The following is a 111,063-nucleotide window of genomic DNA, read 5'->3' as shown; positions in this document are numbered from 1 at the left end:
CGCTCGTCGCCCGCCTCGACGCCGTACGCCGGTTCCTGACGGTCGTCGACGGCCACCTGCCGGACGCGCGGCTCGTGTCGGCGCACACCCTCGTCGAGCGGGCCGGCACCCGGCTGGCGCTCTCCCGCGACCACACCGTGGTGGCCCTCGCCGGCGCGACCGGCAGCGGCAAGTCCAGTCTGTTCAACGCGCTCGCCCGGATGGAACTCTCCACGGTCGGCGTGCGCCGCCCCACCACCGGCGTCGCGCACGCCTGCGTGTGGGGGCCGCTCGACGGCGGCAACCGCCTGCTCGACTGGGTGGGCGTGCTGCCCCGGCACCGGTTCGTCCGGGAGAGCGTGCTGGACGGCGACGACGAGTCCGCCCTGCACGGGCTGATCCTGCTCGACCTGCCCGACTTCGACTCGGTGCAGCGGTCGCACCGGCTGGAGGTGGACCGACTGCTCGGCCTGGTCGACCTCGTGGTGTGGGTGGTCGACCCGCAGAAGTACGCCGACCGCGTCATCCACACCAACTACCTGCGCGAGTTCCACCGGCACCGGGACGTCACCCTGGTCGTGCTCAACCAGGCCGACCGGCTGCCACCGGCCGAGCTGCCCCGGGTGCTGGCCGACCTGCGCCGGCTGCTCGACTCCGACGGCCTGGACGGCGTACCGCTGCTGGCGACCACCGCCGTCGACCCGGCGGGCATGGTCGGGCTGCGGGAGGCGCTCGAACGCACGGTGGCCGAGCGGCAGGCCGCGCTGCGGCGGCTCCAGGGCGACGTGGACGCGGTGGTGGCCGGGCTCGAAGAGCTGGTCGGCGGCGCCTCGCCGGCCGGGGGACCCGACGCCGCCGCCGTCAGTGCGCTGCACCGGGCGCTCGCCGGCGCCGCCGGGGTGCCGGCGGTCGCCGAGGCGGTCGAGCAGGCGTACCGGCACCGGGGCGCCGCCACCACCGGCTGGCCGCTGGTGCGGGGCTGGCGACGGCTGCGGCCCGACCCGCTGCGCCGGCTGCACCTGCCCGGCCCGGCCGCCGGGCGCGACGAACCGGCGGAGAGCCTCGTCGCCGCGACCTCGGTGCCCGACCCCACCGCAGCGCAGCGCGCGGCGCTCGGGCTGGCGATCCGGTCGGTGGCCGACCGGACCGGGGCGGACCTGCCCGCCGCCTGGCCGGCCGCGGTGACCGCCGCCGCCCGCTCCCGCCTCGCCGACCTGCCGGACGCGCTGGACCGCGCGGTGGCCAACACGGACCTGGGCATGGACCGGCGACCGCTCTGGTGGCGGTTCGTCGGCGGCCTCCAGTGGCTGGTGACCCTGGCGGCGCTGGCCGGGCTGGGCTGGCTGGCGCTCGGCTACGCGCTGCGCGCGCTGGGCCTGCCGGCGCTGGAGCACCCGATGGTCGGCGAGGTGCCGCTGCCCACCCTGCTGCTCCTCGGCGGCCTGCTCGCCGGGCTGCTGGTGGCCGCCCTGACCAGGCCGATCGTCCGCTGGGCGGCCCGCCGCGCCCGTCGCCGGGCCGAGCGGCGCCTCACGGACGCGGTGGCGACGATCGGCGAGGAGCACGTGCTGACCCCGGTGCGGGCGGTGCTCGCCTCCTACGCCGAGGCCCGTACGGCCCTCAGGGAGGCCGCCGGCCGCTGAGCCGAAAATCCCGTCCCGCGACAACCGCAGGTCGGCGGCGTGGCGGCGCGACGCGGGCCGGACGCTCGGGTCGCTCGTACCGTCCCGGGGCGGGCGGCGGCGTAGGGTCGGTGGATGGGAACGCCTCAGACCCCGTACGACGCGGTGCTGCACGCCGCCCGCGACGTGGCCAAGCTGGACAACGCCCTCGACGCGGAGATGCTCGGCGCGGCCCTGCTCGGCAGCGTCTACTCGGTCGCCGAGACCGAACGTGACGCCGCCGTCCGGGACTTCGTGGCCGGCTTCCTGGCCGCCACCTCCCGCCGCCGCTCGGCCGCGGCGACCACCATCCGTTCCGTGTTCGCCGCGCTGGTGCCCGACGCCGAGGGCACCGACCGGGTCCGCCCGGGCGCCGCCACCCCCGCCTGGGCCGGCCAGCTCGGCCGCGTGCACCTGACCGGCTGCTGGTCCTACGGCGACGTGTACGGCGACCAGACCTCCTACCTGGCGACCTTCGCCTACGACGACCCGGCCGGCGGTTCGGCGCACGCCGTGGTGACGCTGCTCGACCACAACATCGGCATCACCAAGGACGTCTTCGTCGGCGGGCCGCCCGACCGCATCCTCGACCAGGTCCGGCAGATGTGCGCCGGGGACGAGCTGACCTGGTTCCGCGACGAGGAGCCGGCCCGGATGCGCGCCGAGGTGACCCGCCACCTCGCGATCACCGACGGCCTGACCGAGTTGCCCGGGGAGGGCTCGCTCGCCACCGACCGCGCCCTGCTCGGCGCCCGGCTGGCACGGCTGCCGCAGGCGGCCGGGGCGGCCCCCGCGCCCGCCGTCGAACCGCTCTCCGCCGCCGAGCGTACGGACCTGGTCCGCCGGTTCCTCGCCTCGCCCGAGGCGGCCCGCTTCGGCCTGGACACCATCGACGGGGCGGAGCTGGCCTCGCTGCACTTCTGCCTCAGCCTGCTGCTGGACCACGCGGCCAGCTTCCCGGACGCCGACCCGCTGCGGTGGAGCCCCACCGTGGCCGGGCTGTTCCTGCTGGACTGGGTGCACCGGCGCGCGGTGCTGGACATGGACGACGCCGCGCTGCTGCCCCGGGTGCTGCGCGCCTGGGCCGGCTACGCCACCCGCAAGCGCGGGCTGCCCGAGCAGGCGGCGACGCAGATCGACACGGCCGTCGAGGAGATGGTGCCGGAGTTCGCCCGCCTCTACAGCACGGGCGAACGCCGCAGCCCCGCCACCGCCGCCGTCGCGCAGCTGATGGCCGACGGCGTCGACCCCGACGACCCGGCCGCCCTCGACGCCTGGATCGAGGCCAACCGCCACCGCCTCACGGACGACCCCGCCTGACCCCCCACCCGCCCCCTTTCCACCCTCCCGCCCTCCCTCCCGCGCGCGTCGATCATGCAGTTGTGGTGGACGAAAAGCAGCGTTACGCGGCTTTTGCGGGGCACCACAACTGCATGATCGACGGTCTTGACCGGAGGCGCACGGACGGGGAGGGGTGGGGTGGGGGTTAGCGGAGGGGGGCGAAGAAGAGGGCGGCTACCAGGGCGCCCAGGGCGAGTCCCGCGACCACCTGGGGCACGGTGTGGTCGCGCAGGCGGACCCGGGACCAACCGACCAGCGCGAGCAGTGGCGCCGTCGCCAGCAACCCGGCCCCGAACGTGAGCACCAGCACGACCACCGTGCCGGCGGCCACCGCCGAGTGGATCGACATCTTCCACCAGTGGCTCACCGTCACGGCGACCACCAGGCCGACGAGCCCGGCGGCGGCCAGCGCCAGCACCGGTCGCGGCGCGCCGAGCACGGCGAGCAGGGCCAGCCCGGCGGCGACCGAGCAGAGCCCGAACAGCAGCGGGACGCGGCGCTGCTCGCGGATCCCCACGTGATGGTCGGTCAACCGGCCGCGACGCACCCCGCCGAGGATGTACGCGAACGGGATCCCGCTGACGAAGAGCGTGGCCAGCAGCCCCCAGGCCAGCCCGTGCGCGCCCTGGGCGCTGTGCCAGCCGACCGCCAGCGTCAGCGCCGAGACCAGCACCGCGGGCGCGGTCAGCTCGGTCACGAACCGGGCGAGCCGGAGGGTCCGGCCGGGTGGTGGCGGGGCGGGCGGACGGCTGTGGGGCTCCGCGTCCGAACCACCCGTCCCGCTCAGCGCCCCGCCTCTGCGTCCACCCCGGGCCGTCGCCCGGAACCGTTCCCGTCCGTACCCCGGCGCTCCGACCGGGCCGGGGCCCTGCCGTGGATCACCTGCCGTCGACCGTCACCGTACCCGCGGCCGGCCGTCCCGGTGCCCGGTCCCGCCGGGATCGCCGGTGGTCGGGTCGGGGTCGACGGTCGCGCTGGCGGTCGGGTCGTCGGGTGCCGGGGACGCGCTGGGCGCCGGGGACGCCGTGGGCTCGGGCGGCGGTAGCGAGAGGGTGCTCGTCGGTTCCACCGACGTCGGCTCGCCGGTCGGCGTGGGTGCCGGGCTCGGGCTGGGGCTCGGCGAGGGCTTCGGCGACGGGCTCGGGGACGCCGGAGGCCTCGGGGACCAGGGCGCCGAAGGCCTCGGGGACGAGGGCGGCGGTACCGGTCGGCCGCCGGGCCGGGACGGGGGCTTCGGACGCGCCGCCGGGCCGAGCGGCGGCGGCGGGGCGGGCGCCGCGACGATCGGCGTACGCGGGAAGGGCACGACGGTCCGCCAGTCGCCCGGGTCGGCCACGGCGGGGGACGGGGTCGACGGGGCTACCGGGGGGCGGCCCGTCGCCGGCACCGGGATCACCACGGGGCCGACCGAGGGCGTCGGGAGGAACGGGGTGCTGCCGTCCGGCAGGGCCGTGCTGCCGACGGTGGCGGAGCCGGTGCTGATCGCGGCGAGGATGGGCATCGACGCGGTGCCGGCGAGCAGTGCCACCGTGAACAGGTAGCCCCGGGACGGCCCGCCCGAGCCGGGGGCCCGGTGCGCCCCGACCAGCCGGCGGTAGCCGCCGGCCCGGTGCCGGCCGAGGAGGGGAACGGTGGGATCTGGGCCTGGCTCGGACACCACACACCCCTTTCGTCGACTCCGGCGGTGGACGGGCCGGTACGGCGACCGGCCCGAGCGCCCGGGGCACCGCCCGGACACGAGGAAGCGGCAAACCGCCCCGACGCGGACGATCCCGCGCCAATCAGCCTGGACCAGTGACGGTCGGTCGGCCAACCCTGTACAGCGTGTCGACACGCGTATCTGGCCGAACGGTGACGAACCACCGCCGGATCGGCCGCGCGTCGATGCAACGGACACCGGGCGCGCCGTGCGACGAAGCGGGCCACCGCGAGCGCCCGGGACGGGCGCACTGTGGGCGCGCTCACGTGTGATGCGAATATGGACCACGACGGCAACGCAGCCACGACCTCCGCGCACCCTCGCGGCAGGCGCGGCTGGGCGCCGGCGCTCCCGATCCGGGTTCGGCCAGAATCCGGCTCACGCCGCGCGGCAACCCCCACCGGGGCTAGGCGCGGCCGCCAGGAACCCGTCCGGCACCAGCCGGGCAGGCGCACGAGTTGCGCGGCCGGGTGACCCCCCGGTGCCGACGCAGACAGACAGGGAGAGACGGATGGCAAAGGGCGACCCCGGGGTCTCCAGTCGCGGCCGACGGGCCGCACCCCGGTCCAAGAAGGGTGCGACCGGCGACCCGCAGCTGGTGCAGCTGCTCACCCCGGAGGGTGAGCGGATCGAGAGCGCGACCGGCCCGGACGGGACCGAGTACCGCGTCGACTTCACCGACGAGGAGTACCGCGGGCTCTACCGCGACCTCGTGCTGGTCCGCAAGCTCGACGCCGAGGCCACCGCGTTGCAGCGCCAGGGCGAGCTGGGCCTGTGGGCCAGCCTGCTGGGCCAGGAGGCCGCGCAGGTGGGCTCGGGACGCGCGCTGCGTACGCAGGACATGGCCTTCCCGACCTACCGGGAGCACGGCGTCCTCTACTGCCGGGGCATCGACCCGATCATGCCGCTCGGCCTGTTCCGGGGCGTCGACCAGGGCGGCTGGGACCCGAACGAGTTCAAGTTCAACATGTACACGATCGTGATCGGGGCGCAGACCCTGCACGCGACCGGCTACGCCATGGGCGTCCACATGGACGGCAAGACCGGCACCGAGGACGGCGAGGCGGTGATCGCCTACTTCGGCGACGGCGCCACCAGCCAGGGCGACGTCAACGAGGCGTTCGTCTGGGCCAGCGTCTTCAACGCCCCGCTGGTGTTCTTCTGCCAGAACAACCAGTACGCCATCTCCGAGCCGCTGGAGCGCCAGACCCGCGTGCCGCTCTACCAGCGGGCCGGCGGTTTCGGCTTCCCCGGTGTCCGGGTGGACGGCAACGACGTGCTCGCGTCGTACGCGGTGACCCGGCACGCGCTGGACAACGCCCGGCTCGGCCAGGGCCCCAGCCTGATCGAGGCCTACACCTACCGGATGGGCGCGCACACCACCTCCGACGACCCGACCCGTTACCGGATCGCCAGCGAGGTCGAGGCCTGGCAGGCGAAGGACCCGATCGCCCGGATGAAGGCGTTCCTGGAGAAGCAGCAGATCGCCGACGCGGACTTCTTCGCGGCCGTTGACGAGCAGGCCCGCACCGAGTCGGTGCACCTGCGCGAGCGGGTGCTCGCCATGCCCAACCCCGAGCCGGTGACGATGTTCGACCACGTCTACCCCAACGGGTCCCCCGAGCTCGACGAGCAGCGGGCGCAGTTCACGAAGTACATGGAGTCGTTCGAGGGGAGCGCCCACTGATGGCCACGGAGACGCTCACCCTAGGCAAGGCCCTCAACACGGGCCTGCGCAGGGCCCTGGAGAACGACCCGAAGGTCGTCATCATGGGCGAGGACGTCGGCAAGCTCGGCGGCGTCTTCCGGATCACCGACGGCCTCCAGAAGGACTTCGGCGACCAGCGGGTGATCGACACCCCGCTCGCCGAGTCCGGCATCATCGGCACCGCGGTGGGCCTGGCCATCCGGGGCTTCCGGCCGGTCTGCGAGATCCAGTTCGACGGCTTCGTCTACCCCGCGTACGACCAGATCGTGTCGCAGGTGGCGAAGATGCACTACCGCTCGCAGGGCAAGGTGCGGATCCCGATGGTCATCCGGATCCCGTTCGGCGGCGGCATCGGCGCGGTCGAGCACCACTCGGAGTCGCCGGAGGCGTACTTCGCCCACACCGCCGGCCTGAAGGTGGTGTCCTGCGCCAACCCGCAGGACGCGTACACGATGATCCAGCAGGCCGTCGCCTCGGACGACCCGATCGTCTTCCTGGAGCCGAAGCGGCGCTACTGGGAGAAGGGCCCCGTCGAGCTGGACGGCCCGCTGTCCGGTGCGTACCCGCTGCACTCGTCCCGGGTCGTCCGGCCCGGCACGGACGCCACGGTGCTGGCGTACGGGCCGATGGTGCGGACCTGCCTGGACGCGGCGACCGCCGCCGCCGAGGACGGCCGGGAGCTGGAGGTCATCGACCTGCGCTCGCTCTCCCCGCTGGACCTGACCGCCGCGTACGAGTCGGTGAAGCGCACCGGCCGCTGCGTGGTCGTGCACGAGGCCCCGGGCAACCTGGGCCTGGGCTCGGAGATCGCGGCCCGGATCACCGAGGAGTGCTTCTACTCCCTGGAGTCCCCGGTGCTGCGGGTGACCGGCTTCGACACCCCCTACCCGGCCTCCCGGGTGGAGGAGGAGTACCTGCCCGACCTCGACCGGGTGCTCGACGCCGTCGACCGCACCTTCGGCTGGTGAGCGGCATGTCACGGATCAAGGAGTTCAACCTTCCCGACCTGGGCGAGGGACTGACCGAGGGCGAGATCCTCGCGTGGCTCGTCAAGGTCGGCGACGTCATCGAGCTGAACCAGCCGATCGTCGAGGTGGAGACGGCCAAGGCGGCCGTCGAGATCCCGGCGAAGTGGGCCGGCCAGGTGCAGGCGATCTTCCACCCGGAGGGGAGCACGGTCGAGGTCGGCACGCCGATCATCGCGATCGACACCGACCCGGGCGCCGGACCGATCGAGGCGTCGACGACCGGCGCCCCGGACGCGGCCCTGCCCACCCCGTCGGCGGCGTCGCTGGCCGCGGTCCAGGTGGCGCCGGCAGAGGGCGCGGTCGAGCCGGGCCTGATCGGCGGTCCCGCCCCGGGCGGCCGTACCGCCGTGCTGGTCGGCTACGGCCCGCGCACCACGGCGGCCAAGCGCCGCCCGCGCAAGGGTGGCACCCCGCTGCCGGCCCAGGCGGCCGCACCGGCCGCACCCGTCGCGCCGGCTGCCCCGGTCGTTCCGGCCCCGCCGGCGCCGCCCGCCCCGGTGGCGACCGCGCCGTCGAACGGTCACGGCCCGGCCGGCGGGCCGGTGCTGGCCAAGCCGCCGGTACGCAAGCTCGCCAAGGATCTCGGCGTCGACCTGTCCGCGCTGACCGGGTCGGGGCCGCTGGGCTCGATCACCCGGGAGGACGTACAGCGGGCGGCGAGCGGGGCCACGGCGGCGGCCGAGCCGCTCGCGGTGTCGGCCCCGGCCACGGCGGCCGCGAGCTTCGGCGCGGACCGCGAGCAGCGCATCCCCGTCAAGGGGGTACGCAAGCTCACCGCCGAGAACATGTCCCGCTCGGCGTTCACCGCTCCGCACGTCACGGAGTTCCTCACCGTCGACGTGACCCGGGCGATGAAGGCCCTGGACCGGCTCCGCAACCGGCGGGAGTGGCGCGACGTGCGGGTCTCGCCGCTGCTGCTGGTGGCCAAGGCGGTGCTGCTGGCCGTCAAGCGCCACCCGATGGTCAACTCGACCTGGGCCGGCGACGAGATCGTCGTCAAGGACTACGTCAACCTGGGCATCGCGGCGGCCACCGAGCGCGGGCTGATCGTGCCGAACATCAAGGACGCCGGCCGGCTCTCGCTGCGCGAGCTGGCGGACGCAATGACCGGCCTGGTGCAGACGGCCAAGGCCGGGAAGACCTCGCCGGCCGACATGTCCGGCGGCACGCTGACGATCACCAACGTCGGCGTGTTCGGGGTGGACACCGGTACGCCGATCCTGCCCCCGGGCGAGTCGGCGATCCTGGCCTTCGGCGCGGTCCGCGAGATGCCCTGGGTCCACAAGGGCAAGGTCCGGCCGCGTCAGGTCACCACGCTGGGCCTCTCCTTCGACCACCGGATCATCGACGGTGAGCTGGGCTCGAAGTTCCTGCGCGACATCGGGGAGTTCCTGGCCGACCCGGAGGCGGCGCTGCTCGCCTGGACCTGACGGTCCTGACGCCAGCCGAACGGCCGGTGTGCGACGGGTTGACGCCCGGCACACCGGCCGTGTCCTTTTGTGGCGCGCGCACGTCCGGCACCGGCCGCCTCTAGAGACAGAGGATTGCGTGGGTCACAGGCCCCCCTCACCTTCGATTGTTCGGCCCGTGTCCCAGCTCACCTAACAATCGATGGAAGTTGCGCCCGTCTTGGGGTTCAATGGAAGACATCAAGGGGCTGACAACCGAATAGCCAGGAGGAGAGACCCATGAGCATGATCGAGCGAATCCGCAACCGCCGCGACGCCAACCGCCGCGCCCGTGCCATCGAGCACGCGCTGCGCTCCGCCAACTCGCCCGCGGTCCGCGAAGAGATCCTCGCCATCGCCCAGCGTCACATGAGCTGACGCCCGGAACCTTTCTCACCTCCTCCAGATCGATGACCCGCCCGGTCCGCCCGGGCGGGTCATCGGCGTTTCGCAGCGGCTGACACCGGGATTCCACCTCGCCTCAGCGCCCGGTACGGTGGGCTTCGGTCGTCGCCCGCCGACCCGGAGCAGTCGAGTCGATAGAAGCCGCTCGACACCATCCGGCCACGGGGAGTGACGATCGTGCTCCCCGGTCGCCCTCGGGCGGTCACCGGATACGGTGCGGGGAGCCGGCACGGCCGGTACACCGGCGACGCCGGCCACCCTGCCGAGAAGACCGATCGGCAGTGGCGGCCGACAGGTGATGGAGGAGGCGCACGCATGACGTCCGAGGGCACGCACCACCCCGGCCAGCAGCCGGACGAGGTGTCGCCGGGCGCCGGCGGACCGGCGCCGTACGGCGACCGCCCGGCACAGCAGGACAACAGTTACGGCGCCGGCGCCCCCGATCTGGGCTGGGCACCCCCGCCCCCGTCGGAGCGACCGAACCCGCCCGCCTGGGGCGCGCAGGGTGAGCAGCCGCCGGCCCCCGCGTGGGCCGCCCAGGCGCCGCAGCAGACCGACCCGGCCCAGTCCGGCCAGTGGGGACCGTCCGGCGCGTCGCCGCAGCCGCCGCAGCCGCCATGGCCGGGCGCGCAGGAGCAGGCCGGCCCGGCCTGGGCTGCCGCCGCCCCGCAGCCGCCACACGCCGCCCCGGAGCAGCCCGCATGGGGATCCGGCGAGCAGGCGTCCCCCGCCTGGGCGCAGCCCGAGCCCGCCGCCCGCGGCGCCGCCCGCGTCCCGCAGCCCGCGCCCGCACCCACCCCCCAGCCCTGGCCCGCCCAGGACGACCCCAACCGCTCCGGCGGCTGGGCCGGCGACCAGCAGCAGCAGGACGAGCAGCCCCGGCCCGGCGGCTGGGCCGGCGGTGCCACCCCGGACGACCGGCCCGCGCAGGGCGACTGGGCCGCGCAGCAGAACGACGCCGACCGCCCCGGCGACGGCCAGCAGCAGGACGATCCCAACCGCTCCGGCGGCTGGCAGCAGGACGACCCGAACCGCTCCGGCGGCTGGCAGCAGGACGACCCGAACCGCTCCGGCGGCTGGGCCGGCGGCCAGCAGCAGGCCGAGCAGCCCGCCTGGGGATCCGGCGAGCAGGCGTCCCCCGCCTGGGCGCAGCCCGAGCCCGCCGCCCGCGGCGCCGCCCGGGTCCCGCAGCCCGCGCCCGCACCCACCCCCCAGCCCTGGCCCGCCCAGGACGATCCCTCCCGCTCCGGTGGCTGGAACGCCGAGTCCCCTCAGGACCCCGCCAACGGCTGGAACCCCGGACAGCAGCAGGACGACCCCAACCGCTCCGGCGGCTGGTCCGGCACCGAGCAGCAGCAGGGCGAGCAGCCCGGCTGGGACGCCGGTGCGGAGCAGCCTCCGGGTGGCACCTGGGCCGCCTCCCGCGACGACGCGCCCCGGGACGACCAGCCCCAGGGCGGCGAGTGGCCGGCCCGGGACGAGCGCTCCCCACGGGGTGCCGCGTCCGTACCCTCGCAGTCCGACGACCGGGACGCGAACGGCTGGGGTGCCCCGCAGCCCACCTCCACCCCGCCCGGCCGCGCCTCCGTCCCGGTACCCGGCGACGGCGGTCCGAAGCCGTGGGGTCCCGCTGCGGAGAACCCGCCGCAGTGGGCCGGCAACGCCGCCGAGCGCCCGGCCGTACCGGACGTCGAGCCGTGGTCGGCGGACGAGGTGTGGGGCCGCGCGGAGGCGGGCGAGCCCGCCCCGGGCCGGGCCGGCAACGGCTGGGAGCCGGAGCGGGCCGAGGAACCCCCGATCTACCAGCCCGCACCGGGGCCCGGCATCTCGCCGGCCAACGCCGTGCCGCTGCCGCCGCAGGAGCAGCGGGTGCCCGGCGCCAGCCTGGCCTCCGCCCCGCCCGTCGACTACGCGCCGCCGGCCCAGTTCGCCCCCGAGCAGCCCGGCCGGGACGGCGGCCTGCCGGCGTACGAGCAGGAGCAGCCGGGTTGGGCCCAGGCCGGCTCCCGGCACGACGAGCCGCAGTCGCCCGCCGGTCCTGCGGTCCCCGCGCCGCGCACCTCGCCGGAGGTGGGCGGGCGGGCGGCCGTACCGTCGCCGGAGGGTGCCGAGCCGGCCGCCGGCAGCGTCTCGGCGAGCGCCTCGGTGCCGCTGGCCAGCCGGGTGCTGCCGCCGACCGACCAGGCCCTGCGACCGGGCGGTGCGCCCGCGCCGCAGCCTCGGGTGTACGGCCGACCAGCCCGCCCTGAGCCGGCGGACGAGCCGGAGCAGGAGGACCCGCGCGGACACCGGCCGGACCACGCGCCGGCGCCCAGCTTCGACCAGGGGCCGGACCCGCGCTTCGGCCAGGGACCGGATCCGCGCTTCGAGCAGGGACCGGACCCGCGCTTCGGCCAAGGACCGGACCCGCGCTTCGACCAGGGTCAGGACAACCGGTTCGACCAGGGCACCGAGAGCCGGTTCGACCAGGGCCCGGACAACCGGTTCGACCAGGGCCACGAGGGCCGCTTCGACGACCGGGACCGGGCACCGAGCGGGACCGCCGTCTTCGGCGCGGTCGCCCCGATGGCGCCCGCCTCCCCGGCCGCGCCCCCGGCCTTCCCGCCGGGCGTACCGTCCTTCGTCGACCCGCCGGCCAGCGACCGGCCGGTGAACGGGGTCCGGCCGCACGACAGCGCCGACCGGCCCGCCGACCCCTTCGGTACGCCGAACGCCGGCGGCGCGGCACCCGGCTACGGGCCCGCCCCGACCGCCGCGCCCACGTCGGGCGGCGCGTTCCCGTCGGCGTTCCCCCCACCCCCGCAGCAGCCCGGTCCCTGGGACCAGGGCGGCCCGGAGCAGGAGCAGAACCGCTTCGACTCGTTCAAGCCGATCGCGGAGCCGAAGACCGAGCCGGCCCCCACGCCCAAGATCCGCAACGGCCGGGTGCTCGCCGCGGTGCTCGTCGCGGCGGTGCTCATCCTGGCGGTGCCGCTGGGGCTGCTCATGCTGCTCGGCAAGGTCGGCGGCGACGACCCGGCCCCGGCGTTCGACCCGGCGGTCGGCAGCTGCGTGAAGAAGTCGGGCGAGACGGCGGCGGCGGCGGAGTGCGGCGAGGCGGGCGCCTTCACCGTGGTCTCCAAGGTGGACGCGAAGGACAAGTGCGCCGACCCGACCCAGCCGCACGTGGTGCTCAAGGGCGGCGGGACGAACCGCGTGCTCTGCCTCAAGCCGGCGGGCCAGTAGCAGACGAAGACGACGGCGGGGCCACGGGAGACCGTGGCCCCGCCGCCGTTTCCGGCCGGCAGCGCCGTGGAACGGCTGCGGAAAACGGCAGTGACCGTGGTACGGAAACGGAAAGCGCCCGCCTCCGGGATCGGGGACGGGCGCTTTCGGGGTCTGGTGGTTCAGGACTGATTGGCGACCTGCGCGACGAAGACCCGCCAGGCGGCCGGGGCGAAGACAAGGGCCGGGCCGGTCGGGTCCTTCGAGTCGCGGACCCCTACGACGCCGGGAAGGTCGTCGGCCACCTCGACGCAGTCGCCGCCGTTGCCACCGCTCTTCGTGCTCTTGCGCCACTGCGCGCCGGTCAGGTCCATGATGCCGCCGCTTCTCTGAGAAGTTCCAAGGAGCGCCCTCGGGGAAGAGCCTCGCCCCGTATGCGTTCCCACCGGTGCTCCAGCGTAGCAATGTCGGATGTTTGGTCGACTATTTGTGCGCGCGCTTGGCTATCGACGTGCGCCACCCGCGTCCCGTCGGGAAGTTCGGCGAGCGTGAACGGTCCGTCGAGGCCTGGATAAGTCGCTGTCTCACGTGGCACGACGTGGAGTTGAACGTTCGGCATCTCGGCACACCGCACCAAATGGGCTAGCTGCTCGGCCATGAGTCTCCGGTCTCCTGCTGCGGGACGACGGATGATCCCCTCGTCGAGCACCGCGACGAACAGGGGTCCTCGTTCACGAGTCAGGATCCCCTGACGGGCGACACGCGCCGCGACCAACTCACCCACCTCGTCCTTGGCTAGCGGCTGGCCGGTGAACGTGGCCCGCGCATAAGCCTCGGTCTGAAGGAGGCCCGGCACCCTGGCGAGCTGGAACGCCCGTAGGGCTACCGCCTCACGCTCGATGTCGACCCACGGTCTGAACCACACAGGTTCCCGGCGGTTCAGCGTGTCCGGCCAGAGTTCCGACACGTTCTTGCCGAGGATCTTCGCTACTTCCGCACGATGTCGGCTCTGCGGGATACGTCCCGGGTTTGCCCACCGAGCAACGGTCTTGGGATGAATTCCGAGGCGGCCTCCCAGGCTTTCGGCTGTCTCGCACGCCTCGGCGAGCGCCGCCACAAATGCATGGTTCATGCCGCGTCCCCTCTGGAGCGATCAGAACGTTCCCGAGAAATCATCTAACGCTGTGTGATTGTCCAGCAACCCTCGGCAGAGTGCTTTGTAGACGGCGTGAGCCGGTGGAGGCGGTGGGAGCCCGCCGGCCGCGCTGACGGGGGCCGCTCTGCGAGCAGCCGGGGCGGCCCTCCCACCACCCGCCGCACGAGGGGGAGCCATGCCCGAGGAGAGGCCGACACCGACACCCACGCCGAGGCGCGACCCGCCGCCGGCCCGCCCGGTCGTCCCGGGGCCGATCGGTCCCTTCATCCCGCCGTACCGGGGGCCAGGCCGCGTGAGCAACGTCGTCCCCGCGTCGCGCTGGTCTGCCCGGTGCAACCGGGGTCCGCAGTGACCGCCCGGACACCGCCTCCCGTACGGATGCTGCGGGCCGGCGAGGTCCTCCACCTGACCCGGGCGGCGTCGCCGCAGTTCGTGACCCCGATGCGCGTCCGCGTGATCCGCGAACTCGTCGACCGCTTCCCGCCGTACGGCTGGCTCTGGTTCGAGGGTTACCAGCTCGACGCCAGGGGCCGCGCGGTGGCGAAGCGCGAGCTGTTCGTCCTGCGCGAGGGTCTTGAGTGGGTCGTCACCGCGCCGCTCCCGGCGCGGCCCGCCCCCACACGACGGTCGCCGGCCCGCCCCCGCGTGGCGGTGGGCTGATGGTGCACGTCCGCGCCCACGTCCCCAGCCGTCCCACCTGGCGCTGTGGCGCCTGCGGGGTGGCGTGGCCCTGCTCGACGGCGAAGCTCCTCCTGCTCGCGAAGTACCGCGGGAACCGCGACGCGCTGATGATCCACCTCGCCGCGCTGTGCGCCGAGGCCGCCGAGGAACTCGCCGGGCTGGACCACGGCAGCCCGCCGGCGGATTTGGCGGTGCGCTTCACCGGCTGGGCCCGCGCCCGCTAGCCCGGCTCGCCGCTGTCGTCCGGGTCACGGGTCCGACTTCACGCAAGCCCGACGTGGCAGGCTGGCGGGCATGGGAACGACACCGCGCGTACGTGCCCCCGAACTGCGGGGCCGGCAGTGGCTCAACACGGGTGGGCGAGAGCTGAAGCTGTCCGATCTGCGGGGCAAGATCGTGATCGCCGACTTTTGGACGTTCTGCTGCATCAACTGCCTGCACGTGCTCGACGAGCTGCGCCCGCTGGAGGAGAAGTACGGCGACGTGCTCGTCGTGATCGGCGTGCACTCGCCGAAGTTCGAGCACGAGAAGGACCCGGACGCGCTGGCCGCCGCCGTGGAGCGGTACGGCGTCCACCACCCCGTGCTCGACGACCCCGAGCTGGACATGTGGCAGCAGTACGCGGCCCGCGCCTGGCCCACCCTGTCGGTGATCGACCCCGAGGGCTACGTGGTGGCGACGATGGCCGGCGAGGGTCACGCCGAAGGGCTCGCCCGCCTCGTCGACGACCTGATCGCCACCCACGAGGCGAAGGGCACCCTGCACCGGGGCGACGGCCCGTACGTCCCGCCCGCCGAGCCGCAGACCACGCTGCGCTTCCCGGGCAAGGCGGTGCTGCTGGAGAACGGCAACCTGCTGGTGTCCGACTCGGCCCGGCACTCGCTGGCGGAACTGGCCCCCGACGGCGAGACGCTGGTACGGCGGATCGGCACGGGCAGCCGGGGCCGGGTCGACGGTCCCGCCGGGGCGGCCACCTTCTCCGAGCCGCAGGGGCTGTGCCTGCTGCCGGCGCACACCGCCGAGGTGGCCGGCTACGACCTCGTCGTCGCCGACACCGTCAACCACCTGCTGCGCGGCGTACGGCTGGCCGACGGCGAGGTGGTGACCGTCGCCGGCACCGGCCGGCAGTGGCGTTCCACGGTCGACGACCACTCGCACGACGCGCTCTCGGTCGACCTCTCCTCCCCCTGGGACCTGGCCTGGTACGACGACAAGGTCGTCATCGCGATGGCCGGCATCCACCAGCTCTGGTGGTTCGACCCGGTGAAGCGCACCGCCGGCATGTACGCGGGCACGACCGTCGAGGCCCTGCGCGACGGCCTGCTGGCCGAGGCGTGGATGGCGCAGCCGTCCGGCCTCTCCGTCTCCGCCGACGGCGCCCGGCTCTGGGTGGCCGACAGCGAGACCAGCGCGATCCGGTACGTCGAGAACGACGTCATGGGCACCGCCGTCGGGCAGGGACTCTTCGACTTCGGGCACGTCGACGGGCCAGCGGCGGAGGCGCTGCTCCAGCACCCGCTGGGGGTGTGCGCGCTGCCGGACGGCTCGGTGCTGGTGGCAGACACGTACAACGGGGCGGTCCGCCGCTTCGACCCGGAGAGCAACCGGGTCTCGACGGTCGCCGAAGGGCTGGCCGAGCCGAGCGACCTGGTGCTCACCCCGGCCGGCGAGGTGCTGGTGGTGGAGTCCGCCGCGCACCGGCTGACCCGGCTGGCGCCCGGCGCGCTCTCGGCGGCCGGCGCGAGCACCGTCGACGGTCCCCGGCACCGCACCGAGCGCAAGCCCACCGACGTGGCGGCCGGCGAGGTGACCCTGGACGTGATCTTCACGCCCGCGCCGGGGCAGAAGCTCGACGAGACGTACGGCCCGTCGACGCGACTGGTGGTGTCGGCGTCGCCGCCGGAGCTGCTGGTGGAGGGGGCGGGGACCGGCACCGAGCTGTCCCGCCGGCTGGTGGTCGACGGCACGGTGGCCGGGGGTGTGCTCCAGGTGACCGCGCAGGCGGCGACCTGTGACGCGGACGTCGAGCACGCGGCCTGCCACCTGACCCGCCAGGACTGGGGCGTACCGGTCCGGGTGGTCGAGGGTGCCGCCGCCCGGCTCCCGCTGGTGCTCAGGGGCCTGGACGACGCCTGACGTCACGCGAACGGAGTGAGCGTCACCCCCGCGTCGATCAGGGCGGCGCGCACCAGTTCGGCGCAGCGGACCGCGCCGGGGGTGTCGCCGTGCAGGCAGATCGACTCGACCGGGCACGGGACGACGCTGCCGTCGACCGCGACCACGGACCGCTCGGTGGCCATCCGCACGGCCCGGGCGGCCACCTCCTCCGGGTCGGTGACCAGCGCCCCGGGTGCGGTGCGCGGCACCAGCGAGCCGTTGGGCAGGTAGCCCCGGTCGGCGAAGCCCTCGGCGACCACCCGCAGCCCGGCGCCGGCGGCGAGCTGGGCGAGGACCGAGCCGGGCAGGCAGAGCAGCGGCAGCTGGTCGTCGTAGTCGCCGACCGCCGCGACCAGCGCCGCCGCCTGGGTCTCGTCGCAGGCGGCGGCGTGGTAGAGCGCCCCGTGCGGCTTCAGGTAGCGGACCCGGGTGCGGAACAGCCGGCAGAACGCGTCCAGGGCGCCGAGCTGGTAGGTGACCTCGTCGCGCAGCTCCGCGAAGGCGTACGCGATGTGCCGCCGGCCGAAGCCGGCGAGGTCCCGGTAGCCGACCTGCGCGCCGACGGCCACCCCGCGCTCGGCGGCGCCCTCGCAGACCCGGCGCATGGTGGACGCGTCGCCGGCGTGGAAGCCGCAGGCGACGTTGGCGGAGGTGACGAGGTCCAGCAGCGCGGCGTCGTCGCCGAGTCGCCAGATGCCGAATCCCTCGCCGAGGTCAGCGTTGAGGTCCATGGAACCTGACCGTAGTCCCTGGCCGGGCCTGCGCGAGCGGGGTCACGTCGTCCACCACCCCGACGACGGGGTACCCGCCGGTGGTCGGATGGTCGGCCAGGAAGATCAACGGTTGGCCGTCCGCCGGCACCTGCACCGCCCCGAGCACGATGCCCTCGCTGGGCAGTTCCCCGGCCACCGCGCGGGGCAGCGCCGCGCCGGTGAGTCGCGCGCCGACCCGGTTGCTGACCGGGCTCACCGTGTACGCGCTGCCGAACAGCCGGTCCAGCGCGGTGGCGGTGAACCAGTCGTCGCGCGGGCCGAGGCGCAGGGTCAGCCGCAGGTCGGTCGGGGTGGGCGCCCCGACGGTGACGTCCACCGGGGCGGGCGGCCCGGCCGGTGCGCCCAGGGGCAACCGGTCGCCGTCGCGCAGTGGCGGCGGGCCGAGCCCGGAGAGGGTGTCGGTGGCGCGGCTGCCGAGCACCGGCTCGACGGCGAACCCGCCGCCGACCGCGAGCCAGTTGCGCAGGCCATCGCGGGGCGGGCCGATCCGCAGCACGGCGCCCGCCGGCACCGACAGCGGCCGACCCACGTCACCGGGGCGGTCGCCGACCCGCACGGCGGCCTCGGCACCGGTCACCGCGACCGCCGTCGCGCGGAGGAACCGCAGCTCGCAGCCGGTCATCGTGATCTCCAGGCCAGCGGCGGACTCCGGGTTGCCGACGAGCCGGTTGGCCAGCCGCAGCGCCGCCGGGTCGAGCGCGCCCGACCGGGGTACGCCGAGGTGCGCCCAGCCGGCCCGACCCAGGTCCTGGACGGTGGTCAGCGCCCCGGCGCGGAGCACCTCGACCACCGGGGTCACGCGGCCACCAGGCGTACGCGGGTGCCCGGGGTGAGCCGGGCGGGCGGGTCGGCGTGCACGTCGAAGAGGCCCATCGTGGTACGCCCGACCAGCAGCCAGCCGCCGGGCGAAGCCGCCGGATAGATCCCGGCGTACGGGCCGGCCAGGGCGACCGAGCCGGCCGGCACCCGGGAGCGCGGGGTGGGCAGCCGGGGCACCGCCAGTTCGGCGGGCAGCCCGGTGAGGTAGGCGAACCCGGGGGCGAAGCCGCAGAAGGCCACCCGGAACGGGGTACGCCGCAACCGGTCGACCACCGCCGGCACGTCCACGCCCCAGTGCTCGGCGACGAGAGCCAGGTCCTCCCCGTCGTACGTCACCGGAACCTCGACCAGTTCGGCCGCGGCCTCGGGAGCCTCCCCGGCGACGGTCGGCGCGGCAGCGGCGGTCGGCGCGGCGGCGACGGTCGGCGCGGCGGCGACGGTCGGCGCGGCGCTCCGCGGTGCGGCTGGTCCAGGCGGCCACGCGGCGATCCGCGCGGCCGCCGTGGCCGGGTCCGGCACCCCGTCGAGCAGGACGGTGGTGGCCGCCGGCACGATCTCGACGGCAGTCAGCTCACCGCGTTCGCGCCGCCGCCACAGCTCGGCCCGCCACGCCTCCACCTGGTCGGCGTCGGCACAGTCGATCAGCAGGGCGTGGGCACCGACGGGTCGGATCCGCATGCCGCCATACTCCCCGACCGGCGCATGGCACCAGGGTCGGTCGACCGTCGTCCCACGTGACCGGACGCACTACTTGAAAGTAACCTACGGTGTCGTAACCTAATGGCGTGACCACCCCCGCCCCGCTTCGACTGAAGCCGGTCGACATCGGTAAGCCCCGGATGCGCGGCTGGCTCCACACGTACGCATTCTTCGTCGCCGGACTCTGCGGCATCGTGCTCAGCGCCGTCGCCGCCACCCGGCCCGGCTGGGCCCCGCTGGTTAGTTGCCTCATCTACAGCCTGACGGTCTGCGGGCTCTTCGGCACGAGCGCGCTCTATCACCGGCGGGTGTGGTCCGAGCGCGGCTACCAGATCATGCGCCGGATGGACCATTCGATGATCTTCGTGTTCATCGCCGGCACCTACACGCCGTTCTGCGTACTGCTGCTGGAACCCCGACCGGCCACGATCATGCTGGCGCTGGTCTGGGGCGGTGCGCTCGCCGGCGTGGCGGTCAAGCTGGTCTGGCCGCACGCCCCGCGCTGGGTCTCCGCGCCGCTCTACCTGGCGCTCGGCTGGGTCTCGGTCGCGATGCTGCCTGACATCCTGCACCAGGGGGGCGTCACCGCCCTGGTGCTGCTCATCGTGGGCGGCGCGATCTACAGCGTCGGCGCGGTCTTCTACGCGCTCCGCCGGCCCAACCCCTGGCCCACCGTCTTCGGCCACCACGAGTTCTTCCACGCCTGCACGCTCGTGGCCGCGCTCTGCCACCACATCGCCATCTACTTCGCCCTCTTCGCCTGACAGACACGCATCCGGGGGCCCCGCCGCCTGGCGGAGCCCCCGGAAAAGAAGCTGTCCCGTCCTGACGTCAGACGGTGCGGCGCGGCTGACGCACCTCGCGGTACTCCTCCACGACCCGGTCGTCCCGCACCGGCACGACCTGCTCGGCGACCACGCGCTCACCGCGCACCGGGGCGACCACGGCCCGACGGCGCGAGTTCCAGAAGTGGAGGGTGAGCAGCAGACCGGCCACGCCGGCGAGCATCAGCACCCAGCCGACCACGGCCAGGTTGAGCCAGCCCAGATCCGCCTCCACGGCGAACGCGAAGATCGCACCCAACGCGATCAGGAAGATACTGCCACCAAAGCCCATCTTGTCGCCTCCTCGGCTGTCCCCTGGCGTTTCCTTCCGCCGCGGCCATCGGTGAGGTTGCGGCACCCATCGACTTACCCAAGCGCTCTGATCGCCAATCGGGCAAGCTGAGGACATGACCGACGCTTCCGCCCGGGGACGCACGCTGGTGCTGCTCCGGCACGCCAAGGCCGAGCCGCCCGGAGAGGTGGTGCCGGACGTGCAGCGTCCCCTGGCCGTACGGGGTCAGGCCGACGCGGCCGCGGCCGGCGCCTGGCTGGCCAAGCACGACCTGCTGCCGGACGTGGTCATCTGCTCGGCCGCCCGGCGCACCCGCGAGACGTGGCACGGCGTGGCGATGGGCATGACCGGCTCCCCACCGGAGGGCGGCTCGGCCGGCCCCGCTCCCGTCGTGCGCTACGAGGCCGACGCGTACGAGGCACACCCGGAGGACCTGCTGACGCTGGTCCGGGACGTCGACCGGACCGCCCGTACGGTGCTGCTGATCGCGCACAACCCGGGCATCTCGCTCCTCTCGGCGCTGCTCGACCCGGAGCGGGCGGACCCGGACGGGTTGCGCACCAGCGACGTGGTGGTGCACCGACCCGACGTCGACTGGCCGGAACTGGGCCCGAAAAGGGCACCGATCACCGACCGCCACACCGCACGCGGCTGAGCCACCCGCCGGTACGTGGCGGGTGGCTCAAGACGGTGACGCCGCCGGCGGCTCCGTGGCGGTGGCACCGTCGGCGGTGACTCAGGCCGGTGGTGGCGCCGCCGATGGCTCGGTGGCGGTGGTGCCGTCGGTGGTTCAGCGCTTGGCGCCGTCGGACGCGGTGGCTCAGGACGGTGGTGCCGTCGGCGGCGGCGGATCGGGCGGCGGCGGCATCATCGCGGTCGGGTGCGAGAGCCGGTTCTCCTCGACGATCAGGGTCCGCGCCCGCTTCCGCCGGTCCTGCCAGAACCAGAGCGTGGTAAGCAGGACGCCCAGCCCGGCCAGGATGAACACCCAGCCGACCGCGCGCAGGTCGACCCACCAGACGTTGGCTCTGATGGCGAAGGTCAGGATCGCGCCGATGGCGATCAGGAAGATTCCGCTACCAATGCCCATGTGCGCTGCACTCCCCCGTGCGGTGGCTCTGGGCGTTCTCTGACGTGGCCTCGCGACGGTTACCCACCACACCGCCCGGCTACCCGGATGGCGTCCCCGAATAGCCGGCGGAACCCACACCGGCGGGCCAGCCACCGCTCTTCCGGACCGACCCGATTGCGCCGCCACGACTGCACACGGTGACTGCAACCCCAAAATCCGTGCCGCTACTCGCCGTAACTACGGCCACCAGGCAGCACCGCCCGCAAAAACGGGCATCATGCCTAATTGCTAACCACTGGATGCGACCGACACCCTCACCGGCACCCCTGCCCAGACGCTTTGCTTTGCATCCATGGACGCAACAGGCACCCAGAGTTGCTGGCGCCTCCGTGGATGCAGAGCAAAGGGCGGCGAGGGGCAAGTCGGAGAGGCGGCCGATTGATGACGCTGCGTGGTCGGCTTGATCCCAGACCCACTCCGCACCCGACCTGGGTCCAGCCCTGCCTCAGCCCCGCCCAGGCCCGGCCGCGCCCCTGCCCGCGCTTCCGCACCCTTTTCGGTGTTGATCATGAGGTTATTGCCTTGGAATGCGCTTTCCGTAGGCCATAACTTCATGATCAACATGCACGGCGCGGCGGGGGGTGGGGTGGGGTGGGGTGGACAGCGCGGGGCGGCGACCTGACGTGCCCTCGTGGTGCAGGGTGCGGGCCGCCGACGAAAGGCAGCGAACCAGGCTCGCGACGGTCGGAGGCAGCGAGACCAGGCTCGCGCGGACGGGCGGAGGGGCGGAGGGGCGAAGGCAGCGGGAGCACGCTCGCGCGAGGGGGCGCTGGCAGCGCGGAGCGCGCTGGCGCGAGGGGCGGAGGCGGCGGGAGCACGCTCTTTCGGGGGTGACTCGCGTGCCTCCGACGACACCTTCGGCGACGCCCGGGGCGGTTTCGGGGCCGGCCGGCGGGTGGACGACGACGGCCGGCGAGCTGTTGCCCGCCGGCCGTCGTGCCGATCATCTCCGGGTCGTTCCCGACCCCGCCGCCGCGCCGTGGCGCGCCACGGCGTACCTCAGAAGGCTTCCTCCGGGAGGTCCATGACGTCCAGGCCGGTGCTCTCGACGATCCGCCGGTCGGCGCCGATGCGGGGCAGCACCTCGCGGGCGAAGAACCGGGCGGCGGCCACCTTGCCGGTGTAGAACGCCTTGTTGGCGGCGGAGACCTCGCCGGCCAGGGCCTTCAGGGCCACGTCGGCCTGCTTCTGGAGCAGCCAACCGACGACCAGGTCGCCGATCGCCAGCAGGAAGCGGCGGCTGCTCAGGCCGACCTTGTAGAGCGCCCGGGTGTCGCCGCCCTGCGCCTCGCCCAGCCAGCCGGTCATGACGCCCAGCATGTTCTGGATCTCGGCGAGCGCCTTGCCCAGCGCCAGCCGCTCCTCCTTGAGCTGACCGTTGCCGGCCTCGGTGGCGATGAACTCCTGGATCTCGCCGGCGACCGCCATCAGGGCCTTGCCGTTGTCCCGGACGATCTTCCGGAAGATGAGGTCGAGGCTCTGGATCGCCGTCGTGCCCTCGTAGAGGGTGTCGATCTTCGCGTCCCGGACGTACTGCTCCAGGGGGTAGTCCTGGAGGAAGCCGGAGCCACCGAAGGTCTGCAGCGACTCGTGCCCGAGCAGCTCGTACGCCCGCTCCGAGCCGACGCCCTTGACCAGCGGGAGGAGCAGGTCGTTGACCCGCTTGGCGAGCTTGGTCGCCTTCTCGTCGCCCGCCGCCTCGGCGATGGCGACCTTGTCCTGCCAGGTGGCGGTGTAGCAGACCAGGGCGCGCAGGCCCTCGGCGTACGCCTTCTGCAGCAGCAGCGAGCGGCGGACGTCCGGGTGGTGGGTGATCGTGACGCGCGGCGCGGTCTTGTCCGCCATCTGGGTCAGGTCGGCGCCCTGCACCCGGCTCTTGGCGTACTCGAGGGCGTTCAGGTAGCCGGTCGAGAGGGTGGCGATGGCCTTGGTGCCGACCATCATCCGGGCGTTCTCGATGATCATGAACATCTGCCGGATGCCCTCGTGCTTCTCGCCCAGCAGCCAGCCCTTGGCCGGTACGCCGTGCTCGCCGAAGGTCACCTCGCAGGTGTTGGAGACCTTCAGGCCCATCTTGTGCTCGACGTTGGTGGCGAAGACGCCGTTGCGCTCGCCCAGCTCACCGGTGTTCTCGTCGAAGTGGTACTTCGGCACCACGAAGAGGGAGAGGCCCTTGGTGCCCGGGCCACCGACGCCCTCGACGCCGACCGGGCGGGCCAGCACGTAGTGGATGATGTTGTCGCTCAGGTCGTGCTCGGCGGACGTGATGAAGCGCTTCACGCCCTCGATGTGCCAGGAGCCGTCGGGCTGCTGGATGGCGCGGGCCCGGCCAGCGCCCACGTCCGAGCCGGCGTCCGGCTCGGTGAGCACCATCGTGGAGCCCCACTGCTTGTCGGCGAAGAGCTTCGCCCACCGCTTCTGCTGCTCGGTGCCCTCGACGTGCAGCACGTGCGCGAAGGACGGGCCGGAGGAGTACATCCACACGGCCGCGTTGGCGCCGAGGATCAGCTCGGCGAGGGACCACACGAGCGCCCGGGGCGCGTTGCTGCCGTCCAGCTCCGTCGGGAGCTCCAGCCGCCAGAACTCGGAGTTCATGAACGCCCGGTACGACTTCTTGAACGACTCCGGCAGCGGCGCGGTGTGCGTGGCCGGGTCGAAGACCGGCGGGTTGCGGTCGCTGTCCGTGTAGCTGGCGGCCAGATCCTCACGGGCGAGGCGGTCGACCTCGGCGAGGATGTCGCGTGCGGTGTCGACGTCCAGGTCCGTGTACGGCTCCTGGCTGAACGCCTGGTCCGCCCCGAAGACCTCGAAGAGGTTGAACTCGAGGTCCCGAAGGTTGCTCTTGTAGTGGGTCATGCTCGCTGGCCCCGCTTCCGGACAGGTGTTACCGATCAGTAACTCCAGACTGTATTACCGATGGGTAGGCAGCGACAAGCCGATCACCGAAGTGACGGCGATTACACACTTGTCGTTCGGGTTGCGAAGGCAGGCGCCGAGCGGCCCCGGCTCAGCTCTCGGCCGCGCCGACTTCCCAGCTGGGGACGGCCACCGTGGCGGCGCCGCGCGAGCCCGTGTACTCCATCAGGACCAGGGCGATGTCGTCGTCGAGCCGGCCGTGCACCCACTCGACCAGGGCGGTCTCCAGCGAGGCGAGCCCGTCGCCGACGGTGCCGTGGCCGAGCAGCCGCCAGGCCCGGTCGGCGGTCGGGAAGAACTCCCCGTCCCGGCGGGCCTCGCCGAGCCCGTCGGTGAAGAGCAGCAGCCGGTCGCCGGGCTCCAGCCGCTCGACCCGGGGGCGTACCACCGGCATGAAGCCCAGCGGCGGGGCGGGGGCCGGCGGTTCGAGCGGGATGACGGCGCCCCGGCGCAGCAGCAGCGGCGGCGGGTGGCCGCAGTTGACGATGGTGAGCGTCCCGCCCCGCTCCTCGACCAGCGCGGCGGTGACGAAGTCCTCGTCACCCACGCTCCGGGCCACCGCCCGGTCCAGGTCGGTCACGACGGCCCGCAGGTCCGCCCGCTCGTACGCCACGTGCCGGTACGAACCCAGCACGATGCTGGCGAGTCGCACCGCGTCTAGGCCCTTGCCCCGCACGTCGCCGATGATCATCCGCACCCCGTACGGCGTGTCGACCGCCTCGTACAGGTCACCGCCGATCTCGGCGGTGGCGGTGGACGAGATGTACCTGGCGGCCACCGAGAGCGTGCCGACCTGCGGCCCGAGCGGGCGCAGCACTGCCTGCTGGGCGACCGAGGCCAGCCGGGACAGCTCGGCGATGCGTTCGGCCTGCCGCTGCCGTACGGCCGCCGTGGCCACCGCGATGGCGGTGCCCAGCGCGATGCCCGCGACGGCGACCGTGGTGGGCAGCGCCGCGGTCGCCTCCCAGAGCGCGAAGCCGGTGCCCAGGGCCGTGGCGGCCAGGCCCACGCCGAGCACGATCCGCCACGACGCCAGCGCGGCGGTCAGGAACGGCGCGGCCACCATGAGCGCGATGTAGTTCGCCGGACGGCCGTCGGCCAGTTCCACGGCCGAGACGATCGCGAGCAGGACGAAGGCCGCGCCGAGGCCGGCGCGGGATCCGGGGCTCAGTGGGCCGGGGCCCGACTGGAAGGGTCGCGTGCGTACGAGGGACAGCATGCCTGATGGACGTGAGCGGGTGAATGAACCTGGCCCGTCGTCCGAGGATGTTCTGCCCACCCGGATCGTGTCGCCGGACCGATCGCCACCCGGCCGGCGCTCAGCCGAGCACCTCGTAGCGGACCTCCACGTGGCCGGCGTCGAGCGAGGCGATCTGGGCGAACGCGGCCCGGGACAGGTCGAGGCAACGCCCCTCGATGAACGGGCCACGGTCGTTGACGCGTACCGTCACGGACTTGCCGTTCGCCGGGTTGGTGACCCGGACCTTCGTGTTGAACGGCAGGGTCTTGTGGGCGGCGGTCAGCGCGGACGGATCGAAGTTCTCGCCGTTGGCGGTGAGCTGCCCCTCGGAGTAGAACGACGCGCCGCACGAGCCGCTGTCGACGACCGGGCGGACGGTGCTGCTCTTCTTCGTCGCGGTGGGCTTCGGCGCCGCGGTGCGTGGCTTGCTCCGGGAGGGGGCCTGGGCGGACCGGCTGGCCTTGGGGGCGGCGGTCGCGCTCGGCGACGCGCTGGCGCTCGGCGAGGCGGCCGGCGGGGTGGCCGGGGAGCTGGGGGCCGCGCTGGTCGGCAGGCCGGTGGGCGCGAGGTCGACCGCGGTCGGCCGGGCGGGCTCCGCGTCCGAGGTCAGCTGGACGGCGCCGACGGTGCCGCCGACGGCGAGGGCGACCCCGACCGCTGCGGTGGCCGCGATGCCGGCCGGCGAGGAGAACATGCGGGTACGGGAGTGCCTGCCAGCCACCGGCCCGGTCCTTTCGTCATCTGAACAAACCGGATCGGACCGTAACGAGAGAAGCACATCCGAAGTCAACGTGATCATGGTGGTATGACCGCAATTGCAGTGATACGTGTAGCCGATCATCCGATCCGACGTGGGCCGGGCGGCCCGGGTACGGGGCGGACCGCCCGGCCCGGTCCCCGTCGGGCTCACCCACCCGGCGGTCGGCCAGACCGCGTGGCGCAGGATGGGTCCATGCCCTCCGAGCTGAGCGGACGCCTCGCCGCGCTGGTCAGGTGGACCGATCCCGGCCCCGGCGCCACGCACCTGGTCAGCGACGTCTCCGGCTGGTGGCGGGACCCGGAGGTCCTCGCCCGGCTGGGACCGGCCCTCGTGGAGCCGTTCCGGGCCGCCCGGCCGACGGTGGTCGTCTCGCCGGCGGTCACCGGATACCTGCTCGGTCCGCTCGCCGCGACGGCGCTCGGCGTCGGCTTCGTGCCGGCCCACAAGCCGGGCGACGGTCGGCTGCCCGCCGGGGCGCTCACCTGGGCGCAGAGCCCGCCGGACTTCCGGGGCCGACGGGTCGACCTGGCCGTGCGGGACCACGGCCTGCAAGGGGGTGACCGGGTGCTGGTGGTGGACGACTGGGTGGCCACCGGGGCACAGGTCCGCGCGCTCTACGAGATCTGCGCCGCGCGGGGCGCGGAACCGGTCGGCACCGCCACGGTCGTGCTGGACTGCCCTCCGGCGATCGCCGCCGAGCTGCGCGTACGGGGGCTCGTGGACGGGGCGGATCTCACGGCTTGACCTGAACCTCGGTTGAGGTCGGAGGATCGCCGCATGGGTGAGGAGATCCTGGACGAGGCGTACCGACGGCTGCACCGCACCGGCCCCGAGTACAAGGGCTGGCTCTCGAACCACGGGCCGATGGCCGTGGAGGCGCTGGTCCGGCACGGCCACGACGGGGTGGTGCACCGCTGGCTGGACGCGTACCTGGGGCGGTTGGACGAGCTGCCGCGCGGCCTGCGGCCGATCGAGGACTGGCGCGAGGCGCTCGGCGACCCGAAGCGGGCCGGGGACTGGCTGGCCCACTTCGACCGGGAGCTGCGGGAACGGCCCTGGCGGGAGGTGCTCGGCACCTGGTGGCCCCGGCTGCTGCCGGGCATCGCCGCCGGTGCCACCCACGGCGTCATCCGGGTCGGTCACGCCGTCCGCGCCCTGGGGGCACCCGCCCGGCCGCCCGGCAGCGCCCCGCGCGAGGCGGCGGAGAGCCCGGAGCGGCTCGCCGAGCTGGGCCAGGCCCTCGCCTACTGGGCCGCCCGGTGGCAGCCGGTCCCCGGCGCCGACCGACCCAGCGGTGCGGGAACGGTCGACGCGGATCACGCCGCGTTGGCCGGGGAAGGCGCTGTCCCCGGCGACGGCCACGCCCGGCCGGACGCATGGCACCCGTCGACCGCGGGCGACCCGGCCGGACGAGACCTGCCGACCCCGGGCACCCCAGTCGCCGGCGATGTCGCGCCGCACGTCGCCGCCGCGCTGGCCGGGTTGCCCCGCATCGCCGACCGGACCGGGGGCATCCGGGAACGACTGGGCCGGCTGCCAGCCGTACCGCGGTGGCCGGCCGCGGTGGCGGCGCTGCGGTCGGCGGGGACACCGGCCGGGGCCGAGCGGGACCTGGTCGCGCTGGTGCACGCCGCCAGCCTCGACTACCTGCGCTTCGGGCACGCCGAGCCCGTGATGCTGGTGCACGCGGTGACCGCCCCGACGGCGGTGCTGCGTACGCTGCCGGCTCTCGATCCGGCGCTGTGGGCGGCGAGCGTCGCCGCGGCCTGGTCCGCGACGGCGGCCGTGACCTCGGTGTACGCCCCGGAGCGCCCGGCCGCGCCATCGACGTTGGCTGCCGGCGCCCCGGCGGAGGTCTTCGCCCGGGCCGCCCGGCACGGCGACGCGCACGTGGTGAAGCTGGCCGACGCGGTGCTGGACGCGCACGCGGCGAGCGGCGACGAGCGGGTGCTCGCCGCCGCCGGCTATGCCGGTCACCTGATCTGAACGAAGTCCTCGACCGACGTGCAGACCCGGCCGAGCGCCTCCGCCGAGCGGGCCAGCGGGCCCGGCACCATCAGCGCGTGGTCGGCCTGCTCGATCTCCACCACGTGCGGGGTGAGCCGGCGGGCGAGCGGGCCGTCCCAGGACGGGTCCGCCGTGCCGCCCACCAGCAGGAACGGTGCGGTGGCGCGGCGCAGGCCGTCGACCACGGCGGGCACGTGCAGCAGCGGGGTGAGCCAGACGGCCGGCAGCCCGCGGTCGGCCGCGAGCGGCGTGGCCATCGAGCCGAGCGACTTGCCGACCAGCAGGTGCGTCGGCTCGGCGAGGGTCGGGGCGACCTGCCCGACCACCCATTCGATGGCCGGCCCCGGCCCGTCGCGGTCGGGGGCGAACTGCTCCGGCACCTCCCACGAGAGGGCGTGCAGGGCGTAGCCGACGCGGCGCAGCGCCTCGCCGGCGTAGACGAAGAGGGGGAACCGGGTGTCGTAGCCCCGGCCGGGGATAAGCACCGCGCGCCTGTCCGCCATGCCGCCTCCCGATCGTCGCCCCACCCACCGTAGCGCCCGCCGCACCGACGGTGGGGGCGGAAATGCCACGACGGTTGATCGACGGCGACGGTACGGTCGGCAGGATGTGGCCTCGGATCGGTGGACTGCGCACCCTCGCCCTCGGCACTCCCGGTGAGCTGCGTACGCGGCTCAACGCCCTGGTGCTCGCCGGGGTGAAGACGGCGACCGCCGGGCTGACCACCGAGTACGCCGAGGAGGGCGAGGAGCTGGAGCACGCCGGCGAGCGGCTGGTCCTCGTCGACGACGAGGACGCGCTGGTCGGCGTCGTGGAGGTCACCGGCGTCGAGGTGGTCCGCTTCGCGGACGTGCCGTGGGACTTCGCCCGCTCCGAAGGGGAGGGGGATCGTTCCATCGAGGAGTGGCGCGCCGGTCACGCCGCCTACTGGGCGCGCGTGGGCACCCCCGTCACCGACGACAGCAAGGTGGTCTGCATCCGGTTCCGGTTGGTCTCCGGCGGCGACGGCGGCATCACCACCGGAGACCTCGGCACCTGAGGTCGCCGGCTCGACGCGTCCGCCGGCCGGGCTGACGTCTCCGGCGAGGGCGCCCGGTCAGGCGCGACGCAGCTCGGGCAGCAGGCGGGTGGCGACGTCCGCCAGGACGGCCTCGTCGCCGGCATACCAGCTGCTGGCCCGGGGCCAGTGGGTGACCACGTCGGTGAAGCCGAGGGCGGCGGCCCGGCCGACCTGGTCGGCGAAGAACTCGGCGCTGCGCAGCGAGAAGACCGGCGCGGAGTCGAGCGAGAGGTAGCGGTCCAGGGTGCCCGGGTCCCGACCCGCCGCGGCGAGCGTCGCGTCCATCCGGGCGGCGGCCTCGGCCACCCCGTCCCACCAGCGCTCCAGGTCGTCCTCGTCGGGCCCGGTGGTGACCCAGCCCTGGCCGAACCGCGCCACCAGCCGCATCGACCGGGGCCCGTTGGCGGCCATCACGAACGGCACCCGGGGCGTCTGTACGCAGCCCGGGTTGTTCCGCGCGTCCACGGCGGTGAACCACTCCCCGCGCCAGGTCGTGCCGTCCTCGCGCAGGATGAGGTCGAGCAGCTCGGCGAACTCGGCGAGCCGGTCCACCCGTTGGCGCGGCGGCAGCGTCTCCCCGCCCAGGACGGCCGAGTCGAAGCCGATGCCGCCCGCGCCGAGGCCGAGCAGCAGCCGCCCGCCGGAGACGTCGTCGAGCGCGGTGACCTGCCGGGCGAACGCGGCCGGGTGACGGAAGTTCGGCGAGGCGACCAGCGTGCCGAGCCGGATCCGGGAGGTCACCGTCGCGGCGGCGGTCAGCGTGGTCACGGAGTCGAACCAGGGCCCGTCGACCAGGTCCCGCCAGCCCAGGTGGTCGTACGTCCAGGCGTGGTCGAAGCCCCACTCGTCCACCTGCGACCAGCGGCGACGCGAGTCGGACCAACGCTGGTCGGGAAGGATCACGATGCCAATCCGCATGATCGCCAGCCTAGGCCTCGTGGCGGAGGGCGGGCCAGGCCGTCGCGGTCGGGGCGGGCCTTGACCATATATCGATGATCTGAATATGGTGTCGCCCGTGACCGCGATGCGAGAGCCAACGTTCCTGATCCTCACCGCACTTGCCGGTGGCCCCCGGCACGGCTACGGCATCATCCGCGAGGTCACCGCCCTGTCCGCGCAGCGCGTCACCCTGCTGCCCGGCACCCTCTACGCCGCGCTCGACCGGCTGCACGCCCAGGGGCTCGTCGCACCCGACCGCGAGGAGACCGTCGACGGCCGGCTCCGCCGCTACTACCGCCTCACCCCCGACGGGATCCGCGCCCTGGACGTCGAGACCGCCCGGCTGCGCCAGCTCGCCACCGCCGCCGAGAGCCGGCTGCGGGCGCTCCGCCCCGGCACCGCCTGACCGCCCCGCACCCGCACCCGCGTCTGCCGCACCCGCACCGGCCCGCCGGTGCGTACCGATCGGAAGGACAGTCATGCCGACGACCGGCGACCCGCTCGCCCGCCGCTACCGGCGGCTGTTGTTCTGCCACCCCCGCGCCTACCGGCAGGCCCGGGCCGACGAGATGGTCGGGGTACTGCTGGACGCGGCGCCACCGGACCGCACCCGGCCGACGTCGCGCGAGGCCGCCAACCTGATCCGGCACGGCCTGCGTTGCCGGCTGGGACGACCGGCCAGCCGCACGGTCGGCGTCTGGGCCACCCTCACCGCCGTCATCTGCGGCCTGTTCACCGCCGCCCTCGCCACCCGGGCCGCCTGGGAGACCTCTCCGCCGCAGCCCGACCGGGCCGAGACCGCCGCCCTCTTCGCCGCCGTGCTGCCCGGTCACGACCTCGGCGACGTCGACCTGGCGCCGGCCTTCTTCACCTTCTACAGCCAGCCGCTCACCGTCCGGGCGCTGGACAACCTGCTGCTCGGGGACGGCGGCGAATACCAGCAGAGCGCCGTCGTGGCCGGCACGGCCGGCACACCCCCGATGCCCGCCGACGAGACGCTCGCCCTGGCGCAGCGGCGCCTGCGCGAGACCGGCTGGCAGGTGTACGAGCCGGAGGTCCGCAGCAACCCGGGCTGTGTCGACAAGACGTGCGTCCAGGTCGTCACGATCACCGACACCACCCTGCTCGCCCGGCGCGGCGACACGGTCCTCCAGCTCCAGGTGGCCGCCCCGCCCTCGCCCGACGGCAGCAATTTGTCGCTGGCGCTGAGCCGGACGGCCCCGCCGGCCGTGCTGCCGGCCGGCGTCGCCGGTGGCCTGCTGGGAGCGGCCCTCGGCTGGCTGGTCTTCGGCTGGGCCAGCCGGCGCACCGAGGCGGGACATCCCGCCCGGGGGGCGGTCAGCGTCCTGTTCGCGATCACCCTGTTCCTCTGGTGGACGCCCGCACTGCTGACCGTCCCCAGCCTGCTCCAGCATCACCGCGCCGAGCCGCACCCGACGTGGCACCCGCTGTGGGAGTGGCTGGGTCAGCCGGCCGGCTCACTGCTGTTCGTGGTGGGCGCGGCGAGCGCGCTGCTGGGGCTGGCGCTGGCCGCCGTACCCCGGCGCAGCCCGCAGCCGACGGCCGCCGTCGGCTGACCGCCGGGGCATCGGGCGGCGGGGCGACGTCGGACGTGGTGACGTCGGACGGCGGCCGTATCCGACATCGGACCTGATGGCGTCATATCCGACGTCGGACGTGGTGGCGTCGGACGGCGGCCGTGTCCGACGAAACGCTCTCCGGCGCCAGTCCTACCGGCTCCGATCCGTCGTCAGTCCCACCAGAAAGACCAGGAGTGCAGGCCGAGGAGCTGCTCGGCGTAGGCGGTCAGGGATCCGGCGCCCTGCCAGACGTTGTCCGGGCAGAAGGCGAAGTGCTCGGCCGCGACCGCCAGGGCGTGCCCGGTCGACGTCGGTGGCGCGGCGACGCTGAGGTTCAGGGTGGCGAACCCGACGCCGACCACCCGTACGCCGAACCGGTCCTCCCAACTCCGCAGCACCGCCGAGATCTCCCCGGCGTCGCCAGTGTGGTTCGCCGGGCCGTACCAGCCCACCACGGCGAGCGTGTCCGCGCTGCGGGCGGCCGGCACGAGCCCGAGACGCGTCCGCCCGTCCACGAGGAACTCCGCGCACTCGTCGGCGAGCACGTCGGGCGCCTCCGCCAGGTCGCCGGGCAGGGCGAGGCCGGGCCAGTCCTGGCCGAACGGGGCCGTGACGTCCGACGTGCCGTCCTCGCCGGTCGTCGCACAGTCGGCCCACCACCGGGCCAGCACCTTCGCCACGTCGTGCTGCTCCGGCGACGACATGTCGGCCGGAGACACCTCGCCGTCGGCCCACGGGCGGCTCTCGTCGCTCGACAGCCCGCTCAGCAGCAGCGGCCACAGCCCGGACTCCGGATGCCGCGACCGCATCCGCGCCCACAGTCCCGGATCGACCGGGGCGTCGCTCAGCCAGTACGGCGGCGGTCCACCGTCCTCCGGCTCGACGGTGCGGCCGGGCGGCAGCGTCGCGGGCGGTAGCGAGCTCAGCAACCGGGAGAGGTCCGAAATCACGGCGAGAGCGTAGGCGGCCCGTACGACCAATCCTGGCCTGCCCGCGACGCCCCGGGCCTACGGGGCCTCGGACCGCTCGTCGTGCCGCGGCACCGCGCCTGGTCGCCGTCGATGCTCGGTGTGAACGCGGCGATCTCGCCGCCGTCCGGCCCGGGCGGTGGATTTCGGTGGCTGAGTCCTGCCCGCAGGGGCTAGAACGGTGGTCGTGACCGCCGACATGGACGCCGACGAGGTCCACGCCGTCCTGGCCGCTCTCACCGCCGCCGGGTGCCGGGCCTGGATCGGCGGCGGCTGGGGCGTCGACGCGCTCGTCGGACACCAGACCCGTGCGCACCGCGACCTGGACCTGGCCGTCGCCGCGGAGCAGGAGGCCGCGGCGTTGAACGCCCTCGGCCGGCTCGGCTACGTCGTCGAGACCGACTGGCGGCCGGTCCGCGTCGAGGTCGTCGCCGACGGGCGGGGGCGGGTCGACCTGCATCCGCTGGCGTTCGACGAGGCCGGCGACGGCCACCAGGCCAGCCTCGACGGCGGCACCTTCCGCTGGCCGAAGGGCTGCTTCACCACCGGCACCATCGCCGGTCGCCGGGTCGACTGCATCTCGGTCACCCAGCAGCTGCTGTTCCACAGCGGCTACGAACCGCGCGACGTGGACCGCGCCGACCTTGCCTGGCTGCACCGCCTCGCCACGCGCCCGGCGCCCGGCGACGAACGGAGACCCTGAGCCAGCGGCCGCTCCGGACCTGGGCTTCGCCGGAACCGTCCATCAGCGGCTCTACCTGCCCGGGCCCCGTCGTCGGGCTGGCCGGTACGACTTCAGCCCGGACGCCGCCCCACGCCCGGGGAACATCCACGCTGCGCAGCGGTCCGGCGGGCCGGCGGTCAGGCGGTCAGGCCGGTGTCAGGATCAGCCAGCCGAAGCCGACGACGTCGCGGTAGCCGGTGAGGTACTCGACGCGCCGCTCGTCGGCGAACGCGCGCGCCTCCGGCGTGCCGAGGCGCTCGATGCCCGCACGCCAGTCGGACTCGAAGTCGTCCCACTCGGCGAGGGTGGACACGGCGACGTGCAGCGGTCGGAACCCGGCGTCCACGGCGAGCTGGGCCAGGCCAGCCAGGTCGGGCATGTCGCCGAAGATCTCGCGGACCTGCACACCGGGGCTGGCCTGGTAGAAGCCGTCAGCGAACAGCAGCCTGCCGCCGGGCAGCGTGAGCCGGTGCAGCGCGGCGAGGGCTCGCGCGGCGTCGCCCCAGATCTGGCCGGCCCCGACGTTGACGACGAGGTGGGCGGGCCGGTCCCAGGTGGCCGCGTCCGCGCCGTGGAAGGTGACCCGCTCGGCGGCTCCCCGTTCCGTCGCGCGCAGCCGGGCCCGTTCACAGTCGATGGCGTGGCGTTCCACGCCGTCGCCGGCGATGCCGTGGGCCTCGCACAGCCGCAGGAGCAGCTCGCCGTTGCCGCAGCCCAGGTCCAGGGCCCGCCAGCCCGGCCCGGTGGGGGTCAGTCGCCGGACCAGGTCCGCCACCCGCTCCTCGCCGAGCGGCGAGTTGAAGGTCAGGTTGGCCGCGGCGGCGGCCAGGTAGGTACTGCGATCCTGGCTGTTCACCGGCACACGGTACGACAGCGGGCCCGTGCCCGAGGGCAACGAGAACGTTGGTCGAGGGCTCCCGTCCTGGTCAAGGCCTCAACATGGAACGATCATGTCCGTGGAGAGTCTGGGAGCCCTCGGCGCGGTGCTCTGCGGCGCGCTGAGTTGCATCCTCGTCTGCCTGATGCTCTGTGCCGTCGCTGCGGCTTGGGCAGCTTGGCCCACACGCCGGAAGTAGCCACTGCCGGCTCGGTCGCCGCAGACGTTCAAGCGACTCTGATACCGCGGCGGCCGACCTGGGGCTGGGACTCCTGTTTCTCGGCGGCGCGCTGCTCCGGTTCAGTCGCACCCGGCGGGTTTCCCCTCTTCGCCCGGCGGTGAGCGGTGACCGCGCCGTCCGCGTGAAGGAGCCGCACCACCGGCCGTGGAGCGCGAAACGCCTGTGTCCGGTGGCCGCTTGGTTGCGTTTCGTGCCCACCTGACCGGCCAACCCTCTGGTTACTGGCCCGTGGATGGCCCGTCGGAATCAGCCTGGCGCTCGGCTTGCCAGTTGGCGTGTCCCTTCAGCAGGTAACCGATCCAGTAGATCGCGAACAGGATCAGGAAGCACGTGAAGAACACCCCCGAGACGATGCTCGCAATGACGAGTGCTTCCCTTCCGTCAGATAGTCCGTGTACGGCAAATCCGGCGAGACCCAGGAAGAAGAAGATGACCATGTAGATGGGCAGCGCCGGGCTGTCAGCCGGGTGAGGAACGCGAGGCAACCATGGGGCGTGAGAGTCTTTGTCGATCACGCTGTGAGTATCGAGGACCCCGGCGGTAGGAGCTAGCGGGTCTCCTCGCCGAGCGCGTCGTGGACCGTCCGATGTCGACCGGAGGTCGCCGGCCGGCTGAGAATGCGCGGGGCTGATGGCACGCGGCGAGATCATTGGCCTTGGAACGCCGAAGGCCGGTGTGGGTGACTCGGGGGACCGAGGGCAGCCGGCGTAGCCGGTGCGGCAGCGGATCACCAGAAGCTCGACGGCGGCCAACCACCCTGGCGGTCGTCACAGCCTGGTCCCGGTCGCCGGTCTCCAGCCGGTGCGGGCGCGGTAGCACGCGCTATTGCCCTTCGCCGACCGATATGCGATAGACGTCCGCAGACCGATTTGCGATACCTCAGTGCGCTGATCGCGGCATGTGATTACGCTTCGACATTTGCCCCGCTGCACAATACGGCGACTGTTTCCATGCGCTGTGCTGGGTGTCGCGTCGGGCGTCTAGCGGAGGGGCGATATGGATTTCACGCTGCCGGACGGCCGGGTCCTGGGCTGGGCGGAGTACGGCGATCCGGACGGGCCGCCGGTGGTGTTCCTGCACGGCACGCCGGGCTCGCGGATCAGCCGCCCGGACGACACGGCATTGGCGGGTGTCCGCCTGATCACCGTGGACCGGCCCGGGTACGGTCGGTCCACACCTGTCCGACAGCCGACGCTCCTCGGGGTCGCTGACGACGTCGGTGCACTGATGAGCTCTCTGCGGATCGAGCGCTTCGGGCTGATCGGGTTCTCTGGCGGCGCGCCGTACGCCGTGGCCTGTGGGGCCCGGTTCCCGCATCGACTGACCGGGGTGGTCGCCGCAGGCTTCACCGGCCCCTACCGAGAGCTGCGCACGGTGGGTGGCTGGCAGCGGTTTCAGGCGTGGGCCTTGCGGACCGTTCCGGGGTTCGGGCCCCGCTACGTGACCCGCGCCGCCGCATGGTATGCCGAGGATCCGCTCAAACAGCATCGGCAACTGCTTGCCGCGGGCCAGGACCCCTGGATGCAGCCCTACGAGGAGTCCAACCGCGAAGGTGCCCGCCAAGGCGCGGCCGGGCTGGCCGGCGACTGGCTCGCCACCGACATCCGCCCATGGGGGTTCCGCCTGCGCGACGTCCCCTGCCGCGTCCTCATCTGGGCTGGTCGACACGACCCCGGCCGAGCCGTTCCCGACGCACCGCTGATCGCCGCACGGATACCCAACGCCAAGATTCGCATCAGCGAGGACGCAGCACACACGCCCTCGCCGGCCACTGGCAAGCGATGCTGACGTGGGTAACGAGCGGCTGAGAATCGGCGGTCCCATAGGGCGGCGGAACCCGAGCGGATTGAAGCCCATCCGCTACTCGGCATGACAGGGCTCTGGTCGGGCGGCTGACCTGCCGCCCCTCGATCGCCGGACCTTGCCGCACATCACCTGACGGAGCTGTGTAGCAGACCGGCTGATCGCAGGCAGATGTGCACATCCGATCTGCCAAGGCGACGATGCCGCCCGCTGGCCGGCGAACGCAACGAGCCATACCCGCGCGATCGCCATGGCAGCGTCCGGTTCCCTATTGCGGCCCCACCGGTGGGGACTGTCGTTGCCCGCCGTGTCGAAATGTCTGAGCACGCCTGAAGGGTGCCGGGAAAGAATGTGGACATTCCGGCGGATGCGCGGCCCTGCCACGCTCAGGCCCTTGCTGGGCCCCGCGCCCTGATACCGCGCTTTAGCGTGGCAGGGTGGCAGCACCCCGCAGGGCACCGCCGTCGAAGATGAGCCGTCGGTTGACGTTCCTGTTCGCGTTGGCGGCGGGCGTGGCCATCGGCAACCTGTACTGGGCGCAGCCGCTACTCGGCTTCATTGCAGGCGACCTGCGCGCCGCGACCGCGACAGCCGGCTGGCTCGTCACCGCGACGCAGATCGGGTACGCCGTCGGCGTGCTGCTGCTCGTACCGCTCGGTGACGTCCTGGACCGCCGCCGGTTCGTCCCGGTGATGCTGTTGACCTCGGCCGCCGCACTGCTGCTGTGCGCGCTGGCGCCGTCGATCGGTCTACTCCTCCTCGCACTGGGCGTGCTCGGCATGACGACGATTTCCGGGCAGGTCCTCACACCGCTCGCCGGGGACCTGGCCGGCGACACCCACCGCGGTCGGATCGTCGGCGTCGTCGGGTCCGGGACCCTCACCGGGATCCTGGCCTCCCGCACGATCAGCGGGTTGGTCGCCGGCACCGCCGGGTGGCGTACGATCTTCGCCCTCGCCGCGATCGTCGCCGTCCTGCTCGCGGTCGTGCTCTACCGCGCGATTCCACCGCTGGCACCGCGGACGCGCATGCCGTACCCGCAGCTCATCGCCTCGGTAGGCGCGGTGGTCATGCGGGAGCGGGCAGCCCGATGGACGCTGGTCCTGGCCGCCACAGGGTTCGCCACGTTCTCGCTGTTCTGGACGGCGCTGACGTTCCTGCTCAGCGGCCCACCGTTCCGGTACCCGGTAGCGGTGATCGGATTGTTCGGGTTGGCCGGCCTCGCTGGTGTCCTTTCCGGCCTGCACGGCGGTCGTCTGCACGACCGCGGCTGGTCGCTTGCGGCCACCGGCACGGCCTGGGTCCTGGCCCTCGGCGCATTCGTCGTCGCGGCGTTCGCCGGCCGCTCCGTCGTACTCACCATCATCGCGATCATCATGCTCGATGTCGCCCTACAGACGCAGGCTCTCCTCAACCGGGCGCGGCTGTTCGCCCTGTCCCACGAGGCCCGCAGCCGGATCAACACGGCGCTGGCCACCGGCAACTTCATCGGCGCTGCTATCGGCTCCGCCGCCGCGATCACGCTCTGGTCTGCGGGCGGCTGGACAGCGATCACGATCGCGGGAGCGGTGCTCTGCTGCTTCGCGCTCACCGTGTGGGCGCTGGGACGTCGGGGCCCACTCGTGATCGCTTCGCCGTGACAGGAAGGCGGGCCGGACGCAGCCCGATGACCCGGACGACGGCATGGCCGCAGAGTGGTCCGGCGCCGGTAGTGGCCCGTGGCATGATCACGGGCTCGGGGAACGTCGAAGGCCCCGGTCGGGATCTGCGTCCTGACCAGGGCCTTTCGCGTGGAGCGGGTGACGGGAATCGAACCCGCACTGTCAGCTTGGGAAGCTGATGTTCTGCCATTGAACTACACCCGCAGGCGGCACCACTGTACCTGAGTCGTCACGACGCTGCACCCAGGTACCCCTCCGACACCACCCGGCGCCACGATCTTGGCAGCTAACGGCCCCCGGAGGGGCCTCAACTTACCAAGATCGCTCCGCGCCACCGCCCGCCGCCACCACGCCAGCCACGCCACCACCCCGCCGCGTCACCGTCAGCCACGAACCGCCCGGCCACGTGGCACGACGTGCCCGAGCCGCCCGCCGTGGCCCGGATCCGGACCGCGGGTCGCGTCCCGCGTCAAGCAACGTCGATGCGCGCCCAGCCGCTGCCAGGAAATTTCCACCGCGGCAACATATGGCCATTCTCAAATTCATCGATGGGTTGTAACGTCTGCCCATCGTTCCAGTCACGGCGTGACATACCCCCTGTCGCGTCGCCAGAAAGAGGTGGGCCCATGGGACTCCGTCCCAACCTGCTGACCCGGCGTACGGCCGGCGTCGCGTCGACGACCCTCGCGCTGCTGCTCAGCACCGCCGCCGTGGGGGTCGTACCGGCCGCTTCGGCCTTCTCCGCCGCCCCGACCGAGGTCTGCGTCGAGCCGGCCGACGTCCACTCGGACGCCCGCGTCAAGCCGGGCAGCGGCGCCAAGCACGAGCCGAACGAGCTGACCCTCGCGGAGACCCGCGAGCGCGAGGCCGACATGGCCGCCGCGCTGCGCGAGCGGGCCCGGTTCCGTACCGGCGCCGGGGCCTCCACGATGGCCGCCGCCGTCACCATCCCGGTGGTGGTGCACGTGATCCAGGAGAACAGCACCCGGGCCGGCGGCAACATCCCCGACTCGATGGTCAACTCGCAGATCAACGTGCTGAACCAGTCGTTCAGCGGGGCCACCGGCGGCGCGTCCACCGCGTTCAGCTTCCAGCTCCAGAAGATCAACCGGGTGACGAACCCGTCCTGGTACCCGATCGTGCAGGGCTCCTCGGCGGAGCGGTCGATGAAGACCTCGCTGCGTACGGGCGGCAAGAACACCCTCAACATCTACCTGGGTGAGCTGAGCAACGGCCTGCTCGGCTGGGCGACCTTCCCGACCCGCAACCTCAACAGCATGGACGGCGTCGTCGTGCTGAGCGAGTCGCTGCCGGGCGGCACCGCCACCAACTACAACCAGGGCGACACGGGCACCCACGAGGTCGGCCACTGGCTGAACCTCTACCACACCTTCCAGGGTGGCTGCTCCGGCTCGGGCGACAGCGTCAGCGACACCGCTGCCGAGGCGTCGCCGGCCTCCGGCTGCCCGACCGGGCGGAACACCTGCACCGCCCCCGGCGTCGACCCGATCACCAACTTCATGGACTACAGCTACGACTCCTGCATGTACCAGTTCACCGCCGGGCAGGCCAGCCGCATGCTGACCGCCTGGAACGCGTACCGCGCGGCGTAGTTACGCCGTACGACTCCACCGGTGCCGGCCTCGCTCGACGGGGCCGGCACCGGCGTCTGTGCGGCCGGGCACGCGGGGGTCGGGCGGTGGTCACGGTGCGGCGCCCCGGAGGGGGACGGCCCGGGGCGCCGCACCGCGTCTCAGGCGGCGGGGCGGGCGGCGTGGTCGCCGACGCGCCCCGACCGGGTCTCGGGCACCAGCGCGGTGCCGGCGGCGGCCGCGCGGGGGTCGAGCCACACCTGGACGGCGGGCCGGCCGTGCCACTCGCTGGCGCCGCCCGCGACGCCGGACTCGCGGCGGGCCAGCATCGCCACATCGACGGTGAACTCGAAGACCCGCCAGTCGACCTGCGGCGCGGCCCGGTGGCTGCGGGCCAGCCGGGCGACCCGCGCCGGGTCGGTCACCGGCCGGGCGTGGCCGGCGACGTAGGCTTCGTCGTCGCTCTCCTCGGGCGGGAACGAATGCAGCGCGTAGCGGCCGTCGCGCTCCAGGTCGCGCCGCTTGGGCGAGTCGACGACGAAGCAGAAGAGCCCCTCGTCGGTGATCACCGGGGACACCGGGTGCACCCGGGGACCGCCGTCGGCGCGGACGGTGGCCAGGTAGCCGAAGCCCGGCCCGTACTGCTGCATGAGGAGGCGGATCCCGTCGGCGAGGCGGGGCTCGTCGGCGGCGAATTCGGACCAGGAAGCCATGCCGGCATTCTATCGAACAATTGTACGAAGATGCACTCCGACACGCAGGTCACGCGTGTCGGTCGCTAAGGTGTGCGGATGCTGCTCTCCGACCGCGACCTGGCCTCCGAGATCGAGGCGGGAACGCTCGCGCTGGAGCCGTTCGAGCCCGCGCTGGTGCAACCGTCCAGCATCGACGTACGCCTGGACAAGCTCTTCCGGGTCTTCAACAACCACCTCTACACCCACATCGACCCCGCGCAGCAGCAGGACGACCTCACGTCGATGGTCGAGGTGCCCGAGGGCGAGCCGTACGTGCTGCATCCGGGCGAGTTCGTGCTCGCCTCGACGCTGGAGGTGATCACGCTCGGCGACCAGCTCGCCGGCCGCCTGGAGGGGAAGAGCTCACTGGGCCGGCTGGGCCTGCTCACCCACTCCACGGCGGGCTTCATCGACCCGGGCTTCTCCGGTCACGTGACCCTCGAACTGTCCAACGTCGCCAATCTGCCGATCACCCTCTGGCCGGGCATGAAGATCGGTCAGCTCTGCATCTTCCGGCTCTCGTCGCCGGCGCAGCACCCGTACGGCTCGGCCGTCTACGGCTCGCGCTACCAGGGGCAGCGCGGCCCGACCCCGAGCCGCTCCTGGCAGCACTGGCGCACCTGGCCCACCCGCTGACCCGACCTGCGTGCCTGCGGAGGGCCCCCGCCGGGCAGGGACCCTCCGCGTGCCTCAGCCGGGTCGGCCGTAGCTGTGGATCGGGCCGTCGTCGACCTTCTTCATCTTGATCGGCACCCCGGCGCGGGAGGCGTGCACCACCCAGCCCCCGCCGACGTACATGCCGACGTGGTGCAGGTCGCTGTAGTAGAAGACGAGGTCGCCCGGGCGCAGCTCGCCCCGGCTCACGGACGCCGTGGCCCGGCGCTGCTGCGCGGCGTTGTGCGGCAGCGACACCCCCGCCTTCGCCCAGGCGGCGAGCATCAGGCCGGAGCAGTCGTACGAGTTCGGCCCCTCGGCGCCCCAGACGTAGGGCTTGCCGATCTGCGCGCAGGCGAACTTCACGGCGGTGCCGGCCGGGCCGCCGGGATAGCCGGCCGGGCAGGGGGCGGGACGCAGCGGCCCGCCGCCGCCGTTGCCGTAGACCCGCAGCCGTAGCTTCTGCAACCGGTCGATCTCGGCGTTGATCTGCTTCTTCTTCGCCGCGAGCTGGGCCTCGGTGCGGCTGAGCTGGACGACCATCTCGTCCAGCGGCGCCTTCTTGGCGGCCAGCCGGTCGCGCAACTCGGCGACCTGCCGCACGTCCTGCTGCTGGTGCTGGGCGAACTGGTCGAGCAGTTCGAGCTGCCCGATCATCTCGCTCGGCGAGCGGCTGCCCAGCAGGGCGTTGACGGCGGAGACGTTCTCGCCCTTGTAGGCGCGGGCTGCCAGCGCGCCGACCTTCTCCATCGCCTGGTCGACCTGCTTCTCCAGCGGCCCGATCTGCGCGGCGAGCGCGTCGGCCTGCTTCCGCCTGGCGGCCAGGTCCTGGCGGGTGGCGTTGTGCCGTTCGATGATCGGTTCGAGCTTGTTCCAGTCCTCGTCGATCTGCCGCTCGATCTCGGCGACCGTCGGTTCGGCGTGGGCCGCCGTGGCGCCGCCGGTCAGGACGACGGCGAACGCGGCCAGGGCGGCGAGGGCGGTGGTGCAGCGGTACCAGCGTGGGCGCGGCGCAGCCGTCACCGGGTCGACGAGGGCCGACCGGGCCGACGGTGGCCGCGGGGCATGGTGTGCCACCGGGCTTCGTACTCCTTCTTCCGTACCGCCTACCGGGTTAGCTGACGGGTTCGGGCGGGAAGGGGCGCCCTACCGCAGGACTGCGGATTCACCCCGGGGAACCTGGGTCCCCGGCTCGCTCGGGAGCGACTCGGCGGTGTCGGACCGTCACCGCCCTGGTTGGACGGAATGTCACCGGCCGACGAATGACCAGAGTAGAGACGACCGTTATCGATCCGCAACCCTACGGGCAGTGACACTCCGTACCCACCCGGATCGGGCGGATCCGCAACCCGGGCGACGAAGATTTTCTTCCTTCTGAAGTGTCTGACGGAAAGGTATTGACCAGAGGCGGCGGGCGGGGCGAAGGTGACCCCACCTTTGCCCGTCCGAACTGGGGGTCTGATGCACCTGTCAGCGACATCGAGGAGCAGACGCGTCCTGCTGGCCGCCGCCGTGGCCGCCGCCATGGCGGCGACGCCGCTCACCGCCGCCGGATCCGCCGCCGCGGCAGCGCCGGTGAACGACCGGCAGCAGCAGTACGCCGCCGCGGCCGCCGAGTACGGCGTACCGGAGAGCGTCCTGCTCGGGGTCTCCTACCTGCAGTCCCGCTGGGACACCAACGCCGGCACGCCGAGCACCAGCGGCGGCTACGGACCGATGCACCTCACCGACGCCGAGCACGTCACCGCCCTCGCCGGCGGCACGCACCACGACGAGGGCACCGAGGACCCGCGCGGCGACGACTCCCGCCCGTCCCTGGCCGAGGCGGGCGAGCCGCCGGCCGCCACGCCGCCCGCCGAGGCCGCGCTGCGGACCGTCGACGCCGCCGCCGAGTTGACCGGCGCCAGCGAGGAGTCGCTGCGGACGGACGTCACGGCGAACATCCGGGGCGGCGCGGCGCTGCTGGCCGCGTACCAGAAGGAGATCGGCGCCCCGGTCGGCGCCGGCACCGACCCGGCGGCCTGGTACGGCGCGGTGGCCCGGTACTCCGGCGCGGACAGCGCCGACGCCGCGGCGGCCTTCGCCAACGAGGTGTACGCCACCATCGCCACGGGCGACAGCCGGGTGACCGACGACGGGCAGCGGGTCACGCTGGCCGGCCGGGCGGTCCAGCCGGACCGCTCCTGGCTGGACCGGCTGCGCCTGCGCAAGCTCGCCCGGCCGGACGGGCTGGAGTGCCCGAGCGACATCTCCTGCGAGTGGATCCCGGCGCCGTACGAGAACTACGGCCCCACCCTGGGCGACTACGGCAACCACGACCTGGGCAACCGTCCCACCCAGCAGAAGATCGAGTACATCGTCATCCACGACACCGAGGGCTACTTCGGCCCCAGCGTCAACCTGGTCAAGGACCCGAAGCGGGTGGGTTGGCACTACACCCTGCGCTCGGTGGACGGGCACATCGCCCAGCACATCAAGACCAAGAACGTCGGCTGGCACGCCGGCAACTGGTACGTGAACTCCAAGTCCATCGGCCTGGAGCACGAGGGCTTCGCCGGGCACGGCACCTGGTACACCGAGGCGATGTACCGCACCTCCGCCAAGCTGGTCCGCCACCTGGCGCGGGCGTACAACATCCCGCTGGACCGCAACCACATCATCGGGCACGACAACGTCCCCGGCACCGTCGCCGCGAACGTGCGCGGCATGCACTGGGACCCGGGACCGTACTGGAACTGGTCGCACTACTTCGACCTGCTCAAGGCGCCGTTCAAGTCGACCGGCACGCACCGGACCGGGCTGGTCACCATCGACCCGGACTTCGCCACCAACCAGCCGCCCTTCACCGGCTGCAACCGGCAGCCCCCGGGCGTGCCGAACCCGCCCCCGGCGACGGCCCCCTGCCCGCTGCGCGGCTCCTCCGCGCTGTTCCTGCACAACGCGCCGAGCCACGACGCGCCACTGCTGAACGACATCGCGCTGCGGCCCGACGGCACCCCGAACACCACGTACGTCTCCGACCACGGCGCCCGGGTCTCGGCCGGACAGACGTACGCGCTTGCCGAGGTGCAGGGCGACTGGACCGCGATCTGGTACCTCGGCCAGAAGGGGTGGTTCCACAACCCGGCCGCCAAGCCGACGGCGAAGTGGACCGTCGGGTTCGTGGTGACCCCGAAGGCCGGTAAGGCCACCATCCCGGTGTACGGCCGGGCCTACCCGGAGCAGGCCGCGTACCCGGAGGGCGTGCCGTACCAGGCGATCTCGCCGCTGCAGTACACGCTCTCGGCCGGCCAGCGGTACGCCGTCGGCAACCTGCTCCCCGGCGAGTACTACCGGGCCACCACGTTCGACGGCTCCGCTCCCCACGACCAGACGGTCGTCCGGGGCGACAACAGGTACGTGCAGGTCCAGTTCGGTCACCGGATCATGTACGTCAACCTGGACGACGTGAACCTGGTGCCGTCCCCGCTGGGCGCGCCCCGCTGATCCCACCGCACGACGAGGGCCCCCGGTCGATCCGACCGGGGGCCCTCGTGTCGTTGCGGGTGCGGGACGAGCTGGCCCGTCAGGGCCGGCGGAACCCGGCCACCGGCATCGTGTTGATGCTGGAGACGTTTACCGGTTTGCCGGCCCGCGGCGCGTGCACCATCTTGTCGTTGCCGAGGTAGAGGCCGACGTGACTCAGGTCGGACTTGAAGAAGACCAGGTCACCCGGGCGCGCCTCGGAGCGTGGGATGGCCTTGCCCTCGTTCCACTGCGCACCCGTGAAGTGCGTCAGGTGGACCCCCGCCGCCTTGTAGGCGTACTGGGTGAGGCCGGAGCAGTCGAACGAGTTCGGGCCGGTGGCACCCCAGACGTACGGGTCGCCGACCTGCGCGCAGGCGGTCCGGATCGCGGTGCGGGCCTTCTCGCTGACCACCCCGTTGATGGTCGGGCACTTCTCCGTCTTGACCGTCGTCACCGGCATCGACGCCTCGAGCTTCTTGATGTCGGCGTCGATCTGCTTCTTCTTCGCGGCCAGGTCGTTCTGCTGCTTCGTCTGCGACACGATGAGCGTGTCGAGCTTCTGCTTCTCCGTGTCGTACTTCTGGCGGACCCGGGTCACGCCCTCGAGCTGCTTGCGCTCCTGCGCGGCCAGCCGGTCCAGCAGCGTCAGCTGCTCGGTCAGCGTGTCGGGCTTGGCGCTGACCAGCAGCGCGCCGATGTCGTGGGACGGGCCGGAGATGTAGTAACGGGAGGCGAGATCGCCGACCCGGTCCATCGCCAGCTCGCTCTCCAGCGCTAACGGCTGGATCTTCTTCTGCAGGTCCTCCGACTTCTTGCGGTTGACCTTCAGCTGCGCCCGCACCTTGTTGTACTGCTCGATGGTGGGCTCGAGCTGCTCCCACTTCTGGTCGATCGCGGCCTCGATCTCGTCGACCGAGGGCTCGGCGTGGGCGGGCGCGGCCAGCATGCCGGCGCCGACCGCCGCCGCGGCGACCAGGGTGAGCAGACGGTGGGCGACCCTGCGCAGGCCACCCGGACGAGCAGACCGTCCCGGTGCGTGACGATGAGGGGGCATGGTTGCCACCGGCACCGACTCCTTTTGCAACCCGGCCGCTTGGCGCCTCGCGCGAGGGAAGAGGGGCGAGACAGACGACCCACAGCGGCCGGTGCCCAACATTAGGGAAGGCCGGCAGCGGAATCAAGGCGATCGAGGGCCACTTCACGCCTGCGCAACCGCTTGCGTACCAAGGGTGTCGGCCCGCCTGCCGACGATCGCAGTCAATACGTCGTCGAGCGTGACCACCCCGAGGGGGCGGCGACCGTCGCTGACCAGCACCATGTGCCGCCGCTCCCGGCGCATCGACAGCAACAGGTCGGCGAGCGTACGGTCCGGCGGCACCACCGCCAACGGCCGGTAGACGTCCGCCGGCACGGGGGCCCGCCGGCTCGCGCCCGCGTACCCGAGCACGTCCTTGACGTGCACGAAGCCGAGCACCCGGCGGGTGTGTCGCTGCACCACCGGGAAGCGGGACCGCCCCGTCAGGGTGGCCAGCACCTCCAGCGAGGCGGGCGAGACGTCCTCGGCCACCGTGGTCACCGTGGACCACGGTTGCAGGGCGTCGGCGGCCGTCCGGCTGTGCAACGCGAGCGCGCCTGTGATCCGGGCGTGCTCCTCCGCGTCGAGCAGCCCCTCCGTACGCGCCTGCGACACCAGCCCGGCCAGCTCCTCGGCGGTGAAGACCGTCTTCACGGCTTCTGTCGCCTCGACCCGCCACAGTCCCAGCACCCGGCGCGACGCCCACTTCATCGCCACCAGCAGCGGCTTGGTGGCCAGGCAGAACGCCAGCATCGCCGGCCCCAGCCAGAGCGCCGACGGCTCCGGCCCGGCCAGGGTGATGTTCTTCGGCACCATCTCGCCGACCACGGTGTGCAGGAAGACCACCACCCCGAGGGCGAGTACGAAGGCCACCGGGTGGACCACCCCCTCCGGCAGCCGCGCCGCGCGGAACGCAGGCTCCAGCAGGTGCGCGAGGGCGGGCTCGGCGATCGCGCCCAGCCCCAGCGAGCAGATGGTGATGCCGAGCTGCGCCCCGGCGATCATGAGCGGGATCTGGTTCATCGCCGACAACGCCCAGCGGGCCCGCTTCGAGCCGGCCGCCAACGGCTCGACCACCGTGCGCCGGGACGCGATCAGCGCGAACTCGCTGCCCACGAAGAACGCGTTGCCGAGCAGCAGCGCGACGGTGACCAGCAGCTCAGGCATCGCCGTCCGGCTCCTCGGGACGGAGCACCCGGACCTGCTCGATCCGGTGCCGCTCGACCTCCACGACGGTGAACTCGAAGCCCGACTCGTCGACCGTCTCGCCCGCGAGCGGAATGTGCCCCAGCCGGGCCATCAGGAACCCGGCGAGCGTCTCGTACGGCCCCTCGGGCAGCCGGAAGCCGGTCTGCTCCGCCAGCTCGTCGGAGCGCAGCACCCCGTCGACGAGGACCGTCCGCTCCCCGCCCGGCACCCTCAGCCCGACCGCGCCGGCGTCGTCCACCGCGGCCGGGTCGAATTCGTCGGCGATCTCCCCGACCAGCTCCTCCACGAGGTCCTCCGTGGTGACCACGCCGTCGGTGCCGCCGTACTCGTCGACGACGATGGCGAGGTCGGCACCCGCGCTGCCGAGTGCGGCCAGTACGCCGTCGAGGTCCAGGCTCTCCGGCACGTACACCGGTTCGCGGGCCACCGACCCGACCGTTGTCGAGCCGCGCAGGGCCAGCGGCACGCCCAGCGCGTCCGGCACCCCGGCGACGCCGGTCACCAGGTCGAGGGTCTCCTCGTACACCGGGAACCGGGTCCGCCCGGTCCGGCGGGACAGCGCCAGCAGCTCCGCCACGGTGGCGGTGGCCCGCAGCGCGACCACGTCGACCCGCGGGGTCATCGCCTCGGCGGCCCGCTTGTCGCCGAACCGGATGGTCCGGCGCAGCAGCATGGCGGTGTCCGGCGGCAGCGCCCCGGCCCGCGCCGAGATGGCCGCCAGCAGCCCCAGCTCCTCCGGCGAGCGGGCGCTGGCCAGCTCCTCCTGCGGCTCCACGCCCAGCAGCCGGACGAGGCGGTTCGCCGAGTCGTTCAACGCCCGGATCAGCCAGCCGAAGGCGCGGGAGAAGGCGCGCATCGGGCCGGCGGTCGCGAGGGCGGTGGGCATCGGCCGGGCCAGCGCGAGGTTCTTCGGCACCAGTTCGCCGAAGAGCATGGAGAGCAGGGTGGCCAGGGCCAGGGCGAGGAACGGGGTGAACCGGCCGGCGGCGTCCCCGGCGACCGGCCGCAGCAGCGGGGTGAAGAGGCGGGCCAGGGCGGGCTCGGCCAGGTAGCCCGTGAGCAGCGCGGTGAGGGTGATGCCGAGCTGCGCCCCGGAGAGCTGGAAGGAGAGCTCCCGCAGCGCCCGGCGTACGGTCGCGGCCCGGTTGTCACCCGCGGTCGCCCGCCGCTCGATCTCGGGGCGGTCCACCGTGACCAGGGCAAACTCGGCCGCGACGAAGAACGCGTTGCCGCCGGTCAGCAGCACGAAGCCGACCAGGGGCAGCAGCGTGGTCAGCAGCAGGCCATCGATGGTCGTCTCACCTCGGCGAAATTCTCGCACGGGCGGCGGCCCCGGTCACGGGCGGAAGATCTGCCGGGCTCGCCGGCCCCGGCTACCGTCGGGTGCATGGCCCCGCTCACGCTCGCCCACGAACTCGCCCTGCTCGGCTACGACGACGCGGGCGTCAACCAGCTCGGCCGGCCCACGCTCGACTACGGCCTGGCCGGCGCCCTGCTGCTGGAGCTGACGCTCGCCGGTCGGGTCGAGGTCGCCGACGACCGGCTCGTGGTGACCGATCCGACCCCCGTCGGGCAGCGGCAGCTCGACGACGCGCTGACCCGGATCGCCACCGAGCCGAAGCGGCGCAAGCCGAAGGACTGGGTCAGCCGGCTCGCCAAGGACCTGCCCGAGCAGGTGCTGGACGGGCTGGTCACCGCCGGCGTGCTGCGCCGCGACTCGGACAAGGTGCTGTGGGTCTTTCCGCGTACCCGCTATCCGTCCACCACCGGCGCGGAGCCGGCGGTGGAGACGCAGGCCCGGCAGCGGATGGTCGCCGCCGTGGCCGCGGACGGCCCGGTGGACGGGCGGACGGCCGCGCTCATCGGCCTCGTCCGGGCCGTCGGCCTGGACCGCAAGCTCTTCGCGGAGCTGCCGAAGGAGCACGTCAAGCGCCGGCTGACCGAGATCGCCGCCGGGGACTGGGCGTCCGCCGCCACGAAGAAGGCGATCGAGGAGATCCAGGCGGTCATCCTGATCACGACCACCACGGCCGTCACCACCACGATCATCACCACGACCTCCTGAACGACGACGGCGGCGGCACCGGAGGGTGCCGCCGCCGTCGGGCGTCGCAGGGGGTACGCGTCAGCCGGCCGCCGGCGCCCGCTCGGTGTCGCCCGGCGCCTGCTCGGGCTTGACCGAGCGGAGCAGCACGCTGGCCACGTCGACGACCTCGACCTGCTCGCCGGCGCCCTTGCCGTTCACCCCGTCGTTGAGCATCGTCGAGCAGAACGGGCAGCCGACGGCGACCGTCTTCGCCCCGGTGGACATGGCCTCCTCGACCCGGTCCACGTTGATCCGCTTGCCGATCTTCTCCTCCATCCACATCCGGGCGCCGCCGGCGCCGCAGCAGAAGGAGCGCTCGCTGTTGCGCGGCATCTCGATGAGGCCGCCGTCGCCGCTCGCGCCGTCCCCGCCGGCGATGGCGCTGCCGAGCACCTCACGCGGCGGGGCGAAGACCCGGTTGTGCCGGCCCAGGTAGCAGGGGTCGTGGTAGGTCACGCCACCGTCGACCGGCTGCACCGGGGTGAGCTTGCCGGTGGCGACCAGGTGCGCCAGGAGCTGGGTGTGGTGGACCACCTCGAACTCGCCGCCGAGCTGGCCGTACTCGTTGCCGAGGGTGTTGAAGCAGTGCGGGCAGGTCGCGACGATCTTCCGCTTGCTCTTCTCCCGGCCCTCGAACGCCTCGTTGAGGGTCTCGACGTTCTGCTGGGCGAGCATCTGGAAGACGAACTCGTTGCCGATGCGGCGGGCCGGGTCGCCGGAGCAGGTCTCGCCCTCGCCGAGGATCGCGAACTTCACGCCCGCCTCGTTGAGCAGCGTGGCGACCGCCCGGGTGGTCTTCTTGGCCCGGTCCTCGAACGCGCCGGCGCAGCCGACCCAGAAGAGGTACTCGAAGTCGTCGACCTCGCCGACCCGCGGCACCTCGAAGTCCAGGCCCTTGGTCCAGTCCTCGCGGGTGTTCTGCGGGGCGCCCCACGGGTTGCCCTTGTTCTCCAGGTTGCGCAGCATCACGCCGGCCTCGGACGGGAAGCTCGACTCGATGAGCACCTGGTAGCGGCGCATGTCGACGATGTGGTCGACGTGCTCGATGTCGACCGGGCACTGCTCGACGCAGGCACCGCAGGTGGTGCAGGACCAGAGCACGTCCGGGTCGATGATGCCGCCTTCCTCGGCGGTGCCGATCAGCGGCTTCTCGGCCTCGGCGAGCGCGAGGACGTCCATGTGGGCGAGCTGGGCGGCGGTGGCCTTCTCCTCGCCGGTCAGGTCCTTGCCGCCGCCGGCCAGCAGGTACGGCGCCTTCGCGTACGCGTGGTCGCGCAGGCTCAGCACCAGCAGCTTCGGCGACAGCGGCTTGCCGGTGTTCCAGGCCGGGCACTGCGACTGGCAGCGGCCGCACTCGGTGCAGGTGCTGAAGTCCAGCAGGCCCTTCCAGGTGAACTGCTCGACCTGGGCGACCCCGAACTGGTCCTTCTCGGGGTCGGCCTCCTCGAAGTCCAGCGGCTTGCCCTGGCTCGTCATGGGGCGCAGCGCGCCGAGGCCGGAGACGTTGGCGCCCGGGTCACGCTTGAAGAAGATGTTGAAGAAGGCCAGGAAGCGGTGCCAGGCGACGCCCATGGTGACGTTCAGCGAGATCACGATGAGCCAGGTCATCGAGATGACGATCTTGACGAGCGCGGCGACGCTGACGCCGGCCGCCCAGTTCGGCAGCACCCCGCCGACGGCGTGGCTGAGCGGGGCGGCCCAGACCGGGTACTCGAAGTGGTCGGTGGCGACCTTGAAGCCCCGGATGACGAAGCCCATGATCAGTACGGCGAGGATGATGCCCTCGACGAAGTAGCCCTGCCACATGGTCGAGCCGGTGAACCGGGACTTCCCGCCCGGCCGGGTGGGCCGGTTGCGGAGCCGGATCGCGATCAGCACCAGGATGCTGACGATGCCCAGGATCGCGAGCCACTCGGTGACCAGCCCGTAGATCGCCCAGTTGCCGACCAGCGGCAGCCCGCCGGTCGGGGAGACGACCTCGAAGTACGCCTCCAGCACCAGCAGCGACAGCACGATGAAGCCGACCATCACGAACCAGTGCGCCGCACCCACCACGCTCCAGCGGAGCATGCGGGTGTGGCCGGCGGTCTCGGCCAGCATCGTCTTCGTGCGGGTGCCCGGGTCACCGAAGCGGGTCGGGTCCGGCTGACCCAGCCGGATGACGGCCACCATCTTCATGACCGCGCGTACCGCAAGCCACACCGCCACGGCGGTGATGGCGAACGCGAGGATCGTGGTGACGATCTGGACGCTGCCCATCGAGTTGGCCTCCCGGTCTGCTGCCTGTCGAGCGGCTCGGCGACCGGGGCCCGGGTCAGGGCACGACCGGCGAGCAACAGCTGCCGCACCCTCGACCGGACCGGTCGATGACCTCGCTCCGCTCGGTCATGCAGTGCAGCCTACGCGCAAGGTTACCCAGGAGTAACGTGAGTCATCTCGCACCGGGCCGCGCCGCCCTGCGCACACCTTAGGGCGAAGACACCCCAACCGCCGGGTAGGGGCTCCACCGAGTGACATGGATTGCCACCCACCGGCCGGGGCCGGACGGCGTCGACGGCAGGGCTGACCGCGCCCGGACGACCCCGCCGCCGGTCCGGCGGCGGGGTGCGGCACTCAGCGCCGACGAGTGAGCGGGACGCTCAGCGCCGGCAGGTGAGCGGGACGCTCAGCGCCAGCGGGAGAGCAGGATCAGGGAGGCGACCATCGCGCCGAAGCCCACCGCGAGGTTCCAGTAACCCCACGACATGACCGGGTACTCCTGCTCGGAGAGGTAGTAGATCACCAGCCAGCCGATGCCGAAGACGATGAGGGCGACCGCCGAGACCGGGAGCCACACCGGGCTAGGCTTGCGCGTCGCCGCCGTCGCCGTCGGACGGACGTCCGTCGGCGGGGTGTACACCTTCTTCTTGCGAACCTGAGACTTGGGCACGACGCTCTCCAGAGGGGTTACGACCTCGTCCGGCCTGACAACCGGGCGCGGGGGCGACGGTCCATGGCCAATAATGTTCGACAGCTAGCGTAGTCCCGAAGGCCCGTCCAATCCACGAATGGGGCGAGGCCAGTGCACGGAGTGACCGAAAAAGGCGGGACTGTTCGGGTCGCCGCGGCGGCTCGCGCCTCCGCGGGCTGAACCAGACGACGGGGAAGGAACGCTCGGTGGAGTACACATCCGGCGCGGCCTCCTGGCAGAAGGTGCTCCGGCGGGCGGTCGCCGGGCTGCTGCCTCGACGCCCGCGGCAGCGACGACCGGGCTGGTCGATCGGGGTGCCGCTGATCGCCGCCGCGGCCGGGCTGCTCTTCACCACCACGGCGACCACCGCGGGCGGCACCGCCCTGCGCGAGGACCGCCGACCCCAGCTCAACCAGTTGATCGAGGACCGGCGCGCGGAGGTGGCGGCCAGCGAGCGGCGGGCGTCCGACCTGCGCGCCGAGGTCGAGGGCCGCACCAGCGCCCTGGCCAGCTCCGACGGGCCGATCAGGGAACAGCAGGACCGGGCCGCCGCCAGCCGGGCGGACGCCGGCTTCACCGCGCTCGCCGGCTCCGGGGTGACGGTGGAACTCGACGACGCGCCCCGGCGCAACGACGGCACGCTGCCCGCCGGGGCCACCAACGACGACCTGGTCGTCCACCAGGGAGACGTGCAGGCGGTGGTGAACGCCCTCTGGGCGGGTGGCGCCGAGGCCATGTCCATCATGAACGTCCGCGTGCTGTCGACCAGCGCGGTACGCTGCGTGGGTAACACCCTGCTGCTGCACGGCCGGGTGTACTCCCCACCATTCAAGATCGTAGCAATCGGCGACCCCGCTGCCCTGCAGCAGGCCCTCGCCGACTCACAGGGAGTCCGGTTGTTCAGGGACCTGGTCGACGACTACAAGCTCGGTTACAAGGAGACCGTCTCCTCGGTGACCGTGCCGGCGTTCGAGGACTCGACCACGCTGCGCTCGGCGACGGTGCCCAGGTGAACCGCGTACCGGACGACCGGCCCGAGGACCGCGACGGCCGTCACCGCGACCAGGACGACGGGCCGACCGCCTTCCTGCCCAAGGTCGACCGGCCAGGGCCCGCCCCGGCCCGCCCGACCCCGGCCGGCGCCTGGCCGGAGCCCACGCTCCCGCCCCGCTCCCCGGCTCCCCGTCCGCCCCACGGGCCCGACCCGGCCGCCGGCGACGCTCGCGCGCCTGCCGGCCCCTCCGCCGGATGGTCTCGCGCCACGCCCGACCCGACCCGCCCGGCACCGGAGCCCGGCCGTCCCGCGAACCTCGGCCATTTCCCGCCGAGCGCCGACCCGACCCGCTCCGCCGGCAGCCCCGCCCGGCCCACCGAGCCCGGCCGTCCCGGTCCGGCGGACCACGGCCGTCCCTGGCCCGCCAACTTCGGGCGGCCCGGCTCCGCCGACTCCGACCGGCGCGGCCCTGTCGACCCCGGTCGCCCCGGCCCTGCCGAGCCCGGCCGCCCCGGCCCTGCCGAGCCTGGCCGCTCCGGTCCTGCCGACTTCGGCCGCGAGGAGACCACGGACTTCGGCCGCCTTGGGCCCGCCGAATCCGACCGGCGCGGGTCCGGCTTCGACCGGCATGGGTCCGGCTTCGACCGGCGCGGGTCCGGCGATCTCGGCCGCCCAGTGCCTTCGCGCTACGACCGGCTCGCTGACCTCGGCCACTCCCGGCCCGCTGACTTCGACCGCTCCCGGCCCGCCGATGCCGATCGTTCCCGGCCCGCCGACCTCGACCACTCCCGGCCCGCTGACTTCGACCGACGTGGAGGCGGCGACTTCGACCAGCCCGGTCATGCCGACTTCGGTCGGCCGGGGCCCGCCGAAGCCGATCGTTCCCGGCCCGTTGACTCCGACCGCGCCCGGCCCGCTGACTTCGACCGACGTGGAGGCGGCGACTTCGACCGGCCGGACCCTGCCGGCTTCGGTCGGCCGGGGCCCGCCGACCGTCGGCCGGGGCCCGCCGACCTCCGCCATGCCAGCCCGACCGATTCCGGCCCGTCCGCCCGGGCCGGTGCCGGCGGGTCGCCGCCGTGGCCCGGTACCGGCCCGGTCCGGCCGGCCACCCCACCGCACCCCGCGTCGCCGTCCGACGATCTCCGGCCGCCGGGCGCCACCGGGGTCGCCGGTCCCGGCGGCGAGCGCTCCGTCCGTCCGCCGGTCGATCGGGCCGCCGCCAGGGAAGGCCGGCCGGCCGCCGACGCGCCGACCGCCTTCATCCCGAAGGTGGGCGCGTCGGCCAACGGCCCGTCGACCCCGGTCTCCCCGGCCGGCCCGGGCCGCGACGTCGATCCCGGGGCCACCGCCCTGATCCCGGCCGTCTCCGGGCGTACGCCGACCGCCCCGGCCGCGCTCGTCGAGTCGACCGCCCTGATGGGCGCGGTGCCGCGTACTCCGAAGACGGACGAGCCGGAGGGCTCCGACACTCCCGCCGAGCAGCCTCGGCCACGCCGGGGCGAGCGGGTGGTCCAGTTGCGCCCGGAGCAGACCGGTGAGGGCTACAAGAGCGTCTACTCGGAGCTCACCCGGCCGTCGCTGGGCTCCCGGCTGCGTACCGGCATCCGGGTCAGCGGCGAACTGCTGATCACCTTCGGCCTGGTGGTGCTGCTCTTCGCCGGCTACGAGGTCTGGGGCAAGTCCGCGATCGTCGACGCGCACCAGAACGACCTCAGCCAGCAACTGGCGCAGGCCTGGGGCCCCGAGGGCGACCCGACTGTGGCACCGTCCGCCAGCGCGTCCGCCAAGCCGAAGCCGCCCGTGCAGGGCAAGCCCATCGCCGGGCTCTACATCCCCAAGCTCGACAAGAACTGGGTCGTCGTCGAGGGTGTCACCCAGAAGGACATCCGGTACGCGCCGGGCCACTACCCCTCCAGCGCCCTGCCGGGCCAGGTCGGCAACTTCTCCGTCGCCGGGCACCGCAACCGGGCCACCTTCTGGCGGCTCGACGAGCTGAACGACGGGGACGCCATCGTGGTGGAGGGCAAGACCGACTGGCACGTCTACAAGGTGACCCAGAGCCGGATCGTCAAGCCCACCCAGGTCGAGGTCGTGGCGCCCGTGCCGGGCAAGCCCGGGCAGAAGCCGACCAGGTCGATGCTCACCCTGACCACCTGCAACCCGAAGTTCGACAACTACCAACGCCTGATCATCCACGCCGAGCTGACGCGCAGTCAGCCGAAGTCGGCGGGGCGCCCGGCGGAACTGGGGGCCTGACGGTGTACGGCTGGATCTGGCGCAAGCTCCCCTTCGGGCTGCCCGGCAAGCTCGTCGGCAGCCTGCTGATCACCAGCGCGATGGTGGCCCTGCTCTGGTACGTGGTGTTCCCGTGGGCCGAGCCCCTGCTGCCCTTCGACGACGTGCAGGTCACCCAGGACGCCGGCGATCCCGGCGGCGACTCGGTGCCGGGCGGCGGGGAGAGCGGCGACGCCCCGCCCGGCGACGAGCACGAGTTGCCGTACGACACCGACCAGAACAACACCCCGCCTGCCTCCCCGGACGAGTGAGCCCCTGATGCGTGTCCTGGTGATCGACAACTACGACTCGTTCGTCTTCAACATCGTGCAGTACCTGGGCCAGCTCGGCGTGGACTGCGACGTCCGGCGCAACGACGAGATCGAGGTCGCCGAGGTGGGCAGGGTCGGCGCGGCCGGCGTCCTGCTCTCGCCCGGCCCCGGCAGCCCCGACCGCGCCGGCATCTGCCTCGACGTCATCCGCGCGTACGGGGGCGAGCTGCCGATCTTCGGTGTCTGCCTGGGTCACCAGGCGATCGGTGAGGCATTCGGCGCCACGGTGACCCGCGCCCCCGAGTTGCTGCACGGCAAGACCTCCGAGGTGCGCCACCACGGCGTCGGGGTGCTCGCCGGCCTGCCGGACCCGTTCACCGCCACCCGCTACCACTCGCTCGCCGTGCTGCCGGAGACGCTGCCCGAGGAGCTGGAGGTCACCGGCTGGACGGGTTCCGGGGTGGTGATGGCGATGCGGCACCGTACGCTGCCGATCGAGGGTGTCCAGTTCCACCCGGAGTCGGTGCTGACCGAGGGCGGTCACCTGATGCTGGCGAACTGGCTCGCCGCCTGCGGTCACCCGGAGGCGCTGGAGCGGGCCCCGGCGCTGGCCGCCGAGGTGGACGCGCGCCGCCGCGCCGCCTTCGCCACCGCCTGACAGGCGGCCTCTGTCGGATCGTCAGTACTCGTCGTCATCCTGTCGACGGGCGCGCGCGGTCAGGAGTGTGACGGCCAGGACCGTCACCGAGACGACGCCGACGGCCTGACCGATCCGGCCGATGCGCTTCGCGTTGCAGGTCCGGTGCGCCTTCTCCCAGTAGTCCCCGTCCGAGGGGCCTGCCCATAAGTCCAGGTCGAGCCTCAACGCGTTGCCGCAGCTCTTCTGTTCGTGGTCTCCCGGCCCGAGGATGTGGACCGGTAGGGCCAGCAGGAGCACCACCACGGCGCTCCCGAGCCAGGCGACCCGGGTCGGCGTCACCCAGGTGTCGAATCTCGATCTGCCCCGCTCGGTCCCGGCCTTCATCCGGCGATGGTAGAACATCCGATCGCCGCCCCCGGCAAGTCACTCAGCTCGATGCCAGAGGGCCTTCCTGTTACGCCCGCCCACCGCGCGGTCAGCCCGTCAGCGCATCCGCCACGCCGGAGTTCACGGGCGAGCGGACGGCGGGCGGCCTGCCCCGGACCGCGTCCCATGCCGCCTTGCCGCTGGCGAAGTAGTCGCGGACGCCCTTGCCGACGAGCAGGACGGGTCCGCAGCCGGCACAGCGGGCGGTCACCCCGTCGACGTCGAGGCCGAGGTGCCGGCACAGCGTCACCGCGCGGGACAGGTGGTAGGACTGGGTCACGATCAGGGCCCGTTCGACGCCGTACACGTCGCGCGCCCGGGCGCAGGTGTCGTAGGTGTCCAGGCCGAACGGGTCGGCCACGACGCGGCGAGGATCGACGCCGAGCCGCTCGGTCAGGTGGGCGGTCATCGCCGCCGGCTCGTCGCCGGACGTGCCGCCCCCGTCGCCCGACACGAGGACCACCCGGGCCCGCCCGCTCTTCACGAGAGCGGCGGCGGTCTCCAGGCGGCCGGCGAGGCGGTCACCCGGCTGACGGCGGTCCGCCGCCACCGCCGTACCCAGGACGATCACGACGTCGGCGGCGGGCGCGTCGGCCTCGCCGTACAGGTGGCCGCGGGCGGCGGTCGTCGTCCAGAGCCAGGGAATGCTGGCCAGGAGCAGCGCCGCCAGGCCCAGGCCCGCCGCGCGGATCAGGCGCCGTCGCCACCGGCTCGAACGGTCCGCCGCACCGGTCGCCGGCCGCCCGTCGTCGATCGGCGGAGGGCGCCGCCCGGCGGCGTCGACAGGGCCCTGACCGGCGGCGTCCGCAGGGTGCCGCCCAGCAGGGTCCTCCGCGCTCACGAGCGGGGTCAGCGCTCGGGCAGGCGGATCGGCGGGTTGGTCGGCAGCGGGAAGCCCCCGCCGCCGCCGTCACCGGGGGTGGTCGGCGTGACGCTGGGCGTCGGGCTCGCCGAGTCGGTGGGCGTCGGCTCGGCCTGCGGCACGGTGACCACGATCGTCACGGTCTTGCCCCTGGCGAGGTTGCTCCCGGCCGGCGGGTCCTGCTTAGTGACCTGGCCGGCCTCCTCCGGCGGCACCTCGCGGCCCCGCTTGACGTCGACCCGGTAGCCCGCCTCGTCCAGCTCCTCCTCGGCGTCGTCCTCGCTGGAGCCGACCACGTTGGGCACCTTGCCGACGTTGCCCCTGGAGACGGTGAGGGTGACCGTGCTCTTCGCGGCGACCTGCTTGCCCTCCTCGGGCGACACATCGAGGACGATACCCGCCTTCTCGGCGTCGTCCCTCTCCTTCTTTTCCACCTTGAAGCCGGCCGCCTCCAGCCGGTTCTTTGCGCCCTCGTAGGTGGAGCCGACGAGGTCCGACGGGATGGCCTTCATCTCCACGCCGCCGCAGACCCGGACGACGACATCGCGGTTCGCCTCCAGGGATGAGTTGGCAGGCGGGTCCTGGTTGACGACCTGGCCCTTCTGGCAGGTGCCGAAAACCTGGTCGCCCTCCTTGGGCACCAGGTTGGCCTGCTCGATCCGGGCGAACGCCTCCTGCTGGGTCAAACCGGTCACCGTGGGGACCGTGGCCAGGTCCTCGCCGTCGCGCTGGCTCAGCAGGGCGGCGGCGAGGGCGATCACCGCGAGGACGCCCACCGCCGCGAACGTCGCGATCAGCCAGGAGGACGCCTTCCGACGGCGCGGGTCGCCGACCCGGGCCGGCATCTGCCGGGTCTGCGGGGCGCCGGGGGCGCCCGCGTAGCCGGCGGCGGCCGGAGCGAGCTGCGTCGTCTCCTCCTGCGGCAGCACCGGGGTCGCCATCACCGGGCGGCCGGCGGCCGCGCGGAGCAGGTCGGCCCGCATCTCGCCGGCGCTCTGGTAGCGGTTGAGCGGGTTCTTCGACAGCGCCTTGAGCACGATCGCGTCGACCGCGGGATTCACGTCCGGGTTGATGTCGCTCGGCGTCGGAGGCGTCTCCCGCACGTGCTGGTACGCCACGCTGACCGGGCTGTCGCCGACGAACGGGGGATGCCCGCAGACCAGCTCGAAGAGCACGCAGCCGCCGGCGTAGACGTCGGAGCGGGCGTCGACCGCCTCGCCGCGCGCCTGCTCGGGAGAGAGGTACTGCGCCGTACCGATGACCGCGCTCGTCTGGGTCATGGTGGTGGCGCCGCTGGCCAGCGCCCGCGCGATGCCGAAGTCCATCACCTTGACCTGGCCGGTCTGGGTGAGCATCACGTTGCCGGGCTTGATGTCGCGGTGGATGATGCCGTGCCGGTGGCTGAACTCCAGGGCCGCACACATGTCGGCGCAGATCTCCAGCGCCCGGCGCGGCTGGAGCCGCCCCTCGACGCCCAGCACCTCCTTGAGGGTCCGCCCGTTGACGAACTCCATCACGATGAACGGCAGCGTCTCGCCGGTGGGCGCGGTCTCCTCGCCGGTGTCGTAGACGGCGACGATCGCCGGGTGGTTGAGGGACGCGGCGTTCTGCGCCTCCCGGCGGAACCGCATCTGGAAGGTGGCGTCCCGGGCGAGGTCGGTCCGGAGCATCTTGATCGCGACGTCCCGACCGAGCCGGAGATCACGACCGCGGTGCACCTCGGCCATGCCGCCGTAGCCGAGCAGCTCGCCGACCTGGTACCTGCCACCGAGCAGGCGGGCCTGCGCTGTCATCGCGTCTGTCGTCCTTCGCTCGTCGTCTCGTCGCTGCCCGACCGGGGCAGTTCCTGTCGACGGTACGACGTTCCGGTCGGATCGTCGCGTCCGTCGGGCCACAGCGCGCCGGACGTCACCGTCGGCGGAGTGACCGCGCTCGACTTCGTGCCTTCCCGCAGGTGGTAGGAAATCACGCCGGAGCAGACGAGGACCAGCACGGCCACGAGGATGGCGAGGAACACCATCCCGGGCCGGGACCGCTGCCCACCCGGCTGGTGCGCCGGCGGGACGGCGTGTCCCGCGTACGGCATCGGCCGGGCCTGCGGCACTGGCGCCGCGCCGCGCGGGTAGCCCGTCGGCGCCATCTGCGGGTGCTGGACGGGCGCGGCGGGCGCGACCGAGGTGGGACGGTGGGGCGCGGCGGCCGGCCGGGTGTTCGCCACGGGCGGCCGGTGGGCCGCCATGGGCGGACGAGGCGGTTGCGCGGCGACGTTCGGCTGCCGGTGCGGCGGCGACACCGGCGGACGCGGCGGCGGCACCTGGGCGCGGCCGGGCGGGCCGGCCGGCGACGCCGGAGCGGCGGAGATGGGCTGACCTGCCGCCCGGGCCTGCTGGGAGAGCTGGGCCTTGAGCTGACGGGCGACCCCCGCCAGCGTGGCGGCGCTCGGCCAGCGTGCCGCCGGGTCCTTCGCCAGGGCCCGCTCGACCACCGCCCGGACCTGCGGCGGAATGTCCGCCGGCAGCGGACGGGGCGTCTCCCGCACGTGCCGCATGGCGATGTCGAGGGGATTGTCGCCCTCGAAGGGGCGTCGGCCGGCGAGGCACTGGTAGGCCACCACGCCGAGCGCGTAGACGTCGGACGCGGGCGTGGCGACCCCGCCGGTGGCCTGCTCCGGGGAGATGTACGAGGCCGTGCCGAGCACCGAGCCGGCGGCGGTGAGCTGGGCGACCAGCTCCGACCGGGCGATGCCGAAGTCGGTGAGCACCAGGGTGCCGTTAGGCCGGACCAGCAGGTTTCCGGGCTTCACGTCCCGGTGCACGATGCCCTTCACGTGCGCCGCGTGGAGCGCGTCAGCCGCCTGGGCGACGAGCGCCATCGTGCGGGCCGGGGTGAGCCGGCCGACCCGGGCCAGGGTGGCCGACAGCGCGTCGCCCTCGACGTACTCCATGACCAGGAAGGCGATCTGCTGGTCGTTGCCGAAGTCGTAGACGTCGACCACGCCGGGGTGGTTGATCGTGGCCATGGTGCGGGCCTCGCCCCGGAAGCGCTCGGCGAAATCGGGGTCGTCGAGCAGCGCGGGGAGCAGGCTCTTGACGGCGACCGTACGGCCGAGCACCTGGTCGGTGCCGCGCCAGACGTCACCCATGCCACCGCTGGCGATCCGCTCGTCCAGGCGGTAACGGTTGCCGAGCTGCACCCCGGGGCTCAGCATGTCAGCGGCCCCCCGGGTCGGCGATGGCGGCGCGCATGATCTGCCCGGCGATCCGGGCCGCCTCGGCGCTGCCGCCGGGGCCGGCCTGCTCCAGCATCACGCAGACCGCCGAGACCGGCGTGCCGTTCTTGTCCAGGGCGAAGCCGATGAACCAGCCGTGGTCGGGCCGGTCGGGCGCCGACTGGGCGGTGCCGGTCTTGCCGCCGACCGTGTAGCCCCTGAGCTGCGCGTTCGTGCCGGAGCCGTTCTCGACCACGCTGACCATCATGTCCCGCAGGTCTTTGGCGACCTGGCCGCTGACCGGCTGCCGCAGCTCTCGGGGCTTCGCGGTGTAGTAGCTGGTGGTGCGGTCCGGGGCGAGCAGCTGGCGGACCAGGTACGGCCGCATCTGGCTGCCACCGTTGGCGACGGACGCGGCGATCAGGGCGCCCTGGAGCGGGGTCATCCGCACGTCGCGCTGCCCGATGGAGGACTGGGCCAGCGCGGCCGGGTCGGCCCCGCCGTCGGCGTTCTCCATGCTGCCGGTCCGGCTCGCCGCCACCGGGTGGCCGGCCTCGTTGAGGTGGCCGACGGTGAGGTCCTCCTGCTCGAAGCCGAACTGCCGGGCCTTCTCCTTGATCTTGTCGGCGCCGAGCCGGACGCCCATCTGCGCGAAGCCCGTGTTGCACGACTCGGTCACCGCGTTGATCAGGGTGACCTCGTCCTCGGGGCAGATCGACGGGGCCGCGTTGCGGATCGGCGTGCCCGAGGTCGGCGGGGTCCAGCTGGCCCCTGCCGGGATCCTCGTCTGCTGACCCACGCCGCTTTCCAGCGCCGCGGCGGCCACCACGATCTTGAAGGTGGAGCCCGGGGGCAGCACCTCGCCGAGAGCCCGGTTCTTCAGCGGGCCCGCCGGGTCCTGCTCCAGCTTGTTGTACGCGGCCGTGGCCTCGTTGGTGCTGTGGCTGACCAGCGGGTTCGGGTCAAAGCTGGGCATCGAGACCAGCGCCTGCACCGCCCCCGTACGCGGGTCGACGGCGATCGCCGCGCCCTTGGCGGCGTCGACCCGGTTGTTGCGCAGCTGCTCGAACGCGGTGTTCTGGGCGCCCTTGGAGACCGTCAGCAGGACGTTGCCGCCGCCGGACTGGTCACCGGTGAACATGTCCTTGACCCGGTTGGCGATCAGCGCGTCGCTGGTGCCGGCCAGGAAGTCGTTCTCGAACTTCTCGATGCCGGTCTCGGCGAGATTGACCGGCTTGTAGCCGAGGATGTGGGCGTACCTGGCCCCGCCGGGGTAGCTGCGCTGGAACTTCAGCTCGCCGTCGGTCTCTTTGCTGAGCGCGAAGGCGGTGCCGCCGGCCTCGATGTTGCCGCGCTTGCGCTCGTACTCGGCGACCTGGACCCGACCGTTGTAGTCGCTGGTGCGGTACTCGTCGGCCTTGTAGGCCTGGATCCAGTTCAGGTTCGCAAAGAGCAGGCCGAAGAGAACCATGACGACGACGCCGACGCGGCGCAGGGGTGCGTTCACGGCCTGATCACCTCCGTGGGGGCACCGTGCAGCTGCTCCGGCGGGCCGCCGGACGGTCGGGCCGCCTTGCCGCCACCGCCGGCGACGGGGCGGCGGGCACCGTCGGAGATCCGGAGCAGGGCCGCGATGAGCAGCCAGTTCGCCATCAGCGAGGAACCGCCGGCGGAGAGGAACGGGGTGGTCTGCCCGGTCAACGGGATGAGCTTGCTGATCCCGCCGACGATCACGAAGACCTGGAGCCCGAGAGTGAAGGCAAGGCCGCCGGCCAGCAGCTTGCCGAACGAGTCCCGGACCGCCAGCGCCGCGCGCAGCCCTCGCTCGACGATCAGCAGGTAGACCACGAGCAGGGCGGAGAGGCCGAAGAGGCCGATCTCCTCGCCGATGCCCGCGAAGATGAAGTCGTTCTGCACCTCGGGCAGCAGGCCGGGCTGGCCTCCACCGGGACCCGCGCCGAACAGGCCGCCCGTGCCGAGCGCGAGCAGGCCCTGCACGAGCTGGTAGCCGTCGTTGTAGGGGTCGGCGAACGGGTCCAGCCAGATCTGCGCGCGCAGGTAGAAGTTGGCGAACGGCCCGCCGACCACGTCGCCGAGCACGTACGCCAGGTAGACGCCGCCGAAGAACAGCACCAGACCGATGAGCAGCCAGCTGACCCGTTCCGTGGCGATGTAGAGCGTCACCACGAACATGCCGAAGTAGAGCAGAGAGGTGCCCAGGTCCTTCTCGAAGACGAGGACCAGGACACTGACCAGCCAGACCGCGACCACCGGACCGAGGTCCCGCCCGCGCGGGAAGTCGATGCCGAGGAACCGGCGGCTCGCCAGCGACAACACCTCGCGCTTGCGCACCAGGTAGTAGGCGAAGAAGACCAGCAGGGCCAGCTTCGCGAACTCGCCCGGCTGGATGGAGAAGCTGTCGCCGAACTTGATCCACAGCTTCGCGCCGTTGATTTCGGAGAACCGGCTGGGCAGCACCGCCGGGATCATCACCAGCACGATGCCGGCCAGCCCCAGCGTGTACGCGTAGCGCGACACCGAGCGGTGGTCCCGCATGATGGTGAGCAGCCCGGCGGCGAGGATGACCGAGACGAGCGTCCAGGCGAGCTGCCGGCCGCCCGTGCCGGCGAAGATGGCCAGGTCCTCCCGCTCGGTCGGTGCCGCCTTGCCCAGGTCGATCCGGCGCAGGAAGCCGACCCCGATCCCGTTGAGCAGGGCGACCGCCGGCAGCAGGGCCGGGTCGGCGAAGGGCGCCAGGAACCGGATCACCAGGTGCAGGCCGAGAAACACGGCGGTGAGCGCGGCGGCCGGCATCCAGAAGTCGGCCGTGACGGTGTCGAGCACCTTCGCCTCGACCATCGCCCCGTACGCGGCCACCAGCACCATGGCGACCAGCAGCAACGACAGCTCGGCGTTGCGCCGGGACCGGGCCAGGCGTACGCCGGGCTGCTCGCCCGTGGTGGCGGGCGAGGATGCCGGAATGGCCGCTGCGGTCACGGAACGTCCTCGGATCGAGCCGCGCCTACTCCGGCGACCGGCACGCGGCGGGGTCGAGCGCCGGCGAGTCGGTGTCGGAGGGCGGGGCGTCGGGCGTGGTGGTCGGCGCAGCCGGCGTGCTCGGCCGGCCGCTGACCGGGGCGCTCGCACTCGCGCTGACGGTCGGAGCGGGCGACACCGGGACGGAGGTCGGCGTCGGGACGGTGGTGACGGCCGCGGCGCTCGGACTCGGGCTCGGCGGGCAGATCGGCTTCAGGTTCGGGTTCATCGGGTCGTCGCTGGTCAGCTCGGCCAGTCGACGCTCGGCGTCGGGCTCGCTCTTGGCCGGGATGCCCTGCTTGACCTGCTCCTGGGCGGCCAGCGTCAGGTCCTCCAGGTCCGCTGGGCTCTTGGAGTGCACGGTCGACAGGTTCATCCCGGCGATCTCGCCCTGGATGCCCCGGAACACCGCGACCTGGCCGTTCTCGGTCGCCCCGACGTAGTACTGCCGCTGGGTGTAGCTCCAGCCGCCGAAGACCGCGCCGCCGACGAGGACCAGCAACGCCACCGAGATCGCGGCGGCCCGCACCGGCCGACGCCTCGGGCGCTCCGACTCGTCGTCGGCGCCGGCCGTCGGTTCCTCGGGAACGGGCGGGCGCGGCGCGGAGAGGGCGGACGCGCGGGCGGCCGGCGTGGACACGTCGGCGGAGGTCGCCATGCCCCGGTCCCGGGCGGCGGCGCCGCCGACGATCGGGCTCGCCTCGACGATGTCCTGGTCGGTGGCGTCGGCAATGATCACCGTGATGTTGTCCGGGCCGCCGCCGCGCAGGGCGAGCTGCACCAGCCGCTCCACGCACTGCTGCGGGTCGGTGTATTCGCGCATCGTCTCGCCGATGGTGTCGGCGCTGACCACACCCGAGAGGCCGTCGCTGCAGATCAGGTAGCGGTCGCCGGGGAGCACCTGACGGACGCTGTATTCCGGGTCGATGTCGCGGCCGTCGAGCGCCCGGGTGAGCAGCGAGCGCTGGGGGTGGCTGCTCGCCTCCTCGGCGCTGATCCGGCCCTCGTCGACGAGCATCTGGACGTACGTGTCGTCCTTGGTGATCTGCGCGAACTCACCGTTGCGCAGGAGATAGGCCCGCGAGTCACCGATGTGGACCATGCCCAGCTTGCTGCCGGAGAAGAGGGTCGCGGTGAGCGTGGTGCCCATCCCCTCCAGCTGAGGGTTGGCGTCCACGGTGTCGCGGAGCTGCTGGTTGGCGGTGCCCACGGCCGAACGCAGCGCGTCGACGAGGGCGTCACCTGGGACGTCCTCGTCGAGCGGCGCCATGGCACCGATGACGATGTTGCTGGCGACGTCACCGGCGGCCATGCCGCCCATGCCGTCGGCGACGGCGAGAAGCCGCGGCCCGGCGTAGACGGAATCCTGATTACCGTCTCGGATCAGACCGCGGTCGCTGTGGGCCGCATAGCGCAGGGTCAGAGTCATGGCCGTAATTCGAGAGAAGTGCGGCCGATCCGGATCGGCACGCCGAGGGGGACGGGGGTTGGTCCGGTGACCTTAGCGCGATCCAGGTACGTGCCGTTAGTCGAGCCGAGGTCCTCGACGAACCACTGGCCGTCGCGCGGCACCAGACGGGCGTGCCGCGCCGAGGCGTAGTCGTCGGTGATGACGAGGGTGGAATCCTCCGCCCGGCCGATGGTGATCTGCGCTTCGCCGAGGGTGATCCGGGTCCCGGCCAGTTGGCCGGCGGTTACCACGAGCTGGTGGGCCGCCCTGCCCCGCTTCGCCTTCGTCGGTTTCGCCGCCTGCCCGAGCGAGGCGCCGACGGCCCGGGGGGCGGCCACCAGCCGGCCCGACCGGGCGCCCGCGAACAGGTCCCGGCGGATCACGCCGACCACCGTGAACACGAAGATCCACAGCAGGATGAGGAACCCGAACCGGGCGACGGTGATGACGAGCTCCGGCAAGGCGGGTCAGCCGTCCACGCGGAAGGTCAGCGTCGTGGTGCCGAGCTGGATCATGTCGCCGGGATTGAGCGCGACGGCGGAGACCCGCTGGCCGTTGACCATGGTGCCGTTGGTCGACCCCAGGTCGGTCAGCACGACCTGACCACCGTCGAAGTCCAGCCGGGCGTGTCGCCGCGAGATCCCGACGTCGGGCAGGCGCAGATTGGCCTGGTCACCGCGGCCGATCACGGTCGAGCCCACCTGGAGGGGGTAGGTGCGCCCGTCGCCGGAGACCAGCCGCACGTTGCGGCCGCCGCCGTGGCCGGGCGGAGGACCGTAGCCGCCGCCCTGGTCGTAGGCCGGGTAGGCGGGCGGGCCCGCGTCGTAGCCGGGCGCCGAGACCGGGGCGACCTCGCCGCCGGTGTAGACCTCGGCGGTGACCCGGAACATCCCGGTGTCCAGCCCCTCACCGCGTTCGATCTCGACGATCACGTCGCCGTAGACCGTCCAGGCCTGCTCGCCGATGAACTCCGCCTGCGACTGGGCCAGCTCCTGGGCCAGCGCGGCGGCGTACGGCGCCAGACGACTGTGGTCGTAGGGCGAGAGATCGATCACGTAGCGGTTGGGCACCAACGTGCGCCCACCGGCCAGGATCGCCTTGTGCGCCTCGGCCTCCCGCTGCATGGCGTTGAGGATCTCCACGGGGTGGACCACCCCTTTGAAGACCTTGGCGAAGGCCCCCTCGACCAGGCCTTCCAGACGCTTCTCGAAGCGTTGCAGCACGCTCACCGGCTCCTCCTCGGGTCCCGAGGACATGATGGTATCCGGCCGGCGCGCGCGCAGCTCACACGCCGCTCGGCCGTCTGACGGCGGCCCGTTCGGACGGGCCGATAATGCCGTGCTACTCTTTCGTCCGCCACGAACGGTAACCGCTCCTCGGACGGTAACCGATCGTCACAACGACCACGGACCGGCTAGGATGTCCGAGGCCCGCTGGAGACAGCAGGTCCGGCACAGACTACAGTGTTCGAGGTCAAGCCACGGGGAAGTGGCGGAATGGCAGACGCGCACGGTTCAGGTCCGTGTGCCCGAAAGGGCGTGGGGGTTCAACTCCCCCCTTCCCCACCAATACGCGAGGGCTCCGCAGCGATGCGGGGCCCTCGCGCCGTATCGGGGCGTGCCGTACGTCACGCTATGCTCCGATGGTTTCTGCCTCCGATGGACCAGGAGTGGCGTGTGAGTGTCGCGTTCGTGACCGGGTCGGGCGGTCTGATCGGCTCCGAGGCGGTCCGGCACTTCGCCGGCCTCGGTCTCGAGGTCGTCGGCATCGACAACGACATGCGGCAGGAGTTCTTCGGCGCGGAGGCGTCCACCGCGTGGAACGTCCGCCGGCTGACCGACGAGCTGGGGTCCGCGTACTCGCACCACAGCATCGACATCCGCGACCGGGCCGCGCTGGCCAAGCTGTTCAAGCGGTACGGCACCGACGTCGCCGTGGTGATCCACACCGCCGCTCAGCCGTCGCACGACTGGGCGGTGCGCGACCCGTTCACCGACTTCGACGTGAACGCCGCCGGCACGCTCAACGTCCTGCAGAACGTGCGGGAGCACTGCATCGAGGCGCCGCTCATCCACTGCTCCACCAACAAGGTCTACGGGGACCGGCCGAACAGCCTGCCGCTGGTCGAGCTGGAGACCCGCTGGGAGATCGAGCCGGGGCACGCGTACGAGCAGGGCATCCGCGAGGACATGTCCATCGACGCCTGCCTGCACTCGATCTTCGGCGCCTCCAAGGTGGCGGCCGACGTCATGGTGCAGGAGTACGGCCGCTACTTCGACATGCGGACGGCCTGCTTCCGGGGCGGGACGCTGACCGGCCCGGCGCACTCCGCGACGGAGCTGCACGGCTTCCTCGGCTACGTGATGCGCGCCAACATGGAGCGCCGCACCTACAAGATCTTCGGCTACCAGGGCAAGCAGGTCCGCGACGCCATCCACAGCTCGGACGTGGTCAGCGCGTTCGAGGCGTTCTTCCGCAACCCGCGCTCGGCGGCGGTCTACAACCTCGGCGGCGGCCGGCACTCGAACACCTCCAACCGTGAGGCGTTCGCGCTCGCCGAGCAGATCACCGGCCAGGAGATGGTCACCGAGTACGTCGAGGCCAACCGGATCGGCGACCACAAGTGGTGGATCGGCTCGAACGAGGCCTTCCAGGCCGACTACCCCGAGTGGAAGCAGGTCTACGACGTGCCCATGATCATGCGCGAGATCTACGAGGCCAACGTGGACAAGTGGGTGCCGGGGGCATGACCGGCAGGGGCAAGCGGAACGTCCTCGGGGTCCTGGTCGACGCCACCGACTACGCCGAGGCGACCGAGCAGGTGGTGGCCGCCGCGCAGGAGCGCCGCCCGCTGGCGCTGACGGCGCTGGCCGTGCACGGCGTGATGACCGGGGTGCTCGACCCGGCGCACAACGCCCGGCTGAACTCCTTCGACGTGGTCACCCCCGACGGCCAGCCGGTGCGCTGGGCGCTCAACCTGCTGCACGGCGCGGGGCTGACCGACCGGGTCTACGGCCCGAACCTGACCCTGCACGTGCTCGCCCGGTTCGCCGACGAGGGGCTGCCGGTCTACCTCTACGGGTCGACCGAGGAGACCCTGGCCAGGCTGATCCCGGCGCTGGAGCGGATGTTCCCGGCGCTGAAGATCGCCGGGGTGGAGCCGTCGAAGTTCCGGGCGGTGCAGCCGGGCGAGGACGTGGAGATCGCCGACCGGATCCGGTCCAGTGGGGCCCGGCTCGTGCTGGTGGGGCTGGGCTGCCCGCGCCAGGAGATCTTCACGTACGCCATGCGACCGCTGCTGGACATGCCGCTGATGGCGGTCGGGGCGGCCTTCGACTACCACGCCGGCCTGCTGCGCCAGCCCCCGCCGTGGATGCAGCGGGCGGGCCTGGAGTGGTTCTGGCGTCTCGGTCTGGAGCCGAAGCGCCTCTGGAAGCGCTACGTGATCCTCAACCCGGCCTACCTGACCCGGCTCGCCGGGCAGAAGACGGGGCTGTGGAAGGCGAAGGCGCCGGCCCCGGCCACGGAGCGTCCCGCCAGCTTCTCGGTCTGACCGCCTCCAGCGTCAGAAAGGGCCCCTTCCTATCGCGTATGCGATAGGAAGGGGCCCTTCCCTGCACTCAGGTCAGAGGGTGAGGGTCCAGGTGTTCAGGTAGCCGGTGTCGCCCGAGTAGACGTCGCGCACCCGCAGCTGCCAGGTGCCGTTCGCCGCCTCGCTCGACAGGTTCGCCGTGTAGGTGGCGTTGATGTTGTCCGCGCCGTCGAAGATGCTGCTGTTCTTCAGCCGGTAGGTCGAGCCGTCCGGGGCGACCAGGTCGATGACCACGTCACCGCGGTAGGTGTGCACGATGTTCACCGCGACGGTGGAGGCCGCCGAGGCGTTGCGGGCGCAGCCGGCGATCACGATCGAGCTGCTCACCGCGACGTTCGTGTCCGGGATCGCGAGGTCGGTGCCGTTGGTGCCGGAGCAGCCGCCGCCGGTGCCGGTGACCGTCAGCGAGTAGGTGGCGGTCCTGCTGCCCGAGGCCGCGGTGCCCGTCACGGTCACCGAGTAGGTGCCGGCCGGCGTGCTCGCCGAGGTGCTGATGGTCAGCGCCGAGGAACCACCCGAGGTGACGGTGGCCGGGCTGAACGAGGCGGTCGCCCCGGACGGCAGCCCGCTCGCCGAGAGGCTCACCGACTGGGCGGAGCCGTTGGTCGTGGCGGTGGCGACCGTGGCGGTCACCGAGCCGCCCGGCGCGGTCGAGCCGGACGTCGGCGAGACCGAGACGGAGAAGTCGTCGGTCGGCGGCGGGGTGTCGCCGTTGACGACGTAGAGCAGCTTGTTCGGCGAGCCGGTGCCCGCGTTGGTCACCACGTTGCTGGTGGCGTTGTTCACCAGGTAGTCGCGGACCTGCTGCGGCGTCCAGGCCGGGTTGGCGCTGGCCACCAGGGCCGCGACGCCGACCACGTGCGGGGTCGCCATCGAGGTGCCGCTGATCGTGTTGGTGGCGGTGTCGTTGGTGTACCACGCCGAGGTGATCGACGAGCCGGGCGCGAAGATGTCCAGGCAGGTGCCGATGTTGGAGAACGACGACCGGGCGTCGGTGTTGGTCGTGGAGCCGACGGTGATGCCCTCGGCGGTCCGGGCGGGCGAGGTGTTGCAGGCGTTGCCGCCGGAGTCGTTGCCGGCCGCCAGGCCGTAGCTCACGCCCGAGTTGATGGAGTTGCGCACGGCGGTGTCGAGCGAGGCGTTCGCGCCGCCGCCGAGGCTCATGTTGGCCACGGCCGGCTTGACCGCGTTGGCGGTCACCCAGTCGACGCCGCCGATGACGCCGGCGTTCGTGCCGCTGCCCTGGCAGTTCAGCACGCGTACGCCGACCAGCTGGACGCCCTTGGCCACGCCGTACGCCGAACCGCCGACGGTGCCGGCGACGTGCGTGCCGTGCCCGTTGCAGTCGTCGGCCGAGCCGCCGTCGACGGCGTCGTAGCCGGAGACCGCCCGGCCGCCGAAGTCGCTGTGGCTGAACCGGATGCCGGTGTCGATGATGTAGGCGTGCACGTTGCTCGCCGTGTTCGGGTACGTGTAGGAGCTGTTCAGCGGCAGGGCGCGCTGGTCGATCCGGTCCAGGCCCCAGGAGGGCGGGTTGGTCTGGGTGCCGGCGATGGAGACCGTGTGGTTCTGCTCGACGTACGCCACGGCGGGGTCCGCGGCGATGCGGGCGGCGGCCCTGGCGTCGACCCGGACCTCGAAGCCGCGCAGGGCGGCGCCGTAGGTGCGGGCGACCGCGCCGCCGTGCCGGCCGACCAGCCGCTGCGCGGTGTCACCGACGCTGCTGCGGGCGACCGAGGTGTCCTTGAAGACGACGATGTAGCTGTCGGCCACGGCGGTGGCGCCGCCAGCGGCGCGGATCGTGCCCACCGGTTCGGCGGCCATGGCGGGCGTGGCGGTGGCCACCATGGCCAGCGCGGCCACCCCGACGAGTACGGACCTGCGTGGAAGACCCATCTTCTACTCCCTCCGACCGGCACCGACCGTCCAACTGTTCGAGACGAGTGAATCGATGAATGCCGATCAAGCTGAGGGTAGGGGGGCGCAAACGGGAATTCAAACATGTCGACTTCCCCATACCACCGGAGGGATGACCCCCTAGGGGCGGCGGCTGCGGGACGAACCGGGGACCTGCCCGGATTCACGGTCGTCGAAAACGGGCAAGGCTGTCGGTCATGGAGATTCACCTGACCGTGCTGCTGTCGCTGGCCGCCGTCTGGCTCGTCGCCGGCTGGCTCGCGGACGGGCTGCCCCGGCTGGACCACGCCCGGGCCCTGCGCCGGCGTACCGGATGGGTGCTCGCCCTGACGCTGACCGGCCTGGGCCTGACGGCCGCCGTGCTCGGCGCGGGGCTCTCCAGCGCCGGCACGACCCCCGCGGACCGGGCGGCCGCCGGCCTCGCCCTCGCCGCCGCCCCCGCGCTCGTGGTCGCGGCCTGCACGGTGCGCCGGGTACGCCGACTGCGGGCGGGCGCGGGCGCGCTCTCGTCGGCCCCGGGCACCCCGGCGCCGCACGGCCTGCGGGCCTCCGCCGCGCACCCGCTGATCGGGCTCCCGGTGCAGGTCACCGGGCTGGCGATCCTGCCTGCGGTGGCTGCGGCGAGCGCCCCGGACCTGCTCTCCGGACCCGGCGTGGCCGGGCCGGCGGTCACCCTGGGCGTGCTGGGCGTCGCCGCCATCGGCGTACGCCACGCCCTGCGGCACAGCCGGCTCGTGGAGCGGGCCGTGCCGGTACGGCCCGCGTCACCGCGAGCGGCCGGGGCCCTGCACGTATAGCAGTTCCAGGATCGCCCGGGTCGCCTCGAACCAGCGGTCGAGCCAGCCGGGCGGCGGGACGCTGCCCTTCGGCGGCAGCTCCATCAGCAGCCCGCGCAGCAGCGGATGGTCGACCAGTGACTCGGCCGGCTCCACCGACCAGCTGCCGGGCGGGAACGACGGCTCGGTCAGCGGGTTGGGGTCCAGCGAGGGCAGGGAGAGCGGCGGACCGGGCTGCTCCGGCGGCGCGGCCGGGCTCTCCCGGCCACCCATCTCGGTGTCGGTCGACACCACCTCGGTGAGGACGGTGTCCCGCCGTGCCCCCCGGTACTTGCCCCCGAACCGTTCCGGCTTGCCCGGCCCGTTGGTGAGGTTGTCCGAACCGATCGTCGTCATCCGTCTCGCCTGCCTCGCTCGGTTGCCGATCCCGGCGGCGGCTCGTCGACCACCGCCGTGCCGAGGGGTACAACGACACGGGACCCGATGTGGCGACGCCGACGGCGGGACGACTTCGCGGCCGGTCCGGACGCGGGCACGACGATGCCCCCGCCCGGCTCCACTGCCGGGCGGGGGCATCCCGTCACGTTCCGGTCCCGTCAGCCCCTGTCGAACACACCGCCCCTGGCGCCGGCGACGAAGGCGTGCCAGCCACCCGGGGAGAAGACCAGGGCCGGGCCCGTCTTGTCCTTCGAGTCCCGCACGCCGACCGCCCCCGTCACGTACGCCACCTCCACGCAGTTGTCGCAGTTCGGCCCGCTCTTCGAGCTCTTGAACCACGCCGCCTGCGTCAGGTCCACGGGGAACCTTTTGGTCGCCCTTTCCACATCGGCTCCTCTGCCAGTTTCGCGATGTGTGCGATGGACTCCTCAGGACGAATGGCCGCCGCTCGGATGTGATCGAAGATGAAGCTGTACTTCTGCAGTTCGTCACTCTTCTCCAGGAAGAGCCCACCCGTGGCATTCTCCGCGTACACGACATCCGGATCACCGGGCTCAGGGAAGCTGAGGATCGTGAAGGTGCCGTCCATGCCGGCGTGCGCCCCTACCGCGAAAGGCAGGATCTGGAGCGTCACGTTCGGCAGTTCCGCCACCTCGACCAGGTGTTTCAGCTGGTCACGCATTACCTCGTCCCCGCCCACCGGACGGCTCACCACCGCTTCATCGAGCACCACCCACAGATCGACCGGATCATCCTGCGTCAACAACGACTGACGGCCCAGACGGACACGCACCCGTTGCTGCACCTGTTCGGGAGTGAAGTCGGGCCGGGCGGCCCGGATCATCGCGCCCGCGTAGTCCTCGGTCTCCAGCAGCCCGGGCACCACCTGCTGCTCGTACGCCCGGATCGAACCGGCCGCCGCCTCCAGCCCGACGTACGCGCCGACCAGCACCGTGCTGTAGGGGTGCCACCAGCCCTTCTGCCGCGCCTCGCGGGCGATCTGCACCAGCTCGTCGCTCTCGGCACCCACCACGCCGTAGATCCGCAGCATGTCCCGCACGTCGCGTGGCGTCGCGGTGGTGTGGCCGGTCTCGATCCGCGAGACCTTCGACGCCGAACACTCCAACTGCTCGGCGACCGCCTCTATGGTGATGCCGGCCCCCTCCCGCTGCCGGCGCAGTTCGGCGCCTAGGCGACGCCGCCGGATGGTGGGGCTGCGCCGCTCGCTCACGACACGACCCCGCCCGCTGGTCGGAACCACCGCCTGTCAGGCCTCACCCGGTCCACCTCCGCCTCGCCGTGCGCCACTGTCGTCACCCGCCAGGGGCGCGACCGTCGTACGGCGGGCGTCGTTCGCGGCGTGGGGTGGTGCCGGTCATCGGCCGGCCGCGACGGGCGAAACCGGCTCCCAGTGTGCCGGGCATACGTGAACGGCTTCAAGCGCTGCTTTGCACAAGCCGCTCACGTATCGGCAAAAGTCGACGTGCAACTTGCATGAAGCACGTCGCTGATGCACTCTGTCCGTATGGCACGGGTTACTCACCGTCTCCGTCCGCTTCCTCGCCGTGGTGACCCCACGGACCGCAGGACGCGCGGCGGTGGGACCGCCCGGCAGTCGACAACCAGACCTGCCCCGGGTTGATGACCTCGCCGCTGCACGCCAGTTGGCTGCGGCGGCGGGAGCGGTACCCGGAGTAGCCGAGTGATGGTCGGGTGGCGGTTCGCCACCAGCGGATACGGCCCGACCACCACCGCCCGCAGCACCGGCCCACGAGGCACGACCCCGCCACCGGGCCATCGACGTCCCCCGACCCCCACCGCCGGCCCGTCGGCCGGCCGACCCTTCCCAGGAGCCCATGTGCTTCCCCGCTCCGGTGACGTACTGCACGTGACTCGCGCGGCGAGTGTCCAGTTCCTCAGGCCCATCATGTTCCGGGTCATCCGGGTGCTGGACTGGCCGACCTACGACGGCTGGATCTGGCTCGAAGGCTACGAGTTGAACGCATCGGGGGACGCGGTCAGCCGGCGGTCGATCTTCGTCCAGCGGGAGGGGCTGCGCCACCTGCGCTCGGCCCCCGAGCCGCGTCCGCACACCGTGCGGGCGCCGCGCCGGCCCGCCGCCCGCACTCCGGTCCGGGTGGGCTGACCTGCGCGATCGGCAGTCGAGGGGCATGCCGTCGCCATAAGATGAGGTACGCCCACCCCGGCACGTTTCCACCCCGCGCGTCCAGGACCCCGAACCTGGGATGGCCATGGTCAATCAGCCCGCCGCGCGGCGGCACCACCGCTCCCGTATCGCCTACGCCTTCGGACTACTGGCGCTGATCGGCGCCGCCACCACACTGGTGGTCGTGGTCCGCGATCCCGCCCTCTCGTCCACCACGCGGCTGACCACCCCGGTCCCGGCACCGGAGATCACCGTGGTGGACGAGGACCCGCCCTACGGCGACGACGTGCCGGACGCCCTCGACCCCCCGTACGCACTGACCGGGCCGAGGGAACCGGAAGCGCTCGGCGCCGCGGGCGACTCCGGACCCGCAGCCGGGGCGGGGGTTCCCACGGGCTCCCCGGACGGTGCGGCACACGCCGCCCGCCCCGCACCCGACGACGTCCGCCGTTCCCTCTTCTGGTCCGGCATCTTCGGACTGGCCATCTCGCTGGCCGGGCTCGGCATGGTCGGAACGAGACGACGCATGTGGTGACGCGGCGGCGCGGGCCGTAGGCGTGACGACGCAGGTCGTGGCGCTACGCGCTGGCCGGCGGCTCACCGGGTGGCGGTCGGTTCGACCGACGGCGTGACCTCGCCGGTCGGCGAGGCGGCCTCGCGAGCCACCACCAGCGTGACCTCCTCGTCCGCCGGCACCAGCTCCCCCGCCGCCGGCTCGGTGCGGATCACCGTGCCGGCCGGACGGTCCGACGTCTCGTACTCGACCCGGTGGTCCAGCCCGACGTCGTCCAGGATGGCCTGCGCCGTCTCCAGCGGCAGGTTCACCACCGGCGGCATCGGCAGTTCGGCCGGCTCCGAGGGCGTCGGGGACGCCGAGGGCGACGAGCTGGTGGGGGCCGCCGAGGTCGGCGCGGCGGTGGTCGGCGACGCGCGGGTCACCGACGGCGAGGGCGACGGCTCCGGCCCGCTCGGACCGTCGTCCGCCGACTGGAGGGCCAGCCACAGCCCGGCGCCGAGCAGGCCGAGCAGCAGCAGCACGATCACGCCCCACAGGATCGGCAGCCACCAGCGCCGCGCGTCCTGCTCCTCGGCGTACCACTCGGCCTCCGGCTGGTCGGCCGGCCCGCCGGGGCGCACCTCCGCCCGGCCGGACCATGCCGCCGGCCCGGACCGCTCCGGCGGCACGGCAGCCGTACGGTCCAGCGGGGCGGTGCCGTCGCCGGGCATCGGCCGGGTGGCGTCGCCGGCGTCCGGGGCGCTCCGGTCGGGGCGGGGCAGCGGCTGCGTACGGTCGGGTTCCGGCCCGGCCGAGGGATCGCCCGGCGGAGGCAGCGGGCGGGTCCGGTCGTCGTGTTCCCCGGCGGGCGGCTCCCGGCGCTCGTCACTCATGCCCGGCACTCCGCTCCGCTGTCGTGCCGGCATGAGGCACCACCGCACCGTGCCGACGATTCGCTCGCTGACGCTCACTCATGGCGCGTCCTCTCCCGGCCCGGGCGGGCGTCGCGGGCCCTGACCGCCAACCTAGCGGTCCCGGAGGCCATCGGCCGGGATCAGCGTGTCGGACGCTCCGTCACGGCGTCGGGGAGGGCGAACCGTCGTCCTCCGGCGCGTCGCCGCACCAGATCGACACCTGGTCGTTCCACCGGCCCGCACCGTCGCCGGCCGGATCCTGGCGGCTGACCTTGCCGGTTTTGCCCGTCCGGTACTGCGGGTAGAAGCCCTCGTCGACCAGCTCGTCCGCCGCGTCGTCGCAGTCGTCGCCCACCACGTCCGGCACGGTGGCGGCCGGGGCCGGACCGCTCACGTAGAGCGTCACGGTGCGCCCGGGCTGCACCTCGGCGCCCACCTCCGGGGAGGTTCGCTCCACGGTCGTCCCGGTGCCACGGCCGAAGACGAGCCGCCAGCCCAGCCGCTTCTCGCGGAGCTCCTCGCGGGCGTCCGTGAAATCCTCGCCGACGAGCGGCGGGACCGTCAGCCCGGCGGAGCGGCTCGGTGCGGTCGTCCGGGGAGCCGCCGCCGGCGCGGACCGGCCCGGGGTCGATCGGGTCGCGGCGGGCGTGCTGGTGGCGGGCAGACCCTCCGCCGCCGTCGGCGGGGCCGACGGGTCGTCCTCGCCGGCCAGGAGCCAGCCGCCGGTCGCGCCGACGGCAGCGAGCAGCACGACGGCCAACCCGCCCCTGAGCAGCAGCGTCGACCGGTCCGGCCCGGCGTCGTCCCGCGCGCCCGTGTCCCCGTCCGTCATACGCCCACCCCGCCTCGATCACCGGCGACCGTACCCGCTCCCGTCAACGCCGGCGTCATCGCGGTCGCCCGGGCCGGACCGCCACGACTCGCCGCGTCGACCACGGGACGTTACGCTCCCCGGCATGGCCAGACGAGGCTGGGGAGGATCGATCGCGATCGCGGTCGGCGTCGCTGCCGGCGCGGGCGCGGCCCAACTGGGCTTCGGCTACGGGCTGGGCATCATCAACTGGGCGCCGGCGGACGCGACCGCCGGCGCGACCGCCTGGGTGGCGGGCCTGATCTGGGCCACCTGGATCGCGGCCACCTCGACGGTCTTCGGCGCGGTCTGCGCGCAGCGGCTGCGCGACCGCGCCCCGGCACCGGACACCGGTCCCGCCGACGCGGCTCCGGCCGGACCGGGTGGCGGCGCCCTCGGCTCCGCCGCGCTCGCCGTGGCCGCCGGGGTGGGCGCACTGATCACCGTGCTGCTGGTGGCCGTACCGGCCCGGCAGGCGGTGGCGGTGGCCGACACCGGTTCGCCCCGGAACGTCGCGGCCGCCTACGCGGCGGTCGGCGTGCTGGTCGGCGTGCTGACGGCGGCCTGGGCGCTGCGCTCGCGGGCCGCCGCGAACAACGTGCTCGCCACCGTCGGCTGGCTCTGGCTGCTCGCCGTGATCGCCGTCGTGGACGGCGTGCTGGCCGGGCGCGGCCTGACCAGCGCCCAGCTCGGCATCTGGCAGCTCGGCCCCGACGACGGGCGGTACTGGATCCGCGACTACTTCTACTGGCCGGGCGCGCTGCTGTCCCTCGGTTCCGCGCTGGTGATCGGTGCCCTCGCGGCCCGCCGGGACGCCCGGGACCCCGATCACCGGGTCGGGGCGGCCGTCTCGGGTGCGGCCGGGCCGCTGCTCGTCGCGACCGCGTACTTCCTGGCGGTGCCGAGGCTGACCGCGATCAGCCCGGAGCAGGTGTCGGCGCACCTGATCGCGCCGTACGCGGTGATCGTCGGGGTCGGCGGCGCCGTCCTGGTCACCGTCCTCGCCCAGCGGGCCGCCCGACGGGCCGCGGCCCGGGGGCCGGTGCGGGTCCCCCGCCAACGCACCGGCGAGCCCGCCGACCACCCGGGCGACCCGGGGCGGCAGGCCCCTCCGGTCGGCGGCACCGACGGGGACGCCCCGGCGACGCCGGACCGCAGCGACACCCGCACGACGCCGGGCGGCAGCGACACCTCCGCCAGGTCGGGCGACAGTGACACCTTCACCGGGCCGGGCGGCAGCGACGCCTTCACCAGGCCGGGCGACAGTGACGCCTTCACCGGGCCGGGCGGCAGCGCGCCGGGCGGGGAGCCCGTCGCGGCGGGCGGAGGAGCGTTCCCCGCCGACCGTGAACCGGCGCCGGTCCCCGCCTCCGCGAGACTCGCGGCGGCGTCCGGCACGCCAGCCGGGGAGCCGGCCGCGTCCGGTACGCCGGCCGGGAAGCCGACCGCTTCGGCCCCCGGGGACGGCACGTTGGCGTCGGCGACGACCGGGGAGCCGGCCGTGCCGGCCGCCGACGATCCGGCGGAACCGCAGGCCACCGGCCGCCGATCCCGCTCCGGCCGCCGCACCCGCTGACCGGCGGCCGGGCGGCGTTGGCCACTCCCACCCCGGCCCACTGAGGGGCCTCACCGCCGCACTCCACCCCGGCCCGCTGAGGCGCGTCACCGCCTCCGGGCGCCGGGACGGTCAGTCGACGGGCCAGGTGTGCACGGGCTCGTTGCTGCGTTGCAGCTCGGCGTAGCGCTGCACCATGTGGTGCAGGGCGGCGCCCCGGTCCATGCCGCGGTGCCGCTCGGCCGCCCAGACCGCCTCGGTCTGCCAGACCGCGCCGTTGCGGCCCGTACGGCAGCGCTGCTCGATGATGCCGAGCAGCCGGTCGCGTTCGGCCGGGGACACCCCGAACCGGTCGAGCCCGGCGGCCGCCTTGGGCAGCAGGACGTCCAGGACCAGCTTGGTCACCGGCACCTCGCCGAGGCGGGGCCAGTGCAGGACGGCGTCCATGCCGCGCCGGGCGGCGGCGTGGAAGTTCTCCTCGGCGGAGCTGAAGGTGAGCTGGCTCCAGATGGGCCGGTCGGACTCCGCCAGCCCGCGCGCCAGCCCGAAGTAGAAGGCGGCGTTGGCCAGCATGTCGACCACGGTCGGGCCGGCCGGCAGCACCCGGTTCTCCACCCGTAGGTGCGGGCGGCCGTTCATGATGTCGTAGACCGGCCGGTTCCACCGGTAGACGGTGCCGTTGTGCAGGCGCAGCTCGCCCAGCTCCGGCACGCCGCCGCCGTGCAGGACCTCGACCGGGTCCTCGTCCTCGCAGATCGGCAGCAGCGGCGGGAAGTAGCGGACGTTCTCCTCGAAGAGGTCGAAGATCGAGGTGATCCAGCGTTCGCCGAACCAGACCCGGGGTCGTACGCCCTGCGCCTTCAGTTCGTCCGGCCGGGTGTCGGTGGCCTGCTCGAACAGGGCGATGCGGGTCTCCGCCCAGAGCTGCCGCCCGTAGAGGAAGGGCGAGTTGGCCCCGACGGCCACCTGCACCCCGGCGATGGCCTGGGAGGCGTTCCAGTAGTCGGCGAAGCTGTCCGGGGCGACCTGGAGGTGGAACTGGAGGCTGGTGCAGGCGGCCTCGGGGGCGATCGAGTCGGTGTGGGTCTGGAGGCGTTCGACGCCTCGGATGTCGAGCTCGATGTCCTCGCCCCGGGCGCCGACGATCTGGTCGTTGAGCACCCGGTACCGCTCGTTGGTGGAGAGGTTGTCCTCGACGAGGTGACGCTCGGTGAGGGTGGGCAGGATGCCGACCAGGACGATCTTCGCGTCCGACTTGGCGGCCCGCTCGTCGGCGCGGGAGAGGCTGCCGCGCAGGTCCTGCTCGTAGTCGGCGAAGCCGTCGCCCTCGATCAGCCGGGGCGGCGCGTTCAGCTCCAGGTTGAACTGGCCCAGCTCGGTCTGGAAGAGCGGATCGGCGATGTCGGCGAGGATCTGGTCGTTGCGCATCGCCGGCTCGGCCGCCGAGTCGACCAGGTTCAGCTCGATCTCCAGCCCGGTCATCGGCCGGTCGGCGTCGAAGCCGAAGTCGTCCAGCATCAGGGCGAAGACGTCCAGGCACCGCCGGACCTTCTGTCGGTAGCGGACCCGGTCCTCCCGGGAGAAGGCGCCCTGCTCGACGTCCCTGCCCATGTTTCCTCCCGGCGCGAGGCGCAGTCGGACCGTACCGGCCCGGTAAGCGCGTGGTGAACCCCTCCACGTTAGGAGTGTCGGCATCGCCGGGACCAGAGGAGGTCGCGGCGGTCCCACGGCCGGGACGACCGTACTCCGGTCGGCGGACGCGCTCCCGGCGGCATCTCTACCCAGCCGGCGCTGCCCGGCACCAGATCGGTCCGCGAATGAGTCGTGACAAATCGCACCCGGTCGGTGACTTCCACCCTACGTACACGCGTCGGGCCCGCGCCGTGACGCGGCGCGGGCCCGGAAGCGGTACGGCGGATCAGGCCTGGCGGACGGCCTCGCCCTCGATCTCGATCTTGATCTTCTTGCCGACCAGCACGCCCCCGGTCTCCAGGGCGACGTTCCAGGTCAGGCCGAAGTCCTCACGGTCGATCTCGGTGGAGGCGGAGAAGCCGAAGATGTCCTGCCCGAACGGGCTGCGGCCCACGCCCTCGAACTCGACCTCCAGGTCGACCGGGCGGGTGACGCCCTTGATGGTCAGGTCGCCGGAGAGGACGAACTCGTTGCCGTCGCGGGACTTCACGGCCGTGCTGCGGAACTCCAGGGTCGGGAAGGCCTCGGCGTCGAGGAACTCGGGGCTGCGCAGGTGCGCGTCCCGGTCGGCCTGGTTGGTGTTGATGGTGGCCGCCTGGATGGTGGCGCTGACCGAGGACTGCATCGGGTCCTCGGCGACGGTGATGGTGGCGCTGGCGTCGGCGAACTCACCGCGTACCTTGCTGACCATCATGTGCCGGGCGACGAAGCCCACGCGCTTGTGCGCGGCGTCCAGCAGGTAGGTGCCGGCGGTCGGGATGGTGAGGCCGTCCCAGTCGCGGGTAACCGGTGCGGTGCTGCTGGTCATGAAGCTGCCCTCCGTGGGGGAAGTTGTTTAGTAGCCCAACGACTGTCGCAGCAACTATAGGCACAGCAATATTCCTCGTGTCAAGTACTGCTACGATGGGCGCGTGGACCAGAACGTGTTCGACGACCCCCGGATCACCGCTGTCGGCCTGCTCGTCGAGGCGCACGCCGGGCTCTCGGCCCGGTTCGCCGCCCAGTTCGAGGAGCACGGCCTCTCACCGGTCGAGTTCGAGGTGCTGACCAGACTCGCCCGCTCACCCGGCAACCAGTTACGGATGACCGACCTCGCCGCCCAGACCTCGCTCTCGACGAGCGGCGTCACCCGCGTGGTGGACCGGATGGAACGCGACGGGCTGCTCACCCGCCGCGCCTGCCCCTCCGACCGGCGCAGCTCGTTCGCCGTGGTCACCGCCACCGGCCTGCAACGCCTCGACGAGACCCTGCCCGGGCACCTACGGATCATCGAGCAGTGGTTCACCGGCCAGCTCGAGCCGGCGGCCCTGGACGCCCTGCTCGACGGGCTGCGCCGGGTCCGGGACGCGGTGCACCCCGGCGCCACCGCCGGAAGCACCGGATCCGCCGCCGACTGCGACGAGACGGTCACGCCCTCCTGACCCGTTCCCGGGCCCGCTCGGCACCGGCAGAAAGAGCGGCAGAACTGCCGCGCCCACGGGACGATAGACGTTCAAACCGGACGGGACGGCGTGCGGGCGGTGGCTAGTCTTCGGGCAGTGGGGACGCACCGGGGGGTGATGGCGCGGGCGACGAGCGAGGGGTAGCAAGAGGGGCTTCGTCGCCCGCGTCACCCCCGGTCGCTCTGCGCAACGCCCTCCACTCGCTCTGCGCCACGCCCTCCACGCGACGACCGACGCCGTCGCCGACGGGCCACCCGTTCCGGCCCGCTCTCCACGGGCGCAGTTGCTCCTCCTCGTGCGGCAGCAGCCGGACACCGCTCTGCCGGCAGGCCCGGTCGAGACGGTCCAGCACGCCGGGGTCGCCCGAGCTGGCGGCCAGCCCCACCAGCGCCTCCACCACGTCACGCCGGTCCTGGCCGTCGACGCCCGCTTCCGCCGCCGCGGCGAACCACTCCGCCGCCAGCTCGCGGTCGCCCCGGCACAGGGCCAGGTTCCCCTCGATCAGCGCGCAGATCCCGTCCTCCGGGCGTGCCCCGGGCGTCGGCGCACCCGGCAGGCGCCCGGGCGACCAGGCCTCCTCGGCGCGGGGCACCGGGGGCGGGCGCAGCTCGGCCAGCACCTCGGCCGCCTCGGCGGACCGGCCGTCGCGGGCCAGCGCCAGCCCCACCGTGCCGAGCACCCGGCGACGGTGGCCCGGGTCGCCGAGGTCCGCCAGCGCCGCCACCACCCGCCGGCCCTGGTCGACGGCGTCGGCGTAGCGGCCCTCCAGGCGGGACACCTCGGCGAGGTTGGCCCGCGCGAGCACCCGCAGCCGCTGCTCCCCGCCCTGCGCGGCGAGCCGGTCGACCGCGGCCAGCCGGCGCCGGGCGGCCGCCAGGTCACCTACCCGGATGTCGTGCCAGGCGAGGTTGTTCTGCGCCACCGTCATGTCGCGGGCCCGCCCGTGCCGGACGGCCAGCGCGAGCACCGCCTCGGCCTGCGTACGCGCCTCGTCGTGCTCGCCGAGGGCGATCAGCAGCGCGCAGAGCACCGAGCGCGCCTCCAACTCCCCGGTGACGTCGCCCGCGTCCCGGAACGCGGCCAACGCCCGCCGCGCGGCCGGCAGCTCCTCGGCCCCGGCGCCGTGCTCGGCGGCGAGCCGGGCCACCCCGAGGAACGCCCACGCCCGCAGCACCGGGTCGACATCGGCGGTACGCGGATCCGCCAGCAGGCGCCGGAGCCACTGCCTGCCGGGGACGTCGCGCCCCCGGAACCGCCACCACCGTGACAGCGCCGCCGCCAACCGCAGTGCGGTCAACGGGTCGTCGACGGCGGCGTGCGCCAGGGCGGAGCTGATGTCGCCGGACACCTCGTCCAGGCGGTGCACCGCCGCCGGCAGGTTGGCCCCGGCCAGCTCCGGTGCGGTCCGCGCCACCAGCCGGGCGACGACCTGCGCGTGCCGGCGCCGGATCGCGGTCAGCTCGCCCGCGCCGGTCGCCTGCTCCGCGGCGAAGTCCCGTACGGCGTCGAGCAGGCGGAACCGGAACGGCCCGGCGCCCCGAACGCTGAGCAGACCGAGCTCGACGAGCCGGTCGAGCAGCGGCACCGGGTCCACGACCACCGTCCCGTCCCGGTCGGCGGGATCGGCGAGCATCTCCTCGGCCAGCTCGACCGACCAGCGGTTGCCGAACGCGGCGAGCCGGCGCAACGCGGCCCGCTCGTCGGGGGCGAGGAGGCGGTAGCTGACGGCCACCGCGTCCCGCAGGGTCTCCGCCACCGCCGCCCGTGGGCTCTCCGGACGGCCCGGCTCCGTGCTGTCCCAGCCCGGCCGCCCGGCCGCCCCCGACGAGGTGGTCAGGTCGAGGACGCGGTCGCCGTACCGGTCGAGCAGCTCGTTGAGGTCGAGGATCCGGCCCCGGGCCGCCATCAGCTCGATGGCGAGCGGGAGCCCGCCCAGGCGGCGTACCAGGGCGGCGAGGGCGGGCAGCTCGGCGGGACCGGGCGGCTCCCGGCGGACCTGGGCGAGCCGGGCGGTGAAGAGGGCCACGGCGGGATAGTCGGCCAGCGCCGCCGGGCCCTCCCGCTCGCTGCCCGGCGGCGGTACGTCGAGCGGGGCGACCGGCCACACCCGCTCCCCGGGCAGGCCGACCGGGTGCCGGCCGGTGACCAGCACCCGCAGCGACGGCACCGCCCCGGCGAGCCGGTGCACCGTCTCGGCGACCGCGTCGGGAGCCCGCTCGGCCGCGTCCACGAGCAGCAGTGCCGGCCGGCCGGCGAGGCGGGCGCTCAGCTCGGGCAGCCGGGCGACACCGAAGACGGCGACCGAGGCGGAGAGCACGTCGGCCGCGTCCGAGCCCTCGCCGATGAGCACTCCGGCCGCCCCGCCGGGATGGTCGTCGACGACCGCGTGGACCACCGAGAGGGCCAGCGCGGTCTTGCCCACGCCGGCCAGCCCGACCAGGCTGGCCAGCCGGGGCCCACGCCCGTCGGTGAACAACCCGACCAGCTCGGTCAGGTCACGGTCCCGGCCGACCAGCGCGACCGGGGGCGGGAGCGCGGCCGGCGTACCGGCGTGGTGGTCGAGGTCGACGCGGGCCGGCGGGGCGCCGCGGGTGGTGGCCGGCGCGGCGGCCGGGACCGGCCCCCGGGCGGCGGCCAGGAACGTCGACCGGACGGCTCCGGCCAGCTCCAGCGCGCCGGCGAGCAGCTCGACCGTGGTGCGCTGCGGCCGGGACGAGCGGCCCCGCTCCAGGTCGCGGACGGTCCGGATGCCCACACCGGCCCGGCCCGCCAGCTCGGCCTGGGTCAGGCCGGCGGCGAGCCGGTGCCCGCGCAACAGCTCCGGCAGCCCGGCACGACCGCCCGGATGCGGCAAACGATCATGAACCGGCGTCATGGGCAGGAAGGGTACGGACGGGGTACGACCGACGGCAGCCGAGCGTCGCCCTGCCGACGCCCCGGCGCGGATATCCGACAGCGGACCGGTCACACCGGGCGGGCCCGGTGGCGCGGAGGCGACTGCCTCGACGCCACCGGACCCGTCGCCGTCACATGCCCAGATCGCGCGCGATGATCATGCGCTGCACCTCGGACGTGCCCTCGCCGATCTCCAGGATCTTGGAGTCGCGCCAGAAGCGGGCCACCGGGTACTCGTTCATGAAGCCGTAGCCACCGTGGATCTGGGTGGCCTCGCGGGCGTTGTCCACGGCGATGGTGCTGGCGTGCAGCTTGGCGATGGCGGCCTGCCGCTTGAACGGCTCGCCGGCGAGCATCCGCGCCGCCGCGTCGTAGTAGGCCAGCCGGGCGGTGTGCGCCTTCATCTCCATGTCGGCGATCTTGAACTGGATCGCCTGGTAGTTGCCGATCGGCTGGCCGAACGCCTGGCGTTCCTTCGCGTACCTGATCGACTCGTCGACGCAGCCCTGGGCGAGGCCGACGGCCAGGGCGGCGATGGCGATCCGCCCCTCGTCGAGGATGCGCAGGAACTGGGCGAAGCCCCGGCCGCGCTCGCCGAGCAGGTTCGCGGCCGGCACCCGGCAGTCGTCGAAGGTCAGCTCGTGGGTGTCCGAGGCGTTCCAGCCGACCTTCGAGTAGCCCGGCGCGACGGTGAAGCCCGGCGTACCCGAGGGGACGATGATGGTGGACAGCTCCTTGGCGCCGTCCGGGCGGGTGCCGGTGACCGCGGTGACGGTGACCAGCGCCGTGATGTCGGTGCCCGAGTTGGTGATGAACGCCTTGGAGCCGTTGATCACCCACTCGTCCGTCGACTCGTCGAGCACCGCGCGGGTCTGGGTGCCGCCGGCGTCCGATCCGGTGCCCGGCTCGGTCAGCCCGAAGCCGGCCAGCGCCTCGCCGCTGAGCAGCTTCGGCAGCCACGTCGCCTTCTGCTCGTCGGTGCCGAAGCGGTAGATCGGCATCGCGCCCAGCGAGACCGCCGCCTCCAGGGTGATGGCGACGCTGGAGTCGACCCGGGCCAGCTCCTCCAGGGCGAGGCAGAGCGCGAAGTAGTCGCCGCCCATGCCGCCGTGCTCCTCCGCGAAGGGCAGGCCGAACAGACCCATCTTGCCCATCTGCCGGATCACCTCGTACGGGAAGGTGTGCTTCTCGTAGTGCTCCGCGATGACCGGGGCGACCACCTCGCGCGCGAATTCCCGCACGCTCTCCCGCAGCGCCTCTTGCTCCTCGGTGAGCCGGAAGTCCATGGAATCCTCCTGTGTGGATGGGCCGCCGGGCGCTCGTGACGCCGGGAACGGACGGGTCGCTGGTGCGGTGCGGGCCCGCGCCGGCCGGGTGGGGCCGGCGGCGGGATCAGACCGGGGTGACGCCGTGCCGGCGCCGGGAGAAGTGCCGCTCCTTCGTGCGGGCGGCGGCGAACCGGCGGACCAGCTCCGCGCGCAGCTCGTGCGGCTCGACGATCGCGTCGACGACCAGCTCGCTGGCGAGCCGGACCACGTCGATGTCGCGCTCGTACTCCTCGCGCTTCGCGGCGACGAACGCGGCCCGTTCGGTCTCGTCCCCGATCGCGGCGATCTTGTTCGCGTAGACCGCGTTGACCGCCGCCTCCGCGCCCATCACGGCGATCTTGGCGGTGGGCAGCGCGATCGTGGCCTCCGGCTCGAAGCCGGGACCGGCCATCGCGTAGAGGCCGGCGCCGTACGCCTTGCGGACCACCACGCAGATCTTGGGTACGGTCGCCTCCGAGATCGCGGTGATCATCTTGGCGCCGTGCCGGATGATGCCCTGCTTCTCCACCGCGCTGCCGACCATGAACCCGGGCACGTCGGAGAGGAAGAGCAGCGGCACGTTGAACGCGTCGCAGAGCTGCACGAAGCGGGTGGCCTTGTCGGCCGAGTCGACGAAGAGGACCCCGCCCTTGAACATCGAGTTGTTGCCGACCACGCCGACGACCTCGCCGTTGAGCCGGCCGAAGCCGATGGTCAGCTCCTTGGCCCAGAGCGCCTGGATCTCGAAGAAGGAGCCGTCGTCGAGCAGGCCCTTGACGTACCGCCGCATGTCGAACGCCTGCCGCTCGCTTGCCGGCACCAGCGCGGCCAGGTCGGCCTTCTCCGGCGCCGCGACGGCGGGCACGGCCGGCGGGGCCTGCGTCCAGTTGGTCGGGAGGTACGACAGGTAGCGCCGCACCACGTCGAGCGCGTCGGCCTCGGTCTTGCAGAGGAAGTGCCCGACGCCCGACTCGGCGCAGTGCACCTTGGCGCCGCCCATGGCCTCCAGCGTGGTCTTCTCGCCGGTGACCATCTCGACCATCCGGTCGGAGCCGAGGTACATGCTGGCGTTGCCGTCGACCATCGCGACCACGTCGCAGAACGCCGGGATGTACGCCCCGCCGGCCGCGCTCGGCCCGAACAGCGCGCAGACCTGCGGGATGGAGCCGGAGGCGCGGACCTGGTTCCAGAAGATCTTGCCGGCGCCGCGGCGGCCGGGGAAGAGGTCGACCTGGTCGGTGATCCGGGCGCCGGCCGAGTCGACCAGGTAGACCATCGGCACGCTTGTCGAGTAGGCCCGCTCGATGATCCGGATGATCTTCTCGACGGTGCGGGCGCCCCAGCTGCCGGCCTTGACCGTGGAGTCGTTCGCCATCAGGCAGACCGGGCGGCCGTCGATGGTGGCGGTGCCGGTCACCACGCCGTCGGCGGGGAGGCCCTCGGCCATCGCGTTGGCGTAGAGGCCGTCCTCGACGAAGGAGCCCTCGTCGACCAGGAGCGCGACCCGCTCCCGGGCGAAGAGCTTGCCCTTGGCGGCGTTCGCCGCGTGGTACTTGTCCGCACCGCCGGCCCGGGCCCGCTTGCGCAGCTGCTCCAGTGCCTCACCGTCGAGCGTCACGCCGACTCCCTCGCCACCTGAGCCGGTCACCTCGCGGGCGGACCGACTGACCTGAACGATCGTTAGGCTAGCGCATCCCCCCACCCCCCGGCGACCCACGGCCGACGGAGGAGACGCCACCCGGCCGCACCCGGCCGATAGGCATTGAAAATCATGAATTTATAGGGCTACGCTCCTGACACCCCTCCTCCCGGATTGGAGTCAACGATGACCTCACGGCTCAACCGGCTCGCGGTCGCGTTCGTCGCGACGGCACTGGCCACCCTCGGCGTCACGGTCGCCAACCCGTCACCCGCCTCCGCCGCCATGACCATCTGCTACAACACCAGCCAGGCGGGGAGCTTCGCCGGCACCGCCAACCAGGCCGCCTCGATCTGGAACAACGCCACGTCGAACCTGACGCTCACGGCGAACTGCGGCTCCAACCTGCGGATCTACCAGATCACCGGCGGCGGCTCGTACGCCGTCCGGACCAGCCTCGGCAACGGGCGGGTCTACATCGACACCCAGCAGGCCCAGCAGTACAGCCCGCTGCGGATCATGACCCACGAGATCGGGCACATCCTCGGTCTGCCCGACAACTACAACGGCAACTGCGCGCTGCTGATGTCCGGCGGCAGCGCCGGCACCAGCTGCACCAACCCGTACCCGAGCACCACCGAGGCGAACCGGGTCACCAACCTCTTCGCCGGCACCCTCAGCACCAACCGCGCCGGGTCGCAGATCTTCCAGGACAGCTGGCCGAGCATGCTCACCACTGTGGGCTGACCGACCGGGCATGACGGAGGGGCCGGCGTCGTGCCGGCCCCTCCCGCGTGTGGTCAGCCCAGCAGCGGCGTCAGCCGGGTACGCGGCCCGGCGCGGAGCACCCCCGACGGGAGCCGCTTGCCGACCAGCTCCTCGGCCAGCTCGGCCACCTCGACCAGGGCGTCCAGGTCGATGCCGGTGTCGACGCCCATGTCGTGCAGCATGTGCACCGCCTCCTCGGTGGCCAGGTTGCCGCTGGCCCCCGGCGCGTACGGGCAGCCGCCGAGGCCGCCGACGCTGGCGTCGAACTCGGTCACGCCCAGCTCCAGCGCGGTGAGCATGTTGGCCAGCGCGGTGCCCCGGGTGTTGTGGAAGTGCAGCAGCACGGGGACGTGCGCGTTGCGGTCGCGTACCGCCGTCAGCAGCTCGCGGACCCGTCGGGGCGTACCCATGCCGGTGGTGTCGCCGAAGGCCACCCGGTCGGCGCCGTCGCGGACCACCCGGTCCACGATGGCGGCCACCCGGGTCGGATCGGTGTCCCCCTCGTACGGGCAGCCGAAGCTGGTCGCCACGATCACCTCGGCCTGCGCGCCGGCGCCGTGCAGCAGGTCGATCAGCTCGGCGATGTCGTCCAGCGACTCCTCCGTGGAGCGGTTGACGTTGCGCCGGTTGTGCGTGTCGCTGGCCGAGACCACCACCTCGATCTCGGTGAAGCCGGCGGCCAGGGCCCGCTGCGCGCCCCGGGTGTTCGGCACCAGCGCCGAGTAGCGCACGCCCTCGGCCTTCGCGGCCCGCTGCCACACCTCGTCGGCGTCGGCCATCTGCGGGATCGCCTTCGGGTGCACGAACGAGACGGCCTCGATCCGCTGCACGCCGGTGCCGGAGAGGGCGTCGAGCAGCCGCACCTTGGCCTCGGTCGGGATCGGCTCCTCGTTCTGGAGCCCGTCGCGCGGCCCGACCTCCCGGATCGACACGGAGTTCGGCATTTCCGCCATAAGGGGTCACCTCACTGTGACGCAGAGCTGTTCTGTCCCCTCCAGCCTCCCACCCCCTCCACCGCCCCACCCCCGTTGATCATGAAGTTGTCGCCACGACACGCCGCGGCCGAGGGCAACAACTTCATGATCAACGGGGCGGGATCCGGGCGGACCGGGGCAGGGTGGGGGGTGGTGGGTGGGGGGGCAGGGTGGGGGTCAGCGCATCCGGGTGACGATGGCCGTGTCGTAGTCGCCGGAGAGGAATTCCTCGTTCTCCAGGAGTTCGGCGAAGAAGGGGAGGTTGTTCTTCGGGCCGGCCAGCTCGAAGGCGGCCACCGCCGTCCTCGCGCGCTCGATCGCCTCGGCGCGGGTGGCGCCGTTGACGATGAGCTTGGCCATCAGGCTGTCGTAGAACGGGGTGACGGTGTTGCCCTCGACGTAGCCCGAGTCCACCCGGACGCCCTCGCCGGTCGGCTCCACCCAGGTCTTGATCACGCCGGGGCCGGGCAGGAAGCGCTTCGGGTCCTCGGCGTTGATCCGCAGCTCGATGGCGTGCCCGCGCGGGGCGAGCGCGTCCGGGTCGAAGGTGGGCGCCAGGCCGGCGGCCACCCGCAGCTGCTCCTCGACCAGGTCGACGCCGTAGACCAGCTCGGTGACCGGGTGCTCCACCTGAAGCCGCGTGTTCATCTCCAGGAAGTAGAACTCTTCGGAAGCCGGGCCGTCACCGCTGGCGTCCCGCTGGCGCGGGACCAGCAGGCACTCGACCGTGCCCGCGTTGCGGTAGCCCACCGCCTCGCCGGCGCGCACGGCGGCGGCCAGGATGCGCTCGCGCAGCTCCGGGGAGACCGCCGGCGACGGCGACTCCTCGACCAGCTTCTGGTTGCGCCGCTGCACCGAGCACTCCCGCTCGCCGAGGGCCACCACCCGGCCGTCGGCCAGGCCGAGGATCTGCACCTCGACGTGGCGCACCCGGGGGAAGTACCGCTCGATCAGCACCGAGCCGTCGCCGAACATCCGCTCGGCGAAGGAGCGCACCTTGTCGTACTCGGTGCGCAGCGCGGCCTCGTCGGTCGCCACGCCCATGCCCATGCCGCCGCCACCGGCCGCGGCCTTGACCATCACCGGGTAGCCGATCTCCGCCGCCGCGACGACCGCCGCGTCGAGGTCGGCCGCCGGGTCGGTGGTGCCGGGCGCGACCGGCACCCCGGCCGCCGCCATCAGGTTCCGGGCGTTGATCTTGTCGCCCATCGCGGTGATCGCGTCCGCGCCGGGCCCGACCCAGATCAGCCCGCTCGCCTCGACGGTACGGGCGAAGTCGGCGTTCTCCGACAGGAAGCCGTAGCCGGGGTGGATCGCCTGCGCGCCGGTCGACTTGGCGGCGGCGAGGATGGCCTCGACGTTGCGGTAGCTCTGGGCCGGGTTGGCCGGGCCCACGCACACCGCCTCGTCGGCCTCCGTCACGAACGGCAGGCCGGCGTCGGCCTCCGAGTGCACCGCGATCGCGCGGATGCCGAGCCGCCTGGCGGTCCGGATGATCCGGCGGGCGATCTCGCCCCGGTTGGCGACCAGCAGCGACTCGATCATGTTTCCCTCCAGCGTCCGGGGGTGGGGACGGGTGCTAGGGAACCACGGCCGGAAGGTTACTGACGAGTTGCCCCCGGTTCAGGAACCGGGGGCGGCCAGGAGGGCGGCCAGGGTGGCGGCGCGGAGCAGCTCGGCCCGGCGGCGCCGGTCCACCTCGCCACCCAGGAACGGCGTCGAGTTCATCAGGCCGAACGCGGCGTGGGCCAGCACCCGCGCCTCGCCGTCGGGCATGCCCGGGTGCAGCGCGGTCAGCACCGTCACCCACTGTTCGACGTAGAGCCGCTGGAGCCGGCGGATCCGGCGGCGCGGCTCGTCGGGGAGGCGGTCCAGCTCGTGCAGGTGCAGGGCGATCACCGCCGGGTTGGCCAGCGCGAAGTCGACGTGGAAGTCGATCAGCGACTCCAGCGCGCCGCGCGGGTCGTCGGGGTGGCCGGTGGACCGCTGCTGGCCGCCGGCCAGCAGTTCCTCGCTGACCGGGATCAGCGCGGCGACCAGCATGGCCTCCTTGCCCGCGAAGTGGTGGTAGAGCGCCGGGCCGGTGACCCCGGCGGCCGCGCCGATGTCGTCCATCGAGACGCCGTGGTAGCCCCGGGACGCGAAGAGGCCGACCGCGATCTCCAGGATCTCGTCCTTGCGGGACCGGCGCCGGGCCGACCCCGCGGCACCGTTCGCCCTGCCCCGTGCCTGCTGCTCGACCGTCACCGGGCAAGCGTAGACCTCGACCGGCCCGGCGTGGAGCCTCCGCTACCCGTCGGTTGGCTCACGTCCGCCGCAGGTGACCGGCGCGTCAGGGCCCCTTGACCCTCGACCCGGTCGAGCCCGGAGGGTCGCCGGCATGACAGCACCCCCGCTCGGCCGCGACTACCGACTGCTCTGGTCCGCCGCCGTGTCCTCGCGTCTCGGGGACGCCCTGCGTACGCCGGCACTGGCGCTGCTGGCCGCGACGCTGACCCGCGATCCCCGGGTGATCGCGGCGGTGACCGTGGCCGGGCAGCTCCCGCCGCTGCTGTTCGGCCTGCTCGGCGGCGTGTACGCGGACCGCTGGGACCGCCGCCGGACGATGGCGGTGGTGGACGGCCTGCGCGCCGCCGTGATCGGCGCACTCGCCCTCGCGATCGCCCTCGACCGGGCCGGCGTCGCCGCGCTGGTGACCGTGGCCTTCCTGCTCGCCGCGCTCGGCACCCTCTTCGACGCCGCCTCGTTCGCGATGCTCCCGTCCGTGGTGCCGCCGGCCGCGCTGCCCCGGGCCAACGGCCGCCTCCAGGCCGGCTCGGCGGTGGCGGGCGGCTTCCTCGGCGCCCCGGCCGCCGGCGTGCTCTTCGCCCTGGCCGCCCCGCTGCCGTTCGCCGTGGACGCCCTCACCTTCCTCTGCGCCGCCCTGCTGACCCTCGCCCTCCGTCCCGTCCCGCCCAGCCCTCACGCCCACCCCGGGCGGCGGTCGGTGTGGCGGGAGGGCGTCGAGGGGGTGCGCTGGGTGCGCGGGGACGCGATGCTGTGGCGGCTGACCGTGGCGACCGCCGGGAGCAACCTGGCGATCAGTGGGCTGATGGCGGTGCTGGTGCTCTACGCGCTCGACGTGCTGCGGGTGCCTCCGGCCGGGTACGGGCTGTTCGCCGCAGGGGCGGTCCTCGGCGGGCTCGCCGGTGGGCTAGGGGCGGGTCGGTTGGCCGCCCGGCTCGGCACGGTGCCCGCGTTGCGCGTCGTGCTCGCCGGCCAGGCCGTCGCGCTGACCGGGCTGGCGCTGGCCCGGCACCCGGTGCCCGGCGGGCTGGCGCTGGCCGTGTTCGCGGCCGGCACCACGGTGTGGAACGGCCTGTGGGCCTCGTACGGGCAGCGCCACGTGCCGCCCGCCCTGCTCGGCCGGGTGGGCGCCTCCCAGCGGATGGTCGGCCTGCTCACCGCGCCGGTCGGGGCGGCCCTCGCGGGCATGGCCGGCGCGGCGTACGGAGTCGGACCGGTGGCGGCGGCGGTGGCCGGGGTCTTCGTGCTGGTCACCCTCGCGGCGTGGCGGACGCTGCGACCGGCCGCGCCGGCACCGGCCGCCGGGCCCACCAGCGTCGCGACAGCAGCCCGGCCAGGGCGGCGCCCGTCGCGTTGAGCAGCACGTCGTCGGCCGAGGAGACCCGGCCGAGGTCGAGCGCGTACTGGAGGGACTCGACCAGCACGGAACCGGCCGCCCCGAGCAGGAACAATCGGCCGACGCCGGCCAGTGCAGCCAGGCGTACCGGGGCGAAGAAGCCCAGCGCGGCGAAGACCAGCAGGTTGCCGACGACCTGGACCACGGCGGTCGCCGGCGGCCCGGTCAGCAGGTCGGCCAGGTCGCGCAGCGGCACCGGGTCGACCTGCCGGGGCGCGGGCCGGGGGGTGAGGATCATCCACACCCACGGCACGGTGCCGGCCACCGCGCCCACCTCGGCGACGCTGCGCCGCCACGACTCCCCGACCGTCGCGGCGTCGCGCCGGTGGCGCGCCAGCACGGCGGTGAGGAGGGCCAGCAGGGGCAGCCCGGCGGCCACGGCGAGCAGCACGCCACCCCAGTCACGCCACACCTGACCCACCGGGGCAGCCTAGCCGCGCGCCCCGTCGCGCCTGATCCACCGGGCGGCCCGGCCGCGCGATCCGCCGGGCAGGTCAGCCGCGCGTCCCGTCGCGGTGGTGCAGGCCGGAGAGGCGCATCGCGATCCGGTGCCGGGCCGGCGGCACGGCGCCGAGCAGGCGGAACAGCAGGTTCCGGGCCGGCCGGGCGGCCGGTGGCAGGGTGGCGAGCCGGGTCAGCCGGGCGGCGAGGGCCACCACCTCCCCGGCCATCGGGCGGCGCCGGGCCGCGTACGCGTCGAGCAGCCCGTCGGGCGCGCCGGCCAGCACGTCGGCGAGCGTGTCACCGAGGTCGACCGCGTCCACGATGCCGAGGTTCATTCCCTGCCCGCCCGCGGGGCTGTGCACGTGCCCGGCGTCGCCGGCGAGCAGCACCGGCCCGTTGCGGAAGGTGTCGGCGATCCGGTGGTGGATCCGGAACCGGGAGCCCCAGAGCACCTCCGTCACCCGGTCGGGGCGGCGGGCCGGCCCGCGCTCGTCGAGCAGCGCCTGGAGGTGGGCCTGGTCGGGCGCGGCCGGAGCCTCCGCCACGGCCGCGACCAGCCGGACCACCCCGTCGGGCAGCGGCGCCCAGACCAGCGGGCCGGAGCGGGCCAGGAAGAGGGACACCCGGTCGCGGGGCAGCGCGCTCTCGAGCCGGACGTCGGCGAGGACGAACGACTCCTCGCCGCCGGCCGGGCCGGAGAAGCCGATCCCGGCCCGCTCCCGCACCGTGCTGTGCATCCCGTCGGCGCCGACCAGGTAGCGGGCCCGGACCGTCGCGCCGCCCGCGAAGTTGACGACCACGCCGGCCGCGTCGGGGGCCAGCCCGGTCATCTCGTACGGGCGCAGCACCGGGACGCCGAGCGCGGCGAGCTGCCCGGCGAGCACCTCCTCCGTGACCGACTGGGACACCATCAGCGCGTAGGCGTGCCGGGAGGGCAGCGTGTCGAACGGCACGGTGAGCAGCGCCCGGTCGCGGTCGCGGACCGTGAAGCCCGGTGACCGCAGGCCGCGCGCCACCAGCGGGGCGCCGGCGCCGATCCGGTCCAGCGTCTCCAGGGTGTACGCGTGCACCACCGCCGCCCGGGAGGTCCGCGCCGGCCGGTCCAGCCGGTCGACCACGGTCACGCCGACCCCGCGCCGGGCGAGGGTCAGCGCGGCGGTCAGCCCGGTCGGGCCGGCACCCACCACCAGGACGTCCGTGCTCGTGGGCAGCATCGCCGACCTCCGTCAGGTAATGCCAACGTCTGTTGGCAAACGCTTGTTGGCAACGGTAGTTCTCCCGGCACTGGAGTGTCAACAGGCGTTGGCATACGGTCGTGGGCATGACCGACGCCGCGCCGACCCGTACCCGCCGCTCCGACGCCACCCGGGCGGCGATCCTCCGCGCCGCCCGCGAACGCTTCGCCGCCGACGGCTACGACCGGGCGACCATCCGGGCCATCGCGGCGGACGCGCGGATCGACCCGTCGATGGTGATGCGCTACTACGGCAGCAAGGAGGGACTCTTCGCGGCGGCGGCCGAGTTCGACCTGCGGCTGCCCGAGCTGGCCGACACGCCACCCGAGCGGCTCGGCGAGCTGCTGGTCCGGCACTTCGTCGACCGGTGGGAGACCGACGGGACGATGGCCGCGCTGCTGCGTACGGCCGCCACCAACCACGCCGCCGCCGAGCGGATGCGGGGCATCTTCGCCGACCAGCTCACCACGGCGGTGGCCCGGGTCGTCCCGGAACCGGCGCAGGCCCCCCGGCGGGCGGGGCTGGTCGCCAGCCAGATGCTCGGCCTGGCGCTGACCCGGTACGTGCTCCGGCTGCCCCCGGTGGTCGACGCCGACCCGGCCGAGCTGGTCGCCTGGGTCGCGCCGACCGTCCAGCGCTACCTGTGCGGTGCGCCCGACGCCTGACCGGGCGCCGCCCATCAGCGCGGGATCCGGGGCGTGACCGTCGGTACCGCGTCGGTCGCGCCGCCGCCGTCCGGATTCCGGCAAACGGCCACCCAACCTTCTCCGGCCCCGGTGCGTCTGTCTTGTGACACGCGACGGCCGGCCGGAGGGGAGGGCGGATGGGACCGCCGACGACCGACGACGGGCGGGACGGCTACGTCACCTTCGTCGAGTGCCACCAGCACCGGCTGCTGCGCGCGGCCTACCTGGTCTGCGGCAACCGGCACCAGGCCGAGGACCTGCTTCAGGACGCACTGCTCAAGCTCGCCCTGCGCTGGCCCTCGGTGCGGCACGGCGACCCGGCCGCGTACGTGCGGACCATCCTCTACCGCGACGCCGTCTCCTGGTGGCGCCGACGCCGCCGGGAGTGGCTGAGCGAGTACCCGCCGGAGCGGGCCACGACCGAGGGCGACGGGGCACTGCGGCTCGCGCTGCGCGACGCGCTCGGTCACCTGCCGCCCCGGCAGCGGGCCGTGCTGGTGCTGCGCTACTTCGAGGATCTCACCGAGGCCGCCACCGCCGAGGCGCTCGGCGTCACCGTGGGCACCGTCAAGAGCCAGTGCCACGCGGCGCTGCGCCGGCTCCGGGAGATCGCGCCGGAGCTGGGACGCGACGAGGGGCGGCCCGGCGGCGGCCTGGTCACCGGAATGGAGGTGAACCCGTGAGGGAAGAGGAACTGCACCGGCTGCTCACCGTCGCCGCCGAGGACGTCCGGCCGGCGCACCCGGCGGCGACCGGCTGGGAACGGGCCCGCCGGGTACGTCGTGCCCGCCGTGCCGCCAGCGCCACCGTGCTCGCGGTCGCCCTGCTCACCGGCGGTACGGCACTGGCCCTGCGCCCCGCCGCGCCGCCACCATCGGCCACCACCGCGACACCGGACCGGAACCCGACCCCGCACCCCGTACCCGTGCAGACGCCCCCGGCCGACCTGGCCTATCCCGGGCACCCGCTGGGTCGCCTCGGCGACCCGGTCGGCGCGACGCTCTCGGCCCGCCCGGTACGCAAGGCGCTGGCGCTGCACCAGCCGATCGACCCCGGGACCGGCGTCGCCGGCCGGATCCGGGTGCTCGGCGACGACGGCGTCGTACGCGACCTCGACGTGGTCACCCCCGCCCCGACCCGCGACTCCGGGGGCAACAAGGCGGTGCCGCTGAAGAGCGGAAGCCTCTCCCCGGACGGACGGACGGCCGCCTTCGCCCAGACCGACGAGGTGATCGTGGTCGACCTGACCACCGCCGCCGTACGCCGCCACCCGCTCAAGGGTTACCTGGAGCACGTCCTCTGGTCCGGCGACCGGCTGCTCGTCGGCGACGACGACACCACGTACGAGCTGGACCGTGGCACCGGCGCCGCCCGGAAACTGCCCGTGTCTCCCTGGGACGCGGTCACGCCCGACCCGGCGGCCCCGCCGAACGTCCCGCTCGAACTGGGCGGCACGCCGCCGAACCTGACGGAGATCCGGTGGACCGACGACGAGACGTCCCGCGGCTTCGGCGCGGTCGACTTCCGCGCGCTACCACCCGGTCACCGGGTCGACGAGTTCTACGGGCGGGGCTGGCAGCGCGGAGACCGGGTGGCTCGCGCCGGCTGGATCACCACGGACACGATGGGCGGGCTGGAGGGCGTCGCGCTGATGAACGCCCGGACGCGCGTGGTGACCCACCTGCTCGACCTTGGCCGGGACCGCTGGAAGGGCTGCTGCGAGGTGCTCGGCTGGGACTCCGACGGCGCGGTGCTGCTGCGCCACAACCCGGGCGGACTGCTGCGCTGGCGGCCGGAGACCCGCGAGATCACGGGCGTGACGCGGAACCTGTTCGGGGCGGTGTCGCTCTCCGCCGGCTGACCTGTCCCGTACCACGGCAGGACCGGTCCCCGTGCGACCGTGGCGGGCGCGCGGGGACCGGCCGACGCGTCAGCCCGCCAGGCCGCCGGGCTGGTCGCCCTTCACGACGGGGGCCCGGACCAGGTTGCCCCACTCGGTCCACGAGCCGTCGTAGTTGCGCACCTGCGGGTAGCCCAGCAGGTGCCGCAGCACGAACCAGGTGTGGCTCGACCGCTCGCCGATCCGGCAGTAGGCCACGATGTCGTCGTCCGGGCTCAGGCCGAGCTGGTCGGCGTAGATCGCCCGCAGCTCGTCCGCCGACCTGAACGTGCCGTCGTCGTTGGCGGCGGACTTCCACGGCTTGCTGACCGCGCCCGGGATGTGCCCGCCGCGCAGCGCGCCCTCCTGCGGATAGTCCGGCATGTGCAGCATCTCGCCGGTGTACTCGCCCGGCGACCGGACGTCGACCAGCGGACGGCCCGCCGCCACGTGCGCCATCACCTGCTCGCGGTAGGCCCGGACCGGCGCGTCGTTGCGCTGCGGCACCGGATAGTCGGCGCGGGTCCGGGCCGGCTTGTCCCGGGTCGTCTCGCGGCCCTCGGCGACCCACTTCTGCCGGCCGCCGTCGAGCAGCCGCACGTCCGGGTGGCCGAAGAGCGTGAACACCCACAGGGCGTACGCGGCCCACCAGTTGAAGTTGTCGCCGTAGAAGACGACCGTGTCGCCCCGGCCGATGCCCTTCGCGGCGCACAACTCGGCGAAGCGCTCGGCGTCCAGGTAGTCCCGGGTCACCTGGTCGTTCAGCTCGGTGTGCCAGTCCACCTTCACGGCGCCCGGGATGTGGCCGGTGTCGTAGAGCAGCACGTCCTCGTCGCACTCGACGACGACGAGCCCTTCGTCGCCCAGGTGCTCGGCCAACCATTCGGTGGTGACCAACCGCTGCGGGTCCGCGTACGACTGGAGTCGGGGATCGGGATCGCTCGGCACAGACATGATCCCCAAGGTACGCCGCATCCCGGGCCAGTGACCGACCATCGGGAACGGCGTCGCCGGACGGTCAGGCGCGGCGGTGGGCGATCCGGCCGGCGACCACGGTCACCAGGCAGGAGCCGTCGGCGGCGAGGACCGCCAGGTCCGCGCGCCCACCGGGAGCCAGCGCCGGCGGTGCGGTGGCGGGCAGCACCAGCAGGTCGCTGCGCTCCACGGCGGCCCGCAGCGCCGGATCGGTCAGGTGGCCGGCCAGCACGGCGGTCACCCCGAGGCGCAGCAGCACGTGCACCCGCTCGCGGGGAGTGTCGGCGGCCGGCAGCGGCCCGTCGTGCACCAGCCCCGGCCCGAGCGTGCCGGGCCAGCGGCGGATCCGGGCCCCGGCGTACGCCTCGGTCAGCTCGGCCAGCGGTCCGACCGCGACGATCCGGTCGGCCCGGACCGCGACGGCGGCCCCCGGGGTGGGCGGGGCGTCGGGCGCGGTCCGCAGCAGCGGCGCGGTGTGCAGGGTGAGCACGACTCAGTCGGTGATCGGGCCGAGCGACGGGCGCTTGGCGGTGACCGTGTCGCCGGAGGAGCGGCCGGTGAGCCGGCGCTTGATCCACGGCGCCAGGTGCCGCCCGGCCCAGCGCAGGTCGGCGGCGCGGGCGGCCAGCCAGGGCGTCGGCGCCGGGTGGGGCGGCACCATCAGCCACTCCTCGTCGCAGCCGACGCCCAGCGCGTTGAGCACCTGCGCGGCGACCCGCCGGTGCCCGGCCTCCGACAGGTGCAGCCGGTCGGTGCTCCAGAGCATCGGGTTGAGGTACGCGTCGTCGGCGTACAGGTCGACCAGAATGGCGCCGTGCCGCTCGGCGGTCTCGCCGACGGCCCGGTTGAGCAGTTGCACCCGGGGCGCGACGAGGCGCTGGCCGGGCAGCCGGGCCATCACGTCGGCGAACCGGAAGAGGACCACGTCGGCGCCGCCGGAGCGCAGCCTGCGCACCACGTCGTCGAAGCGGGTGACCAGGGCGTCCGGGTCGAAGGTGCGGCGGAGCACGTCGTTGCCGCCGGCCGCGAAGCTGATCAGGTCGGGCTTCATGGCGAGCGCGGCGGGCACCTGCTCGGCCACCACGCCGGGGAAGAGCCTGCCCCGGATGGCCAGGTTCGCGTACCGGAAGTCGGGGCCGGCCCCGGCGGCCAGCCGGGTGGCCACCAGGTCCGCCCAGCCCCGGTAGCTGCCGTCCGGGTACGCGTCGTCCATGCCCTCGGTGAAGCTGTCCCCGACCGCCACGTAACTGCGCCAGCGCACCTGATCATCCCTCCGACATGCGGCAGGGAAGGGCGCCTCGTCATCGCTTCCGGTGGGGCAAGGGTCCTTCCCGACGCGGGACAGTCTTCACCAGGAGGGCCGGTGGCGGGGGGACCGAGGAACAAACGTGGCGGAGGTCATCGTGGACGGCGGGATCGTGGCAGGATGCACCGGCCGTGCCCCGCCCGAGCTGAAAAGTTCGATGGCGCTGTCGGCCATCCGTCGGAGCGTCCTATTTGCGGGGACTGCCGGCCGACCGGCACGGTCCGGTCAGGTGGATGGCGTTGCCAGCAGGTGCGCTGCGGCCTCCGGTGTGCGAGCCTCGTCCAAGCCTTTTTAACGAGGTTGTAACACTTGTCACCGCCGTGTCACCCTCTGCACTGCAGACGGCGACGCCGCCCGCACGTCCTGGGAGAATGCAGCGTGTCGAACCTCGACCTGGCACTGAAGACCGCGATGAGCATCGACGGCGCGATCGGCGCCGCACTCGTCGACTACAACAGTGGGATGACCCTCGGCGTGGCGGGCGGAACCGGGGAGATCGACCTGACCGTCGCCGCCGCCGGCAACACCGATGTCGTCCGCGCCAAGCTGCGCACCATCGAGATGCTCAACCTGAACGACGAGATCGAGGACATCCTCATCACGCTCGGCACCCAGTACCACCTGATCCGCCCGGTGACCAGCCGCACCGGCAAGGGGCTCTTCCTCTACCTGATGGTGAGCAAGAGCCGCGCCAACCTGGCGATGGCACGTCACCAGCTGCGCAGCATCGAGGAGAGCCTGGAGCTGTGAGCGGGATCGACGACACCGAGACCCCACTGCCCCGCCGCACCGCACGCACGGGCACCCTTCCGCCACCCCGGTCGTTGCCCCCGTCGCTCGCCGGGAACACGTCGCTGCCGTACCCGGCGATCGGGCACGAGCTGTCGGAGCTGCGCCTCCAGATCCCCGGGGTGCACGGCTGCGTCCTCGGCGGCGTGGACGGCCTGCTCATCACCCACAACCTGCAGACCGACGTCGACCCGAACGACCTGGCGGCGCTCGCCGCCACCACGTACGGGCTGGGCCGGCAGGTCGGGCTGCGGCTGGGGCAGGGCGACTTCCAGCAGTCCACCGTCCGCAACGCCGGCGGTTACCTGAGCGTCTACGCGGTGAGCTCGCAGGCGCTGCTCGCTGTCGTCGGCGAGGACAGCATCAACGTGGCCCGGCTGCACCTGCACGCCCCGCCGGTGGCCAAACGGCTCGCCGGCCTGCTGGATCAGGTCACGCTCGCCGGTCACGGCGCCCGCTGAGCCGGCCGGGCGGAACAAGGCGTTCCGCCCGGCCGCCGGCGCCGTGTCCGTCCCGCTGACACAGTCGGAGGGGTGCGCGGGCCGCGTCGACCGGGTCAGGCCGCCGACGACCGCTGCCCGCCGCGCCGGCGGACGGTGAGCAGGAACCGGGCTGACGCCGTACCCGAAATGGATCGTCGTCCCGCCACCGGCCCCCGTACGCTGCGCCAATGCTGCTACGCATGTCGACCCTGCTGCTCCGGACCCTGCGCGAGGACCCGGCCGACGCGGAGGTGCCGAGCCACCGGCTCCTGCTGCGCGCCGGCTACATCCGTCGCGCCGCACCGGGCGGCTACACCTGGCTGCCGCTGGGCAAGCTGGTGCTGGACCGGGTCACCGAGGTGGTCCGGCAGGAGATGACGGCGATCGGCGACCAGGAGGTGCACTTCCCGGCGCTGCTGCCGGCCGAGCCCTACCGGACCAGCGGCCGGTGGACGGAGTACGGCGACGACATCTTCACCCTCGCCGACCGGCGCGGCGCGGAGCACCTGCTGGCGCCCACCCACGAGGAACTGGCCGCGCTGCTGGTCAAGGACCTGTTCACCTCGTACCGGGACTTCCCGGTGACGCTCTTCCAGATCCAGACGAAGTTCCGGGACGAGGCCCGGCCGCGCGCCGGGCTGCTGCGCGGGCGCGAGTTCCTGATGAAGGACGCCTACTCGTTCGACCTCGACGAGGCGGGCCTCGCGGCGGCGTACGAGCGGCACCGCGGCGCGTACCGACGGATCTTCGACCGGCTCGGGCTGGAACACACGATCGTGCGCGCCACCTCCGGGGCGATGGGCGGTTCGGCGTCGGAGGAGTTCCTGGCGGCGACGCCCGTCGGCGAGGACACCTTCGTCGGCTGCACCGCCTGCGACTACGCCGCCAACACGGAGGCGGTGACCACGCCCGCCCCGCCGGCCGGCGACCCGGACGCCCAGCCGCCAGCCGAGGTGCACGACACCCCCGAGACCCCGACCATCGCCAGCCTGGTCGAGCTGGCCAACGCCCGCCGTCTGGGCGGTCGGGACGACTGGACCGCCGCCGACACCCTGAAGAACGTGGTGCTCGCCCTGCGCCGTCCCGGCGTGCAGGAGACCGAGCTGCTGGTGGTGGGGCTGCCCGGCGACCGCGAGGTCGACCTGAAGCGGCTCGGCGCGGCGGTCGCCCCGGCCACCGTGGACGTCTTCGACGGCTGGGACGCCCGACCCGAGCTGGTCCGTGGCTACATCGGCCCGCAGGTGATGGCGAAGCTGGGCATCCGCTACCTGGCCGATCCCCGGGTCGTGCCGGGCAGCGCGTGGCTGACCGGCGCGAACGAGCCGGGCCGGCACGCGACGGGCGTGGTCTGCGGCCGGGACTTCGAGCCGGACGGCACGGTCGAGGCCGCCGAGGTGCGCCCCGGCGACCCCTGCCCGGCGTGCGGCACCGGCGAGCTGACCATGCGGCGGGGCATCGAGATCGGGCACATCTTCCAGCTCGGTCGCCGCTACACCGACGCCTTCGCCGTCGACGTGCTCGGTCCCGCCGGCAAGCCCGTCCGGCCGACCATGGGCTGCTACGGGATCGGGGTGTCCCGCGCGGTCGCGGCGATCGCCGAACAGCACCACGACGAGCGGGGACTCGTCTGGCCGACGGCGGTCGCGCCGTGCGACGTACACCTGGTGGCTGCCGGGAAGGGGCCGCAGCTGGACGCGGCGCTGGAGCTCGGCGGGCGGCTCGCCGCCGCCGGCCTGCGGGTGCTCGTCGACGACCGGACGCATGTCTCCGCCGGGGTGAAGTTCACCGACGCCGAGCTGATCGGCATCCCGCGCGCCGTCGTGGTCGGCCGCCGTCTCGCCGAGGGGTACGTCGAGCTACGCGACCGGGCGTCCGGCGAGCGCGTCGAACTGCCGGTCGACGGGGTGGCGGACCGGCTGGTCGACCAGGTACACCGGGAGCGCGGGAACGTGGTGTAGCGAACGTGTCACGGGGTACCGCAGTCCGATCGACTGAATGCGTTCTGGAGGCTCTCATGACCGGTTACCGGGTCAGCGACGTGATGACGAAGCAGGTCATCTACCTGCCGGCCGAGACCACCCTGGACGAGGCGGCCAGGGTGATGAAGGAGGCGGACATCGGCGACGTGGTGGTCACCGACGGCGCCACCCTCGCCGGCATGCTCACCGACCGGGACATCGTCGTACGGGCGGTGGCCGAGCGCAGCGACCCGGCCACCACCACGATCGGCTCGATCATCACCCGCGAGGTGGTGATGATCGAGCAGCACTCGACCGCGGCGGAGGCGGCGGCCCTGATGCGGGAGCGGGGCATCCGGCGGGTGCTGGTCTGCGACAGCGAGCGCAAGCTGGTCGGCATCGTCTCCCTCGGTGACCTCGCGATGCAGCTCGATCCCCACTCGGCGCTGAGCGACATCAGCGAGCAGGCGCCCACCGTCTGAGGTGGGCGGAAGGGCCCTTCCTGACGCCCGTGGCGCAGGAGGGGTCCCCTGTCGGCGGCGGTAGCCTCGGGGGCATGTCATCCATGCCGGCCAGGCTTTCCGAGATCGTCGACGAGTTCGCCGCCGCGCCCCGCGACGTGGTGCTGGAGATGTTGCTGGAGTACGCCGACGTCATCCCGCCGCTGCCCGCCGACGCCGCCGACCGGGAGGGCATGGAGCAGGTGCCGGAGTGCCAGACGGCGTTCTTCCTGCGCGCCCGGGTCACCCCGGAGAAGACGGTGGAGACGCTGTTCGACTGCCCGCCGGAGGCGCCCACCACGCGCGCGTTCGCCGGCATCCTCGCCGAAGGGCTGGCCGGGGCGAGCGCGGACGAGGTGCTCGCCGTGCCCGACGACCTCTACCAGCGGATGGGCCTGGCCCAGGCCATCAGCCCGCTACGGGTGCGCGGCGGCACGGCCATCCTGGCCCGGCTCAAGCGGCAGGTCCGGGAACAGACCAGCTAGACGGAGGGTTGTCACCCGACATGGAGATCGAGATCTACGCCGACGTCGTGTGCCCCTGGTGCTACATCGGCAAGCGTCGGCTGGAGCAGGCCCTGGAGTCGTACGACGGCGAGGTGACCGTCCGCTACCGGCCGTTCCAGCTCGACCCGTCGCCGGTGCCGGAGCCGCGTCCACTTGTCGACGCGATGGCCGCGAAGTTCGGCGGGCCGGACCGCGTCCGGCAGATGTTCGGTCAGGTGACGGAGGTGGGGGCCCAGGTCGGCCTGAAGCTCGACTTCGACCGCGCGGTCGCGGCGAACACCTTCGACGCGCACCGCCTGGTCGCCTGGGCCACCGACCGGGGACGCGCCGCGGAGACGGTCGACGCGCTCTACCGCGCCCACTTCACCGACGGCGTCGACGTCGGCTCCCGCGACGCGCTCGCCGCGCTCGCCGCCGAGGTGGGCCTGGACGCGGCCGAGGCGCGCCGCTTCCTCGACTCCGACGAGCGGGTGGCGGAACTCTCCGACGAGCTGGCCACCGCCCGGCAGATCGGGGTGACCAGCGTGCCCACCTTCGTGCTGGCCGGCCGGTACGCGGTCACCGGCGCCCAGGAGCCGGAGACGCTGCTCGCCGCCCTGGCCGAGGTGGACCGCCGCGAGGCCGAAGCCGACTGAGCCGTCCACGGCGGCGGTGGGGCCGACCCCGACGACGGACATCGACATGGGTGATGTTTCACGTGCAACGACATCGACGTCCGTCACCGGTCAGGCCGGCCTGGCCAGCCCCTCCACCACGCGCGCGCCGGGCAGCGCGCCGAGCGCCGGCCCGGGCAGCGCGATCTTGCTGTGCCGTACGCCCGACCCGATGATCACGTGCGGGGCGGCGATCACCCGCGCGTCGACCAGGATCGGCCACTGCTCCGGCAGGCCGATCGGGGTGATGCCGCCGTACTCCATGCCGGTCAGCTCCACCGCCTCGGCCATCGGCGCGAAGCTCGCCTTCCGCACGTCGAGCGCGCGGCGGGCCACCCCGTTGACGTCGACGCGGGTGGTGGCGAGCACGACGCAGGCCGCGTAGCGCACGACCCCCTCGCGCTTGCCGGCCACCACCACGCAGTTGGCCGACTCGTCCAGCCCCACCTCGTACGCGGCGCAGAAGGCGGCCGTGTCGGCCAGCTCGGCGTCGATCGGCGCCACCAGCACGTCGTCCACGTCCACCGGCGCCTCGGCGGGCCACTGCCCGACGGCGGCGGCGACCGGCGGAGCGAGCAGGTCGAGCCGACTGCGGGCAGGTTCGGTCTTCAGCGTCCCCATCACGCCTGCGATCCTCGCACCCGCCCGGGCCCGGCGTTCCACCACCTGAGCAGCGGGCGGAACCGTCGTCGACAGGGGTCACCCCTATCGATCCGGAGACGGGTCCCGACGGCGTGTGGGAGCGGGCGATGCCGGGTACCGGCGATCGGCATGAGTGAACTTCCGCTGCACATCCTGACCGACGCAGGCTTCACGACCGACGAGGCGAACTCCATCGTCGACCACCTCCTCAAGGGTGTCGACACCCACGACGGGAGAGGCGAGACCGACCGGATCGACGTCGAGGCGCTCCCGGAGGAGAAGAAGGCCGCCGTCGACAAGTTCAACCTGGCAGTGGCCGCCGACTTCTAGCCACCCGGAGCACCGGCCCCGTCCCGGACCGCCCTCCCGGACCGCCGGGATGGGCCGGTCGGGACGGGCCGGTCGAACGGAAAACCCCGGGCCGGTCGGGACGGGCCGGTCAGTTGCCGGTGAGGAAGCCGTTCTCGCGGAGCAGCGCGCGGTCCCGGACGGAGGCCAGTTCCTCCGCCCGTTCGGCCTGGACCCGGCGCACCTCCATCTCCTCCAGGGCGTGGCGGATGGCGAGCCGGATCACGCCGTAGAGGAAGACGAAACCGGCGACGTACAGGATGACGGTGGCGACCATGGCGAACATGGCGTCACGGTAGGCCGGACGTGAACGCGCAGGCCGTTCATCTTGCGCCCGTTCCCCCGTACGTGTCGGCGAGGTGGTCGGCCCAGGTCCGGACGCCCTTCGGGGTCGCCTCGGTGACCAGGCCGCCCGAGCGCAGGGCACGGCCGATCCCACCGGGTATCCGGACCGGGAGCAGCGGACGGCGGGACCGCCGGGCGGCCGTCCACGCGCGGGCCGCGTCGTCGAAGCGGAGCACCTCCGGGCCGCCGTACTCCTCGATGCCGTGCAGCGGGCCGGCGGTCAGCCGCCGGACGAGGCGGTCCGCGACCTCGCCGGGATCCACCGGCTGGGCGAGTACGGCCGGGTCGCCGATCACCGGGCCGAGGCGGCTCGCCCCGCGCAGCAGCCCGTCGAGGAACTCCGGGAACTGGGTCGCCCGCAGCACCGTCCACGGCACCGTGCCGGCCGCCACGACCTGCTCGGCGGCGAGCTTGTGCCGGTAGTAGGGGATCGGCACCCGGTCCACCCCGACGATCGAGACGTAGACCAGGTGCCGTACGCCCGCCTGCCCGGCGGCGACGACCAGCCGGCGGGTGCCGAGCACGTCGACCCGGTGGGTCTGCCGCCCCCGGTTCGGTGCCGAGGCCAGGTGCAGTACGGCGTCCACGCCGGCCACCGCCTCGACCACCCCCTCCCCGGTGGCCAGGTCGGCGACCACCCACGAGCCGGTACGCGCCCGCCGGCTCGTCGCCCGCACGTCCCAACCCTCGGCACGCAGCCGGGGCAGCACCACCCGCCCGAGCCGACCGCCCGCCCCGGTAACCAGCACCCGCATGGTTCCCTCCCTCTCCGGCCGTCGCGCGCCCGCCACGCGACAGTGGTGGTGACGGCGCCCGGCCCACGCGTGTGACCGGCTGTGCGACGGCTCACCGCAGCAGGACGGCTCACCGCAGCAGGTCGGCCGCTGTCAGCACCACGGCCATCGGCAGGATGGTCAGGAAGTTCATCGCCCGCCCATCCTCCCGGGCCGACGGCCGCCACCGGACCGGATCGGCACATCGCCGCCGGCCGTGCCGGAGTCGGGCACCCGCCGGGCGGTCAGCCGGCGCGGATCCCGGACGCGCCGGGCACCACCCGGCCGGCGAGAACGACACCCAGCAGGGCCAGCCCCGAGGCCACCGCGAGCGTGCCGGCGTAGCTGGCCGGTCCCGGGGCCGCCCCGGCCGCGAGCACCGCGCCGGTGAGCGCCAGCACGGTCGCCGCGAAGAGCGAGTCGCCCAGTTGCAGCGAGGAGCTGTTGCGGCCCTGCTCGCCGGGGGCGGACAGCTCCAGCGTGAGCACCGACAACGACGGATAGAGCAGCCCCATGCCGAGACCCGCGCCGGCCCAGCCCAGCACGCCGACCCAGACCGGCACCGCCGGCGCGACAGCGAGCGTGACCACGGCCGTACCGGCGGCGATGCAGGTCAGCCCCGCCCTCGGCAGGGTGGCCCGGGAGCGCGGCGGCGGCATCCGCCCCTGCAACCAGGAACCCGCCGACCAGGCGAGCGCGCCCGTGGTCAGGACCAGGCCGGCGGCGGTCGCCGACAGCCCGCGCTCCCGCGAGAGCATCAGCGGGATCACCACCTCCGCGCCCACGAACGCGGCCGAGGCGAGACCGCGCAGCCCGATCACCGTGGGCAGGCCCCGGCCGGCGCGCAGGAACCCGGCCGGCAGCAGCCGGGGCGCGCAGACCAGCAGCCCGATCAGCGCCAGGGCCACCAGCCCGACGGCGGCAGCGCCGCGCTGCTGCCCCCCGATGTGCAACAGTGCGGCGCTCACCCCCGCCCCGCAGGCCCAGCCGATCCGGGCCGCCGCGCCGGACGGCAACCGGGTCACCGGGGGCACGCCGATCGCCCGCAGGCCGGGGTGGATCAGCAGCACCGCCGGCACCGCCACCACCGGCACCGCCAGGAAGACCCAGCGCCAGCCGAGGTGTTCCACGATCAGGCCGGCCAGCGCCGGCCCGACCAGCGACGGTACGACCCACGCGGCGGCGAACGCCGCAAAGATCCGCCGGTGCAGCGCCTCCGGGTACGCCTGCCCGACGATCACGTAGAGCGCCACCGAGAGCAGGCCGGAGCCGAGGCCCTGCACGATCCGGCCGGCGACCAGGACGCCCATGGTGGTGGCGCCACCGGCGAGCACCAGCCCCAGCACGAACCAGCCGAGCCCGTGCCACATCGGCGCCCGGGGGCCCCGCGAGTCGCACCAGATGCCGGAGGCGACCATGGCGAGCACGCCGGCGGCGAACGGCCCCCCGAAGGCGATCCCGTAGAGGGCCAGCCCGTCGAGGTTGCGGGCGACGGTCGGCATGGCGGTGCCCACCGCCAGCGCCTCGAAGGCGAGCAGCGAGATCAGCGCGACGCTGCCCACCGTCATCGCGCGCAGCCGGGGCGCGAAGAGCCCGGCCTCGTCGGCGACCGGGGCGGCGTGCGTCGCCGTTCCGGTCACCTCCGGCCCGCCGCGCCCGGCAGCCACAACCGTCGGTGGCCGAGGCGGGCCCGCGGGTCCGACGGACCCGTCTCGCAGCGGAGCAGTTCGATCAGCATGCGACAAGCCTCGGACCTCAACCCGGCTTCAGGTCAAGGGAGACCCGACCCTCTCCGGCCCATCCGGGGAACTTCCGCTGCTCGGAGCGCATAACGGACGATCAGCCGGGAAGCCAGGCCGCCGGAGCTTCGGGCGTGGGAGGCGAGATGGCGTACGGCGGGAGCAGCGGCAGCGAGGGGCCTGACCGGCGCCTGTCCGGTCGTACGCCTCGATGATCTCACTGGTCCGCACCGCCGGCCGGCTCCTTCCGCCGGTGACGGTGCCGCCGGTCGTCGGCGAGGCGTCCCGGAACGTCGGTGCCGTCGCGGCCCGGCTGGCGCGGGCGGCCGGGCTGGGCCGGCGTCGGGTCTGGTCCCGCCCCGGGCGGCACCACATCGAGGTGCTCGGGGTCTGCCAGGACGGCGGCGACGTCCTCGCGCGGCAGGTCGAGGCGGCGCTGGAGCGGATGCCCGGCGTGGAGTGGGCGCGGGTCAACGCCCCGTCCGGCCGGGTGGTCGTCGCCGTCGGTACGCCGGAGCCCGCCCTGCGGGACCTCATCGCGACCGTCGCCCGCACCGAACACACCTGTCCGCACGAGCCGGACCCGGAGATCCCGCCGCCGCACCCGCCCGAGGAGGGGCCGCGCACGCCGCGCACCCTCGGCGCGCTGGCCTCCGACGCCCTGGGCCTGACCCTCTCCGCCGCCACCCGGATCCTGCCGTTCACGCCGGTGCCCGGGGAGGTCGCCGGGCTGCTCGGCGCGGTCGACCTGCACCCGAGGCTGCACGCGCTGGCGGACCGGGGGCTGCGTGCCGACCCCCGGGCCGAACTGCTGTTCCCGCTCGCCGAGGCGGTGGTGCAGGGCCTCACGGGTAGCTGGACCGGGCTCGTGCTCGACAGCGCGCACCGGGTGGTGCAGTGGGGCGAGGCGCGCGCCCAGCTCCGCGCGTGGGAACAGGCCGAGCCTCGGCTGACCGGGCATCCGGAGCGGGCCGCCGCCTCCGTGCCGAAGATCGAGCGCCCCCGGCCGAAGCCGGACGGCCCCGTCGAGAGGTACGTGGCCCGGACGCTCGACGCGGGCGCCGTGGCGGCGGCCGCCGCGACGCCGGTCGTGGGTGGGAAGCGGGCCGCCGCGCTGGGCCTCTCCACGCTGCCCAAGGCTCCTGGCAGCGGGCGCGAGGGTTATGCCGCGCAGCTCGGCCTGATCCTCGCCCGGCGCGGGGTGATCGCGATGGACCGCAGCGTGCTGCGCGAACTCGACCGGATCGACACCCTGCTGCTGGACGCCGCCGTACTCGGCTCCGACCGGGGCGTGCTGGCGGACCTGGCGCCACTGGCCGGTGCGGACACCGGGCGGGTGGCGGCGCGCGCGTTCGCCCTCTTCGACCCCGCCGCGCCCCGGGAGTTGCGGCACGCCGACGGCTGGCGGCTCGGGCCGCTGGACGCGCTGGACGTCGAGGACCCGGGCGACACCGACGACAGCCGGCGGCTGCGCGACGCGGGCGCCCCCGTGCTCGGCCTGGCCGACGGCGACACCCTCGCCGCCGTACTGCGGGTCGAGCCGGAGCCGGCGCCGGGCGTCGACGCGCTGCCGGCCGCCGCCCGCCGGGCCGGCCTGCGGCTGGTCGTGGCCGGCGACGACGAGCGGCGGTACGACTTCGCCGACGCCCACCTGCCCGGCCGCGACCGGCTGGTCGAGTCGGTGCGGGAGCTGCAACGCGACGGGGCCGTGGTGATGGTGGTCTCCGGTGACCGGGCCGCGCTCGGCGCCGCCGACTGCGGGCTGGGGATCGCCGCCCCCGAGGACCTGCCGCCCTGGGGCGCGCACCTGCTGGTCGGCGCCGACCTGCGGGTGGCGGCGCTGGTGGTCGAGGCGGCCGGGGTGGCCCGCCGGATGGCCCGGCAGAGCATCGGCCTGGCCATGGCCGGCACCGGCCTCGGCGCGCTGAACGCGCTCACCGCCCCCCGCGAGCGGCTGCCCGGACGCGCCCTCATGGCCGTGAACGGGGCGGCGGCGCTGGCCTTCGCCCACGGCGTCCTGCGGGCGCACCGGCTGCCCGGCCCGGCGAACTCCCCGGCGCCCGACATCACCGCGTGGCACCTGATGCCGTCCTCCACCGTGCTCGACCAGCTCGACACCGGCCCGGACGGGCTCGCCACCGACGAGGCCGAACGCCGCCGGGGCAACCGGGACGCCCGGCCCTCGGGGCCGACGGGGCTGCTCCGCGCCTTCGTCGACGAGCTGGCCAACCCGCTCACCCCGGTGCTGGCCGCCGGGGCGGTGCTCTCGGCCACCTTCGGCTCGCCCGTCGACGCCGCCCTGGTCGGCGGCGTGGTCGGCGGCTCGGCGCTGCTCGGGGCGGTGCACCAGCACAACACCGAGCGGTCGCTGGCCGAACTGCTGTCCCGCTCGGCGGTGACCGCCCGGGTACGCCGCGACGGCGCGGAGCGGATCCTGCCGGCCGAGGACCTGGTGCCGGGGGACGTCGTCCTCCTCGAATCGGGGGACGCCGTCCCGGCCGACTGCCGGGTGCTGGAGTCGGCCGGGCTGGAGATGGACGAGTCATCGCTCACCGGCGAGTCGCTGCCGGTCGGCAAGACCGACCAGCCGGTGGTCGCCGCTGCTGTCGCCGACCGGCGGTCGATGCTCTACGAGGGCACCAGCGTCGCCGCCGGCCACGGAACGGCGGTGGTGGTCGCGACGGGTGCGGGCACCGAGGCGGGGCGGAGCCTGGCGATGGCCCGGCAGGCCCCGCCGTCGAGCGGTGTGGAGGCACGGCTGGGCCGGTTGACCCGGGCGGCGATCCCACTGGCCGCCGGCTCGGCGGTGGCGGTGGCCGGCGCGGGCCTGCTTCGGGGCGTACCCCTGGCCCAGACCGCCGCGACCGCCGCGAACCTGGCCGTCGCGTCCGTCCCGGAGGGGCTGCCCTTCCTGGTCAGCGCCGCACAGCTCGCCGCCGCACGGCGGCTGGCGGAGCACGGCGCGCTGGTCCGCAACCCGCGCACCATCGAGACGCTCGGGCGGGTGGACGTGCTCTGCTTCGACAAGACCGGCACCCTCACGGAGGGGCAGCTGATGCTCGCCGGGGTCGGCGACGACGGCCGGTACGCACCGGTCGACCGCCTCGACGACGGCCTGCTGCGCACCCTCTCGGCCGCGCTGCGCGCCACCCCGGGCGCCGACGACCCCCACGACCTGGCCCAGCAGACCGACCGGGCGGTCCGGTCCGGCGCGCAGGCCGCCGGGGTGACCGAGCAGACCGGCGCCCAGGGATGGGAGCCGGTGGGTGGGCTGCCGTTCGAGCCGTCCCGCGGCTACCACGCCACCGTCGGCCGGGCCGGGGACCGGCTGCTGCTCAGCGTGAAGGGGGCGCCGGAGTCGGTGCTGCCCCGGTGCTCAAGCTGGCGTACGCCGGGGGGACGCGACGAGCCCCTCGACGACGAGGGCCGAGGCGGGTTGCACGCCGTGCTCGCCGACCGGGCGGGGGCGGGACACCGCATCCTCGCCGTGGCCGAATGCCGGGTCTCCTCGCCCGGAGTCACCGACGATCAGGTGCACGACCTGACCTTCGTCGGCTTCCTGGCCCTCGCCGACGGGGTACGCGAGAGCGCCGCCCCCGCCGTGCGCCGGATCCGCCAGGCCGGCGTGCACACCATCATGATCACCGGTGACCATCCGGCGACCGCCGAGGCGATCGCGGCCACCATCAGCGACCACGAGGAGCAGCGGGTCGTCACCGCAACGGAACTCGACCAGCTCGACGACGAGGCCCTCGCCGCGCGGCTCGCCGCCACGGACGTGGTGGCCCGGTGCACCCCGGCGCACAAGGTCCGGATCATCCAGGCGTTGCAGCGGTGCGGACGTACGGTGGCGATGACCGGCGACGGCGCCAATGACGCCGCGGCGATCCGGCTGGCCGACGTGGGCATCGCCCTCGGTCAGCGGGGCACCCCGGCGGCCCGGGC

The 111,063-nt window shown here is 73.6% G+C and carries 102 protein-coding genes, 2 tRNA genes, 2 pseudogenes and 1 riboswitch (2 of these 107 cut by a window edge); of the genes and pseudogenes, 50 read left to right on the top strand and 56 right to left on the bottom strand.

The window, feature by feature from the left end; all coding sequences use genetic code 11:
* Together ABZ573_RS16970 and ABZ573_RS16965 are read left to right on the top strand one after the other, a co-directional pair.
* A protein-coding gene (locus tag ABZ573_RS16970) for a GTPase (RefSeq protein WP_358118924.1) crosses the window boundary here: on the top strand, window positions 1-1,622 show its 3' portion. The gene continues 64 nt to the left of window position 1, outside the view; the window shows 1,622 of its 1,686 coding nt (coding positions 65-1,686); its start codon lies off the left edge, out of view; its stop codon occupies window positions 1,620-1,622.
* A 114-nt stretch (window positions 1,623-1,736) separates the two neighbouring features.
* A complete protein-coding gene (locus ABZ573_RS16965) occupies window positions 1,737-2,960 on the top strand; it encodes a hypothetical protein (protein WP_358118922.1) in 1,224 nt (407 codons plus the stop codon).
* A 166-nt stretch (window positions 2,961-3,126) separates the two neighbouring features.
* Here ABZ573_RS16965 and ABZ573_RS16960 read toward each other — a convergent pair whose 3' ends face one another.
* Window positions 3,127-3,678, bottom strand: a complete 552-nt coding sequence (locus ABZ573_RS16960) for a phosphatase PAP2 family protein (RefSeq protein ID WP_327030118.1) — start codon at window positions 3,676-3,678, stop codon at window positions 3,127-3,129.
* 250 nt (window positions 3,679-3,928) lie between these two features.
* On the opposite strand from ABZ573_RS16960, the gene ABZ573_RS16955 reads away from it, so the two are divergent.
* The 6 genes from ABZ573_RS16955 (at window position 3,929) to ABZ573_RS16930 (ending at window position 12,494) form a co-directional block, all read left to right on the top strand.
* A complete protein-coding gene (locus tag ABZ573_RS16955; protein ID WP_358118920.1) occupies window positions 3,929-4,522 on the top strand; it encodes a hypothetical protein in 594 nt (197 codons plus the stop codon).
* 669 nt (window positions 4,523-5,191) lie between these two features.
* The gene (gene pdhA / locus ABZ573_RS16950; protein ID WP_132235260.1) at window positions 5,192-6,367 is read left to right on the top strand and encodes a pyruvate dehydrogenase (acetyl-transferring) E1 component subunit alpha; all 1,176 of its coding nucleotides are present in this window, start codon (window positions 5,192-5,194) and stop codon (window positions 6,365-6,367) included.
* A complete protein-coding gene (locus ABZ573_RS16945; protein ID WP_151457451.1) occupies window positions 6,367-7,356 on the top strand; it encodes an alpha-ketoacid dehydrogenase subunit beta in 990 nt (329 codons plus the stop codon). Before pdhA ends, ABZ573_RS16945 begins: the two co-directional genes overlap by 1 nt.
* Window positions 7,357-7,361: 5 nt before the next feature.
* Window positions 7,362-8,846, top strand: a complete 1,485-nt coding sequence (locus ABZ573_RS16940; protein ID WP_151457452.1) for a dihydrolipoamide acetyltransferase family protein — start codon at window positions 7,362-7,364, stop codon at window positions 8,844-8,846.
* A 258-nt stretch (window positions 8,847-9,104) separates the two neighbouring features.
* Complete coding sequence (locus ABZ573_RS16935) at window positions 9,105-9,242, top strand: hypothetical protein (protein ID WP_165947779.1); 138 nt, start codon at window positions 9,105-9,107, stop codon at window positions 9,240-9,242.
* 342 nt (window positions 9,243-9,584) lie between these two features.
* Window positions 9,585-12,494, top strand: a complete 2,910-nt coding sequence (locus ABZ573_RS16930; RefSeq protein ID WP_358118917.1) for a hypothetical protein — start codon at window positions 9,585-9,587, stop codon at window positions 12,492-12,494.
* Between the two features lie 161 nt (window positions 12,495-12,655).
* On the opposite strand, the gene ABZ573_RS16925 is transcribed toward ABZ573_RS16930, so the two are convergent.
* A complete protein-coding gene (locus ABZ573_RS16925) occupies window positions 12,656-12,847 on the bottom strand; it encodes a DUF397 domain-containing protein (protein ID WP_358118915.1) in 192 nt (63 codons plus the stop codon).
* The gene (locus ABZ573_RS16920) at window positions 12,838-13,605 is read right to left on the bottom strand and encodes a DUF5753 domain-containing protein (protein WP_358118913.1); all 768 of its coding nucleotides are present in this window, start codon (window positions 13,603-13,605) and stop codon (window positions 12,838-12,840) included. Before ABZ573_RS16920 ends, ABZ573_RS16925 begins: the two co-directional genes overlap by 10 nt.
* A 372-nt stretch (window positions 13,606-13,977) precedes the next feature.
* Between ABZ573_RS16920 and ABZ573_RS16915 the strand changes: the two genes are divergently transcribed.
* The 3 genes from ABZ573_RS16915 (at window position 13,978) to ABZ573_RS16905 (ending at window position 16,446) form a co-directional block, all read left to right on the top strand.
* The gene (locus ABZ573_RS16915; RefSeq protein ID WP_358118911.1) at window positions 13,978-14,289 is read left to right on the top strand and encodes a hypothetical protein; all 312 of its coding nucleotides are present in this window, start codon (window positions 13,978-13,980) and stop codon (window positions 14,287-14,289) included.
* Complete coding sequence (locus ABZ573_RS16910) at window positions 14,289-14,534, top strand: flavin reductase (protein WP_327030112.1); 246 nt, start codon at window positions 14,289-14,291, stop codon at window positions 14,532-14,534. The genes ABZ573_RS16915 and ABZ573_RS16910 overlap by 1 nt, the downstream gene beginning before the upstream one ends.
* 70 nt (window positions 14,535-14,604) lie before the next feature.
* Entirely contained in the window at window positions 14,605-16,446 is a 1,842-nt protein-coding gene (locus ABZ573_RS16905) for an NHL domain-containing thioredoxin family protein (RefSeq protein WP_358118909.1), read from the top strand.
* A gap of 2 nt (window positions 16,447-16,448) precedes the next feature.
* Here the strand turns inward: ABZ573_RS16905 and ABZ573_RS16900 are convergent, their stop codons facing one another.
* The 3 genes from ABZ573_RS16900 to ABZ573_RS16890 are packed head-to-tail and all read right to left on the bottom strand — an operon-like array spanning window position 16,449 to window position 18,737.
* A complete protein-coding gene (locus ABZ573_RS16900) occupies window positions 16,449-17,198 on the bottom strand; it encodes a 5-oxoprolinase subunit PxpA (protein WP_358118907.1) in 750 nt (249 codons plus the stop codon).
* On the bottom strand, window positions 17,182-18,039 hold the full coding sequence (locus ABZ573_RS16895; protein ID WP_327030109.1) for a biotin-dependent carboxyltransferase family protein: 858 nt from the start codon (window positions 18,037-18,039) through the stop codon (window positions 17,182-17,184). Before ABZ573_RS16895 ends, ABZ573_RS16900 begins: the two co-directional genes overlap by 17 nt.
* Entirely contained in the window at window positions 18,036-18,737 is a 702-nt protein-coding gene (locus tag ABZ573_RS16890; RefSeq protein ID WP_358118905.1) for a carboxyltransferase domain-containing protein, read from the bottom strand. Before ABZ573_RS16890 ends, ABZ573_RS16895 begins: the two co-directional genes overlap by 4 nt.
* Before the next feature lie 107 nt (window positions 18,738-18,844).
* Here ABZ573_RS16890 and ABZ573_RS16885 point away from each other — a divergent pair, with 107 nt between their 5' ends.
* Window positions 18,845-19,522 (top strand): hemolysin III family protein, encoded by a 678-nt coding sequence (locus tag ABZ573_RS16885; protein WP_151456780.1) that lies wholly within the window; start codon window positions 18,845-18,847, stop codon window positions 19,520-19,522.
* Window positions 19,523-19,589: 67 nt separating this feature from the next.
* Here ABZ573_RS16885 and ABZ573_RS16880 read toward each other — a convergent pair whose 3' ends face one another.
* Window positions 19,590-19,874 carry a DUF6458 family protein gene (locus tag ABZ573_RS16880; RefSeq protein ID WP_132235282.1) on the bottom strand — a complete coding sequence of 95 codons (285 nt, stop codon included), beginning with the start codon at window positions 19,872-19,874 and terminating at the stop codon, window positions 19,590-19,592.
* 115 nt (window positions 19,875-19,989) lie between these two features.
* Between ABZ573_RS16880 and ABZ573_RS16875 the strand changes: the two genes are divergently transcribed.
* A complete protein-coding gene (locus ABZ573_RS16875; RefSeq protein WP_358118902.1) occupies window positions 19,990-20,529 on the top strand; it encodes a histidine phosphatase family protein in 540 nt (179 codons plus the stop codon).
* A 165-nt stretch (window positions 20,530-20,694) separates the two neighbouring features.
* Here the strand turns inward: ABZ573_RS16875 and ABZ573_RS16870 are convergent, their stop codons facing one another.
* From ABZ573_RS16870 to ABZ573_RS16855, 4 genes are all read right to left on the bottom strand, one after another.
* Complete coding sequence (locus tag ABZ573_RS16870; protein ID WP_013730795.1) at window positions 20,695-20,964, bottom strand: DUF6458 family protein; 270 nt, start codon at window positions 20,962-20,964, stop codon at window positions 20,695-20,697.
* 1,041 nt (window positions 20,965-22,005) lie between these two features.
* Window positions 22,006-23,862 (bottom strand): acyl-CoA dehydrogenase, encoded by a 1,857-nt coding sequence (locus ABZ573_RS16865; RefSeq protein WP_358118900.1) that lies wholly within the window; start codon window positions 23,860-23,862, stop codon window positions 22,006-22,008.
* Window positions 23,863-24,013: 151 nt separating this feature from the next.
* Window positions 24,014-25,141: a PP2C family protein-serine/threonine phosphatase gene (locus ABZ573_RS16860; protein WP_151454363.1), complete on the bottom strand. Its 1,128-nt coding sequence runs from the start codon at window positions 25,139-25,141 to the stop codon at window positions 24,014-24,016.
* Between the two features lie 100 nt (window positions 25,142-25,241).
* Window positions 25,242-25,883 (bottom strand): septal ring lytic transglycosylase RlpA family protein, encoded by a 642-nt coding sequence (locus tag ABZ573_RS16855; protein ID WP_358118898.1) that lies wholly within the window; start codon window positions 25,881-25,883, stop codon window positions 25,242-25,244.
* Window positions 25,884-26,114: 231 nt separating this feature from the next.
* Between ABZ573_RS16855 and ABZ573_RS16850 the strand changes: the two genes are divergently transcribed.
* Both ABZ573_RS16850 and ABZ573_RS16845 read left to right on the top strand, forming a co-directional pair.
* Window positions 26,115-26,666, top strand: coding sequence for a phosphoribosyltransferase (locus ABZ573_RS16850; protein ID WP_358118896.1), 552 nt, complete (start codon window positions 26,115-26,117; stop codon window positions 26,664-26,666).
* Window positions 26,667-26,699: 33 nt separating this feature from the next.
* Window positions 26,700-27,908, top strand: a complete 1,209-nt coding sequence (locus tag ABZ573_RS16845) for a hypothetical protein (RefSeq protein ID WP_358118894.1) — start codon at window positions 26,700-26,702, stop codon at window positions 27,906-27,908.
* On the opposite strand, the gene ABZ573_RS16840 is transcribed toward ABZ573_RS16845, so the two are convergent.
* On the bottom strand, window positions 27,896-28,432 hold the full coding sequence (locus ABZ573_RS16840) for an alpha/beta hydrolase (RefSeq protein WP_151454360.1): 537 nt from the start codon (window positions 28,430-28,432) through the stop codon (window positions 27,896-27,898). The two genes, ABZ573_RS16845 and ABZ573_RS16840, sit on opposite strands and share 13 nt — an antisense overlap.
* A 104-nt stretch (window positions 28,433-28,536) precedes the next feature.
* On the opposite strand from ABZ573_RS16840, the gene ABZ573_RS16835 reads away from it, so the two are divergent.
* A complete protein-coding gene (locus tag ABZ573_RS16835; protein WP_358118892.1) occupies window positions 28,537-28,968 on the top strand; it encodes an ASCH domain-containing protein in 432 nt (143 codons plus the stop codon).
* A 57-nt stretch (window positions 28,969-29,025) separates the two neighbouring features.
* Here ABZ573_RS16835 and ABZ573_RS16830 read toward each other — a convergent pair whose 3' ends face one another.
* On the bottom strand, window positions 29,026-29,907 hold the full coding sequence (locus ABZ573_RS16830; protein WP_358118890.1) for an LLM class flavin-dependent oxidoreductase: 882 nt from the start codon (window positions 29,905-29,907) through the stop codon (window positions 29,026-29,028).
* Between the two features lie 106 nt (window positions 29,908-30,013).
* On the opposite strand from ABZ573_RS16830, the gene ABZ573_RS16825 reads away from it, so the two are divergent.
* Complete coding sequence (locus tag ABZ573_RS16825) at window positions 30,014-30,334, top strand: helix-turn-helix transcriptional regulator (RefSeq protein ID WP_132235558.1); 321 nt, start codon at window positions 30,014-30,016, stop codon at window positions 30,332-30,334.
* Between the two features lie 73 nt (window positions 30,335-30,407).
* On the top strand, window positions 30,408-31,505 hold the full coding sequence (locus ABZ573_RS16820) for a hypothetical protein (protein WP_358118888.1): 1,098 nt from the start codon (window positions 30,408-30,410) through the stop codon (window positions 31,503-31,505).
* Window positions 31,506-31,678: 173 nt separating this feature from the next.
* Here ABZ573_RS16820 and ABZ573_RS16815 read toward each other — a convergent pair whose 3' ends face one another.
* Window positions 31,679-32,458 (bottom strand): DUF4253 domain-containing protein, encoded by a 780-nt coding sequence (locus ABZ573_RS16815; RefSeq protein WP_358118886.1) that lies wholly within the window; start codon window positions 32,456-32,458, stop codon window positions 31,679-31,681.
* Between the two features lie 205 nt (window positions 32,459-32,663).
* Between ABZ573_RS16815 and ABZ573_RS16810 the strand changes: the two genes are divergently transcribed.
* Window positions 32,664-33,179: an aminoglycoside adenylyltransferase gene (locus ABZ573_RS16810; protein WP_327030100.1), complete on the top strand. Its 516-nt coding sequence runs from the start codon at window positions 32,664-32,666 to the stop codon at window positions 33,177-33,179.
* A gap of 166 nt (window positions 33,180-33,345) precedes the next feature.
* Here the strand turns inward: ABZ573_RS16810 and ABZ573_RS16805 are convergent, their stop codons facing one another.
* Window positions 33,346-34,056 carry a class I SAM-dependent methyltransferase gene (locus ABZ573_RS16805; RefSeq protein WP_327030099.1) on the bottom strand — a complete coding sequence of 237 codons (711 nt, stop codon included), beginning with the start codon at window positions 34,054-34,056 and terminating at the stop codon, window positions 33,346-33,348.
* Between the two features lie 480 nt (window positions 34,057-34,536).
* Complete coding sequence (locus ABZ573_RS16800; protein ID WP_358118883.1) at window positions 34,537-34,833, bottom strand: hypothetical protein; 297 nt, start codon at window positions 34,831-34,833, stop codon at window positions 34,537-34,539.
* A 481-nt stretch (window positions 34,834-35,314) separates the two neighbouring features.
* Here ABZ573_RS16800 and ABZ573_RS16795 point away from each other — a divergent pair, with 481 nt between their 5' ends.
* Both ABZ573_RS16795 and ABZ573_RS16790 read left to right on the top strand, forming a co-directional pair.
* Window positions 35,315-36,106, top strand: coding sequence for an alpha/beta hydrolase (locus ABZ573_RS16795; RefSeq protein WP_358118881.1), 792 nt, complete (start codon window positions 35,315-35,317; stop codon window positions 36,104-36,106).
* Between the two features lie 452 nt (window positions 36,107-36,558).
* Window positions 36,559-37,761: an MFS transporter gene (locus ABZ573_RS16790; RefSeq protein ID WP_358118879.1), complete on the top strand. Its 1,203-nt coding sequence runs from the start codon at window positions 36,559-36,561 to the stop codon at window positions 37,759-37,761.
* A 151-nt stretch (window positions 37,762-37,912) separates the two neighbouring features.
* Here ABZ573_RS16790 and ABZ573_RS16785 read toward each other — a convergent pair.
* Window positions 37,913-37,986, bottom strand: a tRNA-Gly gene (locus ABZ573_RS16785).
* Between the two features lie 422 nt (window positions 37,987-38,408).
* On the opposite strand from ABZ573_RS16785, the gene ABZ573_RS16780 reads away from it, so the two are divergent.
* Window positions 38,409-39,395, top strand: coding sequence for a zinc metalloprotease (locus tag ABZ573_RS16780; RefSeq protein WP_151454352.1), 987 nt, complete (start codon window positions 38,409-38,411; stop codon window positions 39,393-39,395).
* Between the two features lie 140 nt (window positions 39,396-39,535).
* On the opposite strand, the gene ABZ573_RS16775 is transcribed toward ABZ573_RS16780, so the two are convergent.
* Window positions 39,536-40,087 (bottom strand): pyridoxamine 5'-phosphate oxidase family protein, encoded by a 552-nt coding sequence (locus ABZ573_RS16775; protein WP_132235313.1) that lies wholly within the window; start codon window positions 40,085-40,087, stop codon window positions 39,536-39,538.
* Window positions 40,088-40,165: 78 nt separating this feature from the next.
* Here ABZ573_RS16775 and dcd point away from each other — a divergent pair, with 78 nt between their 5' ends.
* Complete coding sequence (gene dcd / locus ABZ573_RS16770; protein WP_121397319.1) at window positions 40,166-40,744, top strand: dCTP deaminase; 579 nt, start codon at window positions 40,166-40,168, stop codon at window positions 40,742-40,744.
* A 54-nt stretch (window positions 40,745-40,798) separates the two neighbouring features.
* Here dcd and ABZ573_RS16765 read toward each other — a convergent pair whose 3' ends face one another.
* A complete protein-coding gene (locus ABZ573_RS16765) occupies window positions 40,799-41,785 on the bottom strand; it encodes an NlpC/P60 family protein (RefSeq protein ID WP_358118876.1) in 987 nt (328 codons plus the stop codon).
* Window positions 41,786-41,851: 66 nt separating this feature from the next.
* A riboswitch (cyclic di-AMP (ydaO/yuaA leader) is annotated at window positions 41,852-41,985 on the bottom strand.
* Window positions 41,986-42,223: 238 nt separating this feature from the next.
* Here ABZ573_RS16765 and ABZ573_RS16760 point away from each other — a divergent pair.
* Window positions 42,224-44,248 (top strand): peptidoglycan recognition family protein, encoded by a 2,025-nt coding sequence (locus ABZ573_RS16760; RefSeq protein WP_358118874.1) that lies wholly within the window; start codon window positions 42,224-42,226, stop codon window positions 44,246-44,248.
* 79 nt (window positions 44,249-44,327) lie between these two features.
* Here the strand turns inward: ABZ573_RS16760 and ABZ573_RS16755 are convergent, their stop codons facing one another.
* From ABZ573_RS16755 to ABZ573_RS16745, 3 genes are all read right to left on the bottom strand, one after another.
* Window positions 44,328-45,323: a C40 family peptidase gene (locus tag ABZ573_RS16755; RefSeq protein WP_151454348.1), complete on the bottom strand. Its 996-nt coding sequence runs from the start codon at window positions 45,321-45,323 to the stop codon at window positions 44,328-44,330.
* Window positions 45,324-45,467: 144 nt separating this feature from the next.
* Window positions 45,468-46,511 carry a hemolysin family protein gene (locus ABZ573_RS16750; protein ID WP_358118872.1) on the bottom strand — a complete coding sequence of 348 codons (1,044 nt, stop codon included), beginning with the start codon at window positions 46,509-46,511 and terminating at the stop codon, window positions 45,468-45,470.
* On the bottom strand, window positions 46,504-47,817 hold the full coding sequence (locus ABZ573_RS16745; RefSeq protein WP_358118947.1) for a hemolysin family protein: 1,314 nt from the start codon (window positions 47,815-47,817) through the stop codon (window positions 46,504-46,506). Before ABZ573_RS16745 ends, ABZ573_RS16750 begins: the two co-directional genes overlap by 8 nt.
* A 123-nt stretch (window positions 47,818-47,940) precedes the next feature.
* Between ABZ573_RS16745 and ABZ573_RS16740 the strand changes: the two genes are divergently transcribed.
* On the top strand, window positions 47,941-48,618 hold the full coding sequence (locus ABZ573_RS16740) for a GPP34 family phosphoprotein (RefSeq protein ID WP_358118870.1): 678 nt from the start codon (window positions 47,941-47,943) through the stop codon (window positions 48,616-48,618).
* A 60-nt stretch (window positions 48,619-48,678) separates the two neighbouring features.
* On the opposite strand, the gene ABZ573_RS16735 is transcribed toward ABZ573_RS16740, so the two are convergent.
* Both ABZ573_RS16735 and ABZ573_RS16730 read right to left on the bottom strand, forming a co-directional pair.
* A complete protein-coding gene (locus ABZ573_RS16735) occupies window positions 48,679-50,898 on the bottom strand; it encodes a (Fe-S)-binding protein (protein ID WP_358118868.1) in 2,220 nt (739 codons plus the stop codon).
* A 406-nt stretch (window positions 50,899-51,304) separates the two neighbouring features.
* Entirely contained in the window at window positions 51,305-51,568 is a 264-nt protein-coding gene (locus ABZ573_RS16730; RefSeq protein WP_151454344.1) for a cell division protein CrgA, read from the bottom strand.
* Window positions 51,569-51,795: 227 nt separating this feature from the next.
* Between ABZ573_RS16730 and ABZ573_RS16725 the strand changes: the two genes are divergently transcribed.
* The 4 genes and pseudogenes from ABZ573_RS16725 (at window position 51,796) to ABZ573_RS16710 (ending at window position 55,790) form a co-directional block, all read left to right on the top strand.
* Window positions 51,796-52,602, top strand: coding sequence for a DUF881 domain-containing protein (locus tag ABZ573_RS16725; RefSeq protein ID WP_151454343.1), 807 nt, complete (start codon window positions 51,796-51,798; stop codon window positions 52,600-52,602).
* 1,316 nt (window positions 52,603-53,918) lie between these two features.
* Window positions 53,919-54,842: pseudogene (locus ABZ573_RS16720) on the top strand (class E sortase); the annotation flags it as partial.
* A gap of 2 nt (window positions 54,843-54,844) precedes the next feature.
* Window positions 54,845-55,132: a hypothetical protein gene (locus tag ABZ573_RS16715; protein WP_151455324.1), complete on the top strand. Its 288-nt coding sequence runs from the start codon at window positions 54,845-54,847 to the stop codon at window positions 55,130-55,132.
* Window positions 55,133-55,139: 7 nt separating this feature from the next.
* Window positions 55,140-55,790, top strand: coding sequence for an aminodeoxychorismate/anthranilate synthase component II (locus tag ABZ573_RS16710; protein ID WP_358118865.1), 651 nt, complete (start codon window positions 55,140-55,142; stop codon window positions 55,788-55,790).
* 21 nt (window positions 55,791-55,811) lie between these two features.
* On the opposite strand, the gene ABZ573_RS16705 is transcribed toward ABZ573_RS16710, so the two are convergent.
* The 9 genes from ABZ573_RS16705 to ABZ573_RS16665 all read right to left on the bottom strand — a co-directional run bounded on the left by ABZ573_RS16705 (window position 55,812) and on the right by ABZ573_RS16665 (window position 66,010).
* On the bottom strand, window positions 55,812-56,156 hold the full coding sequence (locus ABZ573_RS16705; protein ID WP_327030073.1) for a hypothetical protein: 345 nt from the start codon (window positions 56,154-56,156) through the stop codon (window positions 55,812-55,814).
* Between the two features lie 91 nt (window positions 56,157-56,247).
* Complete coding sequence (locus ABZ573_RS16700) at window positions 56,248-57,039, bottom strand: ElyC/SanA/YdcF family protein (protein ID WP_358118863.1); 792 nt, start codon at window positions 57,037-57,039, stop codon at window positions 56,248-56,250.
* 8 nt (window positions 57,040-57,047) lie between these two features.
* A complete protein-coding gene (gene pknB, locus ABZ573_RS16695) occupies window positions 57,048-58,853 on the bottom strand; it encodes a Stk1 family PASTA domain-containing Ser/Thr kinase (protein ID WP_358118861.1) in 1,806 nt (601 codons plus the stop codon).
* Complete coding sequence (locus ABZ573_RS16690; protein WP_327030070.1) at window positions 58,850-60,268, bottom strand: protein kinase; 1,419 nt, start codon at window positions 60,266-60,268, stop codon at window positions 58,850-58,852. The genes pknB and ABZ573_RS16690 overlap by 4 nt, the downstream gene beginning before the upstream one ends.
* Before the next feature lies 1 nt (window position 60,269).
* On the bottom strand, window positions 60,270-61,775 hold the full coding sequence (locus ABZ573_RS16685) for a penicillin-binding transpeptidase domain-containing protein (protein WP_151455328.1): 1,506 nt from the start codon (window positions 61,773-61,775) through the stop codon (window positions 60,270-60,272).
* The gene (locus ABZ573_RS16680; RefSeq protein ID WP_225852274.1) at window positions 61,772-63,154 is read right to left on the bottom strand and encodes an FtsW/RodA/SpoVE family cell cycle protein; all 1,383 of its coding nucleotides are present in this window, start codon (window positions 63,152-63,154) and stop codon (window positions 61,772-61,774) included. The genes ABZ573_RS16685 and ABZ573_RS16680 overlap by 4 nt, the downstream gene beginning before the upstream one ends.
* 136 nt (window positions 63,155-63,290) lie before the next feature.
* Window positions 63,291-64,733 carry a PP2C family serine/threonine-protein phosphatase gene (locus ABZ573_RS16675; RefSeq protein ID WP_151455330.1) on the bottom strand — a complete coding sequence of 481 codons (1,443 nt, stop codon included), beginning with the start codon at window positions 64,731-64,733 and terminating at the stop codon, window positions 63,291-63,293.
* The gene (locus tag ABZ573_RS16670) at window positions 64,730-65,215 is read right to left on the bottom strand and encodes an FHA domain-containing protein (RefSeq protein ID WP_121397334.1); all 486 of its coding nucleotides are present in this window, start codon (window positions 65,213-65,215) and stop codon (window positions 64,730-64,732) included. The genes ABZ573_RS16675 and ABZ573_RS16670 overlap by 4 nt, the downstream gene beginning before the upstream one ends.
* Before the next feature lie 6 nt (window positions 65,216-65,221).
* The gene (locus ABZ573_RS16665) at window positions 65,222-66,010 is read right to left on the bottom strand and encodes a DUF3662 and FHA domain-containing protein (RefSeq protein ID WP_151455331.1); all 789 of its coding nucleotides are present in this window, start codon (window positions 66,008-66,010) and stop codon (window positions 65,222-65,224) included.
* 226 nt (window positions 66,011-66,236) lie between these two features.
* Between ABZ573_RS16665 and ABZ573_RS16660 the strand changes: the two genes are divergently transcribed.
* The 3 genes from ABZ573_RS16660 to ABZ573_RS16650 all read left to right on the top strand — a co-directional run bounded on the left by ABZ573_RS16660 (window position 66,237) and on the right by ABZ573_RS16650 (window position 68,307).
* Window positions 66,237-66,322, top strand: a tRNA-Leu gene (locus ABZ573_RS16660).
* Between the two features lie 66 nt (window positions 66,323-66,388).
* Window positions 66,389-67,504, top strand: a complete 1,116-nt coding sequence (locus ABZ573_RS16655; RefSeq protein WP_192581444.1) for an NAD-dependent epimerase/dehydratase family protein — start codon at window positions 66,389-66,391, stop codon at window positions 67,502-67,504.
* The gene (locus tag ABZ573_RS16650) at window positions 67,501-68,307 is read left to right on the top strand and encodes a WecB/TagA/CpsF family glycosyltransferase (RefSeq protein WP_151455333.1); all 807 of its coding nucleotides are present in this window, start codon (window positions 67,501-67,503) and stop codon (window positions 68,305-68,307) included. The genes ABZ573_RS16655 and ABZ573_RS16650 overlap by 4 nt, the downstream gene beginning before the upstream one ends.
* Before the next feature lie 72 nt (window positions 68,308-68,379).
* Here the strand turns inward: ABZ573_RS16650 and ABZ573_RS16645 are convergent, their stop codons facing one another.
* Window positions 68,380-70,242, bottom strand: coding sequence for a S8 family serine peptidase (locus tag ABZ573_RS16645; protein ID WP_358118856.1), 1,863 nt, complete (start codon window positions 70,240-70,242; stop codon window positions 68,380-68,382).
* Between the two features lie 218 nt (window positions 70,243-70,460).
* Here ABZ573_RS16645 and ABZ573_RS16640 point away from each other — a divergent pair, with 218 nt between their 5' ends.
* On the top strand, window positions 70,461-71,060 hold the full coding sequence (locus ABZ573_RS16640) for a hypothetical protein (protein WP_151455335.1): 600 nt from the start codon (window positions 70,461-70,463) through the stop codon (window positions 71,058-71,060).
* Here ABZ573_RS16640 and ABZ573_RS16635 read toward each other — a convergent pair.
* The 3 genes from ABZ573_RS16635 to ABZ573_RS16625 all read right to left on the bottom strand — a co-directional run bounded on the left by ABZ573_RS16635 (window position 71,028) and on the right by ABZ573_RS16625 (window position 72,708).
* On the bottom strand, window positions 71,028-71,435 hold the full coding sequence (locus ABZ573_RS16635) for a hypothetical protein (protein WP_151455336.1): 408 nt from the start codon (window positions 71,433-71,435) through the stop codon (window positions 71,028-71,030). The genes ABZ573_RS16640 and ABZ573_RS16635 overlap by 33 nt on opposite strands.
* A gap of 200 nt (window positions 71,436-71,635) precedes the next feature.
* Entirely contained in the window at window positions 71,636-71,836 is a 201-nt protein-coding gene (locus ABZ573_RS16630) for a DUF397 domain-containing protein (protein ID WP_327030066.1), read from the bottom strand.
* Window positions 71,827-72,708, bottom strand: coding sequence for a helix-turn-helix transcriptional regulator (locus ABZ573_RS16625; protein WP_151455338.1), 882 nt, complete (start codon window positions 72,706-72,708; stop codon window positions 71,827-71,829). Before ABZ573_RS16625 ends, ABZ573_RS16630 begins: the two co-directional genes overlap by 10 nt.
* A gap of 627 nt (window positions 72,709-73,335) precedes the next feature.
* Between ABZ573_RS16625 and ABZ573_RS16620 the strand changes: the two genes are divergently transcribed.
* Together ABZ573_RS16620 and ABZ573_RS16615 are read left to right on the top strand one after the other, a co-directional pair.
* Window positions 73,336-73,623 (top strand): hypothetical protein, encoded by a 288-nt coding sequence (locus tag ABZ573_RS16620; protein ID WP_151455970.1) that lies wholly within the window; start codon window positions 73,336-73,338, stop codon window positions 73,621-73,623.
* A gap of 100 nt (window positions 73,624-73,723) precedes the next feature.
* Window positions 73,724-74,179, top strand: coding sequence for a hypothetical protein (locus ABZ573_RS16615; protein ID WP_192581485.1), 456 nt, complete (start codon window positions 73,724-73,726; stop codon window positions 74,177-74,179).
* Window positions 74,180-74,241: 62 nt separating this feature from the next.
* Here the strand turns inward: ABZ573_RS16615 and ABZ573_RS16610 are convergent, their stop codons facing one another.
* Entirely contained in the window at window positions 74,242-75,033 is a 792-nt protein-coding gene (locus ABZ573_RS16610) for a PASTA domain-containing protein (RefSeq protein WP_358118852.1), read from the bottom strand.
* A 181-nt stretch (window positions 75,034-75,214) separates the two neighbouring features.
* Entirely contained in the window at window positions 75,215-75,886 is a 672-nt protein-coding gene (locus ABZ573_RS16605) for a PASTA domain-containing protein (RefSeq protein ID WP_151455973.1), read from the bottom strand.
* Between the two features lie 124 nt (window positions 75,887-76,010).
* On the opposite strand from ABZ573_RS16605, the gene ABZ573_RS16600 reads away from it, so the two are divergent.
* On the top strand, window positions 76,011-77,480 hold the full coding sequence (locus ABZ573_RS16600) for a hypothetical protein (protein WP_358118850.1): 1,470 nt from the start codon (window positions 76,011-76,013) through the stop codon (window positions 77,478-77,480).
* Between the two features lie 111 nt (window positions 77,481-77,591).
* Here the strand turns inward: ABZ573_RS16600 and ABZ573_RS16595 are convergent, their stop codons facing one another.
* Window positions 77,592-79,070, bottom strand: a complete 1,479-nt coding sequence (locus ABZ573_RS16595) for a glutamate--cysteine ligase (protein ID WP_311410012.1) — start codon at window positions 79,068-79,070, stop codon at window positions 77,592-77,594.
* A gap of 307 nt (window positions 79,071-79,377) precedes the next feature.
* The gene (locus ABZ573_RS16590; RefSeq protein ID WP_151455975.1) at window positions 79,378-79,959 is read right to left on the bottom strand and encodes a YceI family protein; all 582 of its coding nucleotides are present in this window, start codon (window positions 79,957-79,959) and stop codon (window positions 79,378-79,380) included.
* 103 nt (window positions 79,960-80,062) lie between these two features.
* Between ABZ573_RS16590 and ABZ573_RS16585 the strand changes: the two genes are divergently transcribed.
* Window positions 80,063-80,572, top strand: a complete 510-nt coding sequence (locus ABZ573_RS16585; RefSeq protein WP_151455976.1) for a MarR family transcriptional regulator — start codon at window positions 80,063-80,065, stop codon at window positions 80,570-80,572.
* Between the two features lie 301 nt (window positions 80,573-80,873).
* Here the strand turns inward: ABZ573_RS16585 and ABZ573_RS16580 are convergent.
* The 3 genes and pseudogenes from ABZ573_RS16580 to ABZ573_RS16570 all read right to left on the bottom strand — a co-directional run.
* A pseudogene (locus tag ABZ573_RS16580) lies at window positions 80,874-83,468 on the bottom strand (helix-turn-helix domain-containing protein); the annotation flags it as partial.
* A 151-nt stretch (window positions 83,469-83,619) separates the two neighbouring features.
* On the bottom strand, window positions 83,620-84,774 hold the full coding sequence (locus tag ABZ573_RS16575) for an acyl-CoA dehydrogenase family protein (protein WP_121397345.1): 1,155 nt from the start codon (window positions 84,772-84,774) through the stop codon (window positions 83,620-83,622).
* Window positions 84,775-84,880: 106 nt separating this feature from the next.
* Complete coding sequence (locus ABZ573_RS16570) at window positions 84,881-86,413, bottom strand: acyl-CoA carboxylase subunit beta (RefSeq protein WP_151455978.1); 1,533 nt, start codon at window positions 86,411-86,413, stop codon at window positions 84,881-84,883.
* A gap of 207 nt (window positions 86,414-86,620) precedes the next feature.
* On the opposite strand from ABZ573_RS16570, the gene ABZ573_RS16565 reads away from it, so the two are divergent.
* Window positions 86,621-87,181, top strand: coding sequence for a snapalysin family zinc-dependent metalloprotease (locus ABZ573_RS16565; protein ID WP_151455979.1), 561 nt, complete (start codon window positions 86,621-86,623; stop codon window positions 87,179-87,181).
* A 53-nt stretch (window positions 87,182-87,234) separates the two neighbouring features.
* Here ABZ573_RS16565 and ABZ573_RS16560 read toward each other — a convergent pair whose 3' ends face one another.
* The 3 genes from ABZ573_RS16560 to ABZ573_RS16550 form a co-directional block, all read right to left on the bottom strand.
* Window positions 87,235-88,146: a hydroxymethylglutaryl-CoA lyase gene (locus ABZ573_RS16560; protein ID WP_358118944.1), complete on the bottom strand. Its 912-nt coding sequence runs from the start codon at window positions 88,144-88,146 to the stop codon at window positions 87,235-87,237.
* A gap of 207 nt (window positions 88,147-88,353) precedes the next feature.
* Window positions 88,354-89,721, bottom strand: coding sequence for a biotin carboxylase N-terminal domain-containing protein (locus ABZ573_RS16555; protein WP_358118846.1), 1,368 nt, complete (start codon window positions 89,719-89,721; stop codon window positions 88,354-88,356).
* Window positions 89,722-89,799: 78 nt separating this feature from the next.
* Window positions 89,800-90,423: a TetR/AcrR family transcriptional regulator gene (locus tag ABZ573_RS16550; RefSeq protein WP_358118844.1), complete on the bottom strand. Its 624-nt coding sequence runs from the start codon at window positions 90,421-90,423 to the stop codon at window positions 89,800-89,802.
* Window positions 90,424-90,556: 133 nt separating this feature from the next.
* On the opposite strand from ABZ573_RS16550, the gene ABZ573_RS16545 reads away from it, so the two are divergent.
* Window positions 90,557-91,819 carry an MFS transporter gene (locus tag ABZ573_RS16545; protein ID WP_358118842.1) on the top strand — a complete coding sequence of 421 codons (1,263 nt, stop codon included), beginning with the start codon at window positions 90,557-90,559 and terminating at the stop codon, window positions 91,817-91,819.
* Here the strand turns inward: ABZ573_RS16545 and ABZ573_RS16540 are convergent.
* Entirely contained in the window at window positions 91,713-92,279 is a 567-nt protein-coding gene (locus tag ABZ573_RS16540) for a VanZ family protein (protein WP_358118840.1), read from the bottom strand. The two genes, ABZ573_RS16545 and ABZ573_RS16540, sit on opposite strands and share 107 nt — an antisense overlap.
* Window positions 92,280-92,352: 73 nt before the next feature.
* Window positions 92,353-93,516, bottom strand: coding sequence for an FAD-dependent oxidoreductase (locus ABZ573_RS16535; protein WP_358118838.1), 1,164 nt, complete (start codon window positions 93,514-93,516; stop codon window positions 92,353-92,355).
* A 107-nt stretch (window positions 93,517-93,623) separates the two neighbouring features.
* Here ABZ573_RS16535 and ABZ573_RS16530 point away from each other — a divergent pair, with 107 nt between their 5' ends.
* The 3 genes from ABZ573_RS16530 (at window position 93,624) to ABZ573_RS16520 (ending at window position 96,084) form a co-directional block, all read left to right on the top strand.
* Window positions 93,624-94,202 (top strand): TetR family transcriptional regulator, encoded by a 579-nt coding sequence (locus ABZ573_RS16530; protein WP_327030056.1) that lies wholly within the window; start codon window positions 93,624-93,626, stop codon window positions 94,200-94,202.
* 158 nt (window positions 94,203-94,360) lie between these two features.
* Window positions 94,361-94,906 carry a SigE family RNA polymerase sigma factor gene (locus ABZ573_RS16525; protein WP_151452784.1) on the top strand — a complete coding sequence of 182 codons (546 nt, stop codon included), beginning with the start codon at window positions 94,361-94,363 and terminating at the stop codon, window positions 94,904-94,906.
* Window positions 94,903-96,084, top strand: a complete 1,182-nt coding sequence (locus ABZ573_RS16520; RefSeq protein ID WP_358118836.1) for a hypothetical protein — start codon at window positions 94,903-94,905, stop codon at window positions 96,082-96,084. The genes ABZ573_RS16525 and ABZ573_RS16520 overlap by 4 nt, the downstream gene beginning before the upstream one ends.
* 69 nt (window positions 96,085-96,153) lie before the next feature.
* Here ABZ573_RS16520 and ABZ573_RS16515 read toward each other — a convergent pair whose 3' ends face one another.
* From ABZ573_RS16515 to ABZ573_RS16505, 3 genes are all read right to left on the bottom strand, one after another.
* Window positions 96,154-97,056 carry a sulfurtransferase gene (locus tag ABZ573_RS16515; protein WP_151452782.1) on the bottom strand — a complete coding sequence of 301 codons (903 nt, stop codon included), beginning with the start codon at window positions 97,054-97,056 and terminating at the stop codon, window positions 96,154-96,156.
* Between the two features lie 64 nt (window positions 97,057-97,120).
* Window positions 97,121-97,567: a hypothetical protein gene (locus ABZ573_RS16510; RefSeq protein WP_358118833.1), complete on the bottom strand. Its 447-nt coding sequence runs from the start codon at window positions 97,565-97,567 to the stop codon at window positions 97,121-97,123.
* Window positions 97,568-97,570: 3 nt separating this feature from the next.
* Window positions 97,571-98,338: an SGNH/GDSL hydrolase family protein gene (locus ABZ573_RS16505; RefSeq protein ID WP_151452780.1), complete on the bottom strand. Its 768-nt coding sequence runs from the start codon at window positions 98,336-98,338 to the stop codon at window positions 97,571-97,573.
* Window positions 98,339-98,761: 423 nt separating this feature from the next.
* Here ABZ573_RS16505 and ABZ573_RS16500 point away from each other — a divergent pair, with 423 nt between their 5' ends.
* The 6 genes from ABZ573_RS16500 to ABZ573_RS16475 all read left to right on the top strand — a co-directional run bounded on the left by ABZ573_RS16500 (window position 98,762) and on the right by ABZ573_RS16475 (window position 103,253).
* On the top strand, window positions 98,762-99,133 hold the full coding sequence (locus ABZ573_RS16500) for a hypothetical protein (protein ID WP_151452779.1): 372 nt from the start codon (window positions 98,762-98,764) through the stop codon (window positions 99,131-99,133).
* Window positions 99,130-99,633, top strand: a complete 504-nt coding sequence (locus ABZ573_RS16495; protein ID WP_151452778.1) for a roadblock/LC7 domain-containing protein — start codon at window positions 99,130-99,132, stop codon at window positions 99,631-99,633. Before ABZ573_RS16500 ends, ABZ573_RS16495 begins: the two co-directional genes overlap by 4 nt.
* Window positions 99,634-99,842: 209 nt before the next feature.
* Entirely contained in the window at window positions 99,843-101,612 is a 1,770-nt protein-coding gene (locus tag ABZ573_RS16490) for a proline--tRNA ligase (RefSeq protein WP_358118830.1), read from the top strand.
* A 56-nt stretch (window positions 101,613-101,668) separates the two neighbouring features.
* Window positions 101,669-102,094 carry a CBS domain-containing protein gene (locus tag ABZ573_RS16485; RefSeq protein ID WP_132235410.1) on the top strand — a complete coding sequence of 142 codons (426 nt, stop codon included), beginning with the start codon at window positions 101,669-101,671 and terminating at the stop codon, window positions 102,092-102,094.
* A gap of 74 nt (window positions 102,095-102,168) precedes the next feature.
* Window positions 102,169-102,597, top strand: a complete 429-nt coding sequence (locus ABZ573_RS16480) for a SufE family protein (RefSeq protein ID WP_327030052.1) — start codon at window positions 102,169-102,171, stop codon at window positions 102,595-102,597.
* Between the two features lie 20 nt (window positions 102,598-102,617).
* On the top strand, window positions 102,618-103,253 hold the full coding sequence (locus ABZ573_RS16475; protein WP_151452775.1) for a DsbA family oxidoreductase: 636 nt from the start codon (window positions 102,618-102,620) through the stop codon (window positions 103,251-103,253).
* 90 nt (window positions 103,254-103,343) lie between these two features.
* On the opposite strand, the gene ABZ573_RS16470 is transcribed toward ABZ573_RS16475, so the two are convergent.
* On the bottom strand, window positions 103,344-103,892 hold the full coding sequence (locus ABZ573_RS16470) for a YbaK/EbsC family protein (RefSeq protein WP_151452791.1): 549 nt from the start codon (window positions 103,890-103,892) through the stop codon (window positions 103,344-103,346).
* 150 nt (window positions 103,893-104,042) lie between these two features.
* On the opposite strand from ABZ573_RS16470, the gene ABZ573_RS16465 reads away from it, so the two are divergent.
* Entirely contained in the window at window positions 104,043-104,243 is a 201-nt protein-coding gene (locus ABZ573_RS16465) for a hypothetical protein (RefSeq protein ID WP_358118828.1), read from the top strand.
* 109 nt (window positions 104,244-104,352) lie between these two features.
* On the opposite strand, the gene ABZ573_RS16460 is transcribed toward ABZ573_RS16465, so the two are convergent.
* From ABZ573_RS16460 to ABZ573_RS16450, 3 genes are all read right to left on the bottom strand, one after another.
* On the bottom strand, window positions 104,353-104,547 hold the full coding sequence (locus tag ABZ573_RS16460) for a hypothetical protein (protein ID WP_132235413.1): 195 nt from the start codon (window positions 104,545-104,547) through the stop codon (window positions 104,353-104,355).
* Window positions 104,548-104,584: 37 nt separating this feature from the next.
* Window positions 104,585-105,361: an NAD(P)H-binding protein gene (locus tag ABZ573_RS16455; protein WP_327030051.1), complete on the bottom strand. Its 777-nt coding sequence runs from the start codon at window positions 105,359-105,361 to the stop codon at window positions 104,585-104,587.
* Between the two features lie 263 nt (window positions 105,362-105,624).
* A complete protein-coding gene (locus ABZ573_RS16450; protein WP_327030050.1) occupies window positions 105,625-107,019 on the bottom strand; it encodes an MFS transporter in 1,395 nt (464 codons plus the stop codon).
* Between the two features lie 310 nt (window positions 107,020-107,329).
* On the opposite strand from ABZ573_RS16450, the gene ABZ573_RS16445 reads away from it, so the two are divergent.
* Window positions 107,330-111,063, top strand: the 5' portion of a protein-coding gene (locus ABZ573_RS16445; protein WP_151452772.1) for an HAD-IC family P-type ATPase. The gene runs 697 nt beyond the window's last position; 3,734 of the gene's 4,431 nt are visible here — the first part of the coding sequence; it begins with the start codon at window positions 107,330-107,332; the stop codon falls past the right edge of the window.

This window comes from Micromonospora sp. NPDC007220 (assembly GCF_040634035.1).
In the GTDB taxonomy this organism is placed as follows: Bacteria; Actinomycetota; Actinomycetes; order Mycobacteriales; family Micromonosporaceae; genus Micromonospora; species Micromonospora reichwaldensis.
Note: the sequence above shows the minus strand (reverse complement) of the source record. Positions and strands in the feature narration are given on the sequence as shown.

What these genes read in the sequence shown, in the direction of transcription:
- ABZ573_RS16455 (WP_327030051.1), bottom strand. Translation starts at nt 105,361, where the DNA reads ATGCGGGTGCTGGTTACCGGGGCGGGCGGTCGGCTCGGGCGGGTGGTG.
- ABZ573_RS16460 (WP_132235413.1), bottom strand. Translation starts at nt 104,547, where the DNA reads ATGTTCGCCATGGTCGCCACCGTCATCCTGTACGTCGCCGGTTTCGTC.
- ABZ573_RS16795 (WP_358118881.1), top strand. Translation starts at nt 35,315, where the DNA reads ATGGATTTCACGCTGCCGGACGGCCGGGTCCTGGGCTGGGCGGAGTAC.
- ABZ573_RS16485 (WP_132235410.1), top strand. Translation starts at nt 101,669, where the DNA reads ATGACCGGTTACCGGGTCAGCGACGTGATGACGAAGCAGGTCATCTAC.
- ABZ573_RS16740 (WP_358118870.1), top strand. Translation starts at nt 47,941, where the DNA reads ATGGCCCCGCTCACGCTCGCCCACGAACTCGCCCTGCTCGGCTACGAC.
- ABZ573_RS16945 (WP_151457451.1), top strand. Translation starts at nt 6,367, where the DNA reads ATGGCCACGGAGACGCTCACCCTAGGCAAGGCCCTCAACACGGGCCTG.
- ABZ573_RS16605 (WP_151455973.1), bottom strand. Translation starts at nt 75,886, where the DNA reads ATGACGGACGGGGACACGGGCGCGCGGGACGACGCCGGGCCGGACCGG.
- ABZ573_RS16595 (WP_311410012.1), bottom strand. Translation starts at nt 79,070, where the DNA reads ATGGGCAGGGACGTCGAGCAGGGCGCCTTCTCCCGGGAGGACCGGGTC.
- ABZ573_RS16850 (WP_358118896.1), top strand. Translation starts at nt 26,115, where the DNA reads ATGCCCTCCGAGCTGAGCGGACGCCTCGCCGCGCTGGTCAGGTGGACC.
- ABZ573_RS16830 (WP_358118890.1), bottom strand. Translation starts at nt 29,907, where the DNA reads ATGCGGATTGGCATCGTGATCCTTCCCGACCAGCGTTGGTCCGACTCG.
- ABZ573_RS16865 (WP_358118900.1), bottom strand. Translation starts at nt 23,862, where the DNA reads ATGACCCACTACAAGAGCAACCTTCGGGACCTCGAGTTCAACCTCTTC.
- ABZ573_RS16780 (WP_151454352.1), top strand. Translation starts at nt 38,409, where the DNA reads ATGGGACTCCGTCCCAACCTGCTGACCCGGCGTACGGCCGGCGTCGCG.
- ABZ573_RS16515 (WP_151452782.1), bottom strand. Translation starts at nt 97,056, where the DNA reads ATGTCTGTGCCGAGCGATCCCGATCCCCGACTCCAGTCGTACGCGGAC.
- ABZ573_RS16530 (WP_327030056.1), top strand. Translation starts at nt 93,624, where the DNA reads ATGACCGACGCCGCGCCGACCCGTACCCGCCGCTCCGACGCCACCCGG.
- ABZ573_RS16665 (WP_151455331.1), bottom strand. Translation starts at nt 66,010, where the DNA reads ATGTCCTCGGGACCCGAGGAGGAGCCGGTGAGCGTGCTGCAACGCTTC.
- ABZ573_RS16870 (WP_013730795.1), bottom strand. Translation starts at nt 20,964, where the DNA reads ATGGGCATTGGTAGCGGAATCTTCCTGATCGCCATCGGCGCGATCCTG.
- ABZ573_RS16535 (WP_358118838.1), bottom strand. Translation starts at nt 93,516, where the DNA reads ATGCTGCCCACGAGCACGGACGTCCTGGTGGTGGGTGCCGGCCCGACC.
- ABZ573_RS16905 (WP_358118909.1), top strand. Translation starts at nt 14,605, where the DNA reads ATGGGAACGACACCGCGCGTACGTGCCCCCGAACTGCGGGGCCGGCAG.
- ABZ573_RS16860 (WP_151454363.1), bottom strand. Translation starts at nt 25,141, where the DNA reads ATGCTGTCCCTCGTACGCACGCGACCCTTCCAGTCGGGCCCCGGCCCA.
- ABZ573_RS16545 (WP_358118842.1), top strand. Translation starts at nt 90,557, where the DNA reads ATGACAGCACCCCCGCTCGGCCGCGACTACCGACTGCTCTGGTCCGCC.
- ABZ573_RS16675 (WP_151455330.1), bottom strand. Translation starts at nt 64,733, where the DNA reads ATGACTCTGACCCTGCGCTATGCGGCCCACAGCGACCGCGGTCTGATC.
- ABZ573_RS16925 (WP_358118915.1), bottom strand. Translation starts at nt 12,847, where the DNA reads ATGGACCTGACCGGCGCGCAGTGGCGCAAGAGCACGAAGAGCGGTGGC.
- ABZ573_RS16615 (WP_192581485.1), top strand. Translation starts at nt 73,724, where the DNA reads ATGGCCATGGTCAATCAGCCCGCCGCGCGGCGGCACCACCGCTCCCGT.
- ABZ573_RS16705 (WP_327030073.1), bottom strand. Translation starts at nt 56,156, where the DNA reads ATGAAGGCCGGGACCGAGCGGGGCAGATCGAGATTCGACACCTGGGTG.
- ABZ573_RS16880 (WP_132235282.1), bottom strand. Translation starts at nt 19,874, where the DNA reads ATGGGCTTTGGTGGCAGTATCTTCCTGATCGCGTTGGGTGCGATCTTC.
- ABZ573_RS16710 (WP_358118865.1), top strand. Translation starts at nt 55,140, where the DNA reads ATGCGTGTCCTGGTGATCGACAACTACGACTCGTTCGTCTTCAACATC.
- ABZ573_RS16890 (WP_358118905.1), bottom strand. Translation starts at nt 18,737, where the DNA reads ATGCGGATCCGACCCGTCGGTGCCCACGCCCTGCTGATCGACTGTGCC.
- ABZ573_RS16965 (WP_358118922.1), top strand. Translation starts at nt 1,737, where the DNA reads ATGGGAACGCCTCAGACCCCGTACGACGCGGTGCTGCACGCCGCCCGC.
- ABZ573_RS16560 (WP_358118944.1), bottom strand. Translation starts at nt 88,146, where the DNA reads ATGCCGAACTCCGTGTCGATCCGGGAGGTCGGGCCGCGCGACGGGCTC.
- ABZ573_RS16645 (WP_358118856.1), bottom strand. Translation starts at nt 70,242, where the DNA reads ATGGGTCTTCCACGCAGGTCCGTACTCGTCGGGGTGGCCGCGCTGGCC.
- ABZ573_RS16480 (WP_327030052.1), top strand. Translation starts at nt 102,169, where the DNA reads ATGTCATCCATGCCGGCCAGGCTTTCCGAGATCGTCGACGAGTTCGCC.
- ABZ573_RS16900 (WP_358118907.1), bottom strand. Translation starts at nt 17,198, where the DNA reads ATGGACCTCAACGCTGACCTCGGCGAGGGATTCGGCATCTGGCGACTC.
- ABZ573_RS16690 (WP_327030070.1), bottom strand. Translation starts at nt 60,268, where the DNA reads ATGCTGAGCCCCGGGGTGCAGCTCGGCAACCGTTACCGCCTGGACGAG.
- ABZ573_RS16590 (WP_151455975.1), bottom strand. Translation starts at nt 79,959, where the DNA reads ATGACCAGCAGCACCGCACCGGTTACCCGCGACTGGGACGGCCTCACC.
- pdhA (WP_132235260.1), top strand. Translation starts at nt 5,192, where the DNA reads ATGGCAAAGGGCGACCCCGGGGTCTCCAGTCGCGGCCGACGGGCCGCA.
- ABZ573_RS16825 (WP_132235558.1), top strand. Translation starts at nt 30,014, where the DNA reads ATGCGAGAGCCAACGTTCCTGATCCTCACCGCACTTGCCGGTGGCCCC.
- ABZ573_RS16940 (WP_151457452.1), top strand. Translation starts at nt 7,362, where the DNA reads ATGTCACGGATCAAGGAGTTCAACCTTCCCGACCTGGGCGAGGGACTG.
- ABZ573_RS16840 (WP_151454360.1), bottom strand. Translation starts at nt 28,432, where the DNA reads ATGGCGGACAGGCGCGCGGTGCTTATCCCCGGCCGGGGCTACGACACC.
- pknB (WP_358118861.1), bottom strand. Translation starts at nt 58,853, where the DNA reads ATGACAGCGCAGGCCCGCCTGCTCGGTGGCAGGTACCAGGTCGGCGAG.
- ABZ573_RS16735 (WP_358118868.1), bottom strand. Translation starts at nt 50,898, where the DNA reads ATGGGCAGCGTCCAGATCGTCACCACGATCCTCGCGTTCGCCATCACC.
- ABZ573_RS16930 (WP_358118917.1), top strand. Translation starts at nt 9,585, where the DNA reads ATGACGTCCGAGGGCACGCACCACCCCGGCCAGCAGCCGGACGAGGTG.
- ABZ573_RS16465 (WP_358118828.1), top strand. Translation starts at nt 104,043, where the DNA reads ATGAGTGAACTTCCGCTGCACATCCTGACCGACGCAGGCTTCACGACC.
- ABZ573_RS16650 (WP_151455333.1), top strand. Translation starts at nt 67,501, where the DNA reads ATGACCGGCAGGGGCAAGCGGAACGTCCTCGGGGTCCTGGTCGACGCC.
- ABZ573_RS16575 (WP_121397345.1), bottom strand. Translation starts at nt 84,774, where the DNA reads ATGGACTTCCGGCTCACCGAGGAGCAAGAGGCGCTGCGGGAGAGCGTG.
- ABZ573_RS16935 (WP_165947779.1), top strand. Translation starts at nt 9,105, where the DNA reads ATGAGCATGATCGAGCGAATCCGCAACCGCCGCGACGCCAACCGCCGC.
- ABZ573_RS16470 (WP_151452791.1), bottom strand. Translation starts at nt 103,892, where the DNA reads ATGGGGACGCTGAAGACCGAACCTGCCCGCAGTCGGCTCGACCTGCTC.
- ABZ573_RS16610 (WP_358118852.1), bottom strand. Translation starts at nt 75,033, where the DNA reads ATGAGTGACGAGCGCCGGGAGCCGCCCGCCGGGGAACACGACGACCGG.
- ABZ573_RS16600 (WP_358118850.1), top strand. Translation starts at nt 76,011, where the DNA reads ATGGCCAGACGAGGCTGGGGAGGATCGATCGCGATCGCGGTCGGCGTC.
- ABZ573_RS16755 (WP_151454348.1), bottom strand. Translation starts at nt 45,323, where the DNA reads ATGCCCCCTCATCGTCACGCACCGGGACGGTCTGCTCGTCCGGGTGGC.
- ABZ573_RS16920 (WP_358118913.1), bottom strand. Translation starts at nt 13,605, where the DNA reads ATGAACCATGCATTTGTGGCGGCGCTCGCCGAGGCGTGCGAGACAGCC.
- ABZ573_RS16555 (WP_358118846.1), bottom strand. Translation starts at nt 89,721, where the DNA reads ATGATCGAGTCGCTGCTGGTCGCCAACCGGGGCGAGATCGCCCGCCGG.
- ABZ573_RS16565 (WP_151455979.1), top strand. Translation starts at nt 86,621, where the DNA reads ATGACCTCACGGCTCAACCGGCTCGCGGTCGCGTTCGTCGCGACGGCA.
- ABZ573_RS16490 (WP_358118830.1), top strand. Translation starts at nt 99,843, where the DNA reads ATGCTGCTACGCATGTCGACCCTGCTGCTCCGGACCCTGCGCGAGGAC.
- ABZ573_RS16635 (WP_151455336.1), bottom strand. Translation starts at nt 71,435, where the DNA reads ATGACGACGATCGGTTCGGACAACCTCACCAACGGGCCGGGCAAGCCG.
- ABZ573_RS16655 (WP_192581444.1), top strand. Translation starts at nt 66,389, where the DNA reads ATGCTCCGATGGTTTCTGCCTCCGATGGACCAGGAGTGGCGTGTGAGT.
- ABZ573_RS16475 (WP_151452775.1), top strand. Translation starts at nt 102,618, where the DNA reads ATGGAGATCGAGATCTACGCCGACGTCGTGTGCCCCTGGTGCTACATC.
- ABZ573_RS16820 (WP_358118888.1), top strand. Translation starts at nt 30,408, where the DNA reads ATGCCGACGACCGGCGACCCGCTCGCCCGCCGCTACCGGCGGCTGTTG.
- ABZ573_RS16680 (WP_225852274.1), bottom strand. Translation starts at nt 63,154, where the DNA reads ATGGTGCTGGTGGCCGCGTACGGGGCGATGGTCGAGGCGAAGGTGCTC.
- ABZ573_RS16845 (WP_358118894.1), top strand. Translation starts at nt 26,700, where the DNA reads ATGGGTGAGGAGATCCTGGACGAGGCGTACCGACGGCTGCACCGCACC.
- dcd (WP_121397319.1), top strand. Translation starts at nt 40,166, where the DNA reads ATGCTGCTCTCCGACCGCGACCTGGCCTCCGAGATCGAGGCGGGAACG.
- ABZ573_RS16835 (WP_358118892.1), top strand. Translation starts at nt 28,537, where the DNA reads ATGTGGCCTCGGATCGGTGGACTGCGCACCCTCGCCCTCGGCACTCCC.
- ABZ573_RS16775 (WP_132235313.1), bottom strand. Translation starts at nt 40,087, where the DNA reads ATGGCTTCCTGGTCCGAATTCGCCGCCGACGAGCCCCGCCTCGCCGAC.
- ABZ573_RS16760 (WP_358118874.1), top strand. Translation starts at nt 42,224, where the DNA reads ATGCACCTGTCAGCGACATCGAGGAGCAGACGCGTCCTGCTGGCCGCC.
- ABZ573_RS16640 (WP_151455335.1), top strand. Translation starts at nt 70,461, where the DNA reads ATGGAGATTCACCTGACCGTGCTGCTGTCGCTGGCCGCCGTCTGGCTC.
- ABZ573_RS16525 (WP_151452784.1), top strand. Translation starts at nt 94,361, where the DNA reads ATGGGACCGCCGACGACCGACGACGGGCGGGACGGCTACGTCACCTTC.
- ABZ573_RS16875 (WP_358118902.1), top strand. Translation starts at nt 19,990, where the DNA reads ATGACCGACGCTTCCGCCCGGGGACGCACGCTGGTGCTGCTCCGGCAC.
- ABZ573_RS16910 (WP_327030112.1), top strand. Translation starts at nt 14,289, where the DNA reads ATGGTGCACGTCCGCGCCCACGTCCCCAGCCGTCCCACCTGGCGCTGT.
- ABZ573_RS16750 (WP_358118872.1), bottom strand. Translation starts at nt 46,511, where the DNA reads ATGCCTGAGCTGCTGGTCACCGTCGCGCTGCTGCTCGGCAACGCGTTC.